We start from the raw sequence: 111,734 nt of genomic DNA on the forward strand, positions 1-111,734 counted from the left end.
CGAGTACCCGGCACGTCACCGCGACCGGGATCCCGTCCGCGGCGAGCTCGTTCACGAGCGGGTAGAGCCTTTTCCCGGCAGGTTCGCCTGCGACAGATACGCCGTCGCCCGGCGCAGGACCTCGTTCTCCTGCTCCAGCAGCTTGATCCGCTTGCGAGCCTCGCGCAGTTCGGCCGAGTCGCCGCGGCTCACACCGGGCTTGGCGCCTTCGTCGACCTCGGCCTGGCGCAGCCACTTGAACAAGGTCATCGGGTGCACCCCGAAGTCCTTTGCGATCTGCTCGACGGTCACGCCGGGCTCGCGGTCACGGGCGACCCGCACGACATCGTCGCGGAACTCCTGGGGGTAGGGCTTGGGCACAGCGACATCCTCCCAGGCCAGCCTCACGGCTAGCCAACTCAGATGTCACCAATCCGTGCAGCAGACCCAGGTGATGGTTCTGGGGTAGCCAGCTACGTGACGCGCGGCGATGTTGATCGAATACGCACAGTTGTATACCGACGTCGACCGCGCACTTGCTGAAACGCCTCGCGGATCTTGATGATGCAGCACGCGTCGTGTCCGAGCCGATCCGCTTCGTCGAGACAGATCGTCAATCGTGAGAAGTACGTGGTTCGGATGTCCTGCGCGTGCCCCTGCATTTCTACGCCGTAGGCCGCTTCGCCGTTGATTCTCCTGATCACAACAGGAATCTCTGGTTCAGCGCGTCGCGTTCTGGGGCGGTGTTCTCCAGGCGCCGGGCCATCTGGAGGTTGGTCAGCGGCTTGGCGACCACCGTGCCGACGAGGAGCAGGAGCCCCGTGAACGCCTTGGCGAACCGGTTCTCGTAGGGCTGGTCGACGGCTTCCCAGGCGCCGTCCACCAGCGTCACCGGCTTTTGCTCACCGCGGTCACCGGGAGTGAACCAGGTGATCGACTCCGTGGTCCTGGCACCGGTCTTCGAGGTGACGTCGACGGTGCAGCGCCGAACCGCGCCGAGATAGCGCCAGTCGCGGCCGCAGGACTGGACGACGCCGGTGCCGTCGGTGGGAAGGGCGACGATGCCGTTGTCGTCGATGTGCGAGGCGACGAAGACGCCGTGCACGAAGAACGCGCCGTAGAGCCCCAGCGCGCCGATAGCGAGGTTCTTCGGCCATTGCGCGCGGAGGCGGCGGGCTTCAGCGAGACGTGCCTCGCGGGTCTTCGGCCAGCCGAGGCGGTCACGTGGCCACAGCACGACGAGGCCGGCGATGCCGAGGGCGATGAAGGCCAGCGTGCCGACGAGGTTCCACGGCATCGGGGCGAACTCGGCCCGTGCGGTGGTGAAGGTCGGTGGCGACTTCTTCGAGGTGAACTTCTCCATCGCGACCTCGGTGCCGATGTCCGCCGGGGTCAGCAGGGACGAGTCGCTGGTGAAGCGGTACTGCGCGCCGTCCGCGTCGGTCACGGTCGCCGAGCAGCTCCAGCGGGTGCCGAGCAGGAACCAGTTGCGGGAGCACTGGATGTCGTCCGCTGTTGCGACCGCTTTGCCCTCGTCGCTCGCGTCAGCCCAGTAGCTGCCGAGGAACGCCGCGCCGTAAAGGCAGAAGACGAGCCACGCGAGGGCGAAGCTGCGTTTGCGGTACTTCGTCACCTGCGGTCCTTCTCATCCCACTTCTGCTTGTCGTCGGCGACGAACATGTTGTTGTGCTCCTTCATGCCTTCCTTGGTGGGAGCGATCAGGTCGCCCCAGTTCGGCATGAGGTGGCTGATGTCGCGGCTCGAAACGGCGCGGACCCAGTTCTGGCCGTCGAGCAGGCCCTTGCTGAGCGGTGCGTCGATGCGGTCACCCGCGTTCTGCACCGCTGTCCGCGGGTCGGGCAGGTCGTCACGGCGTGTGCTCAGGGGTGGCTGGTTCATTCGCTCGTAGTAGTCCTTGATCGCCTGCTTGCGGCTGGGACCGTTCTCCTTCACGCGGGCTGCCCAGTCGTCGACCTTCTGGCTGGTGCGCTGCGCCCAGTCGTCCACCCTGGTCATGGCGTTGTCGGCGGACTCGCGAATCCGGGTGCCGGCGTCGGTCAGGTTGTCGCCGAGCTCGTCGAGGCCGTCGGCGCGGGAGGTCCGCGTCGCGGCGTCGTGCGCGAGTTCCCCGGCGCGTTGGTTGCCAAAGGGCGAGTTCGGCATCGACTTGCCGAGGGCGGCCAGCTCGTCGGCCTTCTTGCGCATGACGTCGCCGGCGGCCTTGGCGAGTCCGCCGAGCTTGTCGAGCGCCTTGAACAGCTTCGTCAGGAACTTCATGATCTTGGTGCCGATGGAGATCGCCTTCGTCACCGCGCGGGTGATGAAGGCGGCGACCGAGGCGCCCGCGGTGGGAACGGCTGCCGCGGCGGCGGGAATGCCCCAGGCCAGGAGGGTGCCGGCGAGCTCGGCGATCAGGTCGCGGACCAGGGTCCTCGTCGCGGCCACGCAGACGCCCGCGACCTTGATCTTGTTCGCCACCGCCGCCGCCGCTTCGGACGTCTGGTGGAGGCTGCCGATGAGCACGGAGCAGCGCATCCGGTAGGTGTCCGCGGCGGGACCGGTCCAGCCACCGAGGGAGGAGAGCTGGGTCTGGTACCCGTCCCTCTCCTCGCCGAGGCGCTTGGCGATGTTCTCCCAGGTGGTCGCGGCGGCCTCGATGGCGGGTGGGTCACCTGCCAGCTTGTCGAACGGCTCGCGGACGAAGTCGACGTTCTCGATGATCCAGCCGACGACCGACGCGGCCAGGGTGCCCAGCGGGTCGGCCATCAGGCCGGCCACGTCCATCACGGTCGCGGCGGCGTCGATGCCGAGTGCCGTCGGGTCCAGGCCCTTCCCCTCCTGGAACGGCAGGACGACGTCGCGCGCCACGTCCTCGAGGGAGTCGAACGGGCCTGCCCCGGTGAGCCCCTTCGTGTCGTCCTGGACCTTCGCGATCAGCGGTTCGCTCACTGGTGCAGCCCTTCCAACGAGCCTGCGTTGCCGGTGTCGGTGTTCTGGTAGAGCTCCGCGGTCTTGCCGAGCTGGTCGCCGGTCGCCTCCACGACGGCGGGCAGCAGGCCGACCAGCTGCTTCGCCTTGTCCAGCTCGTCGTTGAAGATGAACGCGTAGGCCTGGCAGAGCTCGCCCATCACGTTCGGGCCGAGACTGGTCTGGGAGGCCGTCACGACCTCCTGCAGCGACGGCGCGACGGCGTTGACCAACTGCTTGCCGTGCGCGGCGATCGCATCGGACCGGGCGGCGAATCCTCCGGTCATCGCAGCACCGAGTTCCCGCCGAAGTCGTCGTCGTCGCCCTGCGGCGGGGCAGGGCGGCCGGGTGGTTCGGAGACGGTGCCCGCCGGGTCGATCACGGCGATGCCCCGGTCGATCTGTTCGCGCAGGAAGGCCATGCCCTCGCCGTCGCCGAGGACGGGCTGGAGGGTGGTCTCGATCTTGCGGGCGGCTTCGACCTGGGCCCGGCGGATGGTGTCCATGATGGTGCGGGCCAGGGTGGTGTGGCCGAGGTCGTCGGCGCGCGGGGTGAGGTGCAGGGACTCGATGCGGCCGCCGGAGCCGACGGTGACGGCGACCGAGCCGTCGGGGCTGTGGGCTTCGGTGCGGGAGTCGCGGAACGCGGTCTGGATCGCGGTGGCCTGTTCCTGGGCCTGGGCGAGGCGCTGTTCGAAGGACGCGAGGTACTCGTACGGGTCGGTCACGGTTCGGATGTTCTCATTCCTCACGACTCTCCGCGCACGGTTCGGCACAATGCGTGCATGTTCATGCCGCTGGTGACGAGGGAGATGCGGGAACGGGCGCGGCTCGTGCCCAACAACTGGTTGCACGTGGTGGATCCCGCGTACGACCGGGTCGTGGCCGAGGCGGTGGTCGGGCGCTACCTCGTCGACGAACGCGGGGAGATCACCGGGCAGTACGTGCCGAACCCGCGGTACCGGGCGAAGGAGCTGGTCTTCGACAACGACCTGGAGTCGTTGATGTACCTCGTGCAGCACGGGCGGGCGGAGAAGCGGGAGCTGGTCGACGCGGTGCTGGCCGCCGAGCTGGTGCTGCCCGCGGACCCGGCGCGCAGGGCGCGGGAGCACGTGGTGATGCGCGGGAACGTCATCGACGCGTTCGCGTCGGAGAAGGCGGTGCCGCCGGACTGGCCGCCGCACTGGCAGCGGTTCAGCGGGGTCGAGCTGGCGGTGGTCGCCGACGCGGTCGCGGAACCGGTCGTGGTGGTGATCGGCGCGCAGGGCGGGGTGCGGTTCGAGGTTCCGGGGGACGTGCTGGTCGACGGGCTGCGCGCGGTGATCACGATGTGGTGAACCAGGGGGCGCCGGGGAGCAACAACGGCGTGCTGTTGCGCCGATCGGGCTAACCTCCGGCCGTGCGGACGAGGCTGAACCCGGTGCAGCAGGCGGTGGTGGCCGTCGGACGGCCGTTGCCGCAGCTCACGGACCCGTTGGAGGTCGAGCTGCGGGTCAGTGCCGCGGTGGGGGCGGTGGCGCACGACGAGCAGTTCTGGGAGGTCGTCGTCCGGCACCTGGCCGACCTGCCCAGCCGGCGCAGCGGGGCGTTGCTCACGGCGCTGGGGCACCTGGTGCCGGGACGGGTCGGGGCGTGGGCGCGGGAGGCTGCGCGGGAGCAGGAACGGCCGCCGTGGGACCTCGGGCGGCTCGTGTTCGGGGAGTGCTGGATCGGGGACCGCTCGATCGACGCGGGCTATCTCGCACTGATGTGCACCTATGCCTATGACGACGAGCCGCACGCCATGGTTTTCATGATCGACGAAATCAGCGGGAGCCTCACGCGGCACGCGTTCCTGACGCGGCAGGTGCAGGAGACGCTGGCGCGGGTGGAGGAGCAGGTGCGGCTCCAGGCGATTCCACCGGAAGCGGCGCACTGGCTGCTTTCCCGCAGCTACGACCGGTTCGAACGGCGGCCGGGGCTCGCGGTGAGCGCGGACGTGCACCACACGCGGCTGGTGGCGCGCAGGCGCATCGGGCTCGCCATGAATTAGGGCTGTGCGAATCGCAACGTGCTGGTTCGGCCGACTGTGCAGATTGTCTGTAGCTCGATCGTGACTCCGCCATTACTGTCCGAGTTGTCGATCACAGGGCGGAGGGACGATCATGGCCGCTCTTCTCGGACATGACGACCAGACCCTCACCCGTGTCCCTGACCAGGCGCGGCACCCGTGGTTGTCGGTCGCGACCCAGCGCTTCGGGCAGACTTCCGCGCTGAGCCAGTTGCTGCTGGGCGCGACCCTCGGGTTCGGCATGGAGTTCTGGGACGCGTTCCTCGCGCTGACGATCGGCGCCGTGCTGCTCAACGTCCTCGCCATCGCGGTCGGCGTGATCGGGCAACGCGAAGGGCTCCCCACGGCGGTCCTCAGCCGCTGGACCGGGTTCGGGCACGCCGGGTCGGCCGTGCTCGGGCTGGTCGTCGCACTCGCCGCCACCGGGTGGTTCGGGGTGCAGACGGGGCTCGCCGGGGTGGCGCTCGCCGGGGTCGCGGGACTGCCGGCGCCGGTGTGGTCGCTGGTGTTCGGGCTCGCGGTCACCGTCATCGCCGCTTTCGGCGTGCGGTGGAGGGCGTGGACGGCCTACCTGACCGTGCCCGCCTATCTCCTCCTCGTCTTCTGGGTCGTGCACGCGAACGTCGCCGACGTCCCCGCGGCGGTGGCGGCACCGGCGCCGGGACCGGGGATCGGCCTGCCGACCGCGGTCACGCTGGTCGTCGGCAGCTTCGTCCTCGGTGCCGCGATCGCGCCGGACACCACCAGGTTCAACCGGTCCACGGCGGACGTGGTGAAGCAGACCGTCCTCGGCGTCACGGCCGGGCAGTGGGTCGCCGGGTGCGCGGGCGTGCTCCTCGCGCACGGGCTCGGCACCACCGACGTCATGGGCGCGGTCAGCCGGTCGGGCGGCTGGGTCGGCGTGCTGGTCGTCGTCGCGGTGGTGCTGAAGGTCAACGACTGGAACCTCCGCTCCGCCTCGCTCGGGCTCGGCAACTTCTTCGACGCGGTGTTCGACCGGCGGATCAGCCGGGCGCAGGTGACCGTCGTGGCCGGCTGCGCGGGCAGCTTCCTGGCCGCAGCGGGAATCCTGCACCAGTTCACGCACTTCCTGGTGCTGCTCGGCGTGGTGTTCCCGCCGGTCGCCGGGATCATGATCGCCGAGTACTACGTGGTGCGGCGGTGGCGCAACGAGATCATCTCCACCCGGCCGCGCGTGCCCAGGTCGGCGCCGTCGTGGGTGCCCGCGACCGTGGTCATCTGGCCCGCCTCCGCCGTCGTCGGCGAGCTCGTCCCGTTCGGCCAGCCCAGTGTGAACGCGCTCCTGCTCGCGTTCGCGCTCTACGTCTCAGCTGGCCGGTTGGACCTGCTGCGCATGCGGTGCAGGCGTGCCACGAACCGTAGGGTGGCCGGGGAAGCGACCGCTGTCTGAGGGGTTCGTACATGCACATCGGTATCGACGTCGGCGGCACGAACACCGATGCCGTTCTCGTTGACGGACGCCGCGTCCTGGCCGAGTGCAAGAGAACCACGACCGCCGACGTCACCACCGGCATCGTCGCCGCGGTCGGCGGGCTGCGGGCGGCGTGCGCGTTCGAACCCGCGGCCGTGCGGGCGGTCATGATCGGGACCACGCACTTCGTCAACGCCCTCGTCGAGGGCAGGGGCCTCGCGCAGACCGCGGCCGTGCGGCTCGGACTTCCCGCCACGAAAGCACTTCCGCCGTTCGTCGACTGGCCGGACCGGCTGCGGCGGGTGATCGGCGGGCACGCCTACCTGTGCCACGGCGGGTACGAGTACGACGGCCGGCTGATCTCGCCGCTCGACCACGACGAGCTGCGCGCGGTGGCCGCCGACATCGCCGCGAAGGGCGTGCGGTCGGTCGCGATCTCCTCGGTGTTCTCGCTCGTCGACGGCGACCTCGAACGCCAGGCGGCGGAGGTCCTCACCGCCGAGGTGCCGGACCTGGTGGTCAGCTTCTCCCACGAGCTCGGCCGGCTCGGCCTGCTGGAGCGGGAGAACGCGACGATCATCAACGCCGCGCTGCGCGAGCTCGCCGCGCAGATCGCCGACGGGCTCGTGGAGTCGTTGGCGGCACAGGGCATCGACGCGCCGCTCTTCCTCAGCCAGAACGACGGCACGCTGATGGACCTGGAGCACGCACGCTGCTACCCGGTCGCCACCTTCTCCTCCGGGCCGACGAACTCGATGCGCGGCGGCGCGTTCCTGTCCGGGCTGGACGAGTGCGTGGTGGTCGACGTCGGCGGCACCACGACCGACGTCGGCGTGCTGCACAACGGTTTCCCGCGCGAGGCCTCCTCCCAGGTGCAGATCAGCGGGGTGCGCACGAACTTCCGGATGCCCGACGTGCTGTCGGTCGGCCTCGGCGGCGGCAGCGTCGTGCGGGAACGCGACGGCGTCCTCGTCGGACCGGACAGCGTCGGATTCCGGTTGGCGCAGAAGGCCCTGGTGTTCGGCGGTGACACGCTGACGGCCACGGACGTCGCCGTCGCCGCCGGGCGCGCGGACATCGGCGACGCCTCGCTCGTGCGCCACCTGGACCGCTCGCTGGTGACCGCGGTGCTCGGCCACGCCGGCGAGCGCATCACCGGGCTGGTCGACCGGATGCGCGCGAGCCCGACGCCGGTGCCGGTCGTGCTGGTCGGGGGCGGCAGCGTCCTGGTGCCGGAGGAGCTCGCCGGTGTCAGCGAGCTCGTCCGGCCGGAGCACCACGGGTTCGCCAACGCCATCGGCGCGGCGATCGCGCAGGTCGGCGGCGAGGTGGACCGCGTGTTCACGATCGACCCGGCACGGCGCGGCGACGTGCTCGACGCGGCCAGGCAGGAGGCCGTGGACAAGGCGGTGGCCGCGGGCGCGAAGGCGGACACCGTGCGGATCGTGGAGGTCGAGGAGATCCCGTTGGCCTACCTGCCGGGCAACGCGAGCAGAGTGCGCGCGCGGGCCGTGGGCGATCTCGTGCTGGAGGGCCTGCCGAGGAGGGCCCGTGCGTGAGATCGGAGTCGAGGAGCTGCGGTACCTCGCCCGTGGCGCGGCGATCCTGGGCGCGGGCGGCGGTGGCGACCCCTACATCGGGCGGCTCGTGGCGGAACAGGCGCTGCGGGAGCACGGGCCGGTGCTCGCGGTCGAGCCGCACGAGGTGCCCGACGACGCGCTGGTGGCCGGCATCGGCATGATCGGCGCCCCGACCGTGATGGTCGAGAAGCTGCCCTCCGGCACCGAGGCGGTGACGGCTTTCCGGACCCTGCAACGGGAGCTGGGCCGCCCGATCACGCACGTGCTGCCGATCGAGGTCGGCGGGATGAACTCGCTGGCGCCGTTCCCGGTCGCCGCCGCGCTCGGGCTGCCGGTGCTGGACGCGGACTGCATGGGCCGCGCGTTCCCGATGGTGCAGATGGTGGTGTGCACGCTCGACGGCGTGCAGGCCAAGCCGCTCGCGGTCGCGGACGAGAAGGGCAACTCGGTCGTCCTCGACGTGCTCGACAACCACTGGGCCGAACGGCTCGCGCGCTCGGCGGCGGTCAGGATGGGCTGCACGGCGGTCCTGTGCAGCTTCCCGATGTCCGGTGCGCAGGCCCGCGGCACCGTCATCCCGCGCACGCTGACCCGCGCGGCCCGGCTCGGGCGGCTCGTCGAGCAGGCGCGGCGCGACCACGCCGACCCGTGCGCGGCCGTGGCGGACCACCTCGGCGGGCGGGTGCTGTTCACCGGCAAGGTGGCCGGCGTGCTGCGGGAGAACGACCCCGGCTTCGCCAGGGGCGAGGCGCTGCTGGAGGGGTCCGGCGCGCACGACGGGTCGCGCTTCCGGCTCGCGTTCCAGAACGAGCACCTCGTGGCCACCCTCGACGACGTGGTGGTGGCGTCCGTGCCCGACCTGATCTGCGTGCTGGAGGCCGACGGCGAACCGGTCCCCGGCGAGCGGCTGCGGTACGGGCAGCGCGTGGTCGTCGTGGGAGCGCCGTGCCACCCGCGCTGGCGGACGCCGGAGGGGCTTGCGCTGGTGGGCCCGTCGGCGTTCGGCTACCCGCACGGGTACGAGCCGCTCGGACCGGCCTGACCGCCCCGGACGCGCCGTCGCGGGAGCTTCTCGCCCGCACGGCGCGGCACTACTGTTCCGCGCATGCACCTGCTCCAGCCCGACGAGGTCGACCGGCTCGCGCTGGGCGTGGTCGTGCTCGGCAGCGGTGGGGGCGGCGGGGAACGCGAGACGCACGCCTTCGCGGCCATGTTGCGCCAGCAGTTGCGGGAGAGCGGCCCGGTCACCGTCCTGTCGCCGGAGGAGGCGGACCCGGACGGGCACGGCGCGCGGGTCGGGCTGATCGGTGCGCCGTCGGTGGTGATCGAGAAGCTGCCGTCCGGCCGGGAGGCGGAGGAGGCGCTCAAGGCGTTGCGGGGTCACGACGACACAGCCGTGACCGCCGTGATCGGGTGGGAGGTCGGCGGGTGCAACGGCCTGCTGCCGCTCATCCTGGCCGCGCGGCTGGGCCTGCCGTACGTCGACGTGGACGGGATGGGGAGAGCGTTCCCACGGATCGACCAGACGACCTACGACGCGGCCGGGCTGCCCACGACCCCGTTGGCCATCACCGAACCCGGCGGCAACCGGGCCGTGCTCGACGCGACCGGCATCGAGAAGCTCGCGCGCACGGTCATGGTCGACTTCGGCGGCTGGGCGATGATGGTGGCGAAGCCGTTGCGGCTCGGGGACGCGCTCGGCGCGGGCGTGACGGGCTCGCTGATGCGGGCGTTGCGGCTGGGGGAGATCTGGTCGCACCGGACCGCACCCGTCGCCGACAGGGCCGCGGAGTCGGGCGGGTTCCTGGTGGCACGGGGGAAGGTCGTCGAGGTCTGGCGCGAGTCGAGCGGTGACTTCCCGCGCGGGACGGCGGCGCTGCGGCTGCTGGACGACGACGACGCCTACGTGCGCCTGGAGATGCAGGGCGAGTACCTGGCCGCGCTGGCCGACGGCGAGACCCTCGTGACGACGCCCGACCTGCTCTGCTGCCTCGACGCCGAGTCGGGCACGCCGGTGTCGGCGGAGCGGCTCACGTTCGGCGCCGTGGTCGACGTGGTAGCGCTCCCATCACCGGCGCAGTGGCTGCACGGCGACGTGCTCGGCCGGGTGGAACCGCGGGCGTTCGGCTACGACCTCGACTACGTGCCCTTCGGGGCCGCCCGGTGATCGACGACGCCGACGCGCTGACCGTGCGGGACCTGCTCGACATCGGCGTGCTCGACGACGCCTCTCTGCTCGCCGGTGGACGTGGGCTCGACGTCGAGGTCGGTGACGTGCGGCTGGCGGCGGACCTGACCGCGGTGGAGGCGTGCGCCGCCGGTGACGTGGTGATCCTGACCGGGAACCAGCCGTACCTCGTCGAGGTGGCGCTGCGCAGGGCCTACAGCGCGGACGTGCGGGCCGTCGTGCTGGTGCGGCCGGTCTCCGGCACCCACCAGCCGCCGTCCGCCGCGACGCTGTCGTTCGCGAACCGGCTCGGCGTGCCGCTGCTGCAGACCGGTGCCGCCGATCCGCTGCTGGTGGCCGATGCGCTGCGCACCGCGGTCCGCCATCCCGAGGTGGTCGCGGCCCGGTTGCTCGTCGCCGTCACCGCGCGGCTGGGCCGGTCCCGCCCCGACCCGCGGTCGGTCGTCACCATCCTGTCCGGCGAGCTGCACGTGACGTGCGCGGTGATCAGCGCCGACGGCACCGCGATCGAGGGCCTGGCCCCACCGGGCCTGCCCGCCGACGTGCTGGTGGGTTCGGTCGCGACGACCGTGGAGCTGGCCGAGGGCTTCGCCGCCGCCGTGCCGGTGGAGACCGACCGCACCGGTCACGTGCACCTGTGGCTCGTCGTGCACGCCGGCGGACGCAACCGGCGCTGGGCGCAGACGGTGCTGCAGATCAGCCAGGTCGCGTCCTGGGCGCTGGGCAGCTGGGTCGCCGCCGAACGGCTGGAGACCGAACGCAGGGCCCGCTCCCGCGGCTCGCTGCTGTCGGAGCTGCTCGCGGCCGGTGACCACGTGCCGCCGCTGCTGGTGCAGCAGGCGGTGCTCGCGGGGTGGCGGCTCGACGGCTGGCACACCGGCGTCCACGTGGTGGCGCCCCCGCCGGTGCCCGGTGTGCACGACCCCGGCCACACCGAACGGTTGCGCGTCGAGCTGTCCCGCCGCGGCCTGCACGGCCAGCTCGTCGAGGGTGCGGAGGGCTGGTCGTTCTGGCTCACCAACGACTCGGAGCCACCGCAGTCGCAGCACCGCGAGCTGACCGCGCGGATCGCCGCCGCGCTCGGCCCGAGCCGGTTGGTGGCGGGCATCGGCCGGCCGCACCCGGGGGCGGCCGGTGTCGGGCGGACGCTCGCGGAGGCGCGTGAGGCGGCGGCGATGACCGGCACGGCGAAGGTCGTGCACATCGACGAGCTCGGCGTGCGGCGGCTGCTGTCGATGGCGGCCGAGACGCCGGCGCTGGTCGAGCAGGCGACCCGGCTGCTGGAACCGCTGGTGGGGGTGGAGGACGGGCAGCTGCTGCGGACCCTCGCCGTGTACCTCGACGAGGAGTCCGTGACGTCGTCGGCCGCGGTGCGGCTGAAGGTGCACCGCAACACCGTGTCGCAGCGGATCAACCGGGCGGAGCAGCTGCTCGGGGTGAGCTTGCTGAACGCCGACGAGCGACTGGCCGTGCACCTGGCCTGCCGGGCGGCCCGCGCGTCCGACGAGCTCTAGCCCCGCTCCAGAGCCCTCGTCCGTGGCACAGGCAGACGCCGGTGAAGCTAGGTCGGGACGAACGCGGGTAGTACGGCGTCCACCTCGTAGCCGCCGTCCGACGTCGGGCCGGCGGTCAGGGTGCCACCGACCATCTCCACGCGGCCGCGCAGGCCGAGCAGGCCGGTGCCCGGTGTCGGCAGAGGACCGGGGGCGGTCGCGGGCGGGGTGTTGCGGATGACGGCGCGGACACTGTTCGGTCCACAGTGGACGGTGATGGCGGTCTCGGCGCCGGGCGCGTGCTTGTGGACGTTGGTCAGGGACTCCTGGACGACGCGGTACATCGTGCGGCGGACGGCGGGGGAGACGGTGTCGGCGTCGCCGTGCTCGGTCAGGGTGACGGTGAGGCCGGTGGCGGCGACGAGGCTGGACAGCTCGTCGGGCAGGACGTCCGGGATGCGGGCGGTGCGGCCCGCGCGCAGGACGCCGACCAGGTCGCGCAGCTCTTCGAGGGCCTTCAGGCCCGCGGTGCGCAGGTCGTCGGCGGCCCTGCGCACGGCGTCGGTCCGCGCGGCCATGCGGAGGGCACCGGCGTGCAGGACCACCAGCTTCAGGCGGTGGGTGACGACGTCGTGCATCTCGGAGGCCAGGCGGGTGCGTTCGTCGGCGCGGGCCTGTTCGAGCAGCAGGGCCTGAGCGGCCTGGGCCTGGCTGAGGCGGTGCTGGGTGCCCTGGTGCAGGCCGGTGAGGGCGGCGATCACGAGCAGGGCCGGGGTGGTGGGGTCCGGTGACCAGGCGCCGAGCGCCCACGCCGCGGGCAGCGTGGCGGCGACCCAGCGGCGGCGGGGCTGGGTGGCGACCGTGACGGCAACCGGGAACGCGGCGTAGCTCGGGGCGAGCAGGCAGAGCAGCCCGACCGCCGTGGCCGAGGTCAGCGGGCGGGAACGGCGCCACCACAGCGCGGCGGCGGCGAGCAGGTGCACCGCCAGGTAGGCGGCGGTCGGGGCGGCCACCAGGTGTGCGGGCGCGGTCAGCTCGCGCCACGTGCCCAGGGCTGCGACGAGCAGCACCAGTGCCAGGTCGCCGGCGGCTTTCACCTCCCTGACGATACTGCGCGGAAGTGGTCCGGATCACCTACGTCAGCAGGCTGTGGACCCTACTTTCGCAGGTGGCGACCGGTCCGGTTTCCGCCTGCCGGACACCGTTGTCCGGCAGGCGGTTCGAGGTCCTGTGTGGACTCGCGTCATGGCCTGCCGAACAGCACTGTCCACAGGAACGACCGGCCGAGCGCCACGGACGAAACCGGCTCGCCGGGTACGAGGACCGGTGTGCGGTTGCGCTCTCGTACACCGTATGGGAGCCTTGACCACATGATCTTCTGACACCACATCCGTGCATCCGAACTTCCTCCTCTCGGTAGTGGGTGGTGTCATGTCAGGTCAGTTGACGCTGAAGAAGATCAGCAAGAGCTTCGCCCACCGGCGGGTGTTCGACGACGTTTCGCTCACGGTCAGGCCGGGCGAGCGGGTCGGCGTCGTCGGTGAGAACGGGTCGGGCAAGTCGACGTTGCTGCGGCTGGCCGCCGGGGTGGACACCCCGGACGAAGGCGAGGTCACCGTGGTGGCGCAGGGCGTCGGGCACCTCGGGCAGGTGCTCGACCTGCCGCCCGGCGCGACCGTGGGCGACGCCGTCGACTCCGCGCTGGCCGACCTCCGGTCGCTGGAACGGCGGATCGCGGTCGCGGCGCGGGAGCAGCGGCTCGCGGAGTACGGCGACCTGCTCACGGCGTTCGAGCTGCGCGGCGGGTACACGGCCGACGCGCGGGTCGAGGCGGCCATGTCGGCGCTCGGGGTCGGCGGGATCGGCCGGGACCGCGAGCTCGGCGCGGTGTCCGGCGGGCAACGGGCCCGGCTCGCGCTCGCGGGCGTGCTGTCGGCGGAACCGGAGCTGTTGCTGCTGGACGAGCCGACCAACCACCTCGACGGGGAAGCGTTGCGGTGGCTGGAGAAACGGCTGCTGGCCCACCGCGGCACGGTGGTCGTGGTGACGCACGACCGGCTGCTGCTGGAACGGGTGGCCACCACGATCGTCGAGGTCGACGGCGACCGGCGGACCACCGCCCGCTACGGCGCCGGGTACGCGGGCTACCTCGCCGAACGCAGGGCCGCGCGGCAGCGGTGGGAGCAGGCGTACGCGGAGTGGACGGGCGAGGTCGGCCACTGGACGCGGTGGCGTGGCACGACAGCGCACCGGGTCGCGCCCGGCCGCCCGATCCCCGACCACAACAAGTGCAAGTACAACGGCGACGGGCGGCGGGTGCAGGCGTCCGTCCGGACACGGGTGCGCAGCGCCTCCGAACGGCTGGAGCGGTTGCGCGCCGCACCCGTGCCGAGGCCACCGGACCCGTTGCACCTCAACGCTCCGCTCGACGCGGCGGTGCGCGAGGGCGCGGTGCTGGAGCTGCGGGACGTGGTGGTCGGCGAGCGGCTGGCGCTGGCGGAGCTGACCGTCGACGCGGGGCAGCGGCTGCTGGTGACCGGGCCGAACGGTGCGGGCAAGTCGACGTTGCTCGACGTGCTCGCCGGGGTGCTGCGACCGGACAGCGGCACGGTCGAGCGGCACGGTGCGGTCGGCTACCTGCCGCAGGAAACCGTTGTCGCACAACCACGACAGCCGGTGCTGGCGGCCTTCGGCGGTGACGCCGGCGAGCTGGCGGCGCTGGGGTTGTTCCGGGAGGACGACTTCGCGACCCCGGTGGGCGCGCTGTCGGTGGGGCAACGGCGGAGGCTCGCGCTGGCGCGGCTCTTGCGGGCCGAGTGGGACGTGCTGCTGCTCGACGAGCCGACGAACCACCTGTCGCCCGCGCTGGTGGAGGAGCTGGAGGCGGCGCTCGCGGACTACCCCGGCGCGGTGGTCGTGGCGTCGCACGACCGGTTGCTGCGTCAGCGCTGGCACGGCGCCCGCCTCGACGAACGGCTGCGGGCCGAGGAGGCGCCGCTGGTGCGCCTGCTCGACCTGACCGGCGGTACCGACGAGGTGCGGCACCGCCGGGCGACCGGCGCCTGCGCTCACGGCCGGAAGATCGGCTCGATCCAGTAGTTGCTCGCGTTCCACGTCTCGGTGGGGAAGCCGCCGCCCTCGCCGTAGCGGTAGACCCCGGCCTCCACCCCGGCGTAGAACGGCGCGTTCGCCACGCCGCCGAGGAAGTAGCCCTCGGAGGCGACGTACCCGCCGGCCGGTGTGTAGTAGGAGACGACGTAGTCGACGCCCGGCTGCACCGGGACCGGGGTGACGAAGGTGATCCGCTGCGAGTGCGCGGCACCGGGCGCGGCCTGCTGCGCGAGCAGCGTGCCGTCCGGTCCCCAGACCCGTGCGGTCACGGGACCGGTGTAGCCGCCCCGGCGCAGGACGACGGCCGGGACCGAGCCCGCGCGGTCGAACCGGGTGCGCAGGCCGAGCTCGACGGCGGCGAGGTCGGGGTCGAGCTCGGCCGGATGGCCCGGCTGCGGCGGCAGGACCAGCTTGGTGTCGCCGTGCAGCGGCGGGGTGGTGCTGCCGCCGACGTGGATGGTGGTCGAGGCGGTGACCGCGCCGAGCGCCGAGGCGGTGCGGGCGCGCGCCCAGATCGTGACCGGGCCGGGAACGCTCGGGAACAGCACCGTCGACCACGTCTCGGTGCGCGCGTCGAGCGAGGTCCAGTTGACCCCGTCGGAGGAGAACTCGACGGTGGTGACGCCGCCGGACTCGCCGTTGACCGCGCCACCGGCGAGCACCAGCGGGGTGTTGAGCGGTACCGAGGTGCCCGTGCTCGGCGAGTGGATCATCGCGTACGGGGTGTCCGCCGCGAGGGCGGGCGCCGCCTGGAGCAGGAGCAGGGCCGGCAGGAGTGCGGCTAATCGCTTCATGGTGCGCAAGTGTCGCACCAGCGGCGGACGGCCCCTGCCTCGGCCGAACGACCGACCTCCGCCCGGGTTGCCGTCTGAAAGCACGACTTTTCCCGGCCCGCCGACCGATCCGGCCGGGTGCCGGTGATCGGCACGCTCGTCCACGTCGGACGGCGGGAGGGCGCGGGCGGTGCTGGATCAGGTGGTTCCCCGGTGGGTGGTGCGGATCGACCTCCGCTGGGTGTGGGCGGCGGTCGCGACCGGGGTGCTGGTGTGGGTGGCGGCACGCGTTCCCCACGGCGGTTCGCTGGACCTGCGGGTGTACCTCGCGGGCGGGGAGGCGCTGTGGTCGGGCGAGGGCCTCTACGGACCGGACTTCCCCGGCCCGCGGGGGTTGCCGTTCACCTACCCGCCGTTCGCCGCCGCTCTCTTCGGCCTGCTGGCACCGCTGCCGCTCGTGGTCGCCGCGGTGGCGTGGGCGGCGGCCGGGATCGTGCTGTTCACGCTCGCGTGCCAGGTCGCGGTGAGCCGGGCGGCCGCGCCGGGCACCGTGCCGCGGGCCGGGTTCGGGCTGGCGGCGGCGTGCCTGCTGCTGGAACCGGTGCGCGGCGGGCTCGACCTCGGGCAGGTCAACCTCGTGCTGCTGGGCCTGGTCGCCCTGGACTGCCTGCTGCCGCGCACCCCGTGGCCGCGCGGGCTGCTGGTCGGGCTCGCCGCCGCGGTGAAGCTGACGCCGGCGGTCTTCGTGCTGTTCTTCCTGTGCCGCGGGCGGTGGCGCGCGGTGGCGACCGCCGTGGCGGCGTTCGCGGGCTGCGCTGCCGTCGGCTGGGTGCTGGCGCCGGGGGAGTCGCGGCGGTTCTGGTTCGACGCCGTGCTCGACCCGCAGCGCGTCGGCGGCCTCGCGTACACGGCGAACCAGTCGCTGCGCGGGCTGCTGGTGCGGGCGCAGGCACCGGAGTCGCTGTGGGTCGTGCTGTGCGCGGCGGTGGTCGCGGTGCTGCTGCTCGTGCTGCCGCGGTTGCGGGACGACCTGACCGCCGTGGTGGCGGTCGCCGTCACCGGCCTGCTGGTCTCGCCGGTGTCCTGGTCGCACCACTGGGCGTGGGTCGCGCTCGCGGTCCCGCTGCTGCACGGCCGGGTGCGCGTCGCGGTCGTGCTGCTCTTCGCGGCCGGCGTGCACTGGTGGCTGCCCAAGGAGGCCGATCGCGAGCTGCGGTGGACGTGGTGGCAGCACCTCGCCGGCAACGCCTACGTGTGGCTCGGGCTGGCCTTCCTCGGCTGGTGTTTCATGCGAACACGCAAAGTTGCGCGTACGCAAGAATGGCGGCTACTCTCGGCGGCGTCGACCGACGCGGAGGAGAACGGCCATGCGGGGCAGGGGAATCGCGTACAGCACGGGGTTCGTGCTGAAGGGGGAGAACTCGTTGCCGGTGTTCGACCCGGAGGCGGTGCGGCGTGACCTGCGGGTCATCCGCGACGAGCTGCACTGCACCGCCGTGCACCTGGTCGGCGGCGACCCGGACCGGCTGGAGCGGGCTGCCCGGTGGGCGGCCGAGCTGGGACTGGAGGTCTGGTTCTCGCCGTACCCGCTGGAGCTGACGGCGCAGCAGCTCACCGCGTTGCTCGCCGACTGCGCCGAGCGGGCGGAACGGGTGCGCGCGGACGGCGCCGAGGTCGTGTTCGTGACCGGTGTCGAGCTGAGCATCATGAACCGCGGGTTCACCCCCGGTGACGACGTCCTGGACCGCGTCGGGCAGCTGCTGGGGAACCCCGCGCGGATGGCGGAGGCGGCCACCCGGCTGAACGAGTTCCTGGCGGACGCGGTGACGAGGGTGCGCGAGGTGTTCCACGGGCGGGTCACCTATGCGGCCATCCCGTTCGAACGGGTCGACTGGGACCTGTTCGACGTCGTGTCACTGGAGCTGATCCGCTCGGCCGAGGTCGCCGACCGGTACGCCGAGGGCATCCGGTCCGTTGTGGCGCAGGGGAAACCGGTCGCGATCACCGGGTTCGGCACGGCGGCGTGGCGCGGGTCGGGTGCGGTCGCGCCGCGCAGCATGGAGATCGTCGAGCACGACCGGGACGGGCGGCCGGTGGGGATCAAGGCCGGTTACGAGCGCGATGAGGACGAACAGGCGCGGTACCTGCGCGAGGTGCTGGCGGTCCTCGAGGTGGAACGGGTCGACAGCGCGTTCGTGTACCTGTTCGCGCTCAACGACTTCCCGCACCGCCCCGGTGACCCGCGGCGCGACCTCGACATGGCGAGCCCGGGCATCGTGAAGGTCCGCGAGGACGGGTCGTGGGAACCCAAGGCGGCGTTCGCCGCGGTCGCCGAGCACTACGCGCGCACCGGCTGAAACTCGCTTGGCCGCGCGGAAACCGTGCGGCCACAATCGGCTCATCATGAGCACAAGGCTGAGAGCGATCGCCCACGAGACCGTGGCCATCGCGCAGAGCGGTTCTTACCGCACCGCGGCGGGAACCGTGCCGGTCGACGTCGCCCCGGCGGTCAGCGGAACGCGGTTGTACGTCCCCGAAGACGTCGTGCCGCTGCCCGAGCAGGGCGGTCCGCCGCGCGTCGAGGTCACCGCCGAGTCGACGCTGGTGGCGACCCGGCGGCTGGGCGGGGACGTCGCGGCGCTGGTGTTCGCCTCCGCCCGCAACCCCGGCGGTGGTTTCCTGAACGGCGCGCAGGCCCAGGAGGAGAGCGTCGCGCGGGCGTCGGCGCTGTACCCGTGCCTGCTGGCGGCCGGCGACTTCTACGCCCACCACCGCGCGCACGACGACCTGTCCTACAGCGACCGGGTCATCCACTCGCCGGGCGTGCCGGTGTTCCGCGACGACCGCGGTGAGCTCCTGCCGCGGCCGTACCCGGTGTCGTTCCTCACCGCGGCCGCGCCGAACCTGGGCGCGATCCTGCGCACGCAGCCCGAACGCGCGCCGGCCGTTCCCGGGCAGCTGCGCCGGCGCGCGGTCCGGGTGCTGCACGTCGCGGCCACCCATGGCCACCGGCGGCTCGTCCTGGGCGCGTGGGGCTGCGGTGTGTTCGCCAACGACCCGGCGACCGTGGCACGGGCGTTCCACGACGCGCTGCGGGAGTGCCGCTTCTTCGACGAGGTGGTGTTCGCGGTGTTCGACCGGCAGCGGGACAGCCCCGCGCTGAGGGCGTTCACCGAGGTGTTCGCCGGGAGCTGACCTCCCGGAAAAAATTTCCGGGGTTCTGCTGAACCGCCGCGGCCCGCTGTCCGTGTGGGTGGCGTCGGGCCGCCAGCCGGCCGGTCGACGAACCCCAGGGAGCACCGATGCCAGCCACGCTGTTGGCCCTGTTCGCCATGCCCGTTTCCGGTCGAGGAGCGCGGCGATGAGCGACTACGACTTCGTCGTCGTCGGCGGTGGCACGGCGGGCTGCGTGCTGGCCGCGCGCCTGTCGGAGAACCCGGCGCACACGGTCCTGCTGCTCGAAGCCGGCCACCACGACACCCCGGACACGCCCACGGCTCACGTCCGCGCGCACCGCTCCAGCTACGACGCGTGGGAGGCGGCCGGGGCCACCGGCTGGAACTTCCAGACCCTGCTGCCGCACCTCAAACGCGCCGAGCACGCCGCGGGCATGGACCCGCGGTGGCGCGGTCGCGGTGGCCCGGTGGTCGTGTCACCGGCGCCGATGGCCGAGCCCGGCTCGTTCTACGACGCCTGCTACCGCGCGGCGGAAGAGGTCGGTGCGCCGTTCACCGCCGACGGCAACGGCCGGGTCGCGGAAGGCGTGGCGCGCACCGAGGTCAACCTCGTCGGCTTCACCCCGCAGAGCCCGTTCGCCGCCTACCTGAAACCGCTGCGCCGCCCCAACCTCACCGTCCTCACCGGTGCCCGCGCCCGGCAGCTGCTCTTCGCCGGACGGCGCTGCACCGGCGTCGAGCACGTGGTCGACGGCCGCCCGCGCATCGCGTTCGCCTCGCGCGAGGTCCTGCTCGCCGCCGGTGCGGTCGGGTCGGCGCAGTTGCTGCTGCTGTCCGGTGTCGGACCGGCGAACCGGTTGCGGGAGCTGGGGATCGACGTCGTGCGCGACCTGCCCGGCGTCGGGGAGAACCTCCAGGACCACCCCTTCGGCCACGTCACGTTCACGTCGCGCGTCTCCGCCGACGACGGGCGGGTGCCCGACACACCGCAGGTGCTGCTGCGCAGCGACCCCGTCGCGGACCCGGACCTGCGGCTGGTGTTCACGCACTTCGCGTTGCCGCACGGCAAGCCGGACAACGGCTTCTCCGTCATGTTCTCGTTGCAGCGCCCGCACAGCCGGGGTTCGGTGCGGCTCGCGACCGCCGATCCGCACGAGGTGCCGCTGGTCGACCCCGGCCACTACCGCGACCCGCGCGACCTCGACCTCATGGTGACGGGGCTGCGGCGGGCCAGGGAGGTGGGCGAGGCGGCCGCGTTGTCCCGGTGGCGGATCGGCGAGCACCTGCCCGGTGCGGGCGTCACGTCCGACGAGGAGCTGCGGGCGTACGTGCGGCGGGTGACCGGGACGTTCCTGCACTTCGCCGGGACGTGCGCGATCGGCGCGGTCGTCGACCCGCAGCTGCGCGTGTACGGGACCGGCGGGCTGCGGGTCGTGGACGCCTCCGTCATGCCGACGGTCGTCGCCGCACCCCCGAGTGCGTCCGTGCTGGCGGTCGCCGAGCGGGCGGCGGTGCTCGTGGCGCGGCGGTGGGAGGACGAACGAGCGGTGCGCGCGACCGGCTGAGGCCGGTCGCTTCGGTGTGGCCGGGCGTGGGCACAGCCAGGCCGTGCCCGGCCACACCTCGGCACCGGCGCCGTTGTCGGGACGGCACCGGTGGTGATCCGCTCCCGGTCGCGGCGGCGGCGCCGGCGCGACCGGGGCGTGTCAGGCGGCCGTCGACAACCCGGCGGCGCGGTCGAGCAGATCGGTGTAGACCGACGGGTCGTCGGCGTCGATCACCGGGAACCCGGTGCCGAACCCGCCGTTGACCCAGCGGGTGCGGATGCCGGGGTTCGCGAGGTTCGTCCCGTCGTGCAGGAACACGTGCGGGCTGCAGTTCACCCGCCCGTCCTTCGCGGCCTCGTACTGGCTCATGACGTCCGCACGGGCACGGCCGTCGTCGAGCGCGCGAGCCAGTTCGCCGACGTCCACGACACCGGTCGACCCGGCGATGTCGAGGATCTCGTGGCGCAGGGAGATGCAGCGGCCCTCCGCCCAGAACGCCCGGCGCAGCGCCAGGTCGAGCTGTTCGGAGGCGTGCCAGCCCTGGGCCTTCGCGGCCTGCACCGCCTCCAGCGGCGGCAGCATCGTGACCGGGTACGTCCAGTCCGGTCCCTGCCACAGCCGCCAGCCCGCGTCCGGTTCCAGCGCGCCGATCACGGACACCTCGGAGTCGACACCGGGGCGTTCGTTGACCGTGCGGTTGAACAGCTCCAGCGGGAAGGCCCGGTGGTCGAACCAGATCCGGCCCTCCAGCCCCAGCCTGCGCCGTGCCTCGTGCAACCGGTACACGGCCAGGTGGGCGAAGGAGCAGTTGAGGTCGGTGAAGACCGTGATCGTGTCGTGGCTCGACGGGAGCCGCGGGTCAGTCGGCATGCGCGAGAACCCTTTCCGGGAACAGGCGGCACAGCACGTCGTACAGGACCGCGGCGACCACGAACGGGACCACCGCGCTCAGGTCGATCCCGCCCGCCAGCCCCGCGAGCGGGCCGGTGTAGAGGGTGTTGCCGACGAACAGCAGTCCCAGCAGGACGGACGGCACGAACGCGCACACCGCGCGGAGGTTGAACCCGCCGGTGTACCAGTAGCGGCCCTGGCCGGCGGAGGTGAACGCGAGCAGGTCCGCGGCCGAGTAGCGGCCACCGTGCTGCCGGTAGCCCACCAGCATGATCGCGGCCCACGGCGCCACGAACACCAGCAGCACCAGCACGAACGCCGAGATCGAGTCGATCGCGTCGTACACCACCGCGCCCACGTACAGCGCGCTGACGCCGACCACCGACACCAGGACCGTCGCCACCGGCCGGGACAGCCGCCAGAAGATCGACTGCGCCGACAGGCCCGCCGCGTAGATGCACAGGCCACCCTGCGGCAGGGTGCCCGCGAGCCCGTAGGCCACCACGACGACCGCGAACCACGCCGGCACCACACCGGCCACACCGATGATCCACGGCTTACCGGGATCGGTCAGCAGCGTGGTGACGAACGCGCCCACGCCCAGCGCCACCGCGTTGCTCAGGTACATCGCGGAACCGTTCCACCACACGGCGGTCCGGTCGCTCACCGACCTCGGCAGGTAGCGGCTGTAGTCGCCCTGGAAGGTCGAGTACGAGATCGGCACCGTCGCGCTGAACGTGACCGCGAGCAGCCACGTCCTGGTGAAGTCGCCGAGCGCGTACGCACCGCCGGCGTACCCGGGGTCGAACTCCGGCAGCAGCACCACGACGAGCCCCAGCAGCACCGCGGCACCGATGATCGTCATCACCCGGTAGGTGGCCAGCAGCACCGCGTGGCCGTACACCGCGACGAGCACCACGACCACCGCCACGACCGGTGCGACCACGGCGAGCGCCGCACCGTCCGCGGGCGTGCCGAGCAGGCGTTGCCCGGCGAACAGGATCGCGGTCGCGCCGGTCCACACGGCGATCGAGAAGAACCCGATCGCCGCGCAGACCGTGATGACGTTGCCGATGACCCGCCCGCGCACGCCGAAGTGGGCGCCGCTCGACACCGGGTCGTTGGCGCCGGTGGCCTTGCCGAACCGCACCAGCGGCGCGACCACGACCGTGCCGATCAGCAGCCCGATCAGCAACGAGCTGATGCTCGCCCACCAGCCGAGCCCGAACGCCACCGGCACCGAGCCGAGCACGACGGTGCCCAGCGAGAACTGCGCGGAGTTCCAGATCCAGAAGAACTCCCCCGGCGACGACGTCCGCTCCTCGTCCGGGACGACGTCCACGCCGCGGGTCTCCACCACGACCTTCTGCGGAGTGCTCATCGGGCCTCCTCCGCCGCTGCCAGCAGCGCGCGGGCGGTGTCCGGGTCGGGCACCTCGGCGCCCTCCGCCAGCGGTGCCACCACGAGCTCGCGGCACGGTGGCCCAGTGACCTGCCTGCCGGTGGTGAGGTCGAACGACGAGAGGTGCAGCGGGCAGGTGATGCGCAGCGTGCGGCCGTTGACGTAGCCGTAGCGCAGCCGGCCGCGGCGGTGCGGGCAGGCGGACTCGGTGAGGATCCGCCTGCCCGCGACCTCCACCAGGATCAGGTCCTCCGCGAGCTGGCGCACCACGGGTTCGGCGCTCATGCCGCCCTCGCCCTGTCGATCGCGGCCTCGGTCGCCTCGGCCACGACCGCGCTGGTCAGCGTCACGCCGGTCCACACCTTCGCGAGGTCGACCGGCCGCTCGTCGGCCAGCGCCTTGATCGACGCCTGCATCTGCCTGCTGTGGTAGGCGTCGATGTAGAGGTGCTCGTCGTAGTACCTGCGGTTGACGACCCCCAGCCGGTCGCACGCCTGCGCGTAGCACCGGAACGCGTACAGCACGCTCGACTCGAAGTAGGTGTAGGCGCCGAGGAAGTACTCCGGCGCGGGCGCCCGTTCGGCGAGCCAGTGGAACAGGTTGACGTAGGCGAAGCTCTCGTCGCCGACCCGCTCCACGTACCAGTCGAGGTCGGTCGGCATGCCGAGCTCGGCCACCAGCTTGCCGTACAGCGCCGAGTGCTCCTGCTCGTCGTTGCCACAGCCGAACTCGTCGATCAGCACGCGCAGCACGGCCATCCGCGCCTTGTTCGGCAGCCGCGGCAGGATTCCCAGGTGCGACTGGGACTCCACCAGCCCGTCGACGGCGAACTCCCGCACCACCACGCGGAACTGGTCCAGCGTGGCCTCCTCGGCGAGGAACCGCTCGTGCTCGGACGGACCGGCGGCCTCCTCCTCCTTGAGGAACGCCTCGATCGCCTCCAGCAGCTCACGGCGGTGGCCGAACGACGGCGCCGCCGCCTCCAGCTCCGCGGCCTTGGGCACGACCCAGCGGCTCTCGATGTCGAGCAGGTCGGCGTAGGCGCCGAGGTCGAGGACCGAGCGGTTGTGCACGTAGAGCTGCCGCTGGTCGCTCATGTGCCCACCACCCGGTCTGTCTTGATGATCCCGCGCTCGCGCAGGGCCGTCTTGACGTGGCGGTACCAGTCGTCCTCGAACACGCCGTACTTCTCGCACAGCGCGTTGATCTCGTCCTGCCGCTCCTGCGTGGGCTCGGCGAGCATCTCCGTGCACACCTTCGGCTCCAGGTTGGCGAGCGGGCCGATGAAGCCCGCGACGCCCCGCGCCTCCAGCAGCAGGTTCTCCCAGCCCTCGAACACCGGCAGGCCGGGGCACTCGGCGACCAGCGCGCGGGTCAGCTCCGCGGAGCCGCTGGACTCCTTGACGCCGACGACGTTCGGCAGCTGCGTGCAGACGCGCCGCAGCGTCGCGGGCTCGATGCTGTTGCCGGACACGGCTTTCTCGTTGTAGAGGAAGAGTCCGACGTCGAGCGCCTCGGAGACCTCCCGGTAGTGCTGGAAGATCTCGTCCTGGCTGATGTCCGCGCGGAACGGCGTGGTGACCACCACCGCCGACACGCCGAGCCGTTCGGCCAGCCGCGACCGCTCGACCACCGACTCGGTGTCGGGCAGCTGAACGCCGGCCAGCACCGGCAACCCACCGGAGTGCTCGACGGTCGCGCTCACCATGTCGGTCCACTGCCGGGTGTCGAGCAGCCAGCCCTCGCCGGAGCTCAGCGTGGGCATCAGCCCGTTCACGTTGCCCCGCACCGACTCCACGAGCCGCGCGACGCTGTCGGTGTCCACCTGCCCGCTGTCGTCGAGCGGGGTCACCAGCGGCACGATCGTTCCGGAGTAAGCCATCGTCGTTCACACCCTCTCCGGAGCAACCCGCAACGCCAGCGACTCTTCGTAGAGCCGTTCCAGCGGTTGCGGGAAGTCCACCGTGGACTCTTCTGCGGTGTTCCACACCGACACCACCGCGGCGGGCAGGTCGGTGCGGGCGGTGAGCCGGCTGCTGGCCGTGTGCACGGTGGCACCGAGCCTGGTCGCCATGGCGAGCAGCAGCCGTTCGTGCCAGGGCAGGTCGGGCGGCCAGGCCCGGTCGAGGGCGAACTTGAGGTCCGTCTCCTCGTAGCCGATGCGGTCGATCCGCATGTCCGTGTGGAGGACGTCCATGAACGGGTAGTACGCGTCCTGCTCCGCTCTGGGGTGGCTCCACACCAGGTTGTCGCAAAACCCCACGTGTTCGAGGCTCATCGAGACCCGGCCCGCCATCCGCTGCGCGAAGAAGCTCTTGCAGCGGAGGCGGATCGTGTCGTCGGTGCTGTGCATGCCCATGAACAGCGAGGCGTCGATCATCGCCTCAGCGCTCATCGGACAGCAGCACCTCCCGCATCTTGCGCGCGGCGCCGGCGAAGTGCTCCGGCTGGCGGGCGAGCGCGATGCGGACGAACCGCTCGCCGCGGGCCGGCTCGTTCCAGTAGAAGAACGTGCCGGGCAGCACGTAGACCTCGTGCTCCAGCATGGAGGCCTGCAGCTCGGTGGCCGTCAGGTTCTCGTCCGCGATGCGGAACCACGCGACGCTGGTGTCCACGACCGGCTGGACGTACTCGAGGATCGTGCCCTCGAGCGCCTCGCGGATGGTGGCCCGGTTCTCGCTGATGACGTCGCGCACCGACGCGAAGTCGTCGGCGATGGAGTCCTCGACGTACTGGGTGAGGACGTTCAGCACGAACGGCGAGACGTTGAGCAGCACCGCCGTGTGGATGTTGTAGACCTCTTCGCGGATGTTCTCGCTGACCGTGATCATCGCGCACTTGGCGTCCTGCACCGGCCAGGTCTTGCCGGTGTCCTCGATCGCCATGTACGTGACGCCCGAGTCCTCCAGCAGCTGGTAGACGTCGAAGCGGTCCATGCCCTGGTCGCACAGCGCGAACGAGGCGAAGCAGAAGTCGATGACGAGCAGCTTGTCGTGGTCGACGCAGAAGCGGACGACCTCCTCGAAACCGCTGCGGCCGTCCTTGAGCAGCGTGAACCCGGTGGGGTTGTTGGGGTCGACCAGGTAGATCGCGTCGGTCTCGACGACCTTCAGGTTCTCGTAGATCGAGCCGACGTCGTGCAGCGCGGTCTCGGCCAGCGGCCGGGTGTCCACCCGCATGCACTTCAGCAGATCGACCAAGTTGTCGAAGCACGGTTCGACCAAAGAGACGGACATGTTGCGCTGCTTCATGTACATCGCCGCGACCATCGTGGAGACGCTGGCCGAGTAGGACAGCCAGGTCTTTCCCATTGCCAGCGCGGTCGGCTGCTTGTGCAGCCGGAAGAAAGCATCGATGAACTTCTGCTCGAAGTGGGCCTGCTGGTCGCGCTCAGCCTCGTACCACAGGTCAGGAAGTCGAGAAACGATCTTGTCCTGACTCGGCGACTGGTACTGGTGGGTGTGCGCGTCAGCGAGGTTGAACTTTGTTCGAAGAGCGAGCAGTTCGTGCTGTGTGAGATCGACGAAATCTTCCACAGCATTGTTGTTACTCACAGTAATTCCCCCGAGGAATTGTTGTGGGTGGTTTCGCGAACTCCCCAGCCGCGATGGGTGCAAAGCTATCCGAACGCTTCGAGAATTTGTGTAACGGAAAGGTAACGCCAATGTTTCTGCAAAGTTGCCTATGGGATTCCTGAGCTGCTTTTTCGGGAACGCCGAAATGGCGCTGCCCCTGAAGGGGCGCGCCATGCCGGTTTCTGGTGTTCTGCTTGTTATTTAGCGGAGGATGGTTAAGTTTTTTCTGTGTCCGTTTTGACTGGGTTCCGCGGTCAGGCCGCCGAACGCTTCAGGATTTCCTCGTAGACGTCGCTGTCGTCGGCCTCCACGACGGGCCAGCCGACGCCGTAACCGCCCTCCCAGCGCACCTGGATGCCGGGGTTGGCGTGGTCGCTGCCGTCGGGCAGGAACAGGTGCGGGCTGCAGTTCACGACGTCCGTGGCCGCGATGGCCGCCTGGTCGCTCAGCGTGCGGCGGGCCCGGCCGTCGTCGAGTGCCTCGACGAGCTCGGCCACGTCGACCGCACCGGTGTCCTGGGCGCAGTCGACGATCACCTTGCGGTTGCTGATGTTGCGCGACTCGGCCCAGAAAGCCTTGCGCAGCCTCAGGTCGAGCTGCTCGGAGGCGTGCAGGCCCTGCAGCTTGGCCGCCTGCACCGCCTCCAGCGCCGGGAGGACGGTCGACGGGTACAGCCAGTCCTGCACCTGCCACAGCTGCCAGCCGGCGGCGGGCTCCTGCGCCGCCATCCGCCCGACCTCGCTGTCCGTGCCCGAGCGCGGGCTGGAGGCGTTGTTCAGCAGCTCCAGCGGGAACGCGCGCAGGTCGAACCGGACGCGGTCCTGCAGGCCGAGCCGTTCGCGGGTGGCGTGCAGGCGGTGGATGCCGATGTGGGCGAAGGAGCACCAGATGTCGGAGAACACGACGATGGTGCCCTGCTCCGGCGTGAGGTCTGCCTTGGTGACGGTCACTGCGCACTCCTCTGGTCTGCTTCGTACTGGGCGAGCACCGACTCGACCTCGACGTCCTCGTCGGGCAGCCACGGGTCCATCGCGGGCACGCCGCGGACGGTCTCGATGAGCCGCTCGACGCGGTCGGTCGCGGTCGGGCCGTGCGAGCTGAGGACCCGGCGCGGCCGCAGCCGGGCGAGGTCGTCGAGGTTGCGGTCCCACTTGGCCTGGTCGACCAGGGCGGTCCACGGGGCGTTGGCGCGCGTGAAGAGCGCCATGCCCTCCAGGTACTCGCTCTCCTTGGCGTCCGTGGCGTCGTCGACCAGGTCCGGGATGATCGTGCCGAAGCTGTCCGCGCTGAAGAACGCTTCCTCCTGGTGCTCGTACACGGCGAGCGTGGAGGGGGAGTCGTAGGACGGCGGGCGCAGCAGCGTGATCTTGCGGTCGCCCAGGTCGAGCGTCCGGCCGGGGTTGACGAGGCGCACCCGGTTCGGCGGCACGTCCCACTCCTCGCCGAGGCGGGCGACGGCGAGGCCGTTGGTGATCAGCATGGCGTTCGGTGCCGCCATGAGGACTTCCTTGAGGTTCCCCGCGTGGTCGCGGTCGTCGTGGGTGAGCACGATCCACCGCAGGTCCACCGGATCGACCAAAGACCACAGCGACTCCAGGAAGTCGCTGCGGTCGATGCCCATGCCGGTGTCGACGAGGACGGGTTCCCGTGCGCGGACCAGGTGCGCGTTGACGGGCAGCAGGCCCGCGCCGGGAATCGGTAAGTACGACGGGAGGGTGAAGATCTCGGGAGCTGCGCGGTAGGGCTTGCGCATGTTCGGCGGCACGGGTGGTCCCCCCAAGTGCGTGGTGTCAGGTGAGTTGGACGAGTGCGGAACCGACGACCAGCAGCGCGAGGCCGGTGACGCGGACCGCGGTGAAGGGCCGGCGCGGCATCTGGAACAGACCGCGGCTGTCGATCAGCGCGGAGGCCAGCTGCTGGCCGGTGACGGTGAGCGCGACCGTGGTGGCGGCGCCGATCTCCGGGATGAGCATGAACGTCGCGGTGACGTAGGCGGCGGCGCACGCGCCACCGAGCCAGCCCCACCACGGCATCGTCTTGAGCGGCGCCAGCTTCGGCGCGGGCGTGCGGTTGAGCGCGCGCATGACGAGCAGCACGATGGTGATGGCGAGCGTGGCCACCACGAAGCTGATCATCGCGACGGTGATCGGCGCCTTGAGGTCGGCGCGCAGCTTGGCGTTCACCGCGCCCTGGATCGGCAGCACGGCACCGGCGACGATGCCGAGCACGATCCAGCCGGCCTGCTTCACGCTCGTGCCGGACGCGGACTTCGTCGCGACGGCGGTGCCACCGCCCGCGGGCGTGGCCGGTGCGGGCGCGGCGCTGGCGGGTGCGGCTGCCTTCTGCGCCTTGAGCTGACCGCGGATGATCACGGTGATGCCGGCCAGGACGGCGAGGGCGCCCACCGCGATGCCGATCGTGAGCGGCTGCCTCGGCACGCCGAACAGCCCGAACAGGTCCAGCGCGAGCGAGGCGAACATCTGGCCGGTGACGAAGAGGCCGACGGCCGCCAGCGCGCCCAGGCGCGGGAACAGCAGGATGCCGCTGGTGATGTAGAGCGGGCTTGCGAGGCCACCGAGCAGGTGCCACGGCTCGACGTCGGGCACGAGGGAGACCGCGCCGATCGTGCCGACCGCGACCGCGAGGATCGCGAGCAGTGCGGTGGCCACGCTGAGCTGCAGCGTCGAGGCGCCGTACGGCGTGCCGACCGCCTTGTTCAGCTGAAGGTTCACCGACGCCTGCACGGCGAGCAGACATCCGACCAGCAGCGCCGCCGCCAAGAGTGCGAAGTACACGGGACTACCCCCGACCTGAATAAGTGGACAGCGTGTCCATATGACCGCGTCAGCCTAAGGGGCAAGTGGACGCGCTGTCCACTTCCTTGCGGTGCGCGTAGGATTCGGCCATGGCCATCAGGGGCGGACAGGGTGAGGCCCTGCTCGCGGTGACGACCGGGCAGCCGGAGGTCAAGGAGCGCGTCGACGCCGCGCGCAACCGTGCGCGCGTGCTCGCGGCCGCGGAACAGGTGTTCGCGGCCAAGGACGCGCGTCAGGTCACGATGGAGGACATCGCCCGCGCCGCCGGTGTCGGCAGGGCGACGCTGTACCGCCGGTACCCGGACCCGGCGTCGATCGCCGCGGCACTGCTGGACGAGCACGAACGGCAACTGCAGGAGCAGTTGCTGCGCGGCGAGCCGCCGCTCGGTCCCGGCGCGACGCCGTCGGACCGGCTGGCGGCGTTCTACGGCGCGATGACCTCGTTGCTGGACCGGCACCTGCACCTCGTGCTGGGCGCGGAGGTCGGGTCCGCCCGGTTCGGCACGGGCGCCTACGGGTTCTGGCGGGTGCACGTGCGGTCGCTGCTGGTCGAGGCCGGCGTCACGGAGCCGAACGGGCTGATCGAGGTGCTGCTGGCCCCGCTGGCGCCGGAGGTCTACCAGGAGCAGCGCCGCCGCGGCGTGAGCAGGGAGCAGATCGCGGAGGGGCTCACGTGGATGAGCCACCGCCTGCTGATGCCCTGAGCCACGCTGAGCCAGCCTGAGCCGCCGGGTGCCACCCGGCTCGGTCGTGCTGCGGTCCGAAGGCCACTTCCGAGTCGCTGTGGCACCGCGTGAGCCATCCTGCTTCACTGCTGTGAGCTGCGACTATCCTTCCTGAGGCCGGATTTTGAGCCACGGTGATGCCAAATTGAGCCAAAGGTGCTTGTGGGTGGTGCCACCGTGTGCCATAGTGGTGCCATGGATCTGACCCCGTATGTGGCTTCCCTCGGCCGCGAGCTCCTCACCGCCGCCGAGATGGGCAGCGGCGAGGACAGCGCGCTGGTCGAGCGGTTGACCGTGTCGATGGAGTCGGCGATCCGGCTGGCGCTGCTCGAAGCGCTCTCCGCCGCCGCCGACGAGATCACCGCGGACCTGGCACCGGACTCGGTGCAGGTGCTGCTGCGGGGCCGTGACCCCCGGTTCGTCGTGACCCGCCGCGCACCGGAGCCGCAGCCGGCCGAGGTCGCGCCGGAGCCCGCCCCGGCACCGGCCGAGGACGCCTCCGGTTACGAGGACGGCGCCACCGTGCGCATCAACGTCCGCCTGCCCGAGCAGCTCAAGGCCGCGATCGACGAGGCAGCGGCGAAGGAGGGCCGGTCGGTCAACGCGTGGCTGGTCCGCGCCGCGACGGCCCAGCTGGCTCCCAAGCGCGACACCGGCACCGACTCCTGGCTGGGCGGCGTCGCCCAGTCACAGCGGTTCACCGGCTGGGTCCGCTAGCTCCCTGCCGCTCTTCACCTCACGTCTCTGACCTGCGGAGACGGTTTTCCGACACCTTCTGAGGGGACAGCCATGCCTTCTTACGACACGCCAGAACCGATTTCGGTGCTGCTCGACATCTACGCGGGCCACGTCGAGGTCAGGGCGAGCGACCGCACGACGACCTCGGTCGAGATCCGGCCGTCCGACCCGCGCGACACCTCCGACGTCGAGGCCGCGCAGAAGACCCGCGTCGACTTCGCCGACGGCACGCTGACCGTCCGCGGCCAGAAGCGCACGTTCGACTTCTCCAAGAAGACCAGGAGCGTCGACGTGGTCATCGAGCTGCCGACCGGTTCGAAGGCCGACCTCGACGTGACCGCGGGCGGCATCCGCACCAGCGGCGTGCTCGGGGAGACCGGCGCCGACATGTCCGCGGGCCACGTCCACGTCGACCGCACCGGCAAGCTGAAGGTCGACACCGGTGCCGGTCAGGTCACCGTCGGCGCCGTGAACGGCGACGCCGACGTGAAGTCCGGCAGCGGCAGCATCCGCGTCGGTGCCGTCACCGGCTCGCTGACGGTGAAGAACTCCAACGGCAACACCGAGATCGGCACGGTCGGCGGCGAGCTGCGGGCCCGCGCCGCCAACGGCGACATCACCGCCGAACGGGTCGGCGCGCTGCTGGACGCCAAGACCGCCATGGGGTCCGTCACCGTCGGCGAGGTCGTCCGCGACACCGCCACGCTCAGCACCGCGATGGGCAGCATCGAGCTCGGCATCGCCAGGGGCACCGCCGCGTGGCTCGACGTCAAGACCGGGTTCGGCCGCGTCACCAACACCCTCGACGGCAGCGACGGCCCCGGCGACTCCACCCAGACCGTCGAGGTCCACGCCAGCACGTCGTTCGGCGACATCACGATCCGCCGGGCCTGAGGAGCAACCCCGATGAACGCGATCAAGGCAACCGGCCTGCGCCGCTCGTACGGCGACACCGAGGTGCTCAAGGGCGTCGACCTGACCGTGCCGCGCGGCACCGTCTTCTCGTTGCTCGGCGCGAACGGCGCGGGCAAGACCACCACGGTCAAGATCCTCTCCACGCTGATCCGCGCCGACGGCGGCAGTGCTTCCGTTGCGGGACACGACGTTGCCGCCGACCCGGACGCCGTGCGCGCCGCCATCGGCGTCACCGGCCAGTTCTCCGCCGTCGACAACCTGATGACGGGCAGGGAGAACCTGAAGCTGATGGCCGACCTGCACCACCTCGGCAAGACCGAGGGCAGGCGCAGGGCCGACCGGCTGCTGGAGCAGTTCGACCTCGTCGACGCGGCGGACCGGTCGGCGTCGACCTACTCCGGCGGCATGCGGCGCCGGCTCGACCTCGCGATGACGCTCGTGGGCTCACCGCAGGTGATCTTCCTGGACGAGCCGACCACCGGGCTCGACCCCCGCAGCCGCCGCGCCATGTGGCAGGTCGTGCGGGAGCTGGTCGCCTCCGGCGTCACGATCTTCCTGACCACCCAGTACCTGGAGGAGGCCGACGAGCTCGCCGACCGGATCGCGGTGCTCGACAACGGCCGGGTCGTCGCCGAGGGCACCGCCGACGAGCTCAAGCGGCGCATCCCCGGTGGTCACGTCCTGCTGCAGTTCACCGACCCGCGCCACCTGGAGTCCGCCCTGCGGGTCGTCCGCACCGCCACCCGCGACGGCGACGCGCTCGCGGTGCGCGTGCCGAACGACGGCAGCGTGAGCTCGCTCAAGGCGCTGCTCGACCGGCTCGACCACAACGCCGTCCCGGTCGGCTCGCTGAGCACGCACACCCCCGACCTCGACGACGTCTTCCTCGCCCTCACCGGCAATCCCGAAAAGGTGGCCCAGCCATGAGCTACGTGCTGACCGACTCGGCGACGATGGTCCGCCGCAACCTGCGGCGGATGGTCCGCTACCCGTCGATGACGTTCCAGCTGCTGCTGATGCCGGTCGTCTTCCTGCTGCTGTTCGTCTACGTCTTCGGCGGCACGCTCGGCGCCGGCCTCGGCGGGCCGTCCGGTGGCCGCGCCGAGTACCTGAGCTACGTCACCCCGACGATCGTCCTGATGGCGATCACCGCGGCGGTGCAGGGCACGTCGATCTCCATCGCGATGGACATGACCGAGGGCATCGTCGACCGGTTCCGCACCATGCGGATCGCACGGGTGTCCGTCCTCACCGGACACGTCGTCGGCAGCCTCGTGCAGACCATGCTCGCCATGGCGTTCGTCTTCGGCGTCGCCGTGGCCATCGGGTTCCGGCCGCAGGCGGGCCCGGTCGAGTGGCTGGCCGTCATCGGCCTGCTGGTGGGCATGTCGTTCGCGCTCATCTGGCTCTCCGCCGCGCTGGGCCTCGCCAGCAGGTCCGTCGAGTCGTCGAGCAACATCGGCCTGCCGCTGATCCTGCTGCCGTTCTTCGGCAACGGGTTCGTGCCCACCGACTCGATGCCGGCGGTGCTGCGCTGGTTCGCCGAGTACCAGCCGTTCACCCCGTTCATCGACGCGCTGCGCGGCCTGCTCACGGGCACGCCGATCGGCCACAGCGGCTGGATCGCGCTGGGCTGGTGCGTCGTCATCGGGTTCGGCGGCTACCTGTGGTCCAAGAAGCTGTTCAACCGCGAGTCCACCCGCTGAGAAGGAGACTGAACCATGTTGCAAGGCTTACCGATGGACCGCGACGCCGGCCCGTTCGTCCCGCCCAGCGCCATCACCGCCGTGCGGTCGGAGCGCCCGGTCAGTCCGATGCTCTTCCCCGACGGCCACGAGGGGTGGCTGGTCACCGGCTACGAGGCCGTCCGGCAGGCGCTGGCGGACACCCGGTTCAGCTCCCGGCAGGACCTCGGGGTCCTGCACGTGCCGTACCCGACGCCGGGCTGGCCGGAGCAGACCGAGCCGTCCCCGCAGGAGCCCGGCCTGTTCCTGAGCATGGACCCGCCGGACCACACCCGGCTGCGGCGCAAGCTCACCGGCGCGTTCACCGTCCGGCGGATGAAGGCGCTCGAAGAGGGCATCATCGCGATCACCGAACGGCAGCTCGACGCGCTGGCACAGCTCACCCCGCCGGTCGACCTGGTCGCCGAGTTCGCGCTTCCGGTGCCGTCGCTGGTGATCTGCGAGCTGCTCGGCGTCCCGTACGCCGACCGGGAGACCTTCCAGGTGAACTCCTCCAGGATGATGGAGCGGGACATCACCCTGGAGGACAAGATGGCCGCCTACACGGCCATCGCCACCTACCTGGCCGGCCTCGTCACCGCCAAGCGCGCCGACCCCGCCGACGACCTGCTGTCCGACCTCGCCCGCGACGAGGACCTGAGCGTCCCGGAACTGGTCGGCATGTCCTTCCTGCTGCTGCTCGCCGGGCACGAGACGACGGCGAACATGCTGGCGCTGGGCACGTTCGCGCTGCTGGAGCACCCCGACCAGCTCGCGGCGCTGCGGGCGGACCCCGAGCTGGTCCCCGGCGCCGTCGAGGAGCTGCTGCGCTACCTCGCGGTCGCCGACGTGTTCTTCCGCTACGCAGCGGAGGACGTCGAGTTCTTCGGCGAGACGATCCCGCGGGGGTCGACGGTCGTCCTGTCACTGCTGGCGGGCAACCACGACCCCGCGAGGTTCACCGGCGCCGACGAGCTGGACGTGCACCGCAACGCACGCGGCCACCTGGCGTTCGGGCACGGCATCCACCAGTGCCTCGGCCAGCAGCTGGCCCGCATCGAGATGCGCGCCGGCTTCGAGGGGTTGCTGCGCCGGTTCCCGACGCTGCGGCTGGCCGTGCCCGCTGACGAGGTGAGGCTCAGGACCGACATGAACATCTACGGCGTGCACGCCCTGCCGGTCACCTGGGGGCAGTAGCGGTCAGGCGGTGAACCCGCCGTCGGCGTTGACGGAGGCACCGGTGACGTACGCACCGGCGTCCCCCGCGAGCGCCACCACCACCTCGGCGATCTCCGCAGCCTGCCCGTAGCGCCCCAGCGCGGTCAGCCCGCGGATCGTCTCCGCCATCGGCCCGTCCGCCGGGTTCATGTCCGTGTCGGTCGGACCGGGGTTCACGATGTTCGCGGTGATGCCCCGCGGTCCCAGTTCGCGGGCCAAGCCCTTCGTCATCCCGATGAGCGCCGTCTTGCTCGCCGAGTACAACGCGAAACCGGGGAACGGCGCGTACACCGCGACGTTGCTGCCGATGCTGATGATCCGGCCGCCGTCGCGCATGTGCCGTGCCGCCGCCCGTGCCGCGAGGTAGGGCGCACGGACGTTCACGGCCATGGTGTGGTCGAACTCGGCACGGCCGATCTCGTCCAGCGGCCCCACCTGGAACGTGCCCGCGTTGTTCACCAGCACGTCGAGCCGGCCGAACTCCGCCGCGGCCGAGTCGACCGCCGCGACCACCGCGTCCGGGTCGGCGCTGTCCGCCCTGATCGCGAACCCGTTGTCCGGCTTGGTGTTCTGGTACGTCACCGCCACCCGCGCACCCAGCGCGGCGAGCCTGGCGGCGACTGCGGCCCCGATCCCGCGGCTGCCACCGGTGACCAGTGCTGCTTTGCCTTCAAGTGATCCCATGGGGCAAAGCCTGGTCGAACGGCAGCCGCGGGTCTGGCGGGAATCAGACCGCGGGTTTGACCCGCAGCGGTGCGGCCGCCTCGTGCAGGTGCTCCAGCACGTACCCGTACGAGCGGAACAGCCCGCACTGGGCGTAGGAGATGCCGTGCTGCTCGCAGAACTCCCGCACGATCACCTGGGCGTGCCGCAGCGCAGGCCGGGGCATGCTGGGGAACAGGTGGTGCTCGATCTGGTAGTTCAGCCCGCCGAGCAGGAGGTCGACGAACCAGCCGCCGGTGATGTTGCGGGAGGTCAGCACCTGCTTGCGCAGGAAGTCGAGCGAGTGCCCGGCCGAGAGCACCGGCATGCCCTTGTGGTTGGGGGCGAACGAACATCCCATGTAGAGCCCCCACACCCCCTGGTGCACCAGCACGAACGCGATGGCGTACACGGGGGACAGCACCCAGAAGACGACGCCGAGGTACACGACGACGTTCGCGATCATCACGTACCGCTCCCGGCCGGAGTACCTGATCGAGTGCCAGTGCAGCGCAAAGCCTTCGAGCAGCAGCAGCGGGAAGAACAGGAAGGCCTGGCGGGCGGCGATCCAGCGCAGCGGCCCGCGCTTGGCCGCGCTCTGCCGCTGGGTGAACGCCAGCACCGAGATGTCGACGTCCGGGTCCTCGTCCTCGTGGTTGGGGTTGGCGTGGTGGCGGCTGTGCTTGCCCACCCACCAGTCGTAGCTGACGCCCACCAGTCCACTGTGGAAGTAGCCGGTGACCTCGTTCCAGTGCCGGGACGCGAAGATCTGCTTGTGGCCGGCGTCGTGGCCGATGAACGCCAGCTGCGTGGTCATGACCGCCAGCGCGACCGCCACCGCGAGCTGCCACCAGCTGTCGCCCAGCACCGCGAACACCACCCACAGCGAGGCGTACACCAGCAGGTTCGCGCCGATGCGGACGTAGTAAGAGCCGCGCCGTCGCCGCAGCAGGCCGGCCTGCTTGATCAACGCGGACAGCTGGGCGAAGTCGCTCGCCTGCCGAAGCACCATTCGTGCAGTTTGACGTGCTTCGGCGGCAAGTCAACGCACAACCGGTGACGGATGCGCAAAGGCCGCCCGCACCGCGCACCGGCGAGTTCGAGCTCGCCCACCACGGCTGGATGTCACCCGGTGTGATGATGTGCACACGCCTGAGCAGCCACTGCGGCGTCCCGCCCGCCGACCCGCGGGCCGGCCTCCGCGAGCCCACCGCACGGCGCGTCGCGCGACCCGTCCGGGTAGGTTCGGGGGCATCATCGACGCTGTGCGGTCGGGCGGCCGCGGCGGACCGGGCTTGGCTAGTGTGTGCGTCTGGTCCGTGCCGGGTCCGGCACAGTCGACCACGATGCTGGGAGGTCTCCGCCTTGTCTGGGCAGTCGTTCGTCCACCTGCACGTGCACACCGAGTACTCGATGCTCGACGGTGCGGCCAAGGTGGCCCCGCTGTTCGAGGAAGCCGAGCGGCTGGGCATGTCCGCGGTGGGCATGAGCGACCACGGCAACATGTACGGGGCCGACGAGTTCTACCAGACGGCGACGAAGACCGGCATCAAGCCGATCATCGGCATCGAGGCCTACCTCGCACCGCACAACCGGCTGCACAACAAGCCCGTGTTCTGGGGCGACCCGTCCCAGCGCGGTGACGACATCTCCGGTGCGGGCGCCTACACCCACATGACGATGTGGGCGAAGAACGCCACCGGCCTGCGCAACCTGTTCCGGCTGCACACCGAGGCCAGCAAGACCGGCTACTACTACAAGCCGCGCATGGACCGCGGCCTGGTCGCCGAGCACTCCGAGGGCATCATCGCCACGACCGGGTGCCCGTCCGGCGAGGTGCAGACCCGGCTGCGGCTCGGCCAGGTCGAGGAGGCCTACCAGGCCGCAGGCGACTACCAGGACATCTTCGGCAAGGAGAACTTCTTCCTGGAGCTGATGGACCACGGTCTCAGCATCGAGACGCGGGTCCGCGAGGACCTGCTCGCGATCAGCAAGAAGCTCGGCATCCCGCCGCTGGCGACGAACGACAGCCACTACGTCACCAAGGAGCAGGCGGACACGCACTCCGCGTTGCTCTGCGTGCAGTCCGGCAAGATGCTGACCGACCCGAACCGGTTCAAGTTCGACGGTGACGGTTACTACCTGAAGTCGGCCGCCGAGATGCGCGAGGTCTTCAAGGACCTGCCGGAGGCGTGCGACAACACGCTGCTCGTGGCCGAGATGATCGAGTCGTACGAGGACGTGTGGACCCCGCGCGACCGCATCCCGAACTTCGAGGTCCCCGAGGGCGAGGACCAGGCGTCCTGGTTCCGCAAGGAGATCCAGCGCGGCCTGGAGTGGCGGTTCAAGGGGCAGCCGGTCCCCGAGGAGTACATCAAGCGCTGCGACTACGAGGCCCAGGTCATCATCGACAAGGGCTTCCCGGCGTACTTCCTCATCGTCGCCGACCTGATCAGCTACGCCCGCAGCGTCGGCATCCGGGTGGGTCCCGGCCGTGGCTCCGCCGCGGGTGCCGCCGTGTCGTGGGCGATGGGCATCACGAACATCGACCCGATCCCGCACGGTCTGCTGTTCGAGCGGTTCCTGAACCCCGAGCGCACCGCCATGCCCGACATCGACATCGACTTCGACGACCGCCGGCGCGGCGAGATGATCCGCTACGCGAGCGAGAAGTACGGCGCGGACAAGGTGGCGCAGGTCATCACGTTCGGCACCATCAAAACCAAAGCCGCGCTGAAGGACTCGGCGCGCGTGCACCACGGCCAGCCGGGCTTCGCGATCGCCGACAAGATCTCCAAGGCGCTGCCGCCGCCGATCATGGCGAAGGACATCCCGCTCAAGGGCATCGTCGACAAGAGCCACCCGCGCTACGGCGAGGCGGCCGAGGTGCGGTCGCTGCTCGAGACCGACGTGCAGGTGAAGGAGATCTTCGACACCGCGCTCGGCCTCGAGGGCCTGATCCGCAACGCCGGTGTGCACGCGTGCGCGGTCATCATGTCGAAGGACCCGCTCACCGAGTCCATCCCGCTCTGGTACCGCCCCGACGGCTCGTTCATCACCGGCTGGGACTACCCGTCGTGCGAGAACATCGGCCTGCTCAAGATGGACTTCCTCGGTCTGCGCAACCTCACCGTGATGGGTGACGCGATCGACAACATCAAGGCCAACCGCGGTGAGGCCGCCGTCCCGGACTTCGACAACCTGTCGCTGGACGACCCGGAGACCTACGCGCTGCTCGGCCGCGGTGACACGCTCGGCGTGTTCCAGCTCGACGGTGGCCCCATGCGCGACCTGCTGCGGCGCATGCAGCCGACGACGTTCGAGGACATCGTCGCCGTCGGCGCGCTGTACCGGCCCGGCCCGATGGGCGTGAACGCCCACAACGACTACGCCGACCGCAAGAACGGCCGCCAGGACGTCAAGCCGATCCACCCGCAGCTCGAGGAACCGCTCAAGGAGATCCTCGGCGAGACGCACGGCCTGATCGTCTACCAAGAGCAGATCATGTTCATCGCCCAGGAGGTCGCCGGCTACTCCATGGGCCGCGCGGACGTGCTCCGCAAGGCGATGGGCAAGAAGAAGGCCGAAGTCCTCGCGAAGGAGTTCGAGGGCTTCCAGGCGGGCATGCGGGCCGACCCGCGCGGCTTCTCCGACGAGGCCATCCAGGCGCTCTGGGACACGATCCTCCCGTTCGCGGGCTACGCGTTCAACAAGTCGCACGCCGCCGCGTACGGCCTGATCTCCTACTGGACCGCCTACCTGAAGGCGAACTTCCAGGCCGAGTACATGGCCGCCCTGCTCACCTCGGTCGGCGACAACAAGGACAAGTCGGCGGTCTACCTCGCCGAGTGCCGCCGCCTGGGCATCAAGGTCCTCCCGCCGGACGTCAACGAGTCGGCGCTGCGGTTCAGCGCGGTCGGCACCGACATCCGCTTCGGCCTCGGCGCGATCCGCAACGTCGGCGCGAACGTCGTCGAGTCGATCATCAAGACCCGTGCCGAGAAGGGCGCCTACACGTCGTTCACGGACTTCATGGACAAGTCCGAGCTCGTGGTCTGCAACAAGCGCGTCATCGAGTCGCTGACGAAGGCCGGCGCGTTCGACTCGTTCGGCCACCCCCGCCTGGGCATCTTCCAGGTCCACGAGGACGCGGTCGACGGCGTGGTGCCGATCAAGCGCAAGGAGGCGGAGGGCCAGTTCGACCTCTTCGGCTCCGACAGCGCCGACGAGCCGGACGACAGCACCTCACCGCTCGCGCACCTCAAGATCGGTGCGGACGAGTACCCGCGCAAGCAGATGCTCAGCTACGAGAAGGAGATGCTGGGCCTCTACGTCTCCTCGCACCCGCTCGACGGCGCCGAGCGCATCCTGCGCAAGCACGCCCCGCGGCCCATCGCCGTGATCCTGGACGACCCGCCCAAGGACGGCGAGCTGATCGTCTCCGGCATGATCTCCTCGATCGAGCGCCGGGTGAACAAGAACGGCCAGCCCTGGGCCATCACCGTGATCGAGGACCTGGACGCCTCGATCGAGGTGCTGTTCTTCCCGAAGTCCTACGAGGTGCTGAAGGACGACCTGGAGCTCGACTCCGCCGTCTGCGTCAAGGGCCGCGTCAACTGGCGCGAGGACAAGATGGCGATCTTCGGCGACGGCGTCATCCCGCTCGACATCAGCGACGCCGAGCTGAACCCCGACGCCGACCCGCCGATCGTGCTGGGCCTGCAGGCGAAGAACCTCACGCCGGAGATCGTCGAGGAGCTGAAGCTGACCCTCAAGTCGCACGAGGGCCACGTCGCCGTGCACCTGGAGGTCCAGCGCCGCGACAAGACGAAGGAGCTGCTGGTCGTGGACAACTACCGCGTCCAGCCGACCCCGTCGTTCTTCGGCGACCTCAAGACGATCCGCGGTGTGACCGTCCAGAGGTGAATTCGGTTCGACGAGGACTGCTTTCCGCGTCAGCACCGCAAATGGCCTGAGCGATAACTCAGCCGTATCAGCGGAACTGGTCCGCAGGAGTGACGCGCGGGATTTCTGCGCATTGCTGTGGATGATGGGAAATGTGGACCACGGGTCGAGCGCGGTCAGCAACCAGGCGGTGGGGGCACGGGGGCCGGTGGTCCAGGCCGGCACCGTGCACGGGGGCGTCCACGTGCACCCGGACACCGCGCAGCGCCGCCACGTCCCCCGCCAGCTGCCCGCTACCAGCAGGTACTTCGTCGGCAGGTCGGACGCGCTCGCGGCGCTGACGGCGCTGGCGGAGACCCCGGCCGGGCGGGGGAACCGGGTCTGCGTGGTCGAGGGAGCACCCGGCGTCGGCAAGACGTGCCTGGTCACGCGGTGGGCGAGGGACGTCGTCGAGCGGTTGTTCCCCGACGGGCAGATCTACCTCGACCTGCACGGGTTCACGCCCGGACAGCCCGCCGTCAGCCGGGACCGGGCCACACTGGCGTTGTTGTCCGCGCTGCGGGTACCTCCCGGCGAGGTGCCGCCGGACAGCGACGAGCGAATGGCTCTTTTCCGCGATCTGGTGCACGACCGCTCTTTGTTGCTGGTGCTCGACAACGCGCGGGACAGCGGTCAGGTGCAACCGCTGTTGCCCGGTGACGGGTGTTTCGTGGTCGTCACCACGCGCCGCAGCCCCGCCGCGCTGCACGCGTTGTACGGCGCGGAGGTCCTGCGACTGGGAACGCTGACGCGCGCCGAGTCGCTGGAGCTGTTCGAGAACCACCTCGGCGCCGAACGGGCCGGTGATCCGCGGTCGCGCTGCTCGCCGAGGAGTGCGCCGACCTGCCGCTCGCCGTGTCGATCGCGGCGGCCTCCGCGGTGCAGCACCCCGGGATGGACCTGGAGCGCTTCGCGGGGGAGCTGCGGGAGCACGGTCTGCGGCTGGACATCCCCGCCGCCGACCTGGGCGCGGTCATCTCCAGCTCGTACGACCTGCTGTCGGACGGGGCCGCCCGCACGGTGCGGTTGACGAGCCTGTGGCCCGGTGACTCCTTCAGCGTCGAGGGCGCGGCGGCGGTGAGCGGGCTGACCGTGCGGGAGGCCGGCGGCCACCTGCGCGAGCTCACGTCGCACAACCTGCTGCTCGCCGACGCCGGCCGGTACCGCTTCCACGACCTGCTCCGGGTGTTCGCACGGGAACGGTGCGCGGCCGTCGACCCGGACGAGGTGCGCCGCGCGGCGATCACCGGCTTCCTCGACCACGCCCTGCACACCGCCCTCCGCGCCGACCGCGTGCTGAACTCGCACCGGCGGCCGATCGACACGCCCGCCCCGCCCGAGGGGATGGTCCTCCCCGCGGTGGAGGGCTACACCGAGGCGGTCGACTGGTTCGCGGCCGAGATCACGGCCCTGCTCGCCGCCGCCCGCATCGCGTTCGACCAGGGGGCGTTCGCCCATGCGTGGATGATCCCGTGGGCGCTCACCGACTTCCTGCACCTGCACGGCCGGTGGCAGGACTGGGCCGACTGCCACACCACCGCGCTCCAGGCCGCGGGTGCTGGCCGACGTGGCCGCCGAGAACCGCGTCCTGCGGTCGCTGGCCAGGGCGTACGCCGAGCTCGGTGAACCGGCGAAGTCGGCGGAGTGCTACTCGGCCGCGCTGGAGAACTACCGCCGCTGCGGCGACACCCACGGCGAGGCCAACTGCCTCAACGGCAGGGCCGGGAGCCACCTGTACGCGGGCAGGCCGGAGGAGGCGTGCGACGACGCCACCGCCGCGCTGCGGATCTACACCGCCCGCGCCGACCTGGCGGGACAGGCGAGCACGGTCAACCTCCTCGGCCGGGTCCGCACCGCGCAGGGGTCGCTGGACAGCGGGGTCGTGCTGCACGCCAAGGCGGTGCGGCTCTTCCGGCGGCTCGGCGACCGCTACGGCCAGGCGCAGGCGCTCGACGCGATGGGCGTCGCGCTGTCCTCGGCGGGACGACACCGGTTCGCGTTCGTCTGCCACCGGCGGGCCGTCGAGCTCAACGAGGAGCTGGGGAGCACCGTCCACCTGGCCCGCTCGCGGGAACGGGCCGCACTGGCGCTGGAGGCTTCGCGGTGAACATGCTGTTCCTGTCCGCTGAGGCGTCGGACGGCGAGCTCGTCTCCGCCCTGACCTGGTGGTCATGGTCCTGCTGCCGGTGGTGGCCGCCGCGGCGCTGTACTGGTCCGGTTCCCGCGAGGAGGTCGGTTCGCAACGGGACCTGCGCCGACGGCTGGGACACGTCGCCACGGGGGTCGCCCTCGCCGGCGCCTGGCTGTCGGGCGTGGTGTTCGACGTGGTCGTGGCGCTCGACGACGTCCCGGTCCGCAGCACCGTCCTGCTCACGATCCTGGGCGGTGGCGTGCTGGCCGTGCCGCTCCTGGTCCTGACGACCAGGCCGAGCCGCACCAGGAAGGTGGGGAGCAGGAGCCACTGGATGCCGTTCCTCTCGATCGGCAAGGCGCTCACCCTGGCCGTCCCGGTGGGACTCGCCGTCATCCACCTGACCGGTGGTCCGCACGTCTTCGTCGTGCCGTTCATCGTCCTGGCGAGCCTCTTCCTCGACGCGGCGCTGCGCAAGGACAAGGCAGAGGCGGAGAGGGACGTGGTCCTCCAGGCCGGCGCGGTGGTCTACATCCGCGGGTTCCGCCGCGAGCTCGACCTGTTCGCGCACACCTCCGCTGACCACGGGGTGAACACCGGGCTCGGCATCACGTACAAGCCCAACCGGTTCCGCCGCGGCAGGGCGTCGTTCGCCGAGTTCCTGGAGCCCACCGCCAGCGAGCTGCTGGGACGCTGGCAGCACATGGAGAACCTGCACGACCGCCTGCCCCTGCACGGGGGAACGGCGGCCTACACGGCCGACAAGGAGTGGCGCGAGCAGTTCGCGTGGCTGGTGGAGCACTCCCGCTGCGTCATCACGTTCCCGCACCCGTACCGGCAGCTGAGCTACGAGCTGGCGGTCATCAGGAAGGCGGGCGCGTACACGCGGCTCTTCCTGCTCTCCTCGCCGGAGTCCCCTTCTCGCCGGAGCGCCCTGCACGCGCGCCGCTGGGCTGCCGTCGCCGCCGCGGCTGCCCAGCCCCACAAAGACTTCGGCCTCGGCGGCTGCACCCTCGAAGACAACCCCGGGCCGGGCGCGGTCATCGCGTTCGACGACGACTGCAAGGCCGTCGTGCTGTGCCGGAACGCGAAGACCCCGGCCGACTACGTCCAGGTCGTCCGAGCCCGCCTGGAAGCGACCAGGAACGTCGGGAACCAGCAGTAGCCGTGGGCCGAGGTCGAGCCGGTGGTGGTCTGCGACGAACCCGCACAAAAGGAGAAGCAGGTCGAGACGAATCTCGACCTGCTTCTCCGGTGTACGCCGCCAGGGACTCGAACCCCGGACCCGCTGATTAAGAGTCAGCTGCTCTAACCAACTGAGCTAGCGGCGCTTGTTTGTGTGCCGGTGTCCTGCTCGTTCCGACGAGAAGAACGTTAGCACACGCCTGGGAACCGTTTTACGAGGGCTCCCCCCGACCCTGCGCGAAGCCGGTGTGCAGCAGCCACTGCGCGGCCGTGTAGGTCGGCATCACCCCGGCCGACGCGATGCGGGCGGCACGTCCTTTGAGGACGAACCGACTCGCGCCGAGCAGCGCGTCCGAGGTCATGAACAGGGTTGCGCCGCCGAGGACGCGGCGGGCGCCGGTGCCGCGGGCGGTGGACGCGGCGGCGACCATCGTGCCCAGGGTGAGGGCGTAGAGGGCGACCGGGCGTCCCAGCGGGCCGGCCGCGCGGCCGAAGAGCGCTGCGGCGGCTGCGGAAGCGGCGACGATCGGCACGACGGCGCCGCGGGTGCCGGGGCGGGAGCGGCGGGCCAGTGCCGCCGTGTACCCGAGGTGGGCGGCCAGGAACGAGAACAGGCCGGTGCGGAACGCGCGGTCGGAGTCGCCGAGCAGGGCCACGTCGCCCGCCCACGAGCCGGCGAGGCCCACGGCCATGCCGGGGTCGCGGGGTGGGCTGGCGACCGCCAAAGCGGGCATCAGCGCGGTTTTCGTCACCTTGCGCACGGAGGTGGTGCGGCGCGCGGCCGCGATCGAGTCCACGACCGCGGCCAGCGCGTAGGCCTGTTTCTTCACGTGCGCAGCCTAAAGCGGCCGCGGCACCGTCACGCGACGGTGATCTCCATCACCTTCTCACCGGTGGGGGTGGGCGAACCTCCTTGTGGCTCAACGGTGACGGCCACCCGTTCGGCGCCGGTGACGCCGCCGGTCAGCAGTGGTGCCGAGCCCGAGGGGAGCACGCCGGCCGAGTGCGGGCCGTCGGAGTTGATCACCCACAGCTGGTAGACGCGGTCGGTCGGCGGGGCGGGCATCGAGCGGCTGAGGAACAGCAGTTCGTTGCGGCTGGGGGAGATCACGGCGGTGGCGGTCGACCCGGCCGGTCCGTTCGCGGTCACCAGCCTGGCGTCCGGTGTGGACAGCAGGTCGGAGAACCGGCCGTACTCGCTCGCCAGCTGGGTCAGCTGGTCCTGCGACGAGTCGGAACCCGTGACCTGCACGGTCAGCACGACGGCCGCGACCAGGCAGGCGGCGGCGAGAAGGCCGCCGGCGGGACGCCAGCTGCGGGAACGGGCGGCGCGCGGGGTGTGCGGGGGCAGCTGGCGGGTCTCGCTCGCCGCCGCCAGCACGCGGGCGCGCAGGTGCGGTGGGGGCGTGAACTCGACGGCGACGCCCAGGCGGGTCGCGGTGGCCGCCAGCTCGGCGACCTCCACGGCGCAACCGGCGCAGTGGGCCAGGTGGGTCTCGAACGCGGCACGTTCGAGGTCGGACAGGGCGTTCACGGCGTAGGCGCCGGTGAGCGTGTGCAGATCGGGGGACGTGGTCCTCATCCGGTCACCCCCATGCAGTCGCGGAGCCGGATCAGGCCGTCGCGCATCCTCGTCTTGACCGTGCCGAGCGGCAGGCCCAGCAGGCTCGCCACCTCGGGGTAGGAGTAGCCCTGGTAGTAGGCGAGCACGACGGACTCGCGCTGCAGCTCGGTGAGGAAGCTCAGGCAGCGGCGCACCTGGCGTTGCTCGAACCGGCCGGAGACCTGCTCGCTCACCTCGTCGAACGGCCGCGCGGGGTCGAGCCGCGCCACGTGCTCCTCGCGGTTGCTCGCCGCCTGCGCGGACCGGACCCGGTCCACGGCACGGCGGTGCGTCAGGGTCATGATCCAGGTCGTGGCACTGCCCCTCTCGGGGTCGAACCTCGTCGCCGTCCGCCACACCTCGAGCATCACCTCCTGGAACACCTCCTCCGACTGCGCCTGGTCCCGCACCACTCGCCTGATCAGGCCGAACACCGAACCGGACACCACGTCGTAGAGCCGTTCGAACGCGGCCTCGTCACCGCGCGCGACCAGGGCCAGCAGCTCGTCGGCTGACGGTTCGGCCGGCTGGCCGGTGGCCGGTGGCAGGCCGTGCAGCGGCCGCTCGAGCTTCGGCATCCTGCGTCCTCTCCTGGAGCGTTGTCCTCTGGTGTTCGCAGCAGGAGCGCGAATGGATCGGTCGGTGTCCGACTGACTGGTTGAAGCGCAGGTCACCGCCCTCGACGCCGACTGTGGGCGACGGCTTCGGGTAACGGATCGATAACCGCACCCATCCGCTCACCGGGGGGTCGCGAATCACCGGCAGCAACCGCTCGACCACTCCCTGGAGATGTCCTGTCATGAACAAGACCGTCCGCACCACCGTCCTGGCCGTCGGCGCCGCCTCGCTCGCCCTCTTCGGCGCGGCCTGCGGCTCGGGTGACACGGCCGGCGGCAGCTCCACCACCGCGACCACGTCGGCGACCTCGATGGCACCGCCGTCCTCGTCGGCGATGGCCGACCCCGCCTCGAACCTCGTCGGCCCCGGCTGTGCCGACTACGCGAAGCAGGTGCCGTCGGGTGCCGGTTCCGTCGCGGGCATGGCCGCCGACCCGGTCGCCGTCGCCGCGAGCAACAACCCGCTGCTCACGACGCTGGTCAGCGCCGTGTCCGGCAAGCTCAACCCGAAGGTCGACCTGGTCTCGACGCTCAACGGCGCCGAGTTCACCGTGTTCGCGCCGGTCGACTCGGCGTTCGCGAAGATCGACGCCGCGACGATCGAGAAGCTCAAGACCGACGACGCCCTGCTGACCAAGATCCTGACCTACCACGTGGTGCCCGGCCAGATCGCGCCCGACAAGATCGCCGGCGACCAGAAGACCGTGCAGACCGGCACCGTCAAGGTCAGCGGCTCCGGCAACGCGCTGAAGGTCAACGACGCCAACGTGATCTGCGGTGGCGTGAAGACCGCGAACGCGACCGTCTACCTCATCGACACGGTCCTGATGCCGGCCTGACCCTCGTCGGTTGAGCTCACCAGAGGCGCTGCTCAGGAACCCGTGACGTTCCTGAGCAGCGCCTCGGCGACGTCGCGCAGCTTCCTGTTCTCCCGCTGGGACTGCTGCACCAGCATCGCGAACGCGTCGTCCGCCGTGCACGCGTGCACCGCCATGAGCACGCCCTTGGCCTGGTCGATGACCGCGCGCGAGACCAGCGCCGCCTCCAGGTGCTTGACGTGCTCACGCGAGCGCTGCCACTGGTGGGAGTTGCCGATCGACGCGCTGGCCGCCGTCGAGAAGAGCCGCATCAGGCCCTCGTCGAAAGGGTCGAACGCCGCCGTGCTGTAGCTGTAGATGTTCAGCGAGCCCACGTGCCGCGCGTCGCTGCGGTCCGAGGCGGGCAGGACCGACGGCACGGACAGGTAGGCCCGCACGCCGTGCCGGCTGGCGCAGGACTCGAACTCCGGCCACACGCGGGCGTTCTCGCCCACGACGGCCCGCACGGGCTTGAGCGTCCGCGCCGCCTCCAGGCAGGGACCGCGGTCCGCGTGGAACTGCGCCTCGTCGATCTCCACGAACACCTTGTTCGTGGCCGCCGCCGTCCGCGGCCGTTCCGGGTCGACGGTGACCGTCACGACGTCGGCGTCCTGCACCGCCGTCGCCGCCGTCTCGGCGAGCCGTTGCAGCACCTGGTCGAGCGGTTCCTCCGCGGAGATGTTCTCCTGCAACGCGGTGAGGGCGGTGGTCGCCTCGTCGAGCCGTTCCACCGGGTCCGACCGGTGGCTGTCGGCCCACGACGCGGCGGGCAGGTCGGGCAGCGTCGTCTTGTCATCCATGCCGCGGTGCCTTCCGTGGGAGAGCGACTTCGGCGCTGGATGCTCAACGCTCGGAGGGGAATCCTACGACCCGGCACCGACCGGCGTGCACACCCGGCGCGGTGATCTCGAACGCGAAGTGCGCCGGGGTTCCGCACACGGCAAGGTGGGAGGTGCACACGGTCGCAGAAGGGGGCGGTGGAGGTGCCGTACGTGCCACCCAGCGCGGCGGACTGGCGCCGCGACAGGGACCGGTTCGCCGCGGACGCGCGCCAGGCGGTCCTGCGCGACCGCCCACCGGCCCGCGACCACGGCGCACCGCTGGGGCCGCTGGCCCAGCAGTTCGCCACGCTGACCTGCTCGCTGCTCGACGCCACCACCGCCGGAGAAGTGCTGGAGCAGGTCGTGCGGGCCGCCGTGCTGTTCGTGCCGGGTGCGGAGCTCGTCAGCGTCACGCTGCGCTCACCCGACGGACGGTTCCACACGCCGGTCGAGACCGATCCCGTGGCGGTGGAGCTGGACCGGCTGCAGTACGACCTGCACGAGGGGCCCTGCCTCGACGTCGCGGAACCGTCCGGGCCCGCCGTCGTGACCGCGACCGGCCTGGCCACCACCCCGTTCTGGCCCCGGTTCGGCCCCGCCGCCGCGCAGCTGGGGATGGGTGCCGTGCTCGCCACCGCGCTGCTGCCCGGCGTCCGGCCGCCGCGGTTGTCCGGCGCGCTCAACATCTACACGCGCACGTCCTCCGGCCTGGACGAGACGGCGCAGGCGGCGGCGTTGCTGCTCGCCACCCACGCCTCGCTGGCGCTGGCGCACACCGGCGCGGTCGGTGCCGCCGAGCTGCAGGCCCAGCACCTGCGCCGCGCGATCGACTCCCGTGACGTCATCGGGCAGGCCAAGGGCATCCTGATGGCCCGGCGCGGCCTCACCGCCGACGAGGCGTTCGACCAGCTGCGGCACACCTCGCAGCAGCTCAACGTGAAGCTCGTCGCGATCGCCGAGATGGTCGCGAGCGGGCACCCCGGCCTGGACCCGTCAGGGGGAGACCGGCCGGAGGGAGACCTGCCACACGGAGATCAGCCGGAGGGGACCCTGCCGGCGGGGGACCAGCCAGCGGGGAAGTTGCCAGGGGGAACCCCGCCGGTGGGCGCCCCGCCGGCCGGGGACGAGCCTGGAGAAGACCTGCCCGGCGGCCCCGGTCCGGCGGGCTGACCGGCGGCCGGGACGCGCTCGCGGGAGGGCAGGCGGGACGACGGGTGGACGAGCGACGCCGACACCGGCTCAGCCGGCTGGTGGCCGAGTGCGGTGCGGCCGGTGCCGCACTGGGCCGGTCGCTGTGCGCGGCACTGCCGTCGCAGCTGCCGGGCGTCGACGGCGCGGCGCTGGTCCTGCACGGCAGCGACCGGGCCGAGGAGCTGGTCGGGGCGAGCGACCCGTGGGCGGCGGGCCTGGCGGAGGAGCAGTTCACGCTCGGCGAGGGTCCCGTGCCCGCCGCGATCGGCGCGGGCGAGCCGGTGCTGGCCGGTGACCTGGCCGCCGAGTCCGCCCGGTGGCCCGCGTTCACCGCGGCGGCGAGGGCCGGTGGGCTGGCGGCGGTGTTCGTGTTCCCGCTGCGGGCGGACACGGCCGTGCTGGGCACCCTCGCGCTGTACAGCAGGCGGGCGGGCGACCTGTCGGAGGACGCCGCCGCCGATGCCGCGGTGCTGGCCGACCTCGTGACCCGCGCGCTGCTCGCACAGCACGAGCGCATGGGCGACGAGGAACGGCTGCGCGTGGACCTGGCGTACCAGGAGGTGAACATGGCCTCCGGCATGCTGGCCGTGCAGCTGGGGGTCAGCCTCGAAGAGGCGTTGGTGCGGTTGCGCGCACACGCCTTCGCCACCGGCCGGTCGGTGCGGGAGTTGGCGAAAGACGTTCTGGCACGGCGCATCCCGCTGAGCCGGCTGGCCGACTGACGGTCCACAAAGGTCAGTCGTGCGCGACGACGAGGCGGAAACCGGCGTCCCACTCGTCGAGGGCCAGCAGGTCGCGGTGGTCCTCCTGCCACCGGCCGCTGGCCAGGTCCTCCCGCAGGCGGCGGACACCGCGGTCGACGGCGGCGGGATCGGTCTGCGCGAGCGCGGAGCAGGCACGGCGCACGCGCGGGTCCAGATAGGCGGCCGGGCGGCGCCAGTGCGCGGGGAACACGCCATCGGTGAAGTCCCAGGGCACCGGCAGCGGCGTGACGCTGTCGGCCCCCAGCTCCTCGGCGACGTCGGCCGCGGAGGGCCGGGTCAGCTCCAGCGCGGCGATCTCGGGCACGTACTCGCGGACGAACCAGAACTCGACGTGCCGGCGCGGCTCGTAGGCGAGCACCACCTGCCGCGGCGCCACCCGGCGCAGCTCGGCCAGTCCGGCCCGCCAGTCGGTCCAGTGGTGGACGGTGAGCACGGCCAGTGCGGCGTCGGCGGCGTTGTCGCGCAACGGCAGCGACTCGGCGACCGCGCGCACGGCGGGTGCGGCGCCGTGCGGTCGTTGCCGGATCATCTCCAGGGACGGCTCCAGCGCGAGCACCGTCCGCCCGGCGGGTTCGTAGGACCCCGTGCCCGCGCCCACGTCGACGACCGTCCGCGCGTCGCCGAGCGCGGTGAGGACGGCCGCCTCCCAGCGCGGGTCAGTGCGGCGGCCCAGTGAGTACCCCGCGCCGATGTCGTCGTACAGCTCCGCCCCGGCCATGCCGAACCCCCCGGTCGATCGACTGACGGGCAGCCTATCGCCGTTCACGAACGGCTTGCCGGCACACGGAGTCCGGCTTCCGGTATTGACAGGGTTCGTCTCCGCGCACAACCATGGAAGCGCTCTCATAACCGGTCTGGACCAGTTGTCGGACCGGAGGACCCCGGCCGCCCTGAAGCCGGTCGGGGACCTGCCGGCGGAGCACCCCCTGCACAAGGAGTCCCATGCGCACTCGAACGAAGTGGTGGAGCGCGCTCGCCGCACTGGCGGCGACCGTGTCGACCGCCGTCGCGATCCCGCCCGCACAGGCGATCGGCCCCGACCTGCTGCCGCTCACCGTCACCAACAACAGCGGCCGGTCCGAGGCCGTGCACCTGTACGTCCTGGGCACCGACATCCGCAGCGGCCGCCTCGGCCACGTCAACCAGGCCGGCGCCTTCACGCCGTGGTCGCCGGGCGGCAACCCGCCCACCCCCGCACCGGACGTGTCGATCGCCGGTCCCGGCCAGGGCGGCACCGCCACGCTGAAGGTGCCGCGGTTCATCTCCGGCCGCGTCTACATGTCGTTCGGCGAGAAGCTCAAGTTCTTCCTGACCCCCGACGGCCTGGTGCAGCCGGCACCGTGGGCGTCCGGCGACCCGAACAGCGGCATCCTGTTCGACTGGAGCGAGTTCACCTACAACGACGCCGGCCTGTGGCTGAACAGCTCCCAGGTGGACATGTTCGCGGTGCCGCACGCGGTGACCGTCACGGGCGCGAGCGGCACCACGAAGAAGACCGGTGAGCTCAAGCCCGGCGGGCGCGACGCCGTCATCAACGGCATCCGGAACCAGTCCGGCTGGGGCGGGTCGGTCATGTCCCGTTCGGACGGAACCGTGCTGCGCGTGCTCGCACCGGGCAAGGCCGCCGACGTCGGCCAGTTCGACCGCAACTACCTCGACCCGTACATCACCCAGGCGTGGAACGCCTATGCGGGCAAGACGCTGACCGTGCAGCCGTTCGGCGACCGCCCGGACGTGAAGTACTTCGGTCGCACCTCCGGCGCCACCATGAACTTCACGAACACGTCCGGTCAGCAGGTGGCGTCGTTCAGCAAGCCGACGACCTCGAACGTGTGGGGCTGCGACGGCGCCCTGCACGCGCCCAACGACCAGGTGGTCGGCCCGATCGCCCGCACCCTGTGCGCCGCCCTGCACCGCAGCACGCTCGGCCGCATCGACGTGCAGCCCGGCGGCGGCCCCGCGGACTTCTACCAGGGCACGATCACCAACCACTACTCGCGGCTGGTGCACCAGAACATGGTGGACGGCAAGGCGTACGGGTTCGCGTTCGACGACGTGCAGGCGCAGGAGTCGCTGGTGCACGACGGCGACCCGCGCTCGGCCGGCATCGTCCTGACCCCGTTCACCGGCGGCGGCTCCACCCCTCCGCCCGCGAACGGCTTCAGCAGCGTCGTGAGCGACTGGCACGGCAAGTGCATCGACGTGCCGAACTGGAACTTCGCCGACGGCCAGCGCCTCATCGTGTGGAACTGCACCGGCGGCACGAACCAGCGGTTCGAGTGGGTCAACGGCACCCTGCGCACCGAGAACAACAAGTGCGTGGACGTGGCGTGGGGCTCGACGGCCAACGGCGCGGCCGTGCAGCTCGCCACCTGCTCCGGCAACCCGGCCCAGCAGTTCGTGCTGTCCGGTGCGGGCGACCTGGTGAACCCGCAGGCGAACAAGTGCGTCGACATCGCGGAGTGGAACCCGGACAACGACGCCGTTCTGCACATGTGGGACTGCGTCGGCGGCGCCAACCAGAAGTGGCACCGCGGCTGACATCGCACACGGTTTCGCAACCGGGGCGGAAACGGAGATCGGGAACAGCTCCGGAAATGCAGAGAAGCAGGTCACAAATCTGTGACCTGCTTCTCTGGAGTACGCCGCCAGGGACTCGAACCCCGGACCCGCTGATTAAGAGTCAGCTGCTCTAACCAACTGAGCTAGCGGCGCTTGTTTGTGTGCCGGATGTGGTGCTCGTTCCGACGGGAAGAACGTTAGCACACGGCTGTCGCACGCTCCCAATCGGCTGGTCAAGGGTGGTTTTCGGGTGCATCGGGCACGTAACGATCCGGCCACTCGCGCAACGTCACCGAGCGAGCTGGCGTCACCTGTTCGGGGGACGCCAATACGAGCACGTGCGGGCAGTCTCGGGAGTGCGACGAGTAGATCGGAAGTGCGTCGATGGGGATGTGGGGCAGGCGCGGTCGCGGGGTGGTCGCAGCGGGGGTCGCTGTGATGCTGATCGCAGGGTGTTCGGGTGGCAGCGCGGGGGGCTCGGGTGCCGCCGAGACCCCGTCGAGTGCTCCTCCTCCGCCCAAGCCCGTCACGCTGACGCTGGCGTTGAACGACGGCGCGGTGGACGTCTCGCCCGGCCTGCCGGTCATCGCCACCGCGGCGGACGGGAAGCTCACCGAGGTGACGCTGACGAACCCCGACGGCAAGGTCGTCGAGGGCAAGCTGAACCCCGAGGGCACGCAGTGGAACAACATCGAGCCGCTCGGGTACGCGAAGACCTACAAGCTCACCGCCACGGCGACGGGTGCGGACGGCAAGCCGCAGACCAAGACGTCGTCGTTCACCACGGTCAAGCCGCGCACGCTCACCTACGTGTCCACGAACCCGGTGGACGGCACCACGATCGGCGTGGGGCAGCCGCTCGCGTTCTACTTCGACGAGCCGGTGGCCGACCGGGTCGCGGCCGAGCAGATGCTGGAGGTCACCACCGAGCCCAAGGTGGAGGGCGCCTTCTACTGGTTCAACAAGAAGGAAGTGCACTGGCGGCCGCGGGAGTTCTGGGCGGCCGGCACCAAGATCACGATGCACGTCAAGGTCTACGGCAAGCACGTCGGTGACGGCATCTACGGCCAGGAGGACCGCGTCATCACGACCACCGTCGGCGACGCCGTCATCCACGAGGCCGACGGGCAGACCCACCAGGTCGTGACGAAGGTCAACGGCCAGGTCGTGCGCACCATGCCGACGTCGATGGGCAACGCCGCCAACACCACCCCCACCGGCACGTACGTGCTGATGGAGAAGCACTCGCACATGATCATGGACTCGACCACGTACGGCCTCGCGCTGGAGAACGGCGGCTACAAGACGCCGGTCGACTGGGCGTACCGGATGTCCAACAGCGGCATCTTCTTCCACAGCGCCCCGTGGTCCGTCGGCGACCAGGGCCGCCGCAACGTGAGCCACGGCTGCCTCAACCTCTCGCCGGAGAACGCCAAGTGGGTGTTCGACAACAGCAAGCAGGGCGACGTCGTGATCGTCCGCAACTCCGGCGGGCCGGTGCTGGAATCGTGGGACGGGTTCGGCGACTGGCAGGTGCCGTGGGAGACCTGGGTCAAGGGCAACCGCTGAGCAGGTTGCCCGATGTTGTGCCTGTGACGCCCCGAAGTCTCGCCCCTGGCTCGCCTGGGCAACAACGAGGAGGGGGCGGGCAAGACTTCTGGCAACAGGCTTAGAGCATCGGAAAGGGGCCGCGCCACGTCGGGTGCGGCCCCTTCCGCTTGTCCTCAGTGGACCGTCACCTGGCCGTCGGCCACGGTGACGCGGCGGTTCACCTGCACCGCCTCCAGCATCCGCCGGTCGTGCGTCACGAGCAGCAACGTGCCGGTGTAGGTCTCCAGCGCCTGCTCCAGCTGCTCGATCGCCGCCAGGTCGAGGTGGTTCGTCGGCTCGTCGAGCACCAGCAGGTTCACCCCGCGGCCCTGCAGCAGCGCGAGCGCCGCCCGCGTCCGTTCGCCGGGGGACAGGGACGCCGCCGGGCGCAGCACGTGCGCGGCCTTGAGGCCGAACTTCGCCAGCAACGTCCGCACGTCGCCGGGCGTCATGTCCGGCACGGCCTCCTGGAACGCGTCCACGAGCGGCAGCGGGCCCAGGAACAGCCCGCGCGCCTGGTCCACCTCGCCCACCACGACACCGGAGCCCAGCGTCGCGTGGCCGGAGGACAGCGGGGCCCGGCCCAGCAACGCGGCCAGCAGCGTCGACTTGCCCGCGCCGTTCGCGCCGGTGATCGCCACCCGGTCCGCCCAGTCGACCTGCAGGTCCACCGGGCCCAGCGTGAACGAACCGCGGGAGACCACCGCCGCCCGCAGCGACGCCACGACCGCGCCGGAACGGGGTGCGGCGGCGATCTCCATCCGCAGCTCCCACTCCTTGCGCGGTTCCTCGACGACCTCCAGGCGTTCGATCATCCGGTCGGTCTGGCGGGCCTTCGAGGCCTGCTTCTCGGTGGCGTCGGCGCGGAACTTGCGGGCGTTCTTGTCGTTGTCGCCCGCCTTGCGCCGGGCGTTCTTCACGCCCTTCTCCATCCACGCGCGCTGCATCCGGCCGCGGGCCTCCAGGGAGGACTTCGTGTCGGCGAACTCCTCGTAGTCGTCACGGGCGTGCTGCCGCGACCGCGCGCGTTCCTCCAGGTACGACTCGTAGCCGCCGCCGTACGAGCGCACCTGGTTCTGGTGCAGGTCGAGCTCCAGCACGCGGGTCACCGTGCGGGCCAGGAACTCGCGGTCGTGCGAGACCAGGACCGTGGCGGCGCGCAGGCCCGTGACGAACTTCTCCAGCCGCTCCAGGCCGTCGAGGTCCAGGTCGTTGGTCGGCTCGTCGAGCAGGAACACGTCGTAGCGGCTCAGCAGCAACGACGCCATGCCCGCCCGTGCCGCCTGACCGCCGGAGAGCGACGTCATCAGCGCGTCCAGGCCCGCGGTCAGGCCGATGTCGGCCACGACCTCCAGCGAGCGTTCCTCCAGGTCCGCGCCGCCCAGGGCGAGCCAGCGGTCCAGCGCGTCCGAGTAGCCCTCGTCGTCGCCCGCGGTCAACGCCTCCGTGGCGCGGTCCAGGTCGGCCTGGGCCGCGGCGACACCGGTGCGGCGGGCCAGGAAGTCCCGCACGGTCTCGCCCTCGCGGCGGTCCGGCTCCTGCGGCAGGTGCCCGACGTTCGCCGAGGGCGGGTTCAGCGAGACGCGGCCCGACTCGGCGGGGATCAGCCCGGCCAGGGTCTTCAGCAGCGTCGACTTGCCGGCGCCGTTGACGCCCACGAGCCCGATCACGTCGCCGGGCGCGACCACCAGGTCGAGGCCGGAGAACAGGACGCGGTCACCGTGACCTGCGGCGAGGTCCTTCGCGACGAGCGTGGTCAACCAGGTACTCCAACGCTGGGGGGTTCGGGGGCCGAGCCCCCGACTGGGGTCTGGGGGCTCGGCCCCCAGAAAACACCGAAGCCGGGCTATATCTGCGCTTTCCGCAGATATAGCCCGGCTGCTCGGGTGAGTGACGGGACTTGAACCCGCGACACCTGGGATCACAACCCAGTGCTCTACCGGCTGAGCTACACCCACCATTGCCAGTCGTTGACCGGCGAGGAAAGCATAGCAACGGCATCCACCGAGATAAAAATCAGGGGTCTAGTCGACGTTCTTCAGCAGGTCAGCGGCCACGGCCTGGGCCTGTTCGCTCGTCGGTCCCGGCTGCGGCACGAACGCCGTGCGCCGGTAGTACGCGAGCTCCCGGATCGACTCGACGATGTCGGCGAGCGCCCGGTGCGCGAGGCCCTTGCCCGGCTGCGCGTAGTAGATCCGCGGGTACCAGCGCCGGCACAGCTCCTTGATCGACGACACGTCGACCATCCGGTAGTGCAGGTGCGCGTCCAGCGCCGGCATGTCGCGGGCGATGAACCCGCGGTCGGTGGCGATGGAGTTGCCGGCCAGGGGAGCGGTCCGGGGGTCCGGCACCCACTCCTTGATGTAGGCGAGCACGGCCGCCTCTGCCTCCTCCAGCGTCACCGCGGAGGCGCGCACCTCCTCGGTCAGGCCCGACCTGGCGTGCATCTCCATGACGACGTCCGGCATCGAGGCCAGCACTTCGTCATCCGCGTGGATCACAACGTCCACGCCGTCGCCGAGCACGTTCAGCTCGGCGTCCGTGACCAGTGCCGCGATCTCGATCAGAGCGTCCTTGCCCAGGTCGAGTCCGGTCATCTCGCAGTCGATCCACACCAGACGATCCATCACGCCCCGAACATTACTGCGCGGAGCGTCAACTTCGAGTGGCGGCGTGCAGCAACCTGGTTACGCTCCCCGTGCATGACGGCTCAGGCTGAGATCGCTGCGGGATACGCCTCCGAGGGCGCGGCCATCGAGCTCGGTGCCGTGCTGGTCGGCGATCAGGTGGAACCGACCGCCCACGTCCGCATCCCGTTGTCCATGGTCAACCGGCACGGACTCGTCGCCGGCGCAACGGGAACGGGCAAGACGAAGACCCTCCAGCTGCTCGCGGAACAGCTCTCCGCCCACGGCGTTCCGGTGCTCATGGCGGACGTGAAGGGCGACTTGTCCGGTCTGTCGCGGCAGGGGGAGGTGAGCGACCGCACCACCGCCCGCGCGCAGGACACCGGCGACGACTGGCAGCCGCAGGCCTGCCCGGTCCAGTTCCTCTCCATCGGCACCGGCGGCATCGGCGTGCCGCTGCGGGCGACGGTCACGAGCTTCGGACCGATCCTGCTGTCGAAGGTGCTCGGCCTGAACGACACCCAGGAGTCGACGCTCGGCCTGATCTTCCACTGGGCCGACTCGAAGGGCCTGCCGCTGCTCGACACCAAGGACCTGCGCAGCGTCGTCCAGCACCTCACCGGCGACGAGGGCAAGGGCGACCTCAAGGGCATCGGAGGCGTCTCCAGCGCCACGGCGGGCGTGATCCTGCGGGCGCTGGTCAACCTGGAGGCGCAGGGCGGCGACCGGTTCTTCGGCGAACCGGAGCTCGACCCGGCCGACCTGATGCGCGAACGCGACGGCAAGGGCGTCGTCAGCCTGCTCGAACTGGCCGAGCTGCAGGGCAACCCGGTGCTGTTCTCCACGTTCCTGATGTGGCTGCTGGCGGAGCTGTTCGAGACGCTGCCGGAGGAGGGCGACGTCGAGAAGCCCAAGCTGGTGTTCGTCTTCGACGAGGCGCACCTGCTGTTCGCGAACGCCTCGAAGGCGTTCCTCGACCGGGTCACCCAGACCGTGAAGCTCATCCGGTCCAAGGGGATCGGAGTCTTCTTCTGCACCCAGCTGCCCACCGACGTCCCCAACGAGGTGCTGTCGCAGCTCGGCGCCCGCGTCCAGCACGCACTGCGCGCGTTCACGCCGGACGACCAGAAGGCGTTGGCGCGCACGGTGAAGACGTACCCGACGACACCGCACTACGACCTGGAGAAGGCGCTCACGTCCCTCGGCATCGGCGAGGCGGTCGTCACCGTGCTCAGCGAGAAGGGCGCGCCGACGCCGGTCGCGTGGACCCGGCTGCGCGCCCCGCGGTCGTTGATGGACACCATTGGCACCGACGCGATCAGGCAGGAGGCCCAGGCGTCCGACCTGCACGGCAAGTACGCCGAGACCGTGGACCGCGAGTCGGCCTACGAGCAGCTGATGGCCAAAGTCGCGCCACCGCACCAGGAACGAGCCCAGGAAACTCCTCCTCCGCAGCGGCGGGAGGAGGAGGAACCGGGGCTCGTCGAGAAGGTCCTCGGCAACAGCGCCGTGAAGTCGTTCCTGCGGTCAGCGGGCAGCGCCCTGGCCCGCGAGATCACGCGGGGCGTCTTCGGCACCTCGCGCAAGCGACGCTGAGAGCACCGCGGCACCGGTGCAGAGCGCGCCCGCGACGTACCAGGCCAGGTCGTAGCTGCCCAGGTGGTCGCGGGTGAGCCCGGCAGCGGACGCCGCGATCGCCGCGCCGACCTGGTGCGAGGCGAACACCCAGCCGAACACGACAGGACCGGACACGCCGAAGTACTGGCGGCACAACGCCACCGTGGGCGGCACGGTCGCGACCCAGTCCAGGCCGTAGAAGATGATGAACACCAGCATCGACGGGTGCGCCGACTCGCCGAACAGCTGCGGCAGCAGCATCAGCGACAGCCCGCGCAGCGCGTAGTAGGCCGCCAGCAGCATCCGCGAGTCGACCTTGTCGGTCAGCCAGCCGGACGCGATCGTGCCCACGACGTCGAACACGCCCACCAGCGCCAGCAGCCCGGCCGCGGTCGTCGTGGGCATGCCGTGGTCGTGCGCGGCGGGGATGAAGTGCGTGCCCACCAGGCCGTTCGTCGAGGCGCCGCAGATCGCGAAACCGCCGGCCAGCAACCAGAACGGCCGGGTCCTGGCGGCCGAGAGCAACCCGCCGATCGCCCGCCGTGCCGCGCCACCACCGGGCGGCGGCGGGGTGTCCTCGGTCGCGCCCAGCGGCAGCAACCCGACGTCACGCGGGTACTCGCGCAGGAAGAACGCCGCCAGCGGCACCACGGCGAGCGCCGCGATGCAGATCACCAGGGACGCCGGCCGCCAGCCGTAGCTCTCGGACAGCCATGCCACGGTCGGCAGGAACACCAGCTGCCCGGCCGCGCCACCCGCGGTCAGCACACCCGTGACCAGGCCGCGGTGCCGCACGAACCAGCGTCCGGTGATCGTGGCGACGAACGCCAGCGCCATGGAGCCGGTGCCGAGCCCGACCACCACGCCCCAGAGCAGCACGAGCTGCCACGACTCGGTCATGAACACGGTCAGTCCGCTGCCGATGGCGACCATCGTCAGCGCGTAGGTGACCACGATCCGCACGCCGAACCTGTCCATCAGGGCGGCGGCGAACGGCGCGGTCAGCCCGTACAGCAACAGGTTGATCGAGATCGCGAGCGAGATCGTGCCGGTCGACCAGCCGAACTCGCTCTGCAACGGCTCGATCAACGCACTCGGCGCCGCGCGGAACGACGCGGCACCCACCAGGGCGATGAACGACACACCTGCGACAACCCAGGCCCAATGCAGTCTCACGCCGACAAGGTTCGGTGATGACCGACCCGGCGACCAGTGGCCCGATGGCCAACATGTGAAAGAATCGGGCCATGCACCGGATCGCCGTCCTCGCGCTCGAACAGTCGGTGGCGTTCGACATCGGCAGCTCGACGCACATGTTCGCCCGGCTCACCGACCGCTACGAGGTGGTCGTCTGCTCGCCGGACCGCCGCCCGATCCCCACCAGCGGCGGCTTCACGATCGCGCCCGAGCACGGCCTGGAGGTGCTGCGGGACGCGGACACGGTGCTCGTCCCCGGCACGCACTACCGGCCCGCACGGGAGGGGTGGCTCGAACCGGCGGTGCGGGAGGCGCTCACGACGACGAACGCCCGGCGGATCATGTCGATCTGCACCGGCGCGTTCGTGCTGGCCGCCGCCGGGCTGCTGGACGGACGGCCGGCGACCACGCACTGGCGCACCACCGAGGAGTTCCGCGCGCTCTACCCGGAGGTGCGGCTCAACCCGGACGTGCTGTTCATCGACGACGGCGACGTGCTCACCTCGGCCGGTGTCGCCGCGGGCATCGACCTGTGCCTGCACGTCATCCGGTCCGACCACGGCAGCGAGGTGGCGAACTGGGTCGCCCGCTACTGCGTCGTCCCCGCGTGGCGGCAGGGCGGCCAGTCCCAGTTCGTCGACCGCCCGGTGCCGAGCTACCCGGACACCTCCACGGCGCTCGCCCGCGAGTGGGCCTTGGAGCGACTCCAAGAACCGCTCGACCTCGCCGCGATGGCCGCGCAGGTGCGGATGAGCGTGCGCACGTTCACCCGCCGGTTCCGCGCCGAGACCGGCATGTCGCCCGGCCAGTGGCTGACCCAGCAGCGCCTCGACCGCGCGCGGCACCTGCTGGAGTCCACGGACCTGCCGGTCGACCAGGTCGCGAACCACGCCGGGTTCGGCACGGGAGCGGCGTTGCGGCAGCAGCTGGCGGCGTCGATCGGGGTGTCGCCGAGCGCCTACCGGCAGACGTTCCGCACGGCCTGACGCCGGGCGGTCAGCCCTCGACCAGGAACGGGCGCAACAGGTCCGGCACCGCCTCGTCGGCGAGCGCCAGCCCGTCGGACTCGCCGACGTCGGTCACGCGGTAGATGCCCGCCCCGGCCGCCGTCGTGGCGCCGACGGTCAGCAGACCGCTGCGGCGCTGGAAGAACGACCGCTGGATGCGCCAGCCGATGATGCCGGTGCGTTGCAGCGCGACCGTGCTGCGGACCAGGGAACCGTTGCGGGTCACCAGGTAGCGCGGGTCCAGCGCGTGGCCGAGCGAGCGGTAGTTGTCCCAGCCGACCAGCGCGGAGAACGGCAGGACCACCAGCGGGATCGGCCACGCCCACGACGGCGCCCAGACCGCCAGCCCCGCCGCGATCACCACCCACGGCACGACGTGGCGGACCAGGCTGCGGCGCAACGCGGCGAACGGGTGCCCGCGCAACGCCCTGGTCGTCGGGTCGTCCTCGACCCGCAGCACGTCGCGCGCCACCTGGTGGGCCACCGCGATCGGCGCGGGCGGCAGCAGCAGGCTGCTCTCGCCCTTCGAGCCCAGACCCGTTGTCACCGCGACGGCCTTCGCGCCCTTGCCGGCGCGCACCAGCAGCGGTTCCTGGACGTCGACGCCGCGCAGCCGCTGCTCCTCCACCGACACCGAGCGGGTGGTGAGCAGCCCCCGTTGCACGCGCAGGGTCCTGTCCGGTTCACGGGTCAGCCGGTAGTTCCAGAACTGCAGGACGTACAGCGGCACGGACAGCACGAGCCCCAGGACGACCAGCGCGATGGCGAACCCGCCGAAGAGCTGGAAGCTCGGGTGCTCGAACAGCCAGCCCCACAGGTCGTGCACCACGTCGAGACCGAGGTCGTCGGCGTAGTTCGACAGCACGCCGAACACCGCACCGATCGCGACCAGGCCCGACAGCGACAGCGGCGCGAACCGCAGCCACCGCGGGTCGAGCTGCGAGATCACCTCGGACGGCGCGGGGTCAGCCGGTGCCGCGCCGTCCTCGGCCGACCGCGGCTGGGCGACCGCCTTGCGCAGCAACAGCACCCGCAGCCGCTCGGCCTCTTCGGACGTCACGGCGTCGAGCGTGAGGCCGTCGGTGCCGGGGGTGTCCTGCTGCCCGGTGCCGATCCGCACAGCGGACAACCCGAACACGCGGTGGCCGGGCTTCGAGGTGAGGTCGACCGTCCTGATGCGATCGCGCGGCACCGAGAGCTGCTTGCGGGTCAGCAGACCTGTGTGCAGCTCCACCTGGTCGTCGGTGATGCGGTACTTCGTGGTGCGCCACAGCAGGAAGCTGAACGTGAGGATCATCGTGACCGTGGCGCCGCTCGCGATGAGCCGCCACTTCTCGCCGTCACCGGTGAAGAGCAGCACCAGGATCGGCACCAGCATCGCCATGCCCTCGTTCAGCGGGCGCACGATGAGCATCCGCACGTGCAACCGGTGCCACTGCGACAACGGTTCCGCGAACTCGGGTGCGGCGGGCAGCCCCGCTGGCAGGTTCGCGGGTGTCGTCACGTGGCATCACCCGGCGTGGCCTGGGTCGTGGTGGTGAGCTCCTCCACGAGCCTGCGCGCGGTCTCGTGGTCCAAGCCCTCGATCTCCACCGGTCCCGCCGCCGACGCGGTCGTGACGGTGACCGTGGCCAGGCCGAGCAGCTGCTGGAACGGACCGCGCTTGGTGTCGACGGTCTGGATGCGCGAGACCGGGGCGACCCGCCACTCCTGGTTCAGCCAGCCCGACAACGTGTAGACCGCGTCGGAGGTCGTCTCCCAGCGGTGCACGCGGTAGCGCCAGCTCGGTTCGACCGCCGTGTGCACGAGCCCGACGACACCGGTGGCCACCAGCAGCACCAGCTCCCACGTGGGCGGCTGGGGCACCAGCAGGAACACGACGAGCTGCGGGATGAAGAGCACCAGCCAGAACACGGCGGCCTGCATCGTCCACAGCAGGACCGACCTCGGGCTGACCTGGTGACGTGGCGCGCGCAGTTGCAGAGTCACCCCACAACTGTGCCTCACCGGTGCGCACCCGTGTGGCCAGGTGTGTCAATTGGTGTGCCGGTGCCGGTGCGGTCGCGCTTGCGAGGGAGGCGGGACCGCACCGGCACCGGCCGGGGTGATCAGTGCGCGATGCTGTACGGCGGCGTGAACAGCTCGGCCGGGTCGGCCGACGCCGTCGCGGAGATCGCCGCTACCGCGCCCAAACCGAGGATCACGGCGGCGATGGTCCGAGCGATACTGTGCAACTTCATTGAGGTGCTCCGTTCCGATTGGTGGCGACCGTGGATGAGGGCAGGAAGTCTTTGACGAGGTTCGGCGCGCGGTTGCGGGCGGTTCGGCTGCAACGCGGTTTGTCGCAAAAGGACCTCGCCTGCCCCGGCGTCTCCATGAGCTACGTGTCGAGACTGGAGTCCGGCGAACGCGTGCCGTCGCCCGCCGTCGTGCGCAGGCTCGCCGAGGTGCTGGGCGTCGACCCCACCGAGCTGGTGGTCGACGAGGACCGCACCGCCGTGCAGGACGAGGCGCTGGCGTGGTGCGAGGCCCTGTTCGCCTACCACGACGGCGACCTGGTGACCGCCGCCGACCTGTTGGAGGCGCTGGGGAAGCGGGCGGACGAGCAGATGTTCGGCTGGAGCGCGCGCTGGACCAGGCTCGTGGTGCTGGCCAGGCAGCACGACGACGAGGGGCTGCTGCTGGCGGCGGCGGAGCTGCGCCGGTCGTGGTCTCCCGGCCCCGCGGTGGACGCGCTGGTGGAGGTCCTGCGCGCCGCGGCGTTGCGGCGCCTTGGCCGGTCCGCCGAGTCCGTGCGGGCCGCGACCGAGGCCGTCGAGCTCGCCGGCGGTGACGGCGACCGGGTGCGCCGGGTTGGCACCCGCGCCCTGATCGCGCTGTGCGCCGAGCTCACCGCTGCGGGCCGGCTCGCCGACGCCGAACAGGTCGTGGAGCAGCTGTCCGTGCGGCTGCCCGAGCTCGGCCGCGACCGGCTGGCGATCTCCACGTGGTGGGTGCGCGCCAGGGTGGCCGACCGGCTCGGCGACCGCACCGAGGCCGCGCACTGCATGCGCGAGGCGCTGGCGCTGCTCGCCGGCCACGACGGCGACCCCGAGTTCCGCTGCCGGGTCCGGCTCGCCGGTGCCGCCCTCGCGCTGCGGGCACCGGGTGCGAACCTCGACGAGGTCGTCGCGCTGCTGGACGAGGTGGAGAGGGCCGCCGCCGCGCTGCGCCGCCCGGACGGGCTGCTCGCCCACGCCCGCGCGGTGCGCGCCGAGCTGGCGTTGCGCGACGGGGAGGTCGACCGCGCGCGGGACCTCGCGGAGCAGGCGCTGGCGACCGGTGCGCTCGAAGCCGAGCACCAGCTGCGGTGCCACCTGCTGCTCGTGCGGGCCGCGGACGAGGTCGACCCGGACGGCGGCGGTGCCGCGCGCACGGCGCTGGCCGCGCTGCTGGAGCACATCAACCCCGAGGGCGTCGATCCGCTCCTCTGGCGCGACGTGGCGCGCATCGCTCTGCGCAAGCACTGAGCGCGGGCCGCATTGCCCGGTCATGACCGCCCCTCGCTCGTGATCGGGACACCTTGTTAACGGAGCATGACACAGACCAGATACCCGTCACATCACCCAATTCAACCGTGACGACATGGGTAAATCACCCGGATTCCGGCACCACCCCGTCAGCGGCAAGCGGCCGAACGGTCGATCGCCGAGCAGGCCGGTCGGGGCAGTTGTCAACCGGTTGACAACGCATGACTACGAGTCGGTCAGGCTCATCCACCACACGACGGCGCCGGAGCGCCCGTTGACGTCGAGCGTCGAGTAGATCCGCTGGAGGTGGTTCTGCACCGTTTTCGGCGACAGGCCGAGCGCGTCGGCGATCATCGTGGTGCTCGCGCCCGCCGCCACGAGCCGCAGCACCTCGATGCCGCGCTTGGTCAGCCCGGCCCGCAACGCCCGTGCGATCCGGGTGTTCGTGTGCTCGGCGGTACCGGTCTCGCGCAGCTCGCCGGTCTGCGGCACGCGCACCACCGCGTCCTCGCGCTTGGGCTCGAAACGCCTGTGCGCCAACTGTTCCACCAGCCGCGAGGACGGGTCGTGCTCGCGCATCCGCAGCAGGTCCCTGCCCTCCTGCAGCTCCCACAACCGGTACTGCTCCAGCTGCACCCGCGCGTGCCGCAACGCCCGTTCGAAGTCGCCGGCCCGTTCGTAGGCCTCGCTCAGCTGCTGGTGGGCGTGCACCGCGACCTCGCGCGCGAGGCAGCTCATGGCCAGCTCGGCTGCCTGCGTCAGCTGGGTGATCTGCTCGGGGTAGCGGCCGCGCGCCCCGCTCAGCCGCGCCCGCGCCATCAGCGCCTCCGCACGCGCCACCGGCCGGTTCCTTCCGGCAAGCAACTGGTCAGCGCGCTGCCAGCTGCGGTGCGCGCGGTCAAGTTCGCCCAGATCGATGCGCACGTGTGTCAGCAGGACGTTGACCACGGCCATCCGCACCGGGTCGCCGACCTGCTTCCACCGGTCGCGCACCTGCGCGCACAACGCCTCCGCGCGCCGGAGCTTGCGCACGCACGGTTCGCCGTCGAGGCTGCAGCGGCTCTCCTCGGTGCGGATCATGCAGTGCTCGTGGTACTGCATGCGCATCACCCGCGCCTGCTCGAACAGCACCGAGCCGATCAGCTCGCTGTCGCCGGTGAGCTCGGCCAGCCCGAGCGCGCGGGCGAACGAGGTGAAGCTGCGTTCCCGCGAGTCGAGGCGGAGCTCCACCACCGCGCGGGAGAAGCTGCACCGCGCCTGCAGTCCGATGTGGCGGTTCGCCGCCGCGATCTCCTGCACCCGGTCGATGGTGTCGAGCGCGCTGGGCCACAGACCGCGCTTGCCCAGTGCCACCGACTGGGCGAGCACGCCCTCCGCGACGCCCTCGACGTCGTCCAGCCAGGAGAACGCGGCGACGGCCTTCTCCGCGAACTCCAGAGCTTCGCCGGGCCTGCCCTCGTCCAGTGCGATGCGGGCCTCGCGCAGGTTGTGCACCGCGGTGGACCGCGGGTCAGCCGTCCGGCCGGGAACCGTCATGGACCTCTAGCCCCCTCACTCCGGGGGCAGACTCTAGCCCGTTCCCCGCAGCTGCCGTTTCACCACTTTGCCCGCCGCGTTGCGGGGCAGCTCGTCGACGAAGAAGACCTCGCGGGGCACGGAGAACCGCGCCAGGTTCGCGCGCACGTGGTCGCGCACCCGGTCGGCCGTCAGGGTTTCGTCGCCCACCACGTACGCCACGAGGCGCTGGCCGAAGTCCTCGTCCGCCACACCGAGCACGGCGACCTCGGTGACGCCGTCGAGCTGGGAGAGCAGGTCCTCGACCTCGCGCGGGTAGACGTTCTCGCCGCCGGAGACGATCATCTCGTCGTCGCGGCCGGCCACGAACAGCAGGCCGTCCCGCAGGTACCCGAGGTCACCGGTGGACATCAGGCCGTTCAGCGACTCCTTGCTGGTGCCGTTGGTGTAGCCGTCGAACAGCATCTCGTTGCCGACGAAGATCCGGCCGGTCTCGCCGGGGGCCACCGGTGCGCCGTGCTCGTCCACAATGGCCAGTCGGGTGCCCAGCGGCGGCTGACCCGCGGTTCCGGGGTCGCGCAGCATCTCCTCCGGTGTCGCGATGCTCGCCCAGCTCACCTCCGTCGACCCGTAGAGGTTGTAGAGGACGGGTCCGAACTCCTCCAGGGTGCGGGTGGCGACCTTGGGCGGCAACGAGGAGCCGCTGGAGGCGATGACCCGCAGCTTCGGCCGGTGCGGTGTCTCCAGCATCCGTTGCAGCATAACGGGAACGACGAACATGGCGGTGCACCGCTCGGCGTCGCGCAACGCCTGCTCGGGGTCGAACCGGCGGCGCAGCACGAGGGTGGCGCCGAGCACGAGCCCGAGCTGAAACGCGGCGAGGCCCCAGGCGTGGAACAGCGGCGAGGTGATGGAGATGACGTCACCGTGCCGCAGCGGTATCCGCGACAGCAGGGCGGCGGCCGGGGCGAGGCTCGCGGGCTCCGGGCGGCGCGCGCCCTTGGGGCTGCCGGTGGTGCCGGAGGTGAGGATGATCAGGCGTCCGCGCGGGGGACGGCGGGGCAGCGGTGCGCCGGAACCGTTGCGGGCCAACGACTCCAGCTCGTCGGTGAAGATCGTGGGGCGGTCCGGCAGCACGTCGGCGAACTCGCGGTCGGCGACGAACCGGTCGATCCGCTGGTCCTGCGCGACCTGGGCGAGCTGACCGCGGCTCAGGCCGGTGTTGAGCAGCACGGCGTCGGCGCCGATCTTCGTGCAGGCGGTGAGCGTCTCGATGAAGCCGCGGTGGTTGCGGCACAACAGCCCGATGCGTTCCCTCTGGCGGAAGGCGTGCGCGAGCCGGGTGGTGCGCTCGTGGACCTCGGCGTAGGTGAGCACGCCGTCGTCGTCGATGATCGCCGCGCGGTCCGGGTGGCGCCCGGCGCCGGTCTGGTACCCCCACGCGAGCGTGATGTTCCAGTGGAGGAACCCGGTCGCCGTGGCGGCGAGCCCGCGCGGGCCCAGCGGGCGGATCACTCCGGCCTTGACCAGGGTCAGCAGCACGCGGGTCAGCATGCGCCCCACTCTGCCACTTACCTACTTGCGAGTAGGTAACGGTGTGATCGCGATCACAAGGTACTGATCCGGTTCAGGCCTCGGTGTTCGAGGCGGCCACGACCGCCTCGCGCAGGGCGGCCCGCAGCCGGCCGACCTCCAGCGGTGTCAACACGGCGGCTTCGCCCGGCGGCACGTTGATCACGATGTGCCCCTGGCTGACGAACACCGTCATGTCCCGTCGGCGCGAAGCGATGTCGCGGCAGCTCACCTGCCACTCCTCATTGGCTCCCACGGGTGTGCTCCTCCAGCTCGTCCGGCGCCGGCCCGGACGGCCCCGGGCGCTCGCATCACTGAGACGCACGTGACCCAGGGTCATGACGGAGATTTTCGCTTTCTCCGCCGCGCGACCGCGCCGAGCTGCGGATAGCGTCGCACGTGAGACGAGAGCACGTCACCTGAAGGGGTGAAAGATGGCGGAACCGCAACGCATCGTGATCGTCGGGTCCGGTCTGGCCGGTGCCACGGCAGCGGGCGCGCTCCGAGACCGCGGCTTCGGCGGGCGGATCACCGTGCTCGGCACCGAGCTGCACCGCCCGTACGAACTGCCCGCGCTGTCCAAGGACGTGCTGCTGGGCAAGGCGGCCGAACCGGCCTGGGTGCACGAGACGAGCTTCTACTCCGACAACGAGATCGACCTCCAGCTCGGCGTCTCCGCGCTGGAGCTGCGCCCCGGCGACCACGCGCTCGTCGACTCGAACGGCGCCGTCCGCACCTACGACCGGCTGCTGCTCGCCACCGGCTCCCGCCCACGCGTTCTGCCTGGCGCACAAGGACATGTGCTCAGGACGCTGGACGACTCCCACGCCCTGCGCTCGGCGTTGCGCGAGGACCGGCACGTCCTGGTGATCGGCGCGGGCTGGATCGGCTGCGAGGTGGCCGCCGCCGCCCGCGGCCACGGCTGCCGCGTCACCGTCGTGGACCCGCTGGCCGAACCGCTGGTGCGCGTGCTCGGACCGGAGGTGGGCGCGATGTTCCGCCACCTGCACGAGTCGCACGGCGTGGAGTTCCGCCTGGGCACCGGCGTCGCCCGCTTCTCCCCGTCCGGCGTGGTGCTGGAGAACGGTGACGAGCTGCTGGCCGACGTCGTCGTCCTGGCCGTGGGCGCCGCACCCCGCCTGGAGCTCGCCGAGACCGCCGGCCTGGACCTGGCCGCCGGCGGCGTCGCCGTCGACGCGACCCTGCGCACCTCGGCACCCGACGTGTTCGCGGCCGGCGACATCGCGGCCCACGACCACCCGCGGTACGGCCACCGCGTCCGCGTCGAGCACTGGGCGAACGCGAAGGACCAGGGCACCCACGTCGCCGGCTCGTTGCTGGGCCTCGACGAGCCGTACCAGAAGTCCCCGTACTTCTTCACCGACCAGTACGACCTGGGCATGGAGTACCGCGGCCTGGCCGGCCCTGACGACGAGCTGGTGGTCCGCGGCGAGCTGGAGTCGCGGCAGTTCATCGCGTTCTGGCTGCGCGACGGCCGCTTGCGCGCGGCCATGAACGTCAACGTCTGGGACCACGGCACGGCACTGCAGGCCCTGGTGGACGCGCAGGCGACGGTGACGCCGACCCAGCTGCGGGAGGCCGACCTGGGGTCGCTGGCCTAGTTCGGCTAGATGCAGGAGCCGTGCGTCGGCCCCTCGCCGTGCGACAGGTCCTGCAGGGCCTTGCGGATGGTCTCCATCTCCTGCGGGGAGAAGCGGGCGTGGAAGGCGCGTTCGACCTCGGCGAGCGCGTCGCCCGCCTCCTTCTGCAGCGCGCGGCCCTTGTCGGTGATCACCGGCGTGCGCACCCTGCGGTCGGACGGGTCGGGCACCCGCACGAGCAGCTCGGCGCGTTCCAGCTTGTCGAGCTCGCTGGTCAGCGTCGTCTTGTCGAGGCCGAGCATGGCGCCGAGCGCGAGCTGCGTGCGCTGGGCCTCCTCGGTGGCGAGCGCCTGGAGGATCAGCTGGCCGCGCAGGGAGATGCCGAACCGCTGGATCTCCTCGGCGAACGCGGCGCCGACGCGTTGGGCGGCGCGGTGCAGCAGCCAGTTGAAGTCCCACTTCTCCGCGCACGCGGCGATGAGTTCCGGCTGCTCCTGCATGTGACCCATCCTACCTCCCGGAGGAGATGTTCTCAGTTCGGAACATCTTGACTCGGAAGTTCTTCACTCGTATGTTCTGGGTATGACCAACCTGCTGCACCTCGACTCGAGCATCCGCTACGACGGGTCCGTGACCCGCGACATCACCAGGGCCTTCGCCGACAGCTGGCGCGCGGCCAACCCGGAGGGCGGCTACACCTACCGGGACCTCCACGCCGTGCCCGTGCCGCACAAGGACGGCACCGAGCAGGGGATCGCGGCCGAGCTGACCGCCGAGCTCAAGGCCGCCGACGTGCTCCTGATCGGCGCGCCGATGTACAACTTCTCGATCCCGTCCACGTTGAAGGCGTGGATCGACCAGGTCGCGACCTCGGAGTTCTTCGCCCGCGAGGACGGCACGTGGCCGCTGGGGGAGAAGCGGGTCGTCGTCGTGACGGCGCGCGGTGGTTCCTACAAGCCGGGCACGCCGCGCGAGGGCTTCGACTTCCAGGAGCCGTACCTGCGGGCCGTGCTGTCGATGATCGGCCTGGACCGCACCCTGGAGTTCGTGCACGCCGAGCTGACGCTGGCCGACGTGGTGCCGCAGATGCACCAGTTCCGCGAGCTGGCCGTGGAGTCGCTGGCCGACGCGCACCGCGTGGTCAAGGAGCTCGCGTCCGCCTAGCCTGGCGGCATGATCGACAAGATCGCCTGGATCCTGCTGGAGAACGGCCGGGTGCTCGGCACCCGCTCGGCCGGCAAGGACACGTACTACCTGCCCGGTGGCAAGCGCGAGCCGGGGGAGACCGACGTCGAGACGCTCGTGCGCGAGATCCGCGAGGAGCTGTCCGTCGACATCGATGCCGCCTCGGCGCGGCACGTCGGGACGTTCGAGGCGCAGGCGCACGGCCGTTCGTCGGGGGTGACCGTGCGGATGACCTGCTACACGGCGTCGTTCACGGGGGAGCTGGCCGCCGCGAGCGAGATCGAGGAGCTCGCGTGGCTCACGACCGCCGACGTGGACCGGATCTCACCGGTCGTCCGGATCATCTTCGCCCACCTGCACGAGGCGGGCCTGCTGACCTGAGGCAAGCGCTTGCCACGTGATGCGCGTGACTTTCGGTGCAACCGGGACTCACCGGCCGCGGTCCGTCGTTGCAGCAGGTGCGGCAGGGATCGCGGCCCGTCACTCCATCTGACCGGCCGTCGATCGCGCGGGGGCCTCGTGCGCAGTGAAGCGGCGCACCCGGTCCCCGCGCGTCCACCTCCACCACGACCACGCTGACCGGCGCGAAGAGCGCCCAGGCGGTCACCCGTTCGAGGTGCCGCGGTGCGCTGTCACACTGGGCGGCGTGTCCGAGCCGACGACCGCGGTGCTGTTGCGCGCCGCTGAGCTCGCCGCCTCGGGGAAGCCGCGGCAGGCGATCGACCTGCTGCGTCCCCTGGTGACGGCGAACCCTCGGCACGCCGAGGCCTGGTGCCGGCTCGCCGCCGCCCACCTCGACCTGCGCGAACCCGGCCCCGCCCTCGACTCGGCCAAGCGCGCCATGGTGCTCGACGGGGAACGGGCCTGGTCGCAGCGGCTGGCCGCGCTCGCGCTGAGCGACCTGGGCCGCCACCCCGAGGCGGCGGCCGCGGCACGGGAGGCCGTGCGGCAGAAGCCGGGCGACTGGCGCGGGTACGTCGTGCTGGCCGAGGTGCTCGCCGACGTCCCCGACGGCGCGGTGGAGGCGTTCGACGCCGCACTGCACGCCTCGCAGCTCGCACCGTCGGAGGTCCGCGCGGCCCAGGTCCTCGGTGACGCGGCGCTGCGGATGCGCGACTGGGGCACCGCCGAGCACGCTTACCGCCAGGCGATCAAGCTCGACCCGTCCGACGCCGACTCGAAGGCGAACCTCGCCACCGTGCAGCGCCGCCGCACCGCCAAGCCGCCCACGCAGCTCAACAAGGCGCAGGTGTGGCGGTCGCTGCGCACGCTGGCGTTGCTGCTGGTCGGCGGCGGGTTGCTGGCGCTGCTCGCCGGCATGCCCCGCCCCACTCCCTACCTGGCGTTCCTGACCTCCGCGCTGGTGCTCGGCTGCCTGGTCGTGGGCCTGCGGCTGCGGCCGTTCAAGGCGCTGTGGCACCTGCGCAAGCTCGCCGTGACCGTGTCGCTGCTCGGCGCGTCGGCCGCGTTGCTCGCCGGCTGGACCGTCGCGCTGGTGCTGGGCGCCACCACGATGCAGCCTCTTGTGCTTTCCTGGTTGTGCGCCGTGCTCGGCGGCGCCCTGGTCTACGTCGGGGGAGGCAGGAGGCGGTGATGCGGCGCAACGCGGTCGCGCTCGCGATCATGCTGTTCCTCGGACAGCTGTTCGTCCTCGCCGCGCCCGCACCCGCCGCCCACGTCGGGGGCTCGGTCGTGCAGCACACGCACGACGTGGCGAACCTGCCAGGAGCCGTCCCCAAACCGCACAACCAGCAGGCCGCCCAGGTGCCGCTGGCCCAGCTCGCCGCCGACGTGCCGCCGGTCGCGAAGCCCGCGCTGCCCGTCCGGTTCCTCGTCGCGTTCACCCGGCGCGTGCACCGCACGCCCGAGGGCGTCCGCTGGACCCCGCGGCGGGACCGCTCACCGCCTTCCGGTCGCTGACACCGCGTTCTCAGCCACCACTTTCCTCCCGGAAGGCTCTCTCACCCATGTCGCGCGACACCGCGCGACGAGGGCTGCTCGTGCGCGCACTGCTGTCGCTCGGCGTCCTCGTCGCCTCCGCTTTCCTGCTGCTCACCACAGATCCCCGCCTCGGCCTCGACCTGCGCGGCGGCACCCAGATCGTCCTGGAGGCCAAGGGCGACTCCGACTCCACCGACCGCGCCCTCGAAGTGCTGCGCCGCCGCGTCGACGAGCTCGGCGTGGCCGAACCCGTCCTGGCCCGCTCCGGCGAGAACCGGATCGTCGTCGAGCTGCCCGGCGTGCAGGACCCGGAAGAGGCCGTGAAGGTCCTCGGCCGCACCGCCCAGCTCACCGTCGAACGCAACGGCGCCCAGGTCATGACCGGTGAGGGCATCTCCGACGCCACCGCCGTGCGCAACCAGCAGGGCGCCGGCTACGTGGTCAACATCCAGTTCCAGGGCGACGCGCCCAAGACGTGGCAGAAGGTCACCGGCGAGGCCGCCTGCGTGCCCTCCGGCGACCCCGGCCGCCAGATCGCGTTCAAGCTCGACGGCAACGTCGTCTCCTCACCCGAGGTCAGCACCGACACCCCGTGCGGCGGCGGCCAGCCCGGCGGCGCCACGACCATCACCGGCCGGTTCTCCCAGGCCGAGGCCAACGAGCTGGCCCTGGTGATCCGCTCCGGCGCACTGCCCGTGCCCGTCGAGGTGATCGAGCAGCGCACGGTCGGCGCCACCCTCGGCGCCGAGGCGATCGACGCGAGCGCCCAGGCCGCGATCATCGGCATCGCGCTGACCTCGCTGTTCCTCGTCTTCGCCTACCGGCTCGCCGGCTTCCTCGCCGTCGTCGCCCTGGTCGGTTACGCGGGTGTCGCCTACGCCGGACTGCTGGCCGTGGGGGCGACCCTGACCTTGCCGGGCCTGGCCGGCTTCGTGCTGGCCATCGGCATGGCGGTCGACGCGAACGTCCTGATCTTCGAACGGGCCCGCGAGGAGTACGCGCGGAAGGCGAACCTGCGGCGGGCCTCCGAGGCGGGCTTCCGCGGTGCGCTGAGCGCCATCGCGGACTCCAACGTGACGACGCTGCTGGCGGCCGGCCTGCTGTTCTGGCTGGCCACCGGGCCGGTGCGCGGCTTCGGCGTGACGCTGACCATCGGTGTCCTCGCGTCGATGTTCAGCGCGCTCGTGCTGTCCCGCGTGCTGGTGCTGTGGGCGATGGGCACGCGTTTCGTGGCCAAGCGGCCCCGGCTGAGCGGCCTGGACTCGCTCGGTTTCGTCCGGTCGAGGCTGAAGCTCGTCCTGTACCGCCGCCCGTGGCTGTGGCTGAGCAGCGCCGCCGTCCTGGTGCTGGTCGCGGTCTCCGGCCTGTTCCTGCGCGGCCTCAACCTGGGTGTCGAGTTCACCGGCGGCCGCATGCTCGACTTCACCGCCGGCGGCCCCGTCGACGCCGGCCGCGTCCGCGGCGCACTGGCCGACGCGGGCTTCGAGGACGTCGTCGTGTCGTCCTCCGGCAGCGACGTCTCCCTGCGCACCGGCCCGATCGACGACGCCGCCTCGAACCGCATCGGCGAGGTCGTGAATTCCGCGGTCGACGGCGGCGCCCGCCAGTCGAGCAACGAGCTCATCGGCCCGTCGCTGTCCTCCGAACTGCGCCGCAACGCCGTCATCGGCCTCGCCATCGCCGTCGCGGCCCAGCTCGGCTACCTGGCCATTCGCTTCGACTGGCGCCTCGGCGTCGCCACGGTCGCCGCACTGCTGAGCGACGTGCTGGTCCTCGTCGGCATCTTCGCGTGGCTCGGCAAGACCGCGGACGGCGTGTTCCTCGCCGCCCTGCTCACCGTCATCGGCTACTCCGTCAACGACTCCGTCGTCGTCTTCGACCGCCTCCGCACCCTGCGCGGCTCCCGCCTGAAAGCCGCCTACCAGGACGTGGTCTCCGACGCCGTGGTCCAGACCGTGCCACGCACCGTGAACACCGGCATCGGCGTGCTGTTCGTGCTCGCCGCACTGCTCGTGCTGGGCGACGGCTCACTGGCGAACTTCGCGACCGCCCTGCTCATCGGCCTGATCTTCGGCACGATGTCCACAGTGGTCACGGCGGCGCCGGTCGCGATCTGGCTGGAGCAGCGGTGGCCGCGCCCGGTGCGGGCGGCGACCCGCAAGGCACCGGCGGGAGCCCGCGTGTAGCTCTTCCTCACGCCGCGGGACTCGTAGCAGAGTAGGGGCCATGACCTCTTTCGCCGCGTACCAGAACGAGATCTACCTCCAGGGGCTCGGCGGCACCGTGCCGCCGTTCACCACCGACCCGGACGCGCTGGAGGACTCCGCGCGGTCCCGGCTGGGACCGGGTCCGTTCTGGTACGTGGCGGGAGGTGCGGGCTCGGGTGCCACCGTGCGGGCGAACCGCGAGGCCTTCGACCGGGTGCGGATCGTGCCGCGGATGCTCACCGACGCCACCGAACGGCACCTCGGCGTCACGGTGCTGGGCACCGAGCTGCCGGCGCCGGTGATGCTCGCACCCGTTGGCGTGCAGTCGATCCTGCACCCCGACGGCGAGCTCGCCACCGCGCGGGCCGCGGCCGAGCTGGGCGTGCCGATGGTGTTGTCCACGGCGTCGTCGCACACGATCGAGGAAGTAGCGGAGGCGTCCGGCGCCGGGCCGCGGTGGTACCAGCTGTACTGGCCGAACGACCAGGACGTCTGCGCATCGCTGCTGGAGCGGGCGAAGAAGGCCGGGTACACGGCGCTGGTCGTCACCCTCGACACGTGGACGCTGGCGTGGCGGCCGCACGACCTCGACCAGGCCTACCTGCCGTTCCTGCGCGGCGTCGGGACCGCCATCCCGTTCAGCGACCCGGCTTTCCGCGCGGGGCTCGCGAAGTCGCCGGAGGAGGACCTGCCGATGGCGATCCTGCGGTGGGTGCAGCTGTTCACCGGCACCGACAAGTCGTGGGACCGGCTGGCGTTCCTGCGCGAGCACTGGGACGGGCCGATCGTCCTCAAGGGAATCCAGCACCCCGACGACGCGCGCAAGGCGGTCGAGTCCGGAATGGACGGAGTCGTCGTGTCCAACCACGGCGGGCGCCAGGTCGACGGCGCCGTCGGGTCGCTCGACGTGCTGCCCGCCGTCGTGGAGGCGGTGGGGGAGCAGGTCGACGTGCTGTTCGACTCCGGCATCCGCACCGGCGCCGACGTCGTGAAGGCGCTGGCGCTGGGTGCCAAGGCGGTGCTGGTCGGGCGGCCGTTCGCGTACGGGCTGGCGCACGGCGGGCAGGTCGGCGTGAAGCACGTCCTGCGCGGCCTGCTCGCGGACTTCGACCTGACCCTGGGGCTCTCGGGTCACCGCAGCCCGGCCGAACTGGGCCCGGACGCGCTGCGGTTCTCCTGAGTCCCGCTACGGCATCGTCGCGGTGAGCCGGGCGAGCGTGCCGAAGTCGGCCGGCTGCACCCGCAGCCAGCCCTCGCTCTTCGCCGCCACGTACCGCCCGCTCACCGTGTCGAGGTAGGTGAGCGGGGCGGCGCAGCGCTGCTTGCGCCCGGTGTGGTCGCGCTTGGCCGAGTACAGCTGGCCACCACCGGTCCGCGGCTCCGACATGATCGTCTTGAGCTGCGCGACCAGCTGGTCGTTCGGCGTGCTGGTCGGCCGGCTCTGCTGCAGGAACGAGCCGGTGTCCTCGTAGGACGGCTGCCGCTTCTGCTGCAACGCGTCCTCCGGCAACGTGATCGGCGCGCCCTTCCCGGCCGGCGTCGGCGGCAGCGCGGCCACCAGCGACTGCGGCGCCTCGTCCGCCCGCACCGGCTCCAGCACGAACAGCTGGTCCGGCGTCAGCACGACCCGCAGCGCGTCCTGGCCGTTCGACACGACCAGGACCGCCTGCTGAGGACCGTCCTTCTGGCTGAAGAACGCCCAGTACTCCGCACCGGCCTCGACCACGAGCCGCAACGCGCCGGCGAGGTCCGGGTGGATCTCCCCGCCGCGCGCGAGCCCGGTCTGCTCCAGCTGCGCCCACGCCGTGCGCTGCAGCCGTTCCAACCCGCTCAGGTCGCCCTCCTCGAGCGACTCCGAGTCGAAGTCGACCTGCGTGACCAACGCCCTGTGCAGCTGCGGCAGACCCGCGACCTGCCACGCCTGGTACAGCGCGACGACAGGGATGGCGACCCTGCTCCGAAGCACAATTCCCCCTTAACCGCCGATGACCGGCGGAGCGACCATCGTCCCGTCGCCGAAGATGTCCTCGGTCTCCTGCAGGTACGACGCGGACTTGTGCTCCTTGTCCTCGTCACCCTGACCGCGGCCTCCGGCACCACCCATGCCGCCCATGCCGGCCGCACCAGCGGCACCACGACCACCGGCCGCACCCGCACCCGCGGGCCCGAACCCGCCGGCGCCACCACGTCCCTGCTCGGCACCGGCCACACCGGCCGCACCACCGAAGCCGCTACCGGCACCCATGCCGCCCATGCCACCGGGCCCCTTGCCGAGCCCGGCCGCGGCGGCACCACCGATGCCACCGGCACCCGGCGGCCGCATGCCACCACCGGCACCGCCACCACCGCCCCCACCGGGCCTGCCACCGCCGGGCACCCCGGGCCCACCGGGCCGGTTGCGCGGGTCGTTCGGCCCACCCGGCCGGTTGCGCGGGTCGTTGGGGTCGAACCGCCCGCCCGGCGGGATGGTGGGGTCGAGGCCGGGAGGCCGGTTGCGGGGGTCGTTCGGGTCCACGAAGACCGGCGGCCGGTTGCGCGGGTCGTTCGGGTTGAGCTGCGACGGGTTGGTGTCGTCGCCACCGGAGCCCGGCGGCTTCCAGCCCGACGTGCCGGTGTCGTCACCGGGGCCACCGATGCCCGGCGGCGTGCCGGTACCGGGCGGCATTCCCGTGCCCGGCGGCGTGCCCGTGCCGGGAGGCGTGCCGGTACCAGGAGGCTGCACCCTGTCGATCGGCGTGCTGACCTGCTCCTGCATCTTCGCGGTGTCGGCGTTCGGCGAGATGAAGGTGGGCATCTGGTTCGTGGTCTGGTTGACCGACTCGGCGTACTGGTTGAACGCCCGGATGTTCTGGGCGCTGACTTCCTGGTTCTTCTCGACTGCCTTGTCGTAGTCGGTGTCCCAGGGCGCCCAGTCGTTCAGGAACGGCTTGTCCGGGACCTCGGGCGGCTTCGACATCTGGAACTTGGCGTTCGAGTAGGCCTCACCGATGGAGTCGGCGGTCTTGCCCGCGTCTTGCGCGGACTTGCTCGTCACGTCCGCCCAGGTAGCGAGGGGCGACGTGGTGCTGCGAGCGCCGTCAGCCGCCTGCCCCTCCCAGGCGGCGCCGGAGTCGCGCACAGCCTTGTTGATGAGCTCGGCGATGTCGTTGTGGCTGCTCGCGAGGTTGCGCCAGCCCTCACTGGCCTGAGCCGTGCTCTGGCTCGGCCCCTGGCCCTTGTCGAACCAGTTGTAGATCGTCTCGCCGCCCGCGAACGGGAGCAGCGCGAAGTTTGCGATGTTCGGCTCATCCCCAGCCATGGCCTACCCCTTCAGATTTCCGATGACCGTCGCCGCGAGCTTCTCGGTCTCCGTGCACGGCTTCTGGGTCGCGACCTTGTTCTTGGCGAGGTTCATCGACACCCCGACACTGCCCGTCTTGCCCGCCTCGATGACGGTGAGGCACATGCGAGTGCCGTCCGTGCTGTCCCTGCTGAAGGTCCGCACGCCGTCGATCGTCTTCTCGCTGAAGACCGCGGCACTGCGAGAGCTGGCCAGCTGGCTCTCGAAGACCTGGTCGGTGGCGACCGAGATCTCGTAGGTCGAGTCGTCGAGTGCTTCCTTGCCGTCCCACACGCACGCCGGGCCCAGAGCGCCCTTCCGCGGCCTGGGGGCCTGGACGTTGCCGAGGGTCGTGACCTGGGCAGCCGTCAGGGCGTCACAGGGCTTGTCCTTGATCTTGTCGAGGCTCAGCTCGGTGGCCGGTGCCCCCGTCGAACCCGTGTCGCTCGTCTCGGTGACCGGCGGCTGCGTGTTGCCGGTCGTGGGCGTGCCGCCTTTGACGTCGGAACAGCCGGCCAGGGCGGCTGCCACGAACAAGGTCGCCAACAGGGTCGTGCGCTTCAAGGCGGTACTACCTTCCCATCGCGTTCGATGCGTCGTCATCGGTGCCGCGGTACTGCGCGAGAGCTGCTTTGATGTTCGCGACCGTCGTGTCCAGGGCGTCCACTGCCGCCTGGTTCGCCCAGGCGTAGCCACCGGCCTCCTCGCCGGCCGCCCGGCGCATCGCGATGGTGGCCAGGCCGCTGTAGGGATCGGGACCGGGCGACCCGGTGGACTTGAGGATCTCCGCGTCACGCATCAGGTCCTTCAGCTGCCTCGAAGCCTCTTCCAGCCCCGTGATCATCTTCTGGGCCTGGTCCGGGTCGACGGCGAACCTCGTGGTGCCCGCTCCGGCGGCGCCGGCGGCGGCACCTGCGGCGGCAGCGGCTGCTCCGACGGCCTTCCCGACCGAGGACCAAGGTGTCACCGCGTCGAACATCAGCATCTCGGCCAGCTCCCCTCAGAACTTCCACACACCCCTGTTGGAGGATTTTTGCACAGCGCCGGTTCCCCCGGCGGGCGAACGAGTGAGCTGACCTGGTCACATGGCCGTTTCGTCCAAGACGTGGCGCGACCAGGCGGCTTAGGTTCGCAGGCATGATCGAACGCGCGAGGGACTTCATCTGGCACAACGCCCGCACGCTGGAGCAGCGGTGGTTCGAGTACGCCTTCGACGGCGGCAGCGGGGACGCGATGGTGCGGGCGGTGCTGGCCCACCGCAACGACGACGGCGGGTACGGGCACGGGCTGGAGCCGGACCACCGGGGACCGACGAGCCAGCCGTTGCACGCGTTGCGGGCGTTGCAGATGTTCGCCGAGGTCAGCGCGCCGGAACCGGCCGGGTCGGTGCTGACCTGGCTCGATGCGACCTGTCCCGACGGGAGTGTGCCGTTCGGGCTGTCCACGTCGAAGGGGCACCCGGTGGCGCCGTGGATCACGCTCGACGACCAGGGTGGGTTGTTGCTCACCGCCCAGATCGCGGCGGCCCTGCACGCGTTGGGGGTCACCCACCCGTGGCTCGACCGGGCCACCGACTACTGCTGGCGGCAGGTCGAGGCGCTCGGCGAGACCCACCCGTACGAGCTGCGGGCCGCGGTGATGTTCCTCGACGAGGTGCCGGACCGGGAACGGGCGGAGCTCGCGGCGGCGCGGATCGGGCAGCTCAAGCCCAGCACGGACGGGTACGCGCAGGGGGAGGGCATGGCGCCGCACTTCTTCGCGGCGCGGGCTGGCAGCCTGGCGCGGTCGTGGTTCAGCGAGGCGGAGCTGGAACGCGACCTCGACGAGCTGCAGGCGGGGCAGCAGGAGGACGGCGGCTGGAACTTCGGCTTCCCCGCGTTCACGCCGGTCGTCACGTTCGAGTGGCGGTCCATCGCCACGATCGACGCGTTGCTCACGCTGCGCAGCTACGGCCGGATCAGCTGATCAGCTGCCTCAGCGACACACCGGCCAGCGCGCGCACCTCGCGGGAGAGGTGCGCCTGGTCGGCGTAGCCGGCGTCGGCGGCGACCGCGGCGAAGGGGCGGCCGGCCCACGCCAGGCGCAGCGCGTGGTCGAAGCGCAGCACCCGCTGCAGCACCTTGGGCGGGTAGCCGAACGCGTCCAGGCACCGCCGCCGCAGCTGCCGCTCGCTCAGCCCGATGTCCCAGGCCGCCGACCTGACGTCACCGGTGCGCAGCAGCGCAGCGGTGCCGGCGAGGGCGGGGTCGACGACCACGCGGGCCGCGCAGAACGACACCACCTCCGAGAACGCCGACAGCCGCGCGGACGGCACCAGCTCCGCCAGCGGCACCCGCAGGTCGCGCACCTCGCACGCCGGCACGCCGAACACCGACGGGAACGCACCGGGCGGCAACCGCACCCCGTACAACGTGCCGGGCGCGACGGAAGCGAGCTGCGCGCGGGTGTCCGGACCGGCCACGAACAACGCGCCCGTCGTGGGTGTCCACATCAGATCCGTGCACCCGTCGGGCACCACGCGCTGCACGGTCTCCGACGACACCGTGCGCGTCCACAGGCAGGCCAGACCGGCGGGGGCGGGACGTTCGGCGTACACGGGTCAATCAAAGCAAAAGGCGCCACATCCCGGGGGATGCGGCGCCATGAGCGCGAGAAACGTGGACGATACTGGGATTGAACCAGTGACCCCTACCGTGTCAAGGTAGTGCTCTCCCGCTGAGCTAATCGTCCTCGTGGTGCAGGACGAGATTCTAGCGGACGGGCACGGCCCGATGAACACGAGGGTCTAGAGGCCGAACTTCACCCAGTTCGCGCTCACGTACGCCGCCGGCTGGCCGCTCGTGAACGTCACGTACACGTCGTGCGTCCCGGAGATGTTCGAGATGTTCGCGGGAATGGTTCTCCACGAGTCCCAGCCCCCGGTGTTGCCCACCGCGATCGATCCCACGGGCGCCGCCGTGCGCGACCCGAGCCGGACCTCGACCAGACCGCTCACGCCGCCGGCGGCACCCGAGGCGACGCGGGCGTAGAACTGCCGCGCCGGACCGGAGCCGAAGTTGACGCCGGAGAACTTCAGGTAGCCGCCGTTGGCGATCTGGTGGACACCCGAACCGCCCTCGGCCGGAGCGACCGAGCCGCCGGACCGCTCGGAGGCGTTCTCCGCCTGGAGCTCGCTGTACGCCGAACCACCACCGCCGGGGTTCGAGGTCGTCGTCGTGGTCGTGGGCGGAGTCGTCGTCGAACCGCCAGCCGTGTAGACGGCCACGTAGTCCACGACCATGGAGTGCCCGGACTGGGTGGCAGCGACAGGGGTCGGCTGGTTGTTGTTCAACGCGTTCGGGAACGCGCCGCCCATCGCCAGGTTCAGCAGGATGAAGTACCCGGCGTGCGACGTCATCCGGTCCCACACGCCCGCGCCGAGCTGGGCCTGCGTCACCGTGTGGTACTGCTGGCCGTCGACGAACCACTTGAAGGACTTCCCGGCGTCGTCCCACTCGAAGCGGTACGTGTGGAACGCCGTCTGGCACGACGCGCCGGGGCAGGCCCGCGAGTTGCCGATGCCGGTGAACTCGTTGCACGCACCGCCGGGTGCGACGTCGCAGTGCAGCACGCCCCACACCGAGTTGATGCCGTTGACGTTCTCCATCACGTCGAACTCACCGATGCCCGGCCAGTTCCAGTAGTTGCCGCGGAACGGCGAGCCCAGCGCCCAGAACGCCGGCCAGTAGCCCAGCGCCGCCTGACCGGTGACGTTCGGCATCTGGATGCGGCCCTCGATGGCGAGCTTGCCGCCCGGCGCCGGCTTGAAGTTCGACCGCTGGGTCTCGATGCGCGACGACGTCCAGTTGCCCGCGCCGTCCTTCAGCGCGGTGATGCGCAGGTTGCCAGCACCGTCGAGCTTGATGTTGCTGGTGCTGTTCGTGTAGTTCTGGATCTCCCCGGTGCCCCAGTTCGCAGGTCCGCCGGGGTAGCCGTGGCCCAGGTCGAAGATCCAGTTCGAGCTGGACGGCAGGGTTCCGCTCGCTCCGTTGAAGTCGTCGCCCCACACCTGCGTCCATCCCGCTGCAGGGGGTGGGATCGAAGCGTTGGCGGACATGGCGGCGATCGCCAGGGGTACCGCGGCAAGAAGAGCTGTCGTGGCCGCGAGGATGCGACTGCGTTGCCTCATGCGCGAGTGACCTCCTTGTCACGGGTGCAGTCCATTTATGAGAGCGCTCTCACGACCCGTGGACAAGCGGCCATTCGGACGAACGGCCACAAAGCGCGCTGGTGCCGCTACGTCTCGTTTGGACACGCGAGGTGCGCGGATCTTGCCGACGGCCCTCACTTCGCGTCCGCGTAGCACTCCACCGGCACGGCGTTCATCGGGAACCGCACCCGTGTGTCGCCGAACAGCAGCCGGGTCGCCGCCTGGCCCGCCTCCGCGATGGCCGCCACCACCCCGTCGACGTCGGCTGCCGGGCAGTGCACGAGGACCTCGTCGTGCTGGAAGAACACCAGCGCCGCCTCGCGCGGTAACCGGGTGCGCAGCACGCCGAGCAGGGCGGCTGTCCAGTCCGCGGCGCTGCCCTGCACCACGAAGTTGCGCGTGAAGCGGCCCCAGTTGCGGGCGGCCTGGCGGGAGGAGCTGGACACGTTGCCCGCGTCGTCGGCGCCGTTGACCAGGTCTTGCCACGACGCGGACGGTTCAGGGGAGGTGCGGCCGAGGCGGGTGCGCACCATGCGGCCCTGTTCGCCGGCCTGGGCCGCGGCCTCCACGTAACCGACCGCGATCGGGAAGCGCTTGCGCAGCACGGCGAGCAGCGGGCCGGCCTCGCCGGAGGTGCCGCCGTACATGGCGGAGAGCATCGCGATCTTCGCGCGGGGGCGTTCGCCCTTGAACGAGTCCGCGGCCAGCGCGGCGTACAGGTCGTCGTCGCCGCAGACGTCGATCAGCCTCTCGTCGCCGGACAGCGCGGCCAGGATGCGCGGCTCCAGCTGGGAGGCGTCGGCGGCCACCAGGCGCCAGCCGTCGTCCGCGCGCACCGCCTGGCGCAGCAGGCGCGGGATCTGCAGCGCCGCGCCGCCGCGGGAGGCCCACCGGCCGGTGACGACGCCGCCGACCACGTACTCCGGACGGAACCGCCCTGCCGAGACCCACGTGTCGAGCCACGACCAGCCGTGCGCCGCCCACAGGCGCGCGAGCTCCTTGTACTCCACCAGCAACGCCACCGCGGGGTGGTCGACCTTCTTCAGCACCCAGCGCCGCGAGGACGACACCTCGATGCCCACGCGCTTGAACGCCCGCACGATGCTGGCCGGCGCGTCCGGGTTCACGTCGTAGCCGCCGAACGCCTCCCGGATGCGGTCGGCCAGCCCCTGCAACACCTTCGGCCGCGCGCCGGGGCCGGGGCGCGGGCCCAGTAGGTCCTCCAGCAGCGCGAGGTGCACGTCCTCCCGCCACGGCAGCCCGTGGTGGGTCATCTCCGCCGCCGCCAGCGCCGACGCCGACTCGGCCGCGATCAGCAGCGACAGCGCCGGATTGCGTTGCTGCGCCTGGAAGACCAGCGACAGCGCCGCCAGCTCGTCGGTGCCGCCGGGCAGCTCCACCGGCTCCGGTTCGAACAACGTCAGCGCGACGTCCTTCTTGCGCGGGCCCACGTCCGCCGGCGCGGGCAGGCGCAACGCGCGCGCCACCGCCGCCGGCAGCTCGCGCGGTTCGCGGTGCCTGCCCTCGGCGCCCAGCAGCAGCGCCTCGGTCAGGTGCAGGTCCCAGCACCGGTCCACCCGCACGCCGGCCGCCAGCAGCGCGGGGTAGGCCTCCGCGGTGTCCGCCCACAGCCACCGCGGTCTGTGGGCGCGCTCCAGCGACGCGACGGCCGAGGCCAGTGACGGCGCTGACGTCGCGGGACCCGCCGGGGTCCCGTCGTCGTTCAGCTCCTGCCACCGCCCCGCGCCGTCCGCTTCGGGGACGAGGGAGACCAGCACGCCTCTGATTGTGCCCAGGGGGTCTGACAATTTCGGTCGAGCCGGCCATCTACACCGCCGTCAGCACCACAATTCCGTTGGAGTTCCTCCAAGCCAGCCAGCGAAGGAGTGAAGGAAAAACGCGAAGATTCCCCGATGGTGTGGTCTTGCTGTCCCTCACCTGACCACCGGCCGACTATGAAGCCGTGGATCGAGCACTCAGCGTCGCCGCACTGCTGGACCCCACCCACCAGGTGGTCCCCTTTCACGGCAGAGAACCCGAACTCGACGCACTCGTGGCGTGGCGCGACAGCCCCGTCCCGCAGGCGTCCCTGCTCGTGCACGCCCCGGCGGGCGCGGGCAAGACCCGGCTGCTCCAGCGGTTCGCGGAGCTGTGGGACGACGACGCGCACGGGCGGCTGCTGGTCCTCGACGACGCCGACCGCCGCACCTGGCAGCAGGTCTTCGAGCAGCTCCAGGACACCCTGCGGCACGGCCCGCAGCGCACCAGGGTGCTGCTGGCGAGCCGGATCACGGGCTGGTGGTGGTCCTCGACCCGCCAGCGCGTCGCCGACTTCGACCACGAGGTCACCGAGCTCGCGCTCCCGCCGAGCCCGGCCGACCGCGCCGAGTCGTTCACCCTCGCCTGCGAGCACTTCGCCAAGCAGCTCGGCGTCACCGCACCCGACGAACCACCGCCGAACATCGCCGACGAGACCACCCTCGACCTGCACATGGCCGCGCTCACCGCGGTGCACGGCGACCCGTGCGAGGTGAACCGCACCCAGCTCGTCCGCCAGCTCCTCCGGCGCGACAGCGGTCCACGCACCGGCCGCATCGCCGAGGACTACCTCGCCGTGGCCACCCCGGACTCCCCGGACCCCGACCTGCTCGCCCGCGCCGCCCTGCGCTGGCCCGCACTGCGGCCGCGGCTCGACCGGCTCGTCGCCGAGCACCCGGAGGTCGTCCGCGACATGGCCCGCGACAGCCTGCGCATCACCGCGGAGATCGGCTCCCGCGCCACGGCGGAGCACCTGGCCCGCCGGCTCTTCCGCGACGAGCGGTTCGCCACCGACGCCATCCCGTCGATGCTCACCCGCAGGCTGATCGAGGGCGCCGAGGACACCCTGGAACGCGCCGAGATGTACGGGATGCTCAGCGCCCGCACGATGGTGTGCGGGCTGCGGCACGAGTCCGTCGAGGCCTCCCGCCAGGAGGTCGAGTGCTACCGGGAGCTGGCGCGGCGGGACCCGGAGAACCGGCCGCTGCTCGCGGACGCGCTGGGGGACCTCGGCCTGCGGCTCATCAACGCCCAGCGCCGCGACGAGGTGCTGCAGGTCTCGGAGGAGGCCATCGGGCTGTGGCGCGAGATCGCGGAGGACGACCCGGAGACCATTCCGCAGCTCGCGTCCGCGCTGGAGCAGATCAGCTACCGCTACCAGGCGCTGCACCAGGACGAGGCGGCGATGACGGCGCTCAGCCGCGCCACCCTGCTCTTCCAGGAGCTGGCGAAGAACCACCCCTCGCTGTTCCGCGGCGACTACGCCAGGGTCGCCGCCGCGATGGCCCGCCGTTTCCACGCCGAGGGCGAGAAGCAGCACGCCGCCGAGTCGATGCAGCTGTCCATCGCGAACTGGCGGGTACTCGCCCAGGAGGACCCGCGGTTCGAACCGGAGCTGGCCCGCAACCTCGCCATGGCCGGTGTGATGCTCACCGACCTGCGCCGCGCGGAGGCCGCGAGCGAGACGCTGCGGGAGGCCGTCGAGCTGTTCCGCCGGCTCGCGGTCGTCAACCCCGACACGTTCCGCTCGGAGCTGGCGGACGCGCTGACGCGGTACAGCAGGGCGGTGCACGAGCTCGGCGACCCGGACGCCCGGCTGGTCGCGCAGGAGGCCGTGATGCTGTGGCGTGAGACGGACGACCGCAAGGGCCTCGGCACGGCGCTGCTCACCGTGGTGCACGTCGCGGACGACCTGCACGCGGCGGAGGAAGCCGTTGCGGTGCACCGGGAACTGGTCGCACGGGATCTCGTGTGGAACCAGGTCGACCTGGTGCTCGCCCTCGCCGTCCTCACCGAGCAGGAGCTGCTGCACGACCGGCACGAGGCGGCGCTGCGGCACGCGGACGAGTTCCTGGAGATCTGCGACCGCCTGCCGTCGCAGCTCATCGACTTCTTCGGCACGAAACTGGCGCCGGGCCTGCAACCGGTGGTCCGTGCACTGTCCGAAGCGGACCACCACGTCCGCGCGCTGCGGGCATCGGAGTTCGCGCTCGGCGTGTGGCGGGTGCTGATCCCGAAGACCGGACCGGTCGCCCACCTCGCCGCGCTCCAGCAGCACGCGTGCAAGCTCCGTGCCGCGGAACGGAAGGAGGAGGCCAGGAACACCGCGCACACCGCGATCGTGCTGTGGCACCTGCTCGGACCGGAGCTGGACGAGCAGCCGGGGTACGCCGACGCGCTCACCATCTACAGCAGGCTGTGCGTGGAGACCGGGTTCGAGGTCGACAAGGCGCTCCGGCTCGCCCACCGCGCGGTGCGGATCGCACGCGAGGTGGGCGACGAGGCGAAGCTGGAGTTCGCGCTGGAGACAGCAGCCGCGGCCGAGAGCGCGCTCAGCTGGTCGTGAGCAGCGACCGCACGAAGAACGCCACGTTGGCGGGGCGCTCGGCGAGCCGGCGCATGAAGTAGCCGTACCACTCGTCGCCGTACGGCACGTAGACGCGCATCCGGTTGCCCTCGGACGCGATGCGCCGCTGCTCCTCCGGCCGGATGCCGTACAGCATCTGGAACTCGTAGGTGTCCTTCGACCGCGTGGACGCGAGGTCGGCGGCGATGGCGATCAGCCGCGGGTCGTGCGAGGCGACCATCGGGTAGCCGGCACCCTCCATCAGCACCTTGAGGCACCGCACGTACGACAGGTCGACGTCGTGCTTGTCCTGGTACGCAACGGAAGCGGGCTCCTGGTAGGCGCCCTTGCACAGCCGCACGCGGGAACCGGCGTGCGCGAGATCGCGGCAGTCCTGCTCGGTGCGCTTCAGGTAGGCCTGCAGCACCGCACCCACCCACGGGAAGTCCACCCGCAGCTCGCGCAGGATGCCCAGCGTCGAGTCGGTGGTGGTGTGGTCCTCCATGTCGAGCGTCACGGTCGTGCCGACGACGGCGGCCGCGGCGCAGATGCGGCGGGCGTTCTCCAGCGCGATCTTCTCGCCGTCCACCGGCAGCGACTGGCCGACGGCCGACAGCTTGACCGACACCTCGGCGCCGTCGGTGAGCCCGTGCCGCTCCAGCTGCGCCAGCAGCGTCAGGTACGCCTCGACGGTGTCGTTCGCCTGCGACTCCTCGACGGTGTCCTCACCGAGGTGGTCCAGCGTGACCAGGCGGCCGTCACCGAGCACCTCGGCGGTCGTGTGGATCGCGGAGGAGACGTCGGCACCGGCGACGAACCGCTCGACGACGGGCCGGGTCAGCGGCGTCGACTCGACGAGCTTGCGGGTACCCGCGCTGCGGGACGCCAGGAGGAGGCTGGAGCGCAACATGGTTCACGTCCTCGGGGTGTGAGAGGTGAGGGGAACGTCGAAGTGCTTGTGGCGCAACGACGTTCCCCTCACCCAGGAGGGCCTGGTCTAGCCCTGGTGCGGGTGGAGGTGGGAGGTGGGGGCCACGAACGTCTCCTTGATGGAGCGCGGGCTCACCCAGCGGAGCAGGTTGTGGACCGACCCCGCCTTGTCGTTCGTGCCGGACGCGCGGCCGCCGCCGAAGGGCTGCTGGCCGACGACGGCACCGGTGGGCTTGTCGTTGACGTAGAAGTTGCCCGCGGCGAACCGCAGCTCCTCCTGCGCGTGCGCCACGGCGGCGCGGTCACGGGCGATGATCGAGCCGGTGAGGCCGTACGGCGCCGCGCTCTCCATCTGCTTGAGCACCGTCGCGTAGTCGGCGTCCTCGAAGACGTGGACCGCGAGCACCGGGCCGAAGAACTCGGTGGTGAACACGGAGTTCGCCGGGTCGGAACCGAGCAGCACGGTGGGCCGGACGAAGAAGCCGTCCGAGTCGTCCGCGGTGCCGCCGGCGGCGATCTCCAGCGAGGAGTCCGCCCGCGCGGCCTGCAGCACGCCCGACAGCTTGTCGAACGAACGGCGGTCGATCACCGCGCCACCGAAGTTCGAGAAGTCGGTGACGTCGCCGTAGGTCAGCGCCTCGACCTCGGCCAGGAACTGGTCCTTGATCTTGTTCCACACCGAGCGCGGCACGTAGGCGCGCGACGCGGCGGAGCACTTCTGGCCCTGGTACTCGAAAGCACCGCGGATCATGGCCACGCGCAGCACGTCCGGGTCGGCCGACGGGTGCGCGAGGATGAAGTCCTTGCCGCCGGTCTCGCCGACGATCCGCGGGTACGAGCGGTAGTTCGCGATGTTCGCGCCGACCTGCGCCCACAGCTTCTGGAACGTCGCGGTGGAGCCGGTGAAGTGGATGCCCGCGAGGTCGGGGGAGCTCAGCGCGACCTCGGAGACGGCCAGGCCGTCACCGGGCAGCAGGTTGATGACGCCGGGCGGCATGCCCGCCTCCTCCAGCAGCCGCATGGTGAGGTGCGCGGCGAACGACTGGGTCGGCGACGGCTTCCACAGCACCACGTTGCCCATCAGCGCGGGCGCGGTCGGCAGGTTGCCGGCGATGGCGGTGAAGTTGAACGGCGTGATCGCGTAGACGAAGCCCTCCAGCGGGCGGTGGTCCGTGCGGTTCCACACACCGGGGGAGGAGATCGGCTGCTCGCTCAGCAGGTTGCGGGCGAACTGCACGTTGAAGCGCCAGAAGTCGATCAGCTCGCAGGCCGAGTCGATCTCCGCCTGGATCGCGGTCTTCGACTGGCCGAGCATGGTCGCGGCGTTCAGCGTCTGCCGCCACGGGCCGGCGAGCAGGTCGGCGGCGCGCAGCAGGATCGCCGCGCGGTCGTCGAACGACATCGCGCGCCACGCAGGGGCGGCCTCGCGAGCCGCGCGCAGGGCGTCGGTGGTGTCCTGCTGGGTCGCGCCGGCGAGGGTGCCGAGGACCGAGCGGTGGTTGTGCGGCTGGACGACGTCGAACCGCTCGCCGCCACCCATGCGCTGCTCGCCACCGATGGTGAGCGTCAGCTCGAGCGGCTCCTTCTGCAGCTCGGTCAGCTTGGCCTGCAGCTCGGCGCGCTCCGGGGTGCCGGGGGCGTACTGCAGGACCGGCTCGTTGACCGGGGCGGGAACCTGGGTGACCGCGTCCACTCGCAACTCCTCGTCGAATCGTCGGTGCCCCAACCGTAAGTCCGGTCAAGCCGCCATCCGTTGTCCGACCAACCAAATTTCACCAGTTCAGGTGTACGATCGGACAGTGTTGAAGTGCACGCGGGGAGCTTTCGTACCCCAGGAGGGAACGCGGGGCCCCCGCGTGCCGGAGCAGCAGGAGCGGCGGGGGTGGGGCGGGGATGAGTTTGCGGCACATTCTGATCGCGCTCGGTGACCCGCTCGTCGAACTGCAGGTCGCGCCCCACGGCCTGGAGGTCGACGTGCGCGACGTCGTGATCATGGACCCGGACGACCCGCCGGACGTGGCGGCGGGGGACCTCGCGCTGGTCATCGGCGCACGTGGCCGGGCCGCGTTGCCGCTGGTCAGGGCTGCCGGACGGGCGAAGGCCGCCGCCGTCGCCGTGAAGGAGAGCTCGCCGGCGCTGGAACAGGCGGCGACGGACGCGGGCGTGGCGTTGCTGGAGGTCAGGCCGGAGGTGCGGTGGGCGCACCTGGAGTCGTTGGCCAAAGGCGTGCTCACGACGACGACCGACGACGGCGAGGTGCTCGGCGACCTGTTCGCGCTCGCGCAGACGATCGCCACCCTCACCGGCGGCATCGTCAGCATCGAGGACACCGCGAGCCGCGTGCTGGCCTACTCGCGGTCGTCCGACGAGGTCGACGAGCTGCGCCGGCTGTCGATCCTCGGCCGCCAGGGGCCGGAGCCGTACCTGAAGATGCTGCGCGAGTGGGGCGTCTACAACCTGCTGCGGTCGGGCGAGGAGGTGGTGCGCATCGATGAACGCCCCGAGCTCGGCATCCGCCGCCGCATCGCCGTCGGCATCCACGCGGGGTCGCAGCCGCTCGGCACGATCTGGGTGCAGGAGGGCGACCAGCCGCTCACCGCCCAGGCCGAACGCGCACTGCTCGGCGCCGCCCGCGTCACCGCCCCGCACCTGATCCAGCAGCGCAACCAGCCCACGTCCCGGTTCCGGGAGAACCTCCTCGCCGCCCTGCTCACCGGCCGGATGGACGCGGCCACCGTCGCCGGCCAGATCGGCGCCGACCCCGGCAAACCCGCCGCGGTGGTGGTCTTCGCGCTCAGGAGCGCCGAGGGCGACCGCAGCGAGCACGAGCTGCGCAGGGCCGAGATGACCGGCCTGATCTCCGTGCACGCGGCGGCGTACCGGCGCAGCGCGCTGGTCAGCGAGTCCGGCGGCCGCACCTACGTGCTGCTGCCCGACCTCGCCCCGAACGCGCAGCTGCTGAACCTCACCCGCGAGATCGTCACCACGGCCCGCCGCCACCTGCACACGGCGGTGCAGGCGGCGGTCGGCTCGACGGTGGCCACGCTCGACGAGGTGCGGGTGTCACGGCAGGAGGCCGAACGCGTGCTCGACGCGATGGCCCGCGACCTCGACGCCGAGGTCGCCACGCTCGCCGACGTGCGCTCGCAGGTGCTGGTGAGCGAGATCCTCGCGCTGCTGCAGGACAACCCGAGGATTCGCGACCCCCGCATCGACGCGCTGGACCCGGAGCTCGCGAAGTCGCTGCTCGCCTACCTCGACGCGCTGGGGGACGTGCGGGCCGCGGCGGACCGGCTGCACGTCCACCCGAACACGCTGCGGTACCGGCTGCGGCGGATCGACCTGGACCTGGACGACCCGCTGGTGCGCCTGATCGCCCAGCTTCAGCTCAGGATGCGGTAGAGCAGCGCCCGTTCCGCGATCGTCCACGTCGTCGTGGTGAGCAGGTACAGCCCGGCGGCCAGCGGCAGGTAGGCCGCGACCAGGATCGTGCCGAACGGCAGCACCTTCACCAGCCCGGTCATGAACCCCGGCGCGGGCGTGGCGGTCAGCTGCGACCGCTGCCACCGCACGGTCAGGTACGCCACCACGGCCAGCGCCGCGAACAGCGCGAAGAACACCCACGCGAAGCCGGTGGTGAAGTGCGAGCCGAGCGAGACGCCGAACAACGTGCCCTCCAGCAACGGGTTCGGCGTGGTGACGACCTGGTAGACGACCATGAAGAACGGGGCCGTCGCGAGCATCGGCAGCAGTCCCGCGAACATCGAGACGCCGTTGCTCTGGTAGACCTTCTGCGACTCCTCCGAGAACCGCACCAGGTCCTTGCCGTGCTTCTTCTGCAGCTCCCGGATCTCCGGCGCGAGCTTGGCCTTGGCCTTCTCCCCGCGCACGGCGGCGCGGTACAGCGGGTGCAGCGCGAGCCGCACGACGATGGTGAACAGGACGATGGCGAGCGCGGGCGTGCCGAAGCTCGCCAGGGCAGCGCCCAGGTCAGCGAACAAGGGTTCTTTCTCCGTCTTGAGTCGGGTGTGCGGGACGTGTCAGAACGTCCGGCACCCCGGTGCTCGGGGACGGGGCCGACCAGCGGTGTCGGGGTTGCGCAGCCGCAGCTGCGCCGATCGTTCAGCGCGTTCGCGGATCGCGAGCGACCGGGCCGGTGCCACCGAGCGCGGCACGAGCGCGACCACGACGAGCAACGCGAGCGCCAAGGCGGTCACGGCCGCGACGACCTCGGTCGGCGAGGACAGCAGCGTGAACGCGTAGAGAGCGGGCAGGAAGACGGCGAGCAGCAGCACCGCCCGATTCCTGGTCTCCTGCCGCATCACGTCCCCGAGTGTACGGCCACGGCGGGGGCGCGGTCCCGGGAACGCCGCGTGGAGCAGGGACGGGTCACGACTCGACGAGGCCCGGCCGGTCGGGGTGGTCGTAGCGCACGACCAGGTCGGCCACCGGCTCGTAGTCGTCGAACGCGGGCAGCGTCCACTGCTCGGCGGTCTTGCGGCGCAGCGCTCCCGGCGAGAGCCACAGGTGCACGGTCAGCTCCGCGGGCAGCCACCGGTCGAGCAGCAGGGTGCCGTCGACCAGCACCACGCCGTTCTCCGGCACGTCCACGTACTCCGCGCGGCTGGCCCGGTCGGTGGCGGCGTTCCACAGCGACGGCAGCACCTTGCCGTCCAGCGCGGGGTCGAGCACCTCGCGTTGCAGACCGGCCAGGTCGAACCAGTCGTGCCGGTAGGAGTACGGGTCGGTGCGGCCGTGCTCCAGCCGCACCGACGCCGGTCGCAGGAAGTCCTGTGTGGACACGCGCTGGACGGAACGGCCCGTGGCGCGCAACGGTTCCACGAGCGCGTCGGCGAGCTTGCCCGGTTCGGCGGCGGGAGCGCCGTCGAGGAGCACGCGCACCCGGCCGTCCAGCGCGGTGACGCGGGAGACGATCTCGGCGACCAGGGTGTCGTGGGAGAGCGGCCGGACCTTCATCGCCACCCCGGTGACGGCGCCCAGTCCGCCCAGGCCGTGTCCCACCAGATCTCACCGGACGCCAGCATCTGCTCGATCTTCACGCCCTCCGCGCGGATCGCCTCGGCCTCCGCCGCGGAGTACTTGCCGGCCGCCACCTGCTCCTCGAACTCGTCGAGGTCGCGCTGCTGCCACGTGCCGTCGGGCGCCATGGTGTAGTCGAGCGCGTGGTCGAGGGTCTCGAAACCGTCGGCCGTGCGCCGGTAGGGCGCCTGCAGGTTCAGGTAGTAGTTGCCGAAGCGGCGGTCCTCGCCGTGCCAGAACAGGTCGACCGAGTAGGCGTCGTCCGGGCGGTGCAGCATGAGCTTGCCGTGGCCGCGCCAGAAACCGCGTTCCGGCCGGTCCCACGGGTGCGGGTGGTGGTGCTCGGGGTAGGTGAGCGGGGTGCCCGGCTCCACGAACACCGCGAGCAGCCCCGGCTCGTCGACCACGACCCTGGTCGGCATCTCCGACCAGACCCTGCCGTGCAGCACCTCCCGCCGCACGACCACCTCACCCGGCGTGAACAACCTCATGCGCCGAACTTACGTGATCACGCTCGGCCGCGTCCCTCGCCATCATGCGCCGCTTGAGCGCGGGAACGGCGTTCGTGACGCGCAGGACCGTGCGGAACATCGCGAGCACGACCCGGCCGATCACGGGCCTGTGCAGCATGCCGGTGCCGTCCATCTGCTCACGCGAGGCGAGCACGGCCTTGAACCCGTACTCCACCATCTCGGTCTCGTACTCACCGATGGCGGTGACCACGTCCTTGCCGCGGTGGGCCTCGGTGAGCTTGCGGGTCAGCAGCTCCGCGTCGCGCAACGCGGTGTTCGCGCCGATGCCGCGGCCCGGCGTCATGAGGTGCACGGCGTCACCGATCAGCGTGACGTTGCTGGGCTTCCACGGCCGAACCGGCTCCGACGTGCGGACCTTGATCCGGAACACGGTCCGCGGGTCGGCCAGCCGGAAGAGCTCGCGCAGGTTCGGGTGGAACTTCGGCGTCATCCCCAGCACGACCTGCTTGAGCTGCTCCTGGTCCAGCCCGTCGAGCTCGGGGAACTTGTCGTGTGCCGCCGCGTAGCCCCACATGATGTAGTCGTCCTCGACGCCCGCGGTGTCGAAGCGCATGACGTGCAGGATCACGAACGAGCCGCGCGGGCCGTGCAGCAGCGTCACGGCCCGTTCCGCCTGCGGTGGCAACAGCGCCAGGTTCTCCGGGGTGAGCGGCAGCTTGCCGGCGATCGAGGTGATGCCGGTGTCGGAGATCCGCGCGTGCGGCAGGTACTGCTTGCGCAGCTTCGACTGCGCGCCGTCGGCTCCGACGAGCACGTCACCGGTCTCGGAGGTGCCGTCGGCGAAGAACGCGGTGACCGAGCCGTCGTCGTTGCGGCTGAAGCGGGTGAACGCCTTGTCGAACCGCACGACGTCCTCCAGCCCGGTCAGCAGCGCGGTCCGCATCGCGATGCGGCTCACCGACTTCTCGCTGCGGGACTCGTCGCTCTGCTCGGGCAGTTCCGCGACCAGCAGCTCGCGGTACTTCTCGGTGCGCATGTTGATCAGCTTCGGCGGCCGGGCCGTGGTGCGCACGAACTCGGCGAACACCTCCTCGGGTAAGCAGCTGTGCAGCGCCTTGCTGCCGTCCGGGCTGATCCCGACCCGGTAGCCGATCAGCATGCTGCGCGGCGTGCGGTCGCGTTCGAACAGCGCCACGTCCACGCCGGCCTTCTTCAGCCCGTGTGCCAGGCACAGGCCACCGGTCCCCGCTCCGATGATGAGTACGCGCATGACTTCCCCCTCAACCAAGTATCTTAGTTGAGAAGATATTCATGTGCTGAGAGTCTTGTCAATCGTCCTGGTTGAGCCTCCGCAGCCGGGCGGTCGTGATCGCGACCCGCACGTCGTTCGGCGGCAACAGCCTGACCAGCTGTTCCATCGCCTCGGCGTCGTGCTCACCGGAGTCGGTCTGGACGAACGTCCACAGCGCGTTCGCGTCACCGCGCGACAGCACGGCCCGGCGCACACCGCTCGCCAGGTCGTCGCGCTCGGCCAGCACGACCGGCGCTTCGGAACGGGGGAGCAGTGTGCCGCGGTAGCGGGAGGCGGCCAGCGGGACGTCACCGTTGCGGAGGGCGGCGCGCACGGCCAGGAAGTCGGCCTCCACGTGCGCGGTCAGCCGGTACGGGCGGGTCGCGAGCACGCCGGCGCCCAGCTGCGCGCGCAACCGGTGCAGCTCCGCACGAACGGTCGTGGGATTGCCGCGCTCGCCGTAGAGCCGCAACGCGAGCTGGTCGGCGGTCAGGCCGCCGTGCACCGTCAGCGCGCACAGGATCTCCGCGTGCCGCAACGAGATCGGCACCTCGCGGGCGTCCAGCACCACCTTCGGTTCGGGCAGCAGGAACGACAGCGACAGCACCGAACGGCGCACGAGCCGCTGCCGGGGAACGCGCAGCAGGTACCCGTGGGCGAGCGGTTCCAGCACGGCGTCACGGCCGTCGGGCAGCCGCACCCGGTCCGACGACACGTCGACGCGCGGCGGTACCAGCCCGTACGGCTCGGCGGCGACGACCCGGCCGGTCGGGCTGAGCAACGCGCCCGGCTCACCGCGCAACGCGACCAGGTGCCGCATGTTGCGCGCCCGCAGCTCCTCGTCCTGGGCGCTCATCCTGGCCAGCAGCGCCGACTCGGCGAGCCGGGCGGAGGCCGACACCAGCGCCACCATCGACGGGTGCATCGTCTCCATCGGACCGCTCAGGTCGACGACGCCGATCACCTCGCCGGTGTCCGGGTCGCGCACCGGGCTCCCCGCGCACGTCCAGTGGTGGTAGGTGCGCACCAGGTGCTCTGCGGAGTGGACGGTGACGCTGGAGTTCACCGCGAGCGCGGTGCCCATCGCGTTCGTCCCCGCCGCGTCCTCCGACCAGAGCGTCCCCGCGCCCAGGCCGACGTCCTCGGCGTAGGAGCGGGTCGGGTGGGAGCCCTCGCACCACAGGATGTGGCCCTGGGCGTCCGCGACCACCATGATGTGCCTCGCCTCCTCGGCGAAGCCCAGCAGCGTCTCGCGCAGCACCGGCAGCGTCGGGTGCAGCGGGTGCCGTTCACGCAGGTCCGGCAGCTCGTCCTGGGCGAACACCGTCGGCGCGGTGTGCAGGTCGGGGTTCACGTTGGCCGCGAGTGACCGCTGCCACGACGCCGAGATGACGGAGCGTGGCGAATCGGCCGTGCGAGTGCCACTCAACACGGCATCTCTGACCCGGCTGAGCAACAGTGCGTGTTGCCGGTGGTCGGCGGTCACTGGTCCATCCACGGCTTGCAACGAGCATGCAACGTTCTGCTGCCTACTTTCTCATTTCCCCCACCTCAGGCGATCGGTGGGCCATCTTCCGCAGGGAGTCGAGAATGACGCAGTACGCGGCACCGGGGCAGCCCGGCAGCGTGGTCGCGTACCGGCCCAGGTACGACCACTTCATCGGCGGCGACCACGTGCCACCCGTCGCCGGCGAGTACGCCGAGAACGTGACGCCGGTGACCGGCGAGGTGTTCACGGAGGTCGCGCGCGGCACCGACGCCGATCGCGCCCGTGCGCTGCACTCGGCCGGCGGTGCCGCACAGGCCTGGGGGCGCACCACGGCACGGGAGCGCGCCACGGTCCTGGGTGAGATCGCCGACCGGGTCGAGGAGCACGCCACCGAGCTGGCCGTCGCGGAGACGTGGGACAACGGCAAGCCGGTGCGCGAGGCGCTGGTCAACGACGTCCCGATGCTGATCGAGCAGTTCCGCCAGGTCGCCGCCGTCATCCGCACCGAGGTCGGCACGGTCGAGCAGCTCGGCTGCGGCACCACCGACTACCGCACCCACCAGCCCGTCGGCGTGGTGCAGCGCAGGCTCGGCTGGGCGTTCCCGCTGCTGCACGCCGCCCGCGTGCTCGCCCCCGCGCTCGGCGCCGGGAACACCGTGGTCCTGGAGCCCGCGCTGCAGACGCCCGCGTCGGTCCACGTGCTCATGGACGTGATCGCCGACCTGCTGCCACCCGGTGTGGTGAACGTGATCACCGGATCTGATGACCACCCGGCGGTCGCCGGCCGCTGCCCGAACATCTTCTTCGCCGACGTCACCGCCCAGCGCGACGACTTCCTCGACAAGGCGCTGGAGGGCTTCGCGATGTTCGCCGCCAACCAGGGCCAGGTGGCCACGGCCCCGTCCCGCGCGCTGGTCCAGACCGCGGGCTACGAGGAGCTGCTGCACCTCGCGACCGAACGCACCCGGCAGCTGCGCACCGGCAACCCCCTCGACACCGACACGGTGGTCGGCGCCGTGGTGTCGCTGGCCCAGCGCGACCGCGTGCTCGCCTACGTCGCCCGCGGCAGGGCCGAGGGCGCCCGCCTGGTCACCGGCGGCGAGGCCTCCGGCCACTACGTCCAGCCGACGATCTTCGAGGGCGACCACCGCTCCGGCGTGTTCGCCGACGACGTGCTCGGCCCGGTCGTGTCGGTGACCAGGTTCGACGACCGCGACGACGCCGTGAAGATCGCCAACGAGGCCACCGCCCAGATCGGCGCCGGCGTCTGGTCCCGCGACGTCGTGCTGGCCCACCGCCTCGGCCAGGAGCTGCGCGCGGAACGGGTCTGGGTGAACAACTACCACGCGTACCCGGCGAACACCGCGGTGCTCGCCGAGTACCGGCGCGTGAAGCACCTGCTGGTCAGCTACACCGACCGCGCGCAGGGCTACTTCTGACCGCTCACTTGCGCCAAGGCACCTGGGGGGAGGCGTAGTAGCCGATGCCCATCGCCTCCCACCGGGGTGCCTGCGCGCCCAGCCGCGGCGCGAACCGCTCCCAGTCGTGGACCGAGGCGGGTGCCCAGCCGAGCTCGGCCACCACGGGCAGGCGCGGGAACGCCATGTGCTCGACGTCGGCCGTCGTCCGCAGCGTCTCCGTCCACAGTGGAGCCTCGACGCCGCGGACACTGGCCTCGCCGACCCCGTCGAGGTACGCGCCGGGGTTCCAGCTGTAAGCGTCCTTCACCTCGACGTACCCGGCCCAGCTGAGGCCGAGTGCGGTGTTCTTGTCGTACTTCATGTCGAGGTAGACCCGGTTCGCCGGCGACATGAGCACCTTGTTGCCGCGCTGGGCCGCCGCGGCCACGTCCGCGTTGGTCGTCTTGGTGCCCCAGAACTGCGGGACGACGGAGGTGTCGGTGGTGGTCTTGACGAACTCGTGCCAGCCGACGGTGGTCTTGCCGTACTTCTTCACGATCGGCAGCGCGCGGTCCATGAACGTCTGGTAGTCCGCGTCGGAGGTCGAGTGGGCCTCGTCGCCGCCGAGGTGGAAGTACGGACCGGGCGTGATCGCCGAGACCTCGCGGACGACGTCCTCGACGAACCGGTACGTGACGTCGTTGTTGATGCACAACGACGAGAAGCCGACCTCGATGCCGGTGTAGAGCGGCCGCTTCTGGCCGTCGCAGTTCAGCTCGGCGTAGCTCGCCTGGGCGGCGTTGGTGTGACCCGGCATGTCGAACTCGGGGATCACCGTGATGCCGCGCGACGCCGCGTGCGCGACGAGGTCCTTGTACTGCTGCTGCGTGTAGTAGAGCCGGCCGGTGCGGCCGCCGACCTCGGTGCTGCCGCCGATCTTCGTCAGCTCGGGCCACGACTTGATCTCCAGCCGCCACCCCTGGTCGTCGGACAGGTGGAGGTGGAAGTAGTTGACCTTGAACGTGGCGAGCTGGTCGACGTAGCGCTTCACCTGGTCGGTGGTGAAGAAGTGCCGGCTGACGTCGAGCATCGCGCCGCGGTGGTGGTAGCGCGGGAAGTCCGTGATGCTCGCGCCCCTGACCTGCCACGGCCCGGGCTGCTTCCGCTTCGCCTCCGCCTTGGCGGGCAACAGCTGGCGCAACGTGGCCACGCCGTTGAAGTGGCCGGCCGCCGTGTTGGCGCGGATGACCACCTGCCTCGGCGTCACGTCGAGCTGGTAGCCCTCGGGACCGACCTTCCGGTCGGCGCCGCCCGCGAAGACGATCCCGGTGTGGCCGAGCCGGTCGGTGACCGGCAGGCGGAAACCGGTGGAGGGCCGCAGGGTGTCGGCCAGGAGCTCGGCGGGCGCGGCGGCGTGCCGCGTGGTCACCTGGATCTTGGCGGACGGCGACAGCGTGAAGACGCCGGGACGCGCGGTCAGCTGGGCGGGGTGCGGAACGAGCTGCGGGGGCGGCGGGGCTGCGTCGGCGGTACCGGTCACCAGGACTCCAGATGCGGCGATCAGCACGGCCGCCAGGGCGGATTTGGCTCGATGTCGTGCCACGACTCGTCCTCCAGGGCAGGGAGCGAAGTGGCGGCGGCGCTGGGGATCACGGTTTCAGCGCCCGGCCGGGATGTCAAGGTCCAGACCAATTGTGCCGGTTCCCGGAGGCTTGCGCGAACGGGCCGGGGGCGGGACGTCCCGCCCCCGGCCCGACCCTGAATCCCTGCGGTCTAAGGGTGTTCCTTCGACAGCCTGTGCCACAGCGCCGGAAGCGCCGCCTCCGTCCGGTGGGCGAGCTCCACCTCCTGCCCGTACAGCAGCCCGAACGTGAACCCGTTGTCGTCGCCCCGCCCCAGCTCCAGCAGCACCGGCCGGGCCACGACGGAGTCCTGGTGGTCGCCGAGCAGGGTCTGCACCTCCTTGGCGCGCTTGCGCAGGGCCGTGGCGTGCTTGCCGAGCGCGGGTTCGGCGACCTCGGCGGAGTAGCGCAGGCGCTTCGCGGCCTTGCGGGCCTCGTGCAGGGGCGTGTCGCTGTCGTCGGTGGCGAGGGCGGTCTTGATGCGGGCGTCCAGGCGGTGGCGGGCCTTCTCCACGAGCTTGGGCAGGACGTCCTTGGCCCTGCCCGCGGCGAGCGGGGTGAGCGGGGGATCGGTGAGCAGGGTGTCGATGGAGTTCAGCAGGGCGAAGTAGCGCTCGTCGTCGAGGGCGGCGACGGAGGCCTCGTGGGCGGCGGCCTCGCGCGGGGCGAAGTGGCGGGTGAGGCGTGCGGCCACGTCACCGAGGGCCAGCTCCGGCGGGAGGGCGTGCAGGGCCTGCTCGAAGCGCGTCCGCAGCACCTCCAGGTCACGGGAGGTGCCCAGGACGCCCGCGAGCCACTTCAGCTCGTCGGTCAGGGTGCGGGTGGCGTCGCGGTCGACGACCTTGCCGAACGCCTGCAGTGCCGAGCGCATGCGGCGGGTGGCGACGCGCATCTGGTGCACGGCGTCGTCCTCGCTGCGGCGCACGCGCGGGTCCTCGTTCTGCAGGGCTGCGCGTTGCTCGTGCAGGTAGGCGAGGACGACGTCCCCCGCCGTGGACTTCTTCGTCACGCGCGGGACCGGGTCGCGCTTGACGCCGATCACCTGCGAGAGCTTCGAGGCCGACGACGAGCGGTGGATGCCCGCGTCGCCCAGGTGCTGTTCGACGGTGTCGAGCAGGGCGCGGTCGCCGGTGCCGAGCTCGACCTCGATCTCGCGCCACGAGGTGGTGCGGGTGGACGACCCCATGGTCTGGGCGGTCACCACGTCGTCGACGACCTCGGCCAGCACCTCGCCGTCGCCGTTGGACAGCTGCCAGCGGCGGCGGTTCGTCTTGATCTGCGCCACCGGCGCCAGGGACGAGCCGCGGGTGTGGGCGCGCACCAGGGACGTGAGGTCCTTCGGCGGTGTCTTCACGGCGCGGCCGAGCGGGGCGTGCAGCTCCTGGCGCGAGTCGGTGCCGGCGGGCAGCTTGAGGTGCCAGCCCTCGTCGTGACCGCCGACGCGCCTGCGCAGGGTCACGCCGGCGCGGGCGAGGCGGTAGTCGTCGGTGTCGAAGTAGGTGGCTTCGAGGTCGAACTCCTCGGGGCCCGTCACGACACCGGTGATCTCGGTGAGGTCCGGCAGACTCGCGTCCGATGGGGCCTCGTACTTGCGTTCGGTCTCGGTAGCAGAGGTCGCCATTTCCCATTCATACCCCGCTTCGGCCCAGTTCACCCGCGTCGTGACGGTGGGTGAGGGCGGGTGCCTCGGCCGGGCGGAAGCGGTACTCGATGGCGTGCAATCAGGAGTACGCGCCTTGGCCGGTCGGGCACCGTCCGGTTCGCTGGTCGCGTGCCCACGGAGAAGGAACGCCTCGACGTCGTCGAACCGCAGGTCGCCACGCTGATCAGCCACGTCGGCCAGCTCGCCGCGGAGCTGGAGCGGGTGACGGCGCGGCTCACGGCGCTGGAGCGCAGGCTGTCCGGTGCCGGCGACGGCGCGCTGGTGGACCTCGACGCGGTCGCCGACGACATCGCGCCGCTGGTCAGTGCGCTGCGGACGGCGTGGGACGCGGAGCAGGAGCTCCTCGCCGACCCGATGCGGGTCGAGCTGCGCCGGGAGGTGCTGGAGTTCGAGGGCCTCAAGGCGCGCCGCGACGAGGCCCGCTCCAGGCTCGCCAGCGGACGGGTGCCGCGCTTCGAACGCGACGCCCTCAGCCACGAGGTGCGCCAGGTGGAGTGGCTGATCCACGCCAACGAGGCCAGTGCGCTCCGCGCGGCCGAACGGCTGGCGGCCGACGAGGAGGCCGTCGGCGAGGAGTGGCGCACCGAGGCCGTGCGCGCGGGTGAGAAGGCCCGCGCCGAGATCAGGGACGCCGCCGCCCGCCGCATCTCCGACGCGCTCGGGCAGTACGCGCGGATGCCGGTGTGGTTCCGCGTCGGCCTGGGCGAGATCACCGCGCCGGACCCGTCGTTCTGGCTGGAGTCGGCGATCGCGGTCCTCGCCTACCGGCTGGAGTACGGCGTCACCGACGCGGTCTCGCCGCTGGGCACGCCGCCGTCCGCGAGCAGCGGCACCGAGGCGTGGGTGCGCCGGTCCGACGTCCACGCCGACGTCGCCGACCGGCTGGCGACGCTGGCCGCCACGTTCCACCTCCAGTAGCCTTGCTGCAACCGCACGGTTGCAGGAGGGCTCCGCAGGGTGAAGCAGGACGATCAGGACCGGGTCAGCGAGGTCCTCGCCGCGCTCGCGGACCCCATGCGCCGCCAGGTCCTCGACCTCGTCGCCGCCCGCGGCCCGGTGTCGGCGTCGGCGCTCGCGGGCGAGCTCCCGGTCAGCCGCCAGGCGATCGTGAAGCACCTGGCCGTGCTCGAACGCGCCGAGCTGGTGACGTCGCGGCGGGCCGGCCGGGAGAACTGCTTCTCGGTCCGGTCCGACGCGCTCGACGCCACCGCCTCCTGGATGGCGTCGCTGGCCTCGCAGTGGGACAGCCGCCTCGCCAGGCTCAAGCGGATCGCTGAGGCATGAGGTTCCCGCCGACCATCGTGGCCAGCACGGGGATGTCGGCGATCGCGTCGCTGGTGCGCGGGTCGTCGCCGAGCACCACGAGGTCGGCGAGCTTGCCAGGGGTGAGGCTGCCCAGCACGTCCTCCTTGCGGCACGCGTAGGCGCTGCCGAGCGTGTACGCGCGGATCGCCTCCTCGACGCTGATCGCCTCGTCCTGACCGACCGCGCGACCGCCGGACGACCGCCGCCGCACCATGAACTCGATGCCGCGCAACGGTGCGCCGTCCGCGACCGGCCGGTCGGAGCTGCCCGCCACGGTGATGCCGTGGTCGAGGAACGACCGCCCGCGGTACAGCCAGGGCGCCCGGCCCGGTCCCATGATCTCGCTGTAGTCGTCGCCGTAGGCCCACAGGAACGTCGGCTGGACGACGGGGATCATCCCGAGGGCCGCGATCCGTCCGAGCTGTTCGGGACGCACCAGGCCGCAGTGCTCGACCCGGTGCCGGGCGTCCGGGCGCGGTCGTGCGGACTGCGCCCGCGCCACCGCGTCGAGGGTGAAGTCGATCGCCCGGTCGCCGATCGCGTGGACCGCGAGCTGCCACCCGGCGTTGTGCGCGTCGGCGATTGCCGCCCGCACGAGCTCCTCCGGCTCGGCGAGCTGCCCGACGTTGTCGCTCCCGGCGTACGGCTCGGTCAACGCGGCCGTGCGCGCGATCATGCCGCCGTCGGTCCACAGCTTCATGGCGCCCAACGACAGCATGTCGTCGCCGAACCCGGTGCGCAGCCCGAGGTCGATCGCCCGTGCGATGCCATCGGCCGGATCGGCGGCCACGTCGTGCAGCACGTGTGCGGACACCATGAGCTGCATCCGGATCGGCAGCTCGGCCCGTTGGTAGGCCAGGGCCTCCAGCGGGCTCGACGCGATCAGCCCGGCGCCGATGCCCGCCTCCGCGCACATCGTCACGCCCTCGGCCAGCACCTGCTCCGCACTGCGCCGCAGCTCGTCGACGACCTCGTCGACCGAGTAGGGCAGCCGCAACGACCGCGCGGCCAGCTGTTCGTTCTCGGTCAGCCAGCCGTCGCTCGTGATGCCCGGCAGCCGGCGCAGCACGGCGGAGTTCACGACGCACGCGTGCCCGGACAGGTCGGCCACGTACACCGGCCGGTCGCCGCTGATCGCGTCGAGGTCCACCGCGGTCAGCGGGCGGTCCATGATCCGCCGGTCGTAGCCGGACGCCTCGATCCACGCCGTGCCGGGTGCGTCGGCCAACGCGTGCTGCACGGCGGCGACGGTGTCCAGCCCGGTCACGTCGACGGTGCGCCGGCCGTTCCACGCCAGGTGCGTGTGCGCGTCGATGAAACCGGGAAGCACCACGGCGCCGCCGAGGTCGATGGTCTCGGCCGCCGACAGGTCCTCGACCTGCTCGTCCAGCCCGGCGATGCGGCCCTGCCAGATGCCGATCGTGTGCGCGGCGGGGCGGGCCGGGTCCATCGTGAGGGCCCGGCAGCCCGTCAGCTTCAGGTCGAGTCTCACGCGGTCGCGAGGACCGGCACGGGGGTGTTGGTCAGCACGGAGTCCAGGATCTCACCTGACCGCACCGCGACGTTGGACAACAGCGACGACGTGATGCCGTGCGAGTGCTCGGTGCCGCCCTGGACGTAGATGCCGCCGCGCAACGACGTCCGCACGCGGTAGTCCCGGCCCACGACGAGCCGCCCCGCGGCGTCACGGGCGCACGTCGCGTCGAGCGCACCGAGGGCCGGCGTGGCCTCGTCGTACCCGGTCGCGAGCAGCACCAGGTCGGTGTCGAGGAACTCCTGCTCGCCGGTGACGAGCGACTGCACCACGGCACGGGCGCCGGTCGCGGACTCCTCGACCGCCACGAGCCGGGTCATGTTCATCATCCTCAGCCGCTCGGTGCCGAGCACCTTCTCCCGGTAGGTGGTCCGGTACAGCTGGGCGATGAGGTCGACGTCGACCACGGAGTAGTTGGTGTTGCGGTGGTAGTCCATCAACCGCTGCTTCACCGCGTCCGGCGCGTCGAAGTAGTGGTCGACGGCCTCCGGGTCGAAGATCCGGTTCGCGAACGAGCTGTCGTCGGCGGGGCTGTAGCCGTAGCGGGAGAACACCGAGCAGATCTCGGCACCGGGGAACTCGCGGTGCAGGTGGGCGACCGCTTCCGCCGCGCTCTGCCCGGCACCCACGACGACAAGGCGCTTCGGGTCCTTGAGCTCACCGACGCGGTGCAGGAACTGGCTGTTGTGCCACACGCGGTCCGACAGCACGACGCCCTCGGGAACGGTCGGGCGCAGACCCGTGGCGAAGACGAGGTTGCGGGCGCGGTAGACGTCACCCGTGGCGGTCGTCACCTCGAACAGGTCGTCCTCGACCGCTTCCACGCCAACGGCTTCCGCGCCGTAGGTGACCAGGTCGTCGACCTGCGCGGCGGCCCACTCGAAGTAGTCGTGGAACTCGACCCGCAGCGGGAACAGGTTCTTGTGGTTGACGAAGTCGACGAGCCGGCCGCGGTCCTTGAGGTAGCACAGGAACGAGAAGCGGCTGGTCGGGTTCCGCATGGTGACCAGGTCCTTGAGGAACGAGACCTGCATCGTGGCGTCGTCGAGCAACATGCCGCGATGCCAGCCGAACGCCTGCTGGCGTTCCAGGAACACCGCGGTGACAGGGGTTTCGGCCTGCTCGTTGTGCTCGGTGAGAGCGATGGCGAGCGCCAGGTTGGAAGGTCCGAACCCGATGCCGACGACGTCGTAGATGGGGTGCACGAGCATTCAACTTAGGGCAGCCTAAGCTTATCTGCAAGCACTTCGTTAGGTTAGCCTGACCGTATCTCACCGCGTCGAAGGAGGACACCCCCATGAGGGTCGTCATGTTCGGGTTCCAGACCTGGGGTCATCGCACCCTGCAGGCACTTTTGGCATCTGAGCACGAGGTCGTCCTGGTGGTGACCCACCCGAGGGGTGAGGGCGTGTACGAGAAGGTCTGGAGCGACTCGGTCGAGGACCTGGCCCGCGAGAACGGCGTCGACGTCCTGATCCGCGAACGGCCGGAGGACCAGGAGCTGCTCGACGCGCTCAAGGCCGCCGACCCGGACGTGATCGTCGCGTGCAACTGGCGGACGTGGATCCCGCCGCAGGTCTTCGCCCTGCCCAAGCGCGGCACGCTGAACGTGCACGACTCGCTGCTGCCGAAGTACGCGGGCTTCTCCCCGTTGATCTGGGCGCTGATCAACGACGAGAAGGAGGTCGGCGTGACCGCGCACATGATGGACGACACCCTCGACGCCGGCGACATCGTGCTGCAGCGCTCGGTCCCCGTCGGCCCGCGCGACACCGCCGCCGACCTGTTCGCCAAGACGCTGGAGCTGTTCGGCCCGATCACCGTCGACGGCCTCGCCGAGATCGCCTCCGGGCGCACGGACTTCACCAAGCAGGACCGGTCGCAGGCCTCCTTCTTCCACAAGCGCGCGGAGGAGGACCTGCGCATCGACTTCACCTGGAGCGCGGAGGAGCTGGACCGGCTGGTGCGGGCGCAGTGCGCGCCGTACCCGAGCGCGTTCTGCTTCCACCGCGGTGAGCGCCTGGAGATCATCGAGGCCGACGTCTCCGCCGAGGTCTACGGCGGCACCCCCGGCCGCATCTTCTACCGCGAGGGCGACGGCGTGGCGGTCGTCGCCGGCGCAGAGGCCCGTCGCGGTCGCAGCAAGGCGTTGCTGGTCAAGAAGGTTCGCACCGCGGACGGCACCGAGCTCAAGGCGCAGGAGTACTTCCGCACCATGGGCGGCTACCTGACCTCGCGTCCGCAGTAACACCGCTCGTCCGGCATGCGGAATCACGGGCCGGGTGACCTGCCCGTGACCCGCATGGTCGATCATTGCCGCATGAATCGCGCTGCGGTGACGTCACTTGTCGTCTTCGTGCTGCTGGTGGCAGTGGGCTGGTACCTGACCGAGCTCCAGTCGAAGGACGACGGGCCCACGACGACCAGCACGCCGGCACCGCGGCCGGGCAGCTCGACCGACCTCAACGCGCTGCAGATCGCGCCCGAGGGCAAGATGACCGGCTACAGCCGCGACCGGTTCCCGCACTGGGCATCGCAGGGGGACTCCTGCGACACCAGGGAGATCGTGCTGCAGCGCCAGGGCGCCGACGTCACGACGGACAAGGACTGCAAGGCCGTCTCCGGCACCTGGACCAGCCCGTACGACAACGTGGTGGTCAAGGACGCGGCCGAGATCGACATCGACCACACCGTGCCGCTGGCCGAGGCTTGGCGCTCCGGCGCCGACAAGTGGACCGACGAGCAGCGCAAGGCGTTCGCAAACGACCTCGGCGGCATCCAGCTGGTCGCCGTGACCGCGAAGACCAACCGCGGCAAGGGCGACCAGGACCCGGCGAAGTGGAAGCCGCCGGTGGAGTCCTACTGGTGCACCTACGCCCAGCACTGGATCTCGGTGAAGATCAGCTACAAGCTGACCGTCGACCAGGCCGAGCACGACGCGCTGGCCGCGCTGCTCAAGGCCTGCTGACCGCCTCGGGGGCACGTCGCCGGTGGGCGACGACATCCGCGCGGTGACCGGGCCCGGCCGTGGACGGGCCCGGTTGGCTTGTCGGTCGCGGCGTTCGGGGATGGTGGCCCGGATGTCGCGGCGGCTCAGGCGGGTGCGGACGGGCTTGCTGGAGCAGCCCTTGTCCGCTCGGGCAGGGCACGCCACGACACCCCGGTCTTGGCCTTGAACAACACCCGTTCCCCGCACGCCGGTCATCCACCCGCGGACGACCACTCACACCCGAGACCGGCTGCAACCACATCCGCGCGGTGACCCGGCCCGGCCGTGGACGGGCCGAGTCGAGCCGGAGCTAGCCGACCTGGACCGACTCGAACAGGCCGGACAGCTTCCAGTGCGTCACGTAGCCCATCGCCTCGGCCGCGATCAGCACGTCGAGCTTGCCCAGGTTCGTGCGCTTGGGCATCTGGTAGGCCTTGCCGCGCCGCGCGTCGAGCACCATCGGCGTGGCGCCCGGCAGCGTGCCGGCGGTGGTGTGCTGCAGTATCCGCAGGCCGACGTTCGCCGCCTCCCTGGTCAGCGGCACCTCCTTGGTGTGGACGAGCACCGCGTAGGTGGAGCCGTCCTTGCGCCGCAGACCCAGGTGCGGGCGCACCCGGAGCGTGAGCTCGCCGGCCCGGTAGGTGGTGCCCTCGACCGGCACGCCGGTCGCCTTGAACGCGGCGAGCCAGGGCAGGAAGCCGTCGGCGATCTCCTCGAACGCCCGCGGCTGGCCGGTGCGGTTGGCGGCCATGACGGCCTTCTTCAGCTCCAGCTCGGGTTTGGTGGAGTTGACCGCTCGGCGCATGGCGTCGCGGATCGGGTTGTAGAAGCCGCAGACCCTCGGGTCGTCGGTCAGGTACATCCCCCGTTGTTCCGACACGATGTTGATGCGTCCACGCTGACCGCTCATGACGTACTCGGTGAACGACAGTGCGGTGACGCTGACGTTGTTGTCCGGCAACGTTTTCTCCCCTCGTACCGCCTTCTTCACCTGACGTTAGCGGAGGGGTCTGACAAAAACGGTGCTGCTCCGAACGGGCTAATGATTACGTAGTGTTGCTTGTTCACTCAATCGTGTGGCACTCAGGGCGGTGCTTTGGACCTCATTCGGTGAACGGACCGTGACGGACCGGCGACCGATCAACCACCCGACCGCTCGTCTGCCGTTCGCCGACGCTCACCCAACGCTCACCGCACGACCAGCAGGAGTAACCCTGCGTAGAAGATCAACTGAAGACAATGGGTTCACCAGGAGATTTCGCAGCGAGGGAGCACGATGGCGGGAAAGGCGGTTCAGGCCGCTGGATGTTCACCCGAAAGGGAGGGTGACCGTCGGCCGATGAGGTGGCCCGTCCGCCTCGGCCAGTGGCCGCACGCCGCGCAGGTGACGGTCATCCTCGTGCTGATCGCGCTGCTGCTGTGGGCCATCGCCCTCACCCTCGGCCCTGACCAGGCGTTCATCGTCGGTTCCGCCGGTGTCGCTGCCAAGCTCATCTGCATGTACCTCGACACCCGCACCGGGGACTAGCGCGCGTAGCGCTCGGCGGCCCGCGCCTTCGCCTTGGCCGCCTCGACCTCGCGGTCCTTCGGCGGCGCCGACGTCACCAGCGCGTCGAGCAGTTCCTGCGTGGCCGCCGCGACGGCCGCCACCGCCCGGTCGAAGGCCTCCTGGTTCGCGGCGGACGGCTTGGCCGCCCCGCTGACCTTGCGCACGTACTGCACCGCGGCGGCCTGCACCTCCGACGAGGTGGCCGGCGGTTCGAAGTTGTGGAGCACCCGGATGTTTCGGCACATGCGCCCACTCTATGACCGCTTCGGCGGCGCGGCGCGGGTGTGGATGCGTTCGCCCTGCTTGCCGAACAGGCTGATGATCTCCGCGGGCCTGCCGTCCGCGCTGCTCATCGCGTGCGGCTGGCGGCAGTCGAACTCGGCCACCTCGCCGGCCCGCAGCACGACCTCCTTCTCGCCCAGGCGCAGCCGGACCCGTCCGCTGAGCACGTAGAACCACTCGTAGCCCTCGTGCACGCGCGGCTCGTGCAGCCGGTCGTCGGTGATGATCATCTTCCACGCCTGCAGCGGGCCGATCGAGCGGGTCAGCGGGACGGCGACGCGGCCGTGGTCGAGCTGGCGCGGCTTCAGCTGCACCCTCGGGTCACCGACCTCCGGCGCTCCGACCAGGTCGTCCAGCGTGACCTGGTAGGTGCGCGACAGCGGCAGCAGCAGCTCCAGCGTCGGCTTGCGCTGGTCGGTCTCCAGGCGCGACAGCGTCGACTTGGAGATGCCCGTCCTCTCGGACAGCTCCGCCAAGGTCAGGTCGTGCTCGGCCCGCAACGCGGCGAGCCGATGTCCCAGTGTTGCCATTTCAGCAACATACGTTGCCGTTTTCAGGCTGTCGACCACATCCTCGGTCCCATGGACTACGAAGTGGTGATCATCGGCGGGGGAGCGGCCGGCCTGAGCGCCGCCCTGATGCTGACCAGGGCGCGGCGCAGCGTCTTGGTGGTCGACAGCGGTGAACCGCGCAACCAGCCCGCCGCGCACATGCACAACTACCTCTCCCGAGACGGTTTCTCGCCGCTGGAGCTGCTCAAGCACGGCCGTGCCGAGGTCGAGGGCTACGGCGGCGAGATCGTGCGGGACGAGGTGCGGTCCGTGGCGAAACGGGACGACGGGTTCGCCGTCCGGCTGGCGGAGCGCACCGTCGGAGCGCGCGCCGTGCTGTTCGCGACCGGGCTGGTCGACGAGGTGCCGGAAAACCTGCGCGAGCGCTGGGGCCGCGACGTCTTCGGCTGCCCGTACTGCCACGGCTACGAGGTGCGCGACCAGCGGCTTGTCGTGTTCGGCGAGGAGAAGAAGGTGGCGCTCGTGCGGCAGTGGTCCGCCGACGTCACGCACGTCGAGTCGGTCGACGGCGTCGAGGTGGTCGACGACCGGCTGGTCGCGGTGATCTCGAACGGCGAACGCCACCCGGCCGACGCGCTCGTGTACTCCGCGCCGGTCAAGCCGCGCGACGAGCACCTGCTCGCCCTGGGGGCCGAGACCGAGGACACCATCGCCGGTCCGTTCGTGCGCACCGACCGGTTCGGCCGCACCAGCGTTCCCGGTGTCTACGCGGCGGGCAACGTCACCGACCCCACCGCCATCGTGGTCGTCGCCGCCGCGCAGGGCGCCCAGGCCGCCGGGATGATCAACATGGACCTGCTCACACCGGCAGGCTGATCCGGAACGCCGACCCCTCGCCAGGGGCGCTCGTCACCGACACCGTGCCGCCGTGCGCCTCCACCAGGTGCCGGGTGATCGCGAGCCCGAGCCCGCTGCCGCCCGTGCTGCGGCTGCGCGACTTGTCCGCGCGCCAGAACCGGTCGAACACGTGCGGCAGGTCCTCCGCCGCGATCCCGGTGCCGGTGTCGGTGACCTCGACGACCGCGTTGCCGTTGTCCTCGAACAACTTCACGACGACCTCGCCACCGGCGGGCGTGTAGCGCACGGCGTTCGCGACGAGGTTGCCCAGCGCCTGCCGCAGCCGCACCGGGTCGGCGGTGGCGTGCACCGGCGTGGTCTCCGCGCGCAGCAGGACCGACCGGTTCTGCTGCGCGTTCACGACCTGGTCCACGACGTCGTCGAGCGCGATCGGCTCGGGGTGCAGCCGCAGCGTGCCCGCGTCGGCCTGCGCCAGGTCGTGCAGGTCGTCCACGAGCCGTTGCAGCAGCAGCGACTCCTCCAGCAGCATGCCGACCAGGTGCGGGTCCGGCTCGGCCAGCCCGTCCTGGGTGGCCTCCAGCCAGCCGGTGATGGTGCCCAGCGGCGTGCGCAGCTCGTGCGCGACGTCGCTGACCAGTGCCTGCCGCTGCCGTTCGGTCTCGGCCAGCTTCTCCGACATCGCGTTGAACGACCGCGCCAGCTCGCCGATCTCGCCGCTGCCGCCGTCGACCCGCGCCGTCCGGTCCCCCTCGGCGGTGCGCTTCGTGGCCGCGGTGAGCGCCCGGATCGGCCGCACGAGCTGTGCCGCGGTGAGCCACGACGCGAACCCTGCGAGCGCGAGGATTCCCAGCGCCACCAGCGTGATCCGGGTCGTGCCGGTGGTGGACAGGTCGATCGTCATCGGCTCGTCGCCGGTCACCGGCGTGAGGAACAGCTGCGCCTGCTCGGCGACGTGCGGCCGCAGCTGCTCGCGCCGCGCGCGGTCCATGCACGCCACGTCCTCGGGCGGCGAGTCGCGGACGGTCGTGATCTCCCAGTCCAGCGCCGCGGGGCCCGGCGACTTGGCCATGACCCGCCCGCCGGGGAACTCCTCCTCCAGGCACTCGGCGAACAACCGCTGCAGCTCCCCGTACGCCGCCTTCTCCGTCACCGTGAGGGTGTAGAGCCGTTCCCCGGCCTCGCAGTCGTCCCAGATCGAGAGCCGGCCGGGTTCGTCGCCCGCCAGCCGCGGCCGGCCGTTGGGCGCGTCCACGGTCCTGATGGAGGAGTTGCACTGGCCCAGCCGGTCGGCGTGGGCGTGCAGCGTCCGGTACTCCTCGTCGGTGAGCTTGAACGGTCCCACCGCCCGCGGGTCGATGCGCCCGTTGACGTTCAACGGGTCGATGATCGCCTTCGGGGTGATGGGCAGCTTTGGCGAGCTCTCGTTTCCGGTGTCCACCAACTTCTTGCCGCTGTTGTCGGTCAGGGCGATGCGCCGGTCGTGCTCGCGCGCGATGCGGTCCACTTCGGACTTCGCCGCGCTCCAGTCGCGGTGCGCCGCCGCGTACGCCACCAGCTCGTCGATGATCCGCGCGTCGGTCTCGAAGGCCTCGCCCTGCTCCTGCCGGATCGTGCCGGTCGTCGCCTGGCTCGCGAGCCAGGCCGTGACGGCGATCGAACAGGCCGCGATCACCAGGGAGAACAGGAAGAACCGGACCAGGAGGCTGTTCATGCGAGCTTGTAGCCGATGCCGTAGACGGTGAGGAGCCGCTCGGGTCGCCGCGGGTCCTTCTCGATCTTGCGGCGCAGCTTCATCATGTGCACGTCCACGGTCCGCGCGGTGATGAACCCGTCCTCCAGCAGCTGTTCGCGCGTGAACACCCGCTGCGGCTGCGCGGCCATCTTCGCCAGCAACCGGAACTCCGCCGGGGTCAGCGCCACCGGGTCGTCGCCGAGGTGCACCTCGTGCCGGACCGGGTCGACCACCAGGTCACCCACCCTGAGCACCGCCGCGTTCGTCTCACGCGCCCGGCCGGCACGCCGCAGGATCGTGCGGACCCGCGCCACCATCTGCCGCGGCCGGAACGGCTTGGTGATGTAGTCGTCGGCGCCGAGGTCGAACCCGAGCAGCACGTCGTCCTCGGTGGAGCGGGCGGTCAGCAGCACGATCGGCACGTCGGACTCCGCGCGGACCACGCGCACCACGTCGATGCCGTCCACCAGCGGCATCATCACGTCCAGCACCAGCAGGTCGGGGTTGCGCCGCCGGGTCTCGTCGATCGCCGCCCGCCCGTCGTGCACGACGACCACGGAATGCCCGTCGTGCTCCAGGTAGCGGCGCACCAGCTCGGCCTGGTGGACGTTGTCCTCGGCGACGAGGATGTGGGCGCACACGTGGGCAGTATGCAGTCCTTCACGACAGTCAAGCGGGTCGCAAACAGGTTCTTCATCAGTTACGGCGAGCGTGGTCGCCATGAAGAGGCTGTACGTGTCGCTGGGGGCGTGCGCGGTGGCGGCGGTGCTGCTCACGACGACCCAGCCGGTCGCGGAGACGTCCCCGGCCGCGGCGCCGACGACCACCACGTCGACAACGCCGTCCGCGGCACCTGCGGCGCCGCCGGTGGCGCGCGTCTACGCGTCCGGCTCCGACCTGCCCGACGGCCCGGACTTCCCGGTCGCGGGCGCCGGCACGTTCCACGTCGTCCCCGCCGAGGGCCAGGTCGTCGGCACCGGCGGCCCGGTGCACACCTACGCCGTCGAGGTCGAGGACGGCATCCCGGTGGATGAACAGGCCTTCGCCGCGTTCGTCGACGCCACCCTGGCCGACCCGCGCGGCTGGACCGCGACCGGCGCCCGCCGGGTGCAGCGCGTCTCCGGGGCCGCCTTCGTGCGCATCCGCCTGACCTCGCAGCAGACGGCCCGCGCGGTGTGCGGGTTCGAGATCCCGGTCGACGTGTCGTGCCGCGACGGCGGTCTCGTCCACCTCAGCGCCGCCCGCTGGACCCGCGGAGCCGTCGCCTACCTCGGCGACCTCACGGGGTACCGGCGGTACGTGGTCAACCACGAGGTGGGCCACGCGTTCGGCCAGCCCCACCGGCCCTGCGCGGCTGAGGGCGGACCGGCGCCGGTGATGATGCAGCAGACCTTCAGCGTCTCCAACGACGAGATCGTGCGCATCACCGGTGGCGTGCCGCAGGGCGCGGTCATCCCGCGGGACGGCAAGACGTGCGTGCCGAACCCGTGGCCGCATCCGTGACCGTGGTCGTCATGACGGCCGAGCTAGTGGACCACCAGTTCGCGCGCGTGTTCCCGGTCGCTTGACAGCACACGCGCCCCCGCGCGGTACTCGCTCGGGCTGACCCCGTGCACCCGCTTGAACGCGGCGCTGAACCCGAACGCGTCCGCGTACCCGACCCGCTTGGCCACTGCGGCGACCGTGGCCGTCGAGTCGGTCAGCAGGTCGGCGGCCAGTGCCATCCGCCACTCGGTCAGGTACGTCAGCGGCGGCGTGCCGACCAGCTTCGCGAACCGGCCGGCCAGCGTCGTGCGCGACACCTTCGCCTCCCTGGCCAGCAGTGCGAGCGTCCACGGCCGTGCCGGGTCCGCGTGCATCGCCCGCAACGCCGGACCGGCCACGTCGTCGGCTAGCGCGCCGAACCAGCCGGTGCGGTGCTCGCTGTCGA

General features: G+C 71.3%; 105 protein-coding genes, 4 tRNA genes and 2 pseudogenes (1 of these 111 running past the window's edge). 48 read left to right on the forward strand and 63 right to left on the reverse strand.

Annotation, left to right across the window (positions count from 1 at the left end):
* Positions 1-51: 51 nt before the first annotated feature.
* From ACZ7CD_RS30725 to ACZ7CD_RS30745, 5 genes are all read right to left on the reverse strand, one after another.
* Complete coding sequence (locus ACZ7CD_RS30725; protein ID WP_470380253.1) at positions 52-360, reverse strand: transposase; 309 nt, start codon at positions 358-360, stop codon at positions 52-54.
* A 319-nt stretch (positions 361-679) separates the two neighbouring features.
* Positions 680-1,612 carry a DUF6346 domain-containing protein gene (locus ACZ7CD_RS30730; RefSeq protein WP_470380254.1) on the reverse strand — a complete coding sequence of 311 codons (933 nt, stop codon included), beginning with the start codon at positions 1,610-1,612 and terminating at the stop codon, positions 680-682.
* A complete protein-coding gene (locus ACZ7CD_RS30735) occupies positions 1,609-2,928 on the reverse strand; it encodes a WXG100 family type VII secretion target (RefSeq protein ID WP_470380255.1) in 1,320 nt (439 codons plus the stop codon). Before ACZ7CD_RS30735 ends, ACZ7CD_RS30730 begins: the two co-directional genes overlap by 4 nt.
* Entirely contained in the window at positions 2,925-3,233 is a 309-nt protein-coding gene (locus tag ACZ7CD_RS30740) for a type VII secretion target (protein ID WP_360400676.1), read from the reverse strand. Before ACZ7CD_RS30740 ends, ACZ7CD_RS30735 begins: the two co-directional genes overlap by 4 nt.
* The gene (locus ACZ7CD_RS30745; RefSeq protein ID WP_360400679.1) at positions 3,230-3,673 is read right to left on the reverse strand and encodes a YbaB/EbfC family nucleoid-associated protein; all 444 of its coding nucleotides are present in this window, start codon (positions 3,671-3,673) and stop codon (positions 3,230-3,232) included. Before ACZ7CD_RS30745 ends, ACZ7CD_RS30740 begins: the two co-directional genes overlap by 4 nt.
* A gap of 57 nt (positions 3,674-3,730) precedes the next feature.
* Between ACZ7CD_RS30745 and ACZ7CD_RS30750 the strand changes: the two genes are divergently transcribed.
* From ACZ7CD_RS30750 to ACZ7CD_RS30780, 7 genes are all read left to right on the forward strand, one after another.
* Positions 3,731-4,282, forward strand: coding sequence for a hypothetical protein (locus ACZ7CD_RS30750; protein ID WP_360400682.1), 552 nt, complete (start codon positions 3,731-3,733; stop codon positions 4,280-4,282).
* A 62-nt stretch (positions 4,283-4,344) separates the two neighbouring features.
* Positions 4,345-4,977: a hypothetical protein gene (locus ACZ7CD_RS30755; protein WP_470371305.1), complete on the forward strand. Its 633-nt coding sequence runs from the start codon at positions 4,345-4,347 to the stop codon at positions 4,975-4,977.
* Positions 4,978-5,089: 112 nt separating this feature from the next.
* Positions 5,090-6,406: a purine-cytosine permease family protein gene (locus ACZ7CD_RS30760; RefSeq protein WP_360400688.1), complete on the forward strand. Its 1,317-nt coding sequence runs from the start codon at positions 5,090-5,092 to the stop codon at positions 6,404-6,406.
* 11 nt (positions 6,407-6,417) lie between these two features.
* Positions 6,418-7,986, forward strand: a complete 1,569-nt coding sequence (locus ACZ7CD_RS30765) for a hydantoinase/oxoprolinase N-terminal domain-containing protein (protein WP_470380256.1) — start codon at positions 6,418-6,420, stop codon at positions 7,984-7,986.
* The gene (locus ACZ7CD_RS30770) at positions 7,979-9,049 is read left to right on the forward strand and encodes a DUF917 domain-containing protein (protein ID WP_470380257.1); all 1,071 of its coding nucleotides are present in this window, start codon (positions 7,979-7,981) and stop codon (positions 9,047-9,049) included. Before ACZ7CD_RS30765 ends, ACZ7CD_RS30770 begins: the two co-directional genes overlap by 8 nt.
* A 63-nt stretch (positions 9,050-9,112) precedes the next feature.
* Entirely contained in the window at positions 9,113-10,174 is a 1,062-nt protein-coding gene (locus tag ACZ7CD_RS30775; protein WP_470380258.1) for a DUF917 domain-containing protein, read from the forward strand.
* Positions 10,171-11,709 (forward strand): helix-turn-helix domain-containing protein, encoded by a 1,539-nt coding sequence (locus ACZ7CD_RS30780; protein ID WP_360400699.1) that lies wholly within the window; start codon positions 10,171-10,173, stop codon positions 11,707-11,709. Before ACZ7CD_RS30775 ends, ACZ7CD_RS30780 begins: the two co-directional genes overlap by 4 nt.
* A 47-nt stretch (positions 11,710-11,756) precedes the next feature.
* Here the strand turns inward: ACZ7CD_RS30780 and ACZ7CD_RS30785 are convergent, their stop codons facing one another.
* Entirely contained in the window at positions 11,757-12,785 is a 1,029-nt protein-coding gene (locus ACZ7CD_RS30785; protein WP_470380259.1) for a sensor histidine kinase, read from the reverse strand.
* Positions 12,786-13,119: 334 nt separating this feature from the next.
* Here ACZ7CD_RS30785 and ACZ7CD_RS30790 point away from each other — a divergent pair.
* Positions 13,120-14,655: pseudogene (locus ACZ7CD_RS30790) on the forward strand (ABC-F family ATP-binding cassette domain-containing protein); the annotation flags it as partial.
* 101 nt (positions 14,656-14,756) lie between these two features.
* Here the strand turns inward: ACZ7CD_RS30790 and ACZ7CD_RS30795 are convergent.
* Positions 14,757-15,593 (reverse strand): DUF4082 domain-containing protein, encoded by an 837-nt coding sequence (locus ACZ7CD_RS30795; RefSeq protein WP_470371302.1) that lies wholly within the window; start codon positions 15,591-15,593, stop codon positions 14,757-14,759.
* A 169-nt stretch (positions 15,594-15,762) separates the two neighbouring features.
* On the opposite strand from ACZ7CD_RS30795, the gene ACZ7CD_RS30800 reads away from it, so the two are divergent.
* The 4 genes from ACZ7CD_RS30800 (at position 15,763) to ACZ7CD_RS30815 (ending at position 20,313) form a co-directional block, all read left to right on the forward strand.
* Complete coding sequence (locus ACZ7CD_RS30800; protein ID WP_470380260.1) at positions 15,763-17,031, forward strand: glycosyltransferase 87 family protein; 1,269 nt, start codon at positions 15,763-15,765, stop codon at positions 17,029-17,031.
* Positions 16,940-17,929, forward strand: coding sequence for a hypothetical protein (locus tag ACZ7CD_RS30805; protein WP_470380261.1), 990 nt, complete (start codon positions 16,940-16,942; stop codon positions 17,927-17,929). Before ACZ7CD_RS30800 ends, ACZ7CD_RS30805 begins: the two co-directional genes overlap by 92 nt.
* 46 nt (positions 17,930-17,975) lie before the next feature.
* A complete protein-coding gene (locus ACZ7CD_RS30810; protein ID WP_360400717.1) occupies positions 17,976-18,767 on the forward strand; it encodes a TIGR02452 family protein in 792 nt (263 codons plus the stop codon).
* Positions 18,768-18,933: 166 nt separating this feature from the next.
* Complete coding sequence (locus ACZ7CD_RS30815; protein ID WP_470380262.1) at positions 18,934-20,313, forward strand: GMC family oxidoreductase; 1,380 nt, start codon at positions 18,934-18,936, stop codon at positions 20,311-20,313.
* Positions 20,314-20,454: 141 nt separating this feature from the next.
* Here the strand turns inward: ACZ7CD_RS30815 and ACZ7CD_RS30820 are convergent, their stop codons facing one another.
* From ACZ7CD_RS30820 to ACZ7CD_RS30865, 10 genes are all read right to left on the reverse strand, one after another.
* The gene (locus ACZ7CD_RS30820; RefSeq protein WP_360400723.1) at positions 20,455-21,165 is read right to left on the reverse strand and encodes a DsbA family oxidoreductase; all 711 of its coding nucleotides are present in this window, start codon (positions 21,163-21,165) and stop codon (positions 20,455-20,457) included.
* The gene (locus ACZ7CD_RS30825) at positions 21,155-22,567 is read right to left on the reverse strand and encodes a purine-cytosine permease family protein (protein WP_360400726.1); all 1,413 of its coding nucleotides are present in this window, start codon (positions 22,565-22,567) and stop codon (positions 21,155-21,157) included. The genes ACZ7CD_RS30820 and ACZ7CD_RS30825 overlap by 11 nt, the downstream gene beginning before the upstream one ends.
* On the reverse strand, positions 22,564-22,872 hold the full coding sequence (locus ACZ7CD_RS30830) for a Rieske (2Fe-2S) protein (RefSeq protein WP_360400729.1): 309 nt from the start codon (positions 22,870-22,872) through the stop codon (positions 22,564-22,566). Before ACZ7CD_RS30830 ends, ACZ7CD_RS30825 begins: the two co-directional genes overlap by 4 nt.
* Positions 22,869-23,684, reverse strand: a complete 816-nt coding sequence (locus ACZ7CD_RS30835; RefSeq protein ID WP_360400732.1) for an iron-containing redox enzyme family protein — start codon at positions 23,682-23,684, stop codon at positions 22,869-22,871. The genes ACZ7CD_RS30830 and ACZ7CD_RS30835 overlap by 4 nt, the downstream gene beginning before the upstream one ends.
* Positions 23,681-24,469 (reverse strand): dihydrodipicolinate synthase family protein, encoded by a 789-nt coding sequence (locus ACZ7CD_RS30840; RefSeq protein ID WP_360400735.1) that lies wholly within the window; start codon positions 24,467-24,469, stop codon positions 23,681-23,683. Before ACZ7CD_RS30840 ends, ACZ7CD_RS30835 begins: the two co-directional genes overlap by 4 nt.
* 6 nt (positions 24,470-24,475) lie before the next feature.
* Complete coding sequence (locus ACZ7CD_RS30845; RefSeq protein WP_470380263.1) at positions 24,476-24,982, reverse strand: DUF6190 family protein; 507 nt, start codon at positions 24,980-24,982, stop codon at positions 24,476-24,478.
* Positions 24,972-26,123, reverse strand: a complete 1,152-nt coding sequence (locus ACZ7CD_RS30850) for an aminotransferase class I/II-fold pyridoxal phosphate-dependent enzyme (RefSeq protein WP_360400741.1) — start codon at positions 26,121-26,123, stop codon at positions 24,972-24,974. Before ACZ7CD_RS30850 ends, ACZ7CD_RS30845 begins: the two co-directional genes overlap by 11 nt.
* A gap of 293 nt (positions 26,124-26,416) precedes the next feature.
* On the reverse strand, positions 26,417-27,112 hold the full coding sequence (locus ACZ7CD_RS30855) for a DsbA family oxidoreductase (RefSeq protein WP_360400744.1): 696 nt from the start codon (positions 27,110-27,112) through the stop codon (positions 26,417-26,419).
* Positions 27,109-27,927 (reverse strand): MBL fold metallo-hydrolase, encoded by an 819-nt coding sequence (locus ACZ7CD_RS30860; RefSeq protein WP_360400747.1) that lies wholly within the window; start codon positions 27,925-27,927, stop codon positions 27,109-27,111. Before ACZ7CD_RS30860 ends, ACZ7CD_RS30855 begins: the two co-directional genes overlap by 4 nt.
* Positions 27,928-27,952: 25 nt before the next feature.
* Positions 27,953-28,957: a DMT family transporter gene (locus ACZ7CD_RS30865; RefSeq protein ID WP_458434061.1), complete on the reverse strand. Its 1,005-nt coding sequence runs from the start codon at positions 28,955-28,957 to the stop codon at positions 27,953-27,955.
* A 110-nt stretch (positions 28,958-29,067) separates the two neighbouring features.
* On the opposite strand from ACZ7CD_RS30865, the gene ACZ7CD_RS30870 reads away from it, so the two are divergent.
* The 6 genes from ACZ7CD_RS30870 to ACZ7CD_RS30895 all read left to right on the forward strand — a co-directional run bounded on the left by ACZ7CD_RS30870 (position 29,068) and on the right by ACZ7CD_RS30895 (position 34,277).
* Entirely contained in the window at positions 29,068-29,682 is a 615-nt protein-coding gene (locus ACZ7CD_RS30870) for a TetR/AcrR family transcriptional regulator (protein ID WP_360400753.1), read from the forward strand.
* Between the two features lie 216 nt (positions 29,683-29,898).
* Positions 29,899-30,420, forward strand: a complete 522-nt coding sequence (locus ACZ7CD_RS30875) for a YlcI/YnfO family protein (protein ID WP_458434059.1) — start codon at positions 29,899-29,901, stop codon at positions 30,418-30,420.
* A 72-nt stretch (positions 30,421-30,492) separates the two neighbouring features.
* Entirely contained in the window at positions 30,493-31,335 is an 843-nt protein-coding gene (locus tag ACZ7CD_RS30880; protein ID WP_470380264.1) for a DUF4097 family beta strand repeat-containing protein, read from the forward strand.
* Between the two features lie 12 nt (positions 31,336-31,347).
* On the forward strand, positions 31,348-32,283 hold the full coding sequence (locus ACZ7CD_RS30885; protein ID WP_360400762.1) for an ATP-binding cassette domain-containing protein: 936 nt from the start codon (positions 31,348-31,350) through the stop codon (positions 32,281-32,283).
* The gene (locus ACZ7CD_RS30890) at positions 32,280-33,062 is read left to right on the forward strand and encodes an ABC transporter permease (RefSeq protein ID WP_470380265.1); all 783 of its coding nucleotides are present in this window, start codon (positions 32,280-32,282) and stop codon (positions 33,060-33,062) included. The genes ACZ7CD_RS30885 and ACZ7CD_RS30890 overlap by 4 nt, the downstream gene beginning before the upstream one ends.
* A 15-nt stretch (positions 33,063-33,077) precedes the next feature.
* On the forward strand, positions 33,078-34,277 hold the full coding sequence (locus ACZ7CD_RS30895; protein ID WP_360400773.1) for a cytochrome P450: 1,200 nt from the start codon (positions 33,078-33,080) through the stop codon (positions 34,275-34,277).
* 3 nt (positions 34,278-34,280) lie between these two features.
* On the opposite strand, the gene ACZ7CD_RS30900 is transcribed toward ACZ7CD_RS30895, so the two are convergent.
* Together ACZ7CD_RS30900 and ACZ7CD_RS30905 are read right to left on the reverse strand one after the other, a co-directional pair.
* The gene (locus ACZ7CD_RS30900; RefSeq protein WP_360400776.1) at positions 34,281-34,982 is read right to left on the reverse strand and encodes an SDR family NAD(P)-dependent oxidoreductase; all 702 of its coding nucleotides are present in this window, start codon (positions 34,980-34,982) and stop codon (positions 34,281-34,283) included.
* A 43-nt stretch (positions 34,983-35,025) separates the two neighbouring features.
* Positions 35,026-36,012, reverse strand: coding sequence for a fatty acid desaturase family protein (locus ACZ7CD_RS30905; protein ID WP_470380266.1), 987 nt, complete (start codon positions 36,010-36,012; stop codon positions 35,026-35,028).
* Between the two features lie 353 nt (positions 36,013-36,365).
* Between ACZ7CD_RS30905 and dnaE the strand changes: the two genes are divergently transcribed.
* The 4 genes from dnaE (at position 36,366) to ACZ7CD_RS30925 (ending at position 43,240) form a co-directional block, all read left to right on the forward strand.
* Positions 36,366-39,926 carry a DNA polymerase III subunit alpha gene (dnaE, locus tag ACZ7CD_RS30910; protein WP_470380267.1) on the forward strand — a complete coding sequence of 1,187 codons (3,561 nt, stop codon included), beginning with the start codon at positions 36,366-36,368 and terminating at the stop codon, positions 39,924-39,926.
* Between the two features lie 133 nt (positions 39,927-40,059).
* The gene (locus ACZ7CD_RS30915) at positions 40,060-40,974 is read left to right on the forward strand and encodes an AAA family ATPase (protein WP_470380268.1); all 915 of its coding nucleotides are present in this window, start codon (positions 40,060-40,062) and stop codon (positions 40,972-40,974) included.
* A gap of 537 nt (positions 40,975-41,511) precedes the next feature.
* Positions 41,512-42,051: a tetratricopeptide repeat protein gene (locus tag ACZ7CD_RS30920; protein ID WP_470375633.1), complete on the forward strand. Its 540-nt coding sequence runs from the start codon at positions 41,512-41,514 to the stop codon at positions 42,049-42,051.
* Positions 42,052-42,115: 64 nt separating this feature from the next.
* On the forward strand, positions 42,116-43,240 hold the full coding sequence (locus ACZ7CD_RS30925; protein WP_470380269.1) for a hypothetical protein: 1,125 nt from the start codon (positions 42,116-42,118) through the stop codon (positions 43,238-43,240).
* A gap of 92 nt (positions 43,241-43,332) precedes the next feature.
* Here the strand turns inward: ACZ7CD_RS30925 and ACZ7CD_RS30930 are convergent.
* From ACZ7CD_RS30930 to ACZ7CD_RS30945, 4 genes are all read right to left on the reverse strand, one after another.
* Positions 43,333-43,406 (reverse strand) — tRNA-Lys (locus ACZ7CD_RS30930).
* Between the two features lie 66 nt (positions 43,407-43,472).
* Positions 43,473-44,090 (reverse strand): lysoplasmalogenase, encoded by a 618-nt coding sequence (locus ACZ7CD_RS30935; protein ID WP_470371291.1) that lies wholly within the window; start codon positions 44,088-44,090, stop codon positions 43,473-43,475.
* Between the two features lie 29 nt (positions 44,091-44,119).
* Positions 44,120-44,842, reverse strand: a complete 723-nt coding sequence (locus ACZ7CD_RS30940) for an anti-sigma factor (RefSeq protein WP_458434050.1) — start codon at positions 44,840-44,842, stop codon at positions 44,120-44,122.
* Complete coding sequence (locus ACZ7CD_RS30945; RefSeq protein ID WP_470380270.1) at positions 44,839-45,441, reverse strand: sigma-70 family RNA polymerase sigma factor; 603 nt, start codon at positions 45,439-45,441, stop codon at positions 44,839-44,841. Before ACZ7CD_RS30945 ends, ACZ7CD_RS30940 begins: the two co-directional genes overlap by 4 nt.
* A 221-nt stretch (positions 45,442-45,662) precedes the next feature.
* Here ACZ7CD_RS30945 and ACZ7CD_RS30950 point away from each other — a divergent pair, with 221 nt between their 5' ends.
* Positions 45,663-46,319, forward strand: a complete 657-nt coding sequence (locus ACZ7CD_RS30950; protein ID WP_458434049.1) for a fasciclin domain-containing protein — start codon at positions 45,663-45,665, stop codon at positions 46,317-46,319.
* A gap of 32 nt (positions 46,320-46,351) precedes the next feature.
* On the opposite strand, the gene ACZ7CD_RS30955 is transcribed toward ACZ7CD_RS30950, so the two are convergent.
* The gene (locus ACZ7CD_RS30955; protein ID WP_360401005.1) at positions 46,352-47,137 is read right to left on the reverse strand and encodes an ANTAR domain-containing protein; all 786 of its coding nucleotides are present in this window, start codon (positions 47,135-47,137) and stop codon (positions 46,352-46,354) included.
* A gap of 261 nt (positions 47,138-47,398) precedes the next feature.
* On the opposite strand from ACZ7CD_RS30955, the pseudogene ACZ7CD_RS30960 reads away from it, so the two are divergent.
* Both ACZ7CD_RS30960 and ACZ7CD_RS30965 read left to right on the forward strand, forming a co-directional pair.
* A pseudogene (locus ACZ7CD_RS30960) lies at positions 47,399-48,148 on the forward strand (ANTAR domain-containing protein); the annotation flags it as partial.
* A gap of 224 nt (positions 48,149-48,372) precedes the next feature.
* On the forward strand, positions 48,373-49,071 hold the full coding sequence (locus tag ACZ7CD_RS30965) for a GAF and ANTAR domain-containing protein (RefSeq protein WP_470380271.1): 699 nt from the start codon (positions 48,373-48,375) through the stop codon (positions 49,069-49,071).
* A 13-nt stretch (positions 49,072-49,084) separates the two neighbouring features.
* Here ACZ7CD_RS30965 and ACZ7CD_RS30970 read toward each other — a convergent pair whose 3' ends face one another.
* Positions 49,085-49,831 carry a class I SAM-dependent methyltransferase gene (locus ACZ7CD_RS30970; protein ID WP_470380272.1) on the reverse strand — a complete coding sequence of 249 codons (747 nt, stop codon included), beginning with the start codon at positions 49,829-49,831 and terminating at the stop codon, positions 49,085-49,087.
* Positions 49,832-50,055: 224 nt separating this feature from the next.
* On the opposite strand from ACZ7CD_RS30970, the gene ACZ7CD_RS30975 reads away from it, so the two are divergent.
* On the forward strand, positions 50,056-51,654 hold the full coding sequence (locus ACZ7CD_RS30975) for a glycoside hydrolase family 64 protein (protein WP_470380273.1): 1,599 nt from the start codon (positions 50,056-50,058) through the stop codon (positions 51,652-51,654).
* A 100-nt stretch (positions 51,655-51,754) separates the two neighbouring features.
* On the opposite strand, the gene ACZ7CD_RS30980 is transcribed toward ACZ7CD_RS30975, so the two are convergent.
* Positions 51,755-51,828: transfer RNA gene (locus tag ACZ7CD_RS30980), tRNA-Lys, on the reverse strand.
* Positions 51,829-52,113: 285 nt separating this feature from the next.
* On the opposite strand from ACZ7CD_RS30980, the gene ACZ7CD_RS30985 reads away from it, so the two are divergent.
* Complete coding sequence (locus ACZ7CD_RS30985; protein ID WP_458434043.1) at positions 52,114-53,244, forward strand: L,D-transpeptidase; 1,131 nt, start codon at positions 52,114-52,116, stop codon at positions 53,242-53,244.
* Positions 53,245-53,399: 155 nt separating this feature from the next.
* Here ACZ7CD_RS30985 and ACZ7CD_RS30990 read toward each other — a convergent pair whose 3' ends face one another.
* From ACZ7CD_RS30990 to orn, 3 genes are all read right to left on the reverse strand, one after another.
* Complete coding sequence (locus ACZ7CD_RS30990) at positions 53,400-55,025, reverse strand: ABC-F family ATP-binding cassette domain-containing protein (protein WP_470376304.1); 1,626 nt, start codon at positions 55,023-55,025, stop codon at positions 53,400-53,402.
* A gap of 125 nt (positions 55,026-55,150) precedes the next feature.
* A tRNA-His gene (locus tag ACZ7CD_RS30995) sits at positions 55,151-55,223 on the reverse strand.
* Between the two features lie 66 nt (positions 55,224-55,289).
* Positions 55,290-55,895 (reverse strand): oligoribonuclease, encoded by a 606-nt coding sequence (gene orn / locus ACZ7CD_RS31000; protein ID WP_458434041.1) that lies wholly within the window; start codon positions 55,893-55,895, stop codon positions 55,290-55,292.
* A gap of 72 nt (positions 55,896-55,967) precedes the next feature.
* On the opposite strand from orn, the gene ACZ7CD_RS31005 reads away from it, so the two are divergent.
* Entirely contained in the window at positions 55,968-57,488 is a 1,521-nt protein-coding gene (locus ACZ7CD_RS31005) for a helicase HerA-like domain-containing protein (protein WP_470380274.1), read from the forward strand.
* Here ACZ7CD_RS31005 and ACZ7CD_RS31010 read toward each other — a convergent pair.
* Complete coding sequence (locus tag ACZ7CD_RS31010) at positions 57,420-58,685, reverse strand: MFS transporter (RefSeq protein ID WP_470380275.1); 1,266 nt, start codon at positions 58,683-58,685, stop codon at positions 57,420-57,422. The genes ACZ7CD_RS31005 and ACZ7CD_RS31010 overlap by 69 nt on opposite strands.
* A 71-nt stretch (positions 58,686-58,756) precedes the next feature.
* Here ACZ7CD_RS31010 and ACZ7CD_RS31015 point away from each other — a divergent pair, with 71 nt between their 5' ends.
* Positions 58,757-59,692, forward strand: a complete 936-nt coding sequence (locus ACZ7CD_RS31015; protein WP_470380276.1) for a GlxA family transcriptional regulator — start codon at positions 58,757-58,759, stop codon at positions 59,690-59,692.
* A 10-nt stretch (positions 59,693-59,702) separates the two neighbouring features.
* On the opposite strand, the gene ACZ7CD_RS31020 is transcribed toward ACZ7CD_RS31015, so the two are convergent.
* From ACZ7CD_RS31020 to ACZ7CD_RS31030, 3 genes are all read right to left on the reverse strand, one after another.
* Positions 59,703-61,217 carry a PH domain-containing protein gene (locus tag ACZ7CD_RS31020; RefSeq protein ID WP_470380277.1) on the reverse strand — a complete coding sequence of 505 codons (1,515 nt, stop codon included), beginning with the start codon at positions 61,215-61,217 and terminating at the stop codon, positions 59,703-59,705.
* A complete protein-coding gene (locus ACZ7CD_RS31025) occupies positions 61,214-61,696 on the reverse strand; it encodes a PH domain-containing protein (protein WP_458434469.1) in 483 nt (160 codons plus the stop codon). Before ACZ7CD_RS31025 ends, ACZ7CD_RS31020 begins: the two co-directional genes overlap by 4 nt.
* Before the next feature lie 125 nt (positions 61,697-61,821).
* The gene (locus tag ACZ7CD_RS31030) at positions 61,822-61,953 is read right to left on the reverse strand and encodes a hypothetical protein (protein ID WP_360400968.1); all 132 of its coding nucleotides are present in this window, start codon (positions 61,951-61,953) and stop codon (positions 61,822-61,824) included.
* A 30-nt stretch (positions 61,954-61,983) separates the two neighbouring features.
* Here ACZ7CD_RS31030 and ACZ7CD_RS31035 point away from each other — a divergent pair, with 30 nt between their 5' ends.
* Positions 61,984-63,222, forward strand: a complete 1,239-nt coding sequence (locus ACZ7CD_RS31035) for a helix-turn-helix domain-containing protein (RefSeq protein ID WP_360400965.1) — start codon at positions 61,984-61,986, stop codon at positions 63,220-63,222.
* Between the two features lie 225 nt (positions 63,223-63,447).
* On the opposite strand, the gene ACZ7CD_RS31040 is transcribed toward ACZ7CD_RS31035, so the two are convergent.
* From ACZ7CD_RS31040 to ACZ7CD_RS31050, 3 genes are all read right to left on the reverse strand, one after another.
* A complete protein-coding gene (locus ACZ7CD_RS31040; RefSeq protein WP_360400962.1) occupies positions 63,448-64,758 on the reverse strand; it encodes a LuxR C-terminal-related transcriptional regulator in 1,311 nt (436 codons plus the stop codon).
* 33 nt (positions 64,759-64,791) lie between these two features.
* On the reverse strand, positions 64,792-66,291 hold the full coding sequence (locus tag ACZ7CD_RS31045) for an AMP-binding protein (protein WP_470380278.1): 1,500 nt from the start codon (positions 66,289-66,291) through the stop codon (positions 64,792-64,794).
* Positions 66,292-66,364: 73 nt separating this feature from the next.
* On the reverse strand, positions 66,365-66,565 hold the full coding sequence (locus ACZ7CD_RS31050) for a hypothetical protein (protein ID WP_360400956.1): 201 nt from the start codon (positions 66,563-66,565) through the stop codon (positions 66,365-66,367).
* A 178-nt stretch (positions 66,566-66,743) separates the two neighbouring features.
* Here ACZ7CD_RS31050 and ACZ7CD_RS31055 point away from each other — a divergent pair, with 178 nt between their 5' ends.
* Positions 66,744-67,931 carry an NAD(P)/FAD-dependent oxidoreductase gene (locus ACZ7CD_RS31055; RefSeq protein WP_470372105.1) on the forward strand — a complete coding sequence of 396 codons (1,188 nt, stop codon included), beginning with the start codon at positions 66,744-66,746 and terminating at the stop codon, positions 67,929-67,931.
* A gap of 5 nt (positions 67,932-67,936) precedes the next feature.
* Here ACZ7CD_RS31055 and ACZ7CD_RS31060 read toward each other — a convergent pair whose 3' ends face one another.
* Positions 67,937-68,410 (reverse strand): MarR family winged helix-turn-helix transcriptional regulator, encoded by a 474-nt coding sequence (locus ACZ7CD_RS31060; RefSeq protein ID WP_360400947.1) that lies wholly within the window; start codon positions 68,408-68,410, stop codon positions 67,937-67,939.
* An 82-nt stretch (positions 68,411-68,492) separates the two neighbouring features.
* Between ACZ7CD_RS31060 and ACZ7CD_RS31065 the strand changes: the two genes are divergently transcribed.
* The 6 genes from ACZ7CD_RS31065 to ACZ7CD_RS31090 all read left to right on the forward strand — a co-directional run bounded on the left by ACZ7CD_RS31065 (position 68,493) and on the right by ACZ7CD_RS31090 (position 74,423).
* Positions 68,493-69,074 (forward strand): FMN-dependent NADH-azoreductase, encoded by a 582-nt coding sequence (locus ACZ7CD_RS31065; protein ID WP_360400944.1) that lies wholly within the window; start codon positions 68,493-68,495, stop codon positions 69,072-69,074.
* Positions 69,075-69,083: 9 nt separating this feature from the next.
* Positions 69,084-69,476, forward strand: a complete 393-nt coding sequence (locus ACZ7CD_RS31070) for an NUDIX hydrolase (RefSeq protein ID WP_360400941.1) — start codon at positions 69,084-69,086, stop codon at positions 69,474-69,476.
* A gap of 265 nt (positions 69,477-69,741) precedes the next feature.
* On the forward strand, positions 69,742-70,689 hold the full coding sequence (locus ACZ7CD_RS31075) for a tetratricopeptide repeat protein (RefSeq protein WP_470380279.1): 948 nt from the start codon (positions 69,742-69,744) through the stop codon (positions 70,687-70,689).
* Positions 70,689-71,015, forward strand: a complete 327-nt coding sequence (locus ACZ7CD_RS31080; RefSeq protein WP_360400935.1) for a hypothetical protein — start codon at positions 70,689-70,691, stop codon at positions 71,013-71,015. The genes ACZ7CD_RS31075 and ACZ7CD_RS31080 overlap by 1 nt, the downstream gene beginning before the upstream one ends.
* 47 nt (positions 71,016-71,062) lie before the next feature.
* Positions 71,063-73,222 carry a protein translocase subunit SecD gene (gene secD, locus ACZ7CD_RS31085; protein WP_470376312.1) on the forward strand — a complete coding sequence of 720 codons (2,160 nt, stop codon included), beginning with the start codon at positions 71,063-71,065 and terminating at the stop codon, positions 73,220-73,222.
* A 40-nt stretch (positions 73,223-73,262) separates the two neighbouring features.
* Positions 73,263-74,423 carry a lactate 2-monooxygenase gene (locus tag ACZ7CD_RS31090; RefSeq protein ID WP_360400929.1) on the forward strand — a complete coding sequence of 387 codons (1,161 nt, stop codon included), beginning with the start codon at positions 73,263-73,265 and terminating at the stop codon, positions 74,421-74,423.
* A 6-nt stretch (positions 74,424-74,429) separates the two neighbouring features.
* Here the strand turns inward: ACZ7CD_RS31090 and ACZ7CD_RS31095 are convergent, their stop codons facing one another.
* Genes ACZ7CD_RS31095 through ACZ7CD_RS31110 form a run of 4 tightly spaced genes read right to left on the reverse strand, consistent with a single transcriptional unit; the run spans position 74,430 to position 77,547 of the window.
* Complete coding sequence (locus ACZ7CD_RS31095; protein ID WP_360400926.1) at positions 74,430-75,209, reverse strand: ESX secretion-associated protein EspG; 780 nt, start codon at positions 75,207-75,209, stop codon at positions 74,430-74,432.
* A 9-nt stretch (positions 75,210-75,218) separates the two neighbouring features.
* On the reverse strand, positions 75,219-76,541 hold the full coding sequence (locus tag ACZ7CD_RS31100) for a PPE domain-containing protein (RefSeq protein ID WP_470380280.1): 1,323 nt from the start codon (positions 76,539-76,541) through the stop codon (positions 75,219-75,221).
* Between the two features lie 3 nt (positions 76,542-76,544).
* Entirely contained in the window at positions 76,545-77,126 is a 582-nt protein-coding gene (locus ACZ7CD_RS31105; protein WP_470376314.1) for a DUF3558 domain-containing protein, read from the reverse strand.
* A 7-nt stretch (positions 77,127-77,133) separates the two neighbouring features.
* Entirely contained in the window at positions 77,134-77,547 is a 414-nt protein-coding gene (locus ACZ7CD_RS31110; protein ID WP_470376315.1) for a hypothetical protein, read from the reverse strand.
* A 152-nt stretch (positions 77,548-77,699) separates the two neighbouring features.
* Between ACZ7CD_RS31110 and ACZ7CD_RS31115 the strand changes: the two genes are divergently transcribed.
* The gene (locus ACZ7CD_RS31115) at positions 77,700-78,527 is read left to right on the forward strand and encodes a hypothetical protein (protein WP_470380281.1); all 828 of its coding nucleotides are present in this window, start codon (positions 77,700-77,702) and stop codon (positions 78,525-78,527) included.
* Here the strand turns inward: ACZ7CD_RS31115 and ACZ7CD_RS31120 are convergent.
* From ACZ7CD_RS31120 to ACZ7CD_RS31135, 4 genes are all read right to left on the reverse strand, one after another.
* Positions 78,520-79,158 (reverse strand): helix-turn-helix domain-containing protein, encoded by a 639-nt coding sequence (locus ACZ7CD_RS31120; protein WP_360400912.1) that lies wholly within the window; start codon positions 79,156-79,158, stop codon positions 78,520-78,522. The two genes, ACZ7CD_RS31115 and ACZ7CD_RS31120, sit on opposite strands and share 8 nt — an antisense overlap.
* A 62-nt stretch (positions 79,159-79,220) precedes the next feature.
* Positions 79,221-79,292 (reverse strand) — tRNA-Val (locus ACZ7CD_RS31125).
* Between the two features lie 55 nt (positions 79,293-79,347).
* The gene (locus ACZ7CD_RS31130; RefSeq protein ID WP_470376318.1) at positions 79,348-80,730 is read right to left on the reverse strand and encodes a carbohydrate-binding protein; all 1,383 of its coding nucleotides are present in this window, start codon (positions 80,728-80,730) and stop codon (positions 79,348-79,350) included.
* A 155-nt stretch (positions 80,731-80,885) separates the two neighbouring features.
* Entirely contained in the window at positions 80,886-82,529 is a 1,644-nt protein-coding gene (locus ACZ7CD_RS31135; protein ID WP_458434019.1) for a bifunctional 3'-5' exonuclease/DNA polymerase, read from the reverse strand.
* Between the two features lie 185 nt (positions 82,530-82,714).
* On the opposite strand from ACZ7CD_RS31135, the gene ACZ7CD_RS31140 reads away from it, so the two are divergent.
* Positions 82,715-85,135: a hypothetical protein gene (locus ACZ7CD_RS31140; RefSeq protein ID WP_470380282.1), complete on the forward strand. Its 2,421-nt coding sequence runs from the start codon at positions 82,715-82,717 to the stop codon at positions 85,133-85,135.
* On the opposite strand, the gene ACZ7CD_RS31145 is transcribed toward ACZ7CD_RS31140, so the two are convergent.
* Both ACZ7CD_RS31145 and pruA read right to left on the reverse strand, forming a co-directional pair.
* Complete coding sequence (locus ACZ7CD_RS31145; protein ID WP_470380283.1) at positions 85,122-86,045, reverse strand: proline dehydrogenase family protein; 924 nt, start codon at positions 86,043-86,045, stop codon at positions 85,122-85,124. The genes ACZ7CD_RS31140 and ACZ7CD_RS31145 overlap by 14 nt on opposite strands.
* Positions 86,046-86,132: 87 nt before the next feature.
* On the reverse strand, positions 86,133-87,758 hold the full coding sequence (gene pruA, locus ACZ7CD_RS31150) for an L-glutamate gamma-semialdehyde dehydrogenase (protein ID WP_470380284.1): 1,626 nt from the start codon (positions 87,756-87,758) through the stop codon (positions 86,133-86,135).
* Between the two features lie 200 nt (positions 87,759-87,958).
* On the opposite strand from pruA, the gene ACZ7CD_RS31155 reads away from it, so the two are divergent.
* A complete protein-coding gene (locus ACZ7CD_RS31155; protein WP_360400894.1) occupies positions 87,959-89,467 on the forward strand; it encodes a PucR family transcriptional regulator in 1,509 nt (502 codons plus the stop codon).
* Here the strand turns inward: ACZ7CD_RS31155 and ACZ7CD_RS31160 are convergent.
* The 6 genes from ACZ7CD_RS31160 to ACZ7CD_RS31185 all read right to left on the reverse strand — a co-directional run bounded on the left by ACZ7CD_RS31160 (position 89,449) and on the right by ACZ7CD_RS31185 (position 94,301).
* The gene (locus ACZ7CD_RS31160; RefSeq protein WP_360400891.1) at positions 89,449-90,066 is read right to left on the reverse strand and encodes a YidC/Oxa1 family membrane protein insertase; all 618 of its coding nucleotides are present in this window, start codon (positions 90,064-90,066) and stop codon (positions 89,449-89,451) included. The genes ACZ7CD_RS31155 and ACZ7CD_RS31160 overlap by 19 nt on opposite strands.
* Before the next feature lie 39 nt (positions 90,067-90,105).
* The gene (locus ACZ7CD_RS31165; protein ID WP_458434468.1) at positions 90,106-90,387 is read right to left on the reverse strand and encodes a DUF6412 domain-containing protein; all 282 of its coding nucleotides are present in this window, start codon (positions 90,385-90,387) and stop codon (positions 90,106-90,108) included.
* Between the two features lie 67 nt (positions 90,388-90,454).
* Entirely contained in the window at positions 90,455-91,042 is a 588-nt protein-coding gene (locus tag ACZ7CD_RS31170) for a nucleoside/nucleotide kinase family protein (RefSeq protein ID WP_360401014.1), read from the reverse strand.
* On the reverse strand, positions 91,039-91,596 hold the full coding sequence (locus ACZ7CD_RS31175; protein ID WP_360400885.1) for a DUF402 domain-containing protein: 558 nt from the start codon (positions 91,594-91,596) through the stop codon (positions 91,039-91,041). Before ACZ7CD_RS31175 ends, ACZ7CD_RS31170 begins: the two co-directional genes overlap by 4 nt.
* The gene (locus tag ACZ7CD_RS31180; protein ID WP_360400882.1) at positions 91,574-92,848 is read right to left on the reverse strand and encodes an FAD-dependent oxidoreductase; all 1,275 of its coding nucleotides are present in this window, start codon (positions 92,846-92,848) and stop codon (positions 91,574-91,576) included. Before ACZ7CD_RS31180 ends, ACZ7CD_RS31175 begins: the two co-directional genes overlap by 23 nt.
* A 58-nt stretch (positions 92,849-92,906) precedes the next feature.
* Positions 92,907-94,301, reverse strand: a complete 1,395-nt coding sequence (locus ACZ7CD_RS31185) for a GAF domain-containing protein (RefSeq protein ID WP_360400879.1) — start codon at positions 94,299-94,301, stop codon at positions 92,907-92,909.
* Between the two features lie 158 nt (positions 94,302-94,459).
* Between ACZ7CD_RS31185 and ACZ7CD_RS31190 the strand changes: the two genes are divergently transcribed.
* The gene (locus tag ACZ7CD_RS31190) at positions 94,460-95,797 is read left to right on the forward strand and encodes an aldehyde dehydrogenase family protein (protein ID WP_458434014.1); all 1,338 of its coding nucleotides are present in this window, start codon (positions 94,460-94,462) and stop codon (positions 95,795-95,797) included.
* A gap of 4 nt (positions 95,798-95,801) precedes the next feature.
* On the opposite strand, the gene ACZ7CD_RS31195 is transcribed toward ACZ7CD_RS31190, so the two are convergent.
* Positions 95,802-97,361: a beta-N-acetylhexosaminidase gene (locus ACZ7CD_RS31195; protein ID WP_470380285.1), complete on the reverse strand. Its 1,560-nt coding sequence runs from the start codon at positions 97,359-97,361 to the stop codon at positions 95,802-95,804.
* Positions 97,362-97,531: 170 nt separating this feature from the next.
* Positions 97,532-99,001, reverse strand: a complete 1,470-nt coding sequence (locus ACZ7CD_RS31200; protein ID WP_470380286.1) for a CYTH and CHAD domain-containing protein — start codon at positions 98,999-99,001, stop codon at positions 97,532-97,534.
* 150 nt (positions 99,002-99,151) lie between these two features.
* Between ACZ7CD_RS31200 and ACZ7CD_RS31205 the strand changes: the two genes are divergently transcribed.
* Positions 99,152-99,961: a hypothetical protein gene (locus ACZ7CD_RS31205; protein ID WP_470380287.1), complete on the forward strand. Its 810-nt coding sequence runs from the start codon at positions 99,152-99,154 to the stop codon at positions 99,959-99,961.
* 39 nt (positions 99,962-100,000) lie between these two features.
* Positions 100,001-100,327 (forward strand): ArsR/SmtB family transcription factor, encoded by a 327-nt coding sequence (locus ACZ7CD_RS31210; protein WP_360400864.1) that lies wholly within the window; start codon positions 100,001-100,003, stop codon positions 100,325-100,327.
* Here the strand turns inward: ACZ7CD_RS31210 and ACZ7CD_RS31215 are convergent.
* Positions 100,305-101,840: an amidohydrolase gene (locus ACZ7CD_RS31215; protein ID WP_470380288.1), complete on the reverse strand. Its 1,536-nt coding sequence runs from the start codon at positions 101,838-101,840 to the stop codon at positions 100,305-100,307. The genes ACZ7CD_RS31210 and ACZ7CD_RS31215 overlap by 23 nt on opposite strands.
* The gene (locus tag ACZ7CD_RS31220; protein ID WP_470380289.1) at positions 101,837-103,093 is read right to left on the reverse strand and encodes a lysine N(6)-hydroxylase/L-ornithine N(5)-oxygenase family protein; all 1,257 of its coding nucleotides are present in this window, start codon (positions 103,091-103,093) and stop codon (positions 101,837-101,839) included. The genes ACZ7CD_RS31215 and ACZ7CD_RS31220 overlap by 4 nt, the downstream gene beginning before the upstream one ends.
* Positions 103,094-103,179: 86 nt before the next feature.
* Between ACZ7CD_RS31220 and ACZ7CD_RS31225 the strand changes: the two genes are divergently transcribed.
* Together ACZ7CD_RS31225 and ACZ7CD_RS31230 are read left to right on the forward strand one after the other, a co-directional pair.
* Entirely contained in the window at positions 103,180-104,130 is a 951-nt protein-coding gene (locus tag ACZ7CD_RS31225; protein ID WP_360400855.1) for a methionyl-tRNA formyltransferase, read from the forward strand.
* 72 nt (positions 104,131-104,202) lie between these two features.
* On the forward strand, positions 104,203-104,850 hold the full coding sequence (locus tag ACZ7CD_RS31230; protein ID WP_360400852.1) for an HNH endonuclease family protein: 648 nt from the start codon (positions 104,203-104,205) through the stop codon (positions 104,848-104,850).
* A gap of 331 nt (positions 104,851-105,181) precedes the next feature.
* Here ACZ7CD_RS31230 and ACZ7CD_RS31235 read toward each other — a convergent pair whose 3' ends face one another.
* Complete coding sequence (locus tag ACZ7CD_RS31235) at positions 105,182-105,832, reverse strand: hypothetical protein (protein WP_470380290.1); 651 nt, start codon at positions 105,830-105,832, stop codon at positions 105,182-105,184.
* A gap of 378 nt (positions 105,833-106,210) precedes the next feature.
* Here ACZ7CD_RS31235 and ACZ7CD_RS31240 point away from each other — a divergent pair, with 378 nt between their 5' ends.
* Positions 106,211-106,399 (forward strand): hypothetical protein, encoded by a 189-nt coding sequence (locus tag ACZ7CD_RS31240; protein ID WP_360400846.1) that lies wholly within the window; start codon positions 106,211-106,213, stop codon positions 106,397-106,399.
* On the opposite strand, the gene ACZ7CD_RS31245 is transcribed toward ACZ7CD_RS31240, so the two are convergent.
* Positions 106,396-106,665 carry a DUF2277 domain-containing protein gene (locus ACZ7CD_RS31245; RefSeq protein WP_360400843.1) on the reverse strand — a complete coding sequence of 90 codons (270 nt, stop codon included), beginning with the start codon at positions 106,663-106,665 and terminating at the stop codon, positions 106,396-106,398. The genes ACZ7CD_RS31240 and ACZ7CD_RS31245 overlap by 4 nt on opposite strands.
* Before the next feature lie 9 nt (positions 106,666-106,674).
* Positions 106,675-107,232, reverse strand: a complete 558-nt coding sequence (locus ACZ7CD_RS31250; protein ID WP_360400840.1) for a helix-turn-helix domain-containing protein — start codon at positions 107,230-107,232, stop codon at positions 106,675-106,677.
* A gap of 51 nt (positions 107,233-107,283) precedes the next feature.
* On the opposite strand from ACZ7CD_RS31250, the gene ACZ7CD_RS31255 reads away from it, so the two are divergent.
* Positions 107,284-108,090 (forward strand): NAD(P)/FAD-dependent oxidoreductase, encoded by an 807-nt coding sequence (locus ACZ7CD_RS31255; protein ID WP_470380291.1) that lies wholly within the window; start codon positions 107,284-107,286, stop codon positions 108,088-108,090.
* On the opposite strand, the gene ACZ7CD_RS31260 is transcribed toward ACZ7CD_RS31255, so the two are convergent.
* Positions 108,074-109,783 carry a sensor histidine kinase gene (locus ACZ7CD_RS31260; protein ID WP_470376328.1) on the reverse strand — a complete coding sequence of 570 codons (1,710 nt, stop codon included), beginning with the start codon at positions 109,781-109,783 and terminating at the stop codon, positions 108,074-108,076. The genes ACZ7CD_RS31255 and ACZ7CD_RS31260 overlap by 17 nt on opposite strands.
* Positions 109,780-110,445 carry a response regulator transcription factor gene (locus ACZ7CD_RS31265; protein ID WP_360400832.1) on the reverse strand — a complete coding sequence of 222 codons (666 nt, stop codon included), beginning with the start codon at positions 110,443-110,445 and terminating at the stop codon, positions 109,780-109,782. The genes ACZ7CD_RS31260 and ACZ7CD_RS31265 overlap by 4 nt, the downstream gene beginning before the upstream one ends.
* A gap of 79 nt (positions 110,446-110,524) precedes the next feature.
* On the opposite strand from ACZ7CD_RS31265, the gene ACZ7CD_RS31270 reads away from it, so the two are divergent.
* Positions 110,525-111,307 carry a DUF3152 domain-containing protein gene (locus tag ACZ7CD_RS31270; RefSeq protein ID WP_470380292.1) on the forward strand — a complete coding sequence of 261 codons (783 nt, stop codon included), beginning with the start codon at positions 110,525-110,527 and terminating at the stop codon, positions 111,305-111,307.
* Positions 111,308-111,330: 23 nt separating this feature from the next.
* On the opposite strand, the gene ACZ7CD_RS31275 is transcribed toward ACZ7CD_RS31270, so the two are convergent.
* Positions 111,331-111,734 carry the 3' portion of an AraC family transcriptional regulator gene (locus tag ACZ7CD_RS31275; protein ID WP_470380293.1) on the reverse strand. 391 nt of this gene lie beyond the right edge of the window, so the window shows 404 of its 795 coding nt (coding positions 392-795); its start codon lies beyond the right edge, outside the window — the gene reads right to left on this strand; its stop codon occupies positions 111,331-111,333.

Source organism: Lentzea sp. NPDC036949, assembly GCF_055608075.1.

What these genes read in the sequence shown, in the direction of transcription:
- ACZ7CD_RS30740 (WP_360400676.1), bottom strand. Translation starts at nt 3,233, where the DNA reads ATGACCGGAGGATTCGCCGCCCGGTCCGATGCGATCGCCGCGCACGGC.
- ACZ7CD_RS30750 (WP_360400682.1), top strand. Translation starts at nt 3,731, where the DNA reads ATGTTCATGCCGCTGGTGACGAGGGAGATGCGGGAACGGGCGCGGCTC.
- ACZ7CD_RS30760 (WP_360400688.1), top strand. Translation starts at nt 5,090, where the DNA reads ATGGCCGCTCTTCTCGGACATGACGACCAGACCCTCACCCGTGTCCCT.
- ACZ7CD_RS30765 (WP_470380256.1), top strand. Translation starts at nt 6,418, where the DNA reads ATGCACATCGGTATCGACGTCGGCGGCACGAACACCGATGCCGTTCTC.
- ACZ7CD_RS30775 (WP_470380258.1), top strand. Translation starts at nt 9,113, where the DNA reads ATGCACCTGCTCCAGCCCGACGAGGTCGACCGGCTCGCGCTGGGCGTG.
- ACZ7CD_RS30795 (WP_470371302.1), bottom strand. Translation starts at nt 15,593, where the DNA reads ATGAAGCGATTAGCCGCACTCCTGCCGGCCCTGCTCCTGCTCCAGGCG.
- ACZ7CD_RS30805 (WP_470380261.1), top strand. Translation starts at nt 16,940, where the DNA reads ATGCGGGGCAGGGGAATCGCGTACAGCACGGGGTTCGTGCTGAAGGGG.
- ACZ7CD_RS30810 (WP_360400717.1), top strand. Translation starts at nt 17,976, where the DNA reads ATGAGCACAAGGCTGAGAGCGATCGCCCACGAGACCGTGGCCATCGCG.
- ACZ7CD_RS30815 (WP_470380262.1), top strand. Translation starts at nt 18,934, where the DNA reads ATGAGCGACTACGACTTCGTCGTCGTCGGCGGTGGCACGGCGGGCTGC.
- ACZ7CD_RS30820 (WP_360400723.1), bottom strand. Translation starts at nt 21,165, where the DNA reads ATGCCGACTGACCCGCGGCTCCCGTCGAGCCACGACACGATCACGGTC.
- ACZ7CD_RS30825 (WP_360400726.1), bottom strand. Translation starts at nt 22,567, where the DNA reads ATGAGCACTCCGCAGAAGGTCGTGGTGGAGACCCGCGGCGTGGACGTC.
- ACZ7CD_RS30830 (WP_360400729.1), bottom strand. Translation starts at nt 22,872, where the DNA reads ATGAGCGCCGAACCCGTGGTGCGCCAGCTCGCGGAGGACCTGATCCTG.
- ACZ7CD_RS30835 (WP_360400732.1), bottom strand. Translation starts at nt 23,684, where the DNA reads ATGAGCGACCAGCGGCAGCTCTACGTGCACAACCGCTCGGTCCTCGAC.
- ACZ7CD_RS30840 (WP_360400735.1), bottom strand. Translation starts at nt 24,469, where the DNA reads ATGGCTTACTCCGGAACGATCGTGCCGCTGGTGACCCCGCTCGACGAC.
- ACZ7CD_RS30845 (WP_470380263.1), bottom strand. Translation starts at nt 24,982, where the DNA reads ATGAGCGCTGAGGCGATGATCGACGCCTCGCTGTTCATGGGCATGCAC.
- ACZ7CD_RS30870 (WP_360400753.1), top strand. Translation starts at nt 29,068, where the DNA reads ATGGCCATCAGGGGCGGACAGGGTGAGGCCCTGCTCGCGGTGACGACC.
- ACZ7CD_RS30875 (WP_458434059.1), top strand. Translation starts at nt 29,899, where the DNA reads ATGGATCTGACCCCGTATGTGGCTTCCCTCGGCCGCGAGCTCCTCACC.
- ACZ7CD_RS30880 (WP_470380264.1), top strand. Translation starts at nt 30,493, where the DNA reads ATGCCTTCTTACGACACGCCAGAACCGATTTCGGTGCTGCTCGACATC.
- ACZ7CD_RS30885 (WP_360400762.1), top strand. Translation starts at nt 31,348, where the DNA reads ATGAACGCGATCAAGGCAACCGGCCTGCGCCGCTCGTACGGCGACACC.
- ACZ7CD_RS30890 (WP_470380265.1), top strand. Translation starts at nt 32,280, where the DNA reads ATGAGCTACGTGCTGACCGACTCGGCGACGATGGTCCGCCGCAACCTG.
- ACZ7CD_RS30895 (WP_360400773.1), top strand. Translation starts at nt 33,078, where the DNA reads ATGTTGCAAGGCTTACCGATGGACCGCGACGCCGGCCCGTTCGTCCCG.
- ACZ7CD_RS30900 (WP_360400776.1), bottom strand. Translation starts at nt 34,982, where the DNA reads ATGGGATCACTTGAAGGCAAAGCAGCACTGGTCACCGGTGGCAGCCGC.
- ACZ7CD_RS30905 (WP_470380266.1), bottom strand. Translation starts at nt 36,012, where the DNA reads ATGGTGCTTCGGCAGGCGAGCGACTTCGCCCAGCTGTCCGCGTTGATC.
- ACZ7CD_RS30925 (WP_470380269.1), top strand. Translation starts at nt 42,116, where the DNA reads ATGGTCCTGCTGCCGGTGGTGGCCGCCGCGGCGCTGTACTGGTCCGGT.
- ACZ7CD_RS30940 (WP_458434050.1), bottom strand. Translation starts at nt 44,842, where the DNA reads ATGAGGACCACGTCCCCCGATCTGCACACGCTCACCGGCGCCTACGCC.
- ACZ7CD_RS30945 (WP_470380270.1), bottom strand. Translation starts at nt 45,441, where the DNA reads ATGCCGAAGCTCGAGCGGCCGCTGCACGGCCTGCCACCGGCCACCGGC.
- ACZ7CD_RS30950 (WP_458434049.1), top strand. Translation starts at nt 45,663, where the DNA reads ATGAACAAGACCGTCCGCACCACCGTCCTGGCCGTCGGCGCCGCCTCG.
- ACZ7CD_RS30955 (WP_360401005.1), bottom strand. Translation starts at nt 47,137, where the DNA reads ATGGATGACAAGACGACGCTGCCCGACCTGCCCGCCGCGTCGTGGGCC.
- ACZ7CD_RS30970 (WP_470380272.1), bottom strand. Translation starts at nt 49,831, where the DNA reads ATGGCCGGGGCGGAGCTGTACGACGACATCGGCGCGGGGTACTCACTG.
- ACZ7CD_RS30975 (WP_470380273.1), top strand. Translation starts at nt 50,056, where the DNA reads ATGCGCACTCGAACGAAGTGGTGGAGCGCGCTCGCCGCACTGGCGGCG.
- ACZ7CD_RS30985 (WP_458434043.1), top strand. Translation starts at nt 52,114, where the DNA reads ATGCTGATCGCAGGGTGTTCGGGTGGCAGCGCGGGGGGCTCGGGTGCC.
- ACZ7CD_RS31005 (WP_470380274.1), top strand. Translation starts at nt 55,968, where the DNA reads ATGACGGCTCAGGCTGAGATCGCTGCGGGATACGCCTCCGAGGGCGCG.
- ACZ7CD_RS31015 (WP_470380276.1), top strand. Translation starts at nt 58,757, where the DNA reads ATGCACCGGATCGCCGTCCTCGCGCTCGAACAGTCGGTGGCGTTCGAC.
- ACZ7CD_RS31030 (WP_360400968.1), bottom strand. Translation starts at nt 61,953, where the DNA reads ATGAAGTTGCACAGTATCGCTCGGACCATCGCCGCCGTGATCCTCGGT.
- ACZ7CD_RS31040 (WP_360400962.1), bottom strand. Translation starts at nt 64,758, where the DNA reads ATGACGGTTCCCGGCCGGACGGCTGACCCGCGGTCCACCGCGGTGCAC.
- ACZ7CD_RS31045 (WP_470380278.1), bottom strand. Translation starts at nt 66,291, where the DNA reads ATGCTGACCCGCGTGCTGCTGACCCTGGTCAAGGCCGGAGTGATCCGC.
- ACZ7CD_RS31055 (WP_470372105.1), top strand. Translation starts at nt 66,744, where the DNA reads ATGGCGGAACCGCAACGCATCGTGATCGTCGGGTCCGGTCTGGCCGGT.
- ACZ7CD_RS31060 (WP_360400947.1), bottom strand. Translation starts at nt 68,410, where the DNA reads ATGCAGGAGCAGCCGGAACTCATCGCCGCGTGCGCGGAGAAGTGGGAC.
- ACZ7CD_RS31065 (WP_360400944.1), top strand. Translation starts at nt 68,493, where the DNA reads ATGACCAACCTGCTGCACCTCGACTCGAGCATCCGCTACGACGGGTCC.
- ACZ7CD_RS31070 (WP_360400941.1), top strand. Translation starts at nt 69,084, where the DNA reads ATGATCGACAAGATCGCCTGGATCCTGCTGGAGAACGGCCGGGTGCTC.
- ACZ7CD_RS31080 (WP_360400935.1), top strand. Translation starts at nt 70,689, where the DNA reads ATGCGGCGCAACGCGGTCGCGCTCGCGATCATGCTGTTCCTCGGACAG.
- secD (WP_470376312.1), top strand. Translation starts at nt 71,063, where the DNA reads ATGTCGCGCGACACCGCGCGACGAGGGCTGCTCGTGCGCGCACTGCTG.
- ACZ7CD_RS31090 (WP_360400929.1), top strand. Translation starts at nt 73,263, where the DNA reads ATGACCTCTTTCGCCGCGTACCAGAACGAGATCTACCTCCAGGGGCTC.
- ACZ7CD_RS31100 (WP_470380280.1), bottom strand. Translation starts at nt 76,541, where the DNA reads ATGGCTGGGGATGAGCCGAACATCGCAAACTTCGCGCTGCTCCCGTTC.
- ACZ7CD_RS31110 (WP_470376315.1), bottom strand. Translation starts at nt 77,547, where the DNA reads ATGCTGATGTTCGACGCGGTGACACCTTGGTCCTCGGTCGGGAAGGCC.
- ACZ7CD_RS31115 (WP_470380281.1), top strand. Translation starts at nt 77,700, where the DNA reads ATGATCGAACGCGCGAGGGACTTCATCTGGCACAACGCCCGCACGCTG.
- ACZ7CD_RS31130 (WP_470376318.1), bottom strand. Translation starts at nt 80,730, where the DNA reads ATGAGGCAACGCAGTCGCATCCTCGCGGCCACGACAGCTCTTCTTGCC.
- ACZ7CD_RS31145 (WP_470380283.1), bottom strand. Translation starts at nt 86,045, where the DNA reads ATGTTGCGCTCCAGCCTCCTCCTGGCGTCCCGCAGCGCGGGTACCCGC.
- ACZ7CD_RS31155 (WP_360400894.1), top strand. Translation starts at nt 87,959, where the DNA reads ATGAGTTTGCGGCACATTCTGATCGCGCTCGGTGACCCGCTCGTCGAA.
- ACZ7CD_RS31165 (WP_458434468.1), bottom strand. Translation starts at nt 90,387, where the DNA reads ATGCGGCAGGAGACCAGGAATCGGGCGGTGCTGCTGCTCGCCGTCTTC.
- ACZ7CD_RS31170 (WP_360401014.1), bottom strand. Translation starts at nt 91,042, where the DNA reads ATGAAGGTCCGGCCGCTCTCCCACGACACCCTGGTCGCCGAGATCGTC.
- ACZ7CD_RS31175 (WP_360400885.1), bottom strand. Translation starts at nt 91,596, where the DNA reads ATGAGGTTGTTCACGCCGGGTGAGGTGGTCGTGCGGCGGGAGGTGCTG.
- ACZ7CD_RS31180 (WP_360400882.1), bottom strand. Translation starts at nt 92,848, where the DNA reads ATGCGCGTACTCATCATCGGAGCGGGGACCGGTGGCCTGTGCCTGGCA.
- ACZ7CD_RS31190 (WP_458434014.1), top strand. Translation starts at nt 94,460, where the DNA reads ATGACGCAGTACGCGGCACCGGGGCAGCCCGGCAGCGTGGTCGCGTAC.
- ACZ7CD_RS31200 (WP_470380286.1), bottom strand. Translation starts at nt 99,001, where the DNA reads ATGGCGACCTCTGCTACCGAGACCGAACGCAAGTACGAGGCCCCATCG.
- ACZ7CD_RS31220 (WP_470380289.1), bottom strand. Translation starts at nt 103,093, where the DNA reads ATGCTCGTGCACCCCATCTACGACGTCGTCGGCATCGGGTTCGGACCT.
- ACZ7CD_RS31225 (WP_360400855.1), top strand. Translation starts at nt 103,180, where the DNA reads ATGAGGGTCGTCATGTTCGGGTTCCAGACCTGGGGTCATCGCACCCTG.
- ACZ7CD_RS31230 (WP_360400852.1), top strand. Translation starts at nt 104,203, where the DNA reads ATGAATCGCGCTGCGGTGACGTCACTTGTCGTCTTCGTGCTGCTGGTG.
- ACZ7CD_RS31240 (WP_360400846.1), top strand. Translation starts at nt 106,211, where the DNA reads ATGAGGTGGCCCGTCCGCCTCGGCCAGTGGCCGCACGCCGCGCAGGTG.
- ACZ7CD_RS31245 (WP_360400843.1), bottom strand. Translation starts at nt 106,665, where the DNA reads ATGTGCCGAAACATCCGGGTGCTCCACAACTTCGAACCGCCGGCCACC.
- ACZ7CD_RS31250 (WP_360400840.1), bottom strand. Translation starts at nt 107,232, where the DNA reads ATGGCAACACTGGGACATCGGCTCGCCGCGTTGCGGGCCGAGCACGAC.
- ACZ7CD_RS31255 (WP_470380291.1), top strand. Translation starts at nt 107,284, where the DNA reads ATGGACTACGAAGTGGTGATCATCGGCGGGGGAGCGGCCGGCCTGAGC.
- ACZ7CD_RS31260 (WP_470376328.1), bottom strand. Translation starts at nt 109,783, where the DNA reads ATGAACAGCCTCCTGGTCCGGTTCTTCCTGTTCTCCCTGGTGATCGCG.
- ACZ7CD_RS31270 (WP_470380292.1), top strand. Translation starts at nt 110,525, where the DNA reads ATGAAGAGGCTGTACGTGTCGCTGGGGGCGTGCGCGGTGGCGGCGGTG.